Genomic DNA, 114,051 nt, shown 5'->3' on the forward strand with positions numbered 1-114,051 from the left:
GCGAGTACCGGGAGCACATGCACCAACGAGCAGGTGCCCACCCGGTCGGCTTAGAACACGCGCGCACGAACGTGGAACTCGCGCGCACGAACGTGGAACTCGCGCGCACGAACGTGGAACTCGCGCGCACGAGCGTGGGACTCGCGCGCGGGAGCGTGGGACTCGCGCGCACGAGCGTGGGACTCGCGCGGGCTGCGGGTCAGGGGCGCGTGCGCGACACCACCACGTCGTCGAGCTTCACGAAGCCCACCCGGTGCCCGAACTGGATCTGCACGTACTTCGTCCTCCCGCGGACCACCACGTGTTCCGCCGGGTCGAAGGTCGTCGCCGAGTAGTACTCCGCGGGCAGGGTCGGGCCGGCGGTGTACCTCTGGCCCGCGGGCAGCGTGTACTGCAGCGGCACGACCTCCTGCGGTGTGAGCCCCTCCGGGTACGCGGAAGCCTCCGGGTACGCGCGCCCGTACACCGGCACCGACGACCGCCCCGGCCGCGGCGTCACCACCTGCCCCAGCACCGGCACCACCCCGGACGAGCGCAGCCACCCCTTCTGCCCGAGGTACCACACGGCCGTCCAGTCGCCCCGGATTTCCGCCACCGCGTACCGCTGCCCGGCCGACACGCGGCTGCCCACGTCGGAGATCGCCACGGTGGACGGCCCGCCGTCCGGGTGCAGGCCGATGTCCGCGAGCAGGGGAGCGTCGTCGCGCGGCTCCACCCGCAGGAACAGCGCCGACGAACCGCGCGCGGGGCACGCGGCGCCCGGCGCCGCACACCCCGTGTACCCGGTCGGGTTCGACGCGAAGTCCGGCTTGACCATGACCATGCCCGTCGGCTGCCGCACCGGCCGCGGGTTCAGCGGCGCGCCGAGCAGGTCGAAGTAGTGCGCCCAGTCCCAGTACGGCGCCGGGTCCCAGTGCATGCCGGCGACCTTGTCCGCGGTCGTCCCCGGCACGTTGTCGTGCCCGATGACGTGCTCGCGGTCCAGCGGGATCCGGTACTTCCCGGCCAGGTAGCGCACCAGCTTCGCCGAGGTCCGGTACATCGCCTCGGTGTACCAGGTGCCCTGCGCCGCGAACCCCTCGTGCTCGACGCCGATCGACTTCGCGTTGAAGTACCAGTTCCCGGCGTGCCAGCCCACGTCCTTGGTCAGCACGTGCTGGGCGACGTGCCCGTCGGTCGAGCGCAGCGTGTAGTGCCACGCCAGGTACGCCGGGTCCTGCACGAGCCCGATCGCCGTGTCGTAGGTGCACTCCGTGTCGTGGATGACGATGTGCGTGATCCGCTGCGAGTTCGGCCGCTCGGCCTTGTCGTGGTTGCCGTAGTCGCCGTTGCCGAGGTCCTGGTAGGGCGCCGGGATCCACTCGACGGGCAGCCCGGGCGGCGCCTCGGCCGCGCCCTCCGCGACGGTGGACAACCCGAGCGCGCGGACCTGCTCGCGTCGCGGTGACACCGGCGTCGCGGGCAACGTGACCGCCTGCCCGTCGTCGGTGGTCCGGCTCGCCCCGGCGGCGATGGTCGCGAACACCTCGTCGGCGAAGAACGTCGCGGTCCCGGTGTCCGACGCGCCGCTGTAGCGGGCGACCGCGCCGTACCAGCCGGCCGGACCGTCCGCCCGCGCGCCGAGCTCGCGCTGGTAGTGGGCCAGCACCGCGGCGCCACCGCGGATGTTCTGCACCGGGTCCGTCCGCAGCGTCGCGGCGTCCACGCCGGTCAGCTCGGCGGCGAGGTCGACGGTCTGCAGCGCTGCCGACGTGTGCGGCCGCAGCTCCCCGCGCGCCGCGTCGCCCCGTGGGTCCTCGCCCTGGTCGTGGTGGCTCCCGCCGGCCGCGACGGCCCGCAGGTCCGTCAGGTGCAGCGGGCCGAACCCGGCGCCGGTGCTCGGCGCGCCGCCGTGGGAGTCCCAGCGGGACTTCAGGTACGACACGCCGAGCAGCACGGACTCCGGGACGCCGAACTCCGCCGCCGCGGCCGCGAACGCGCGCTGCCGCGCTCCGGTCGTGGCCGCGGACGCGCCGGGCGCGGCCACCACGGCCACACCGGCGGTGCCGACAGCGATCGCGCGCAGGGCGTTGCGGCGGGTGAACGACGTCATTGCGGCCTCCCCGGAACAGGTGCAGTCAGAAAACTACACACCGTCAAGGGGAGGAGGGAACCAACTTCCGTCTCAGACCCGGTGCAGGCTCGGGTCCCGGTCGGTCACCACGAAGCTGGCCGCGGTCTCGGCGGCCGCGCCCGGCCGGCTGACGTAGGGCAGGATCCGGTAGTCGGCCCGCAGCTCGTTCGCGGTGAAGCGGGTGCGGATGTAGCCGCGCCGGTTCTTGTGGAACTTGACGTGCGGGTTCTCGTCCAGCACCGACTGGAACGGGTCGTCGTTGCCGTCCCGGCCGCTGGTGATCGACGTCGTGATCAGCTCGACGCCCACGCCCTTCGAGTCCGGCTGCCCGTAGGTCTGCTTGACCTCCGACGCCCAGTGCCGGTGCACGTCCCCGGTGAGCACGACACCGTTGCGCACCCGCGAGTCGCCCATCGCCGCGGCGATGCGGTCCCGGTTGGCCTTGTAGCCGTCCCAGGCGTCCATGTTGTAGCCGAGCTGCGAGCCGGCGGTGAAGTCGATCTCGGAGAACACCACCTGCTGGCCCAGCACGTCCCACCGCGCCCGGCTCTGCCGGAACCCGTCGATCAGCCACTTCTCCTGCGCCGCGCCGGTGATGGTGCGGTTGGGGTTCAGGCGCTCGTCGCAGCTGACCTTGACGCCGTCGCCGCAGGCCTGGTCGTCGCGGTACTGCCGGGTGTCGAGCATGTGGAAGGTGGCCAGCTGCCCCCAGTGGATCCGCCGGTAGAGCTGCATGTCGATGCCCCGCGGCCGGGCGTTGCGGCGCAGCGGCATGTTCTCGTAGTAGGCCTGGAAGGCGACCTTGCGGCGGTCCAGGAACGACGCGCCGGGCGTCTGCGACGAGGCTTCGGGCACCTCGTCGGCCCAGTTGTTCTCGGTCTCGTGGTCGTCCCACACCACCAGCCACGGCGCGGTGGCGTGCGCGAGCTGGAGGTCGGGGTCGGTCTTGTACTGGGCGTGGCGCAGGCGGTAGTCGGCGAGCGTGACGGTCTCCGGGCCGACGACCGTGCGCACGTCGGTGGCCTTGGCCGCGTACTCGTACTGGTAGTCGCCCAGGTGCAGGATGAGGTCCGGGTGGTCCTCGGCGAGGCGGCGGTAGGCGGTGAAGTAGCCCTCGCCGTAGTGCGAGCACGACGCGAAGCACATGGTCAGCGGGGACAGCTGCCACGGCGCGGGCGCGGTGCGGGTGATGCCGGCCGGGGAGATCTCGCCGCCGACGCGGAACCGGTAGTAGTACTCGGTGCCCGGCTCCAGGCCGTCCGCCTCGACGTGCACGCTGTGCGCCGCCTCGGGCGCGGCCCACGTCTGTCCGGAGTGGACGATGCGGGTGAAGCGCTCGTCGCGGGCGATCTGCCACTGCACGGGCAGGGCCCGGTTCGGCATGCCGCCGAGGCCGTCCTCGGCGAGCGGGTCGGCGGCCAGCCGGGTCCACAGGACGACGCCGTCCGGCAGCGGATCGCCGGAGGCGACGCCGAGGTTGAAGACGTCGCCGACGGGCCCGGTGCCCGCTCCGGGCGAGGCGGAGGCGCGGGTGATTCCGGCGCTCAGCGCGACCGCCGCGGCGCCGCCGATCAGGACCTTGCGGCGGTTGAGTTTCGGGGTGTCCGGCACGTGCACTCCTCGTGGTGGGAACCAGTGGGGCCCATCGACGGTGCATCTCCGGGGCGAACGGGACGAAGGTGATCAGGTGGCTGGAAAGTGAATTTCCCTCAGCGGACCGGTTCCGGTGCCGGCCTGCTGTCGAAGGCCTCCCGCGCGGCGAGGATCTCGCCGACGTGCTCCTCGGCCCACTCGCCCAGGACGTTGAACATGTCGCCGACCTGCGTGCCGAGGCCGGTCAGGGAGTACTCGACGCGCGGCGGCACGGTCGGGTAGACGGCCCGGTCGACCAGGCCGTCGCGCTCCAGGGTGCGCAGGGTCTGGGTGAGCGATTTCTGGGTGATGCCCTCGAGCAGGCGGCGCAGCTCGTTGAACCGCATCGGGCCGTCGTGGCGGCGCAGCGAGCTGAGGACCAGCAGGCTCCACTTGTTGGCGAGCGCGTCGAGCACGGTGCGGGCCGGGCAGGCGGTCAGGTAGGACTGGACGGTATCCATGAGGTACCTGGATATCAGGAAGGTGCCTTCTTCACAACGGATACCGCCCGGGTCGACGATCTTCGGCATGAGAGCTGTCGATGTGTGGGCCCTGGGTGGCCCGGAAGTGCTCGAACTGGTGGACGCGCCGCGGCCGGTGCCGGGGGCGGGCGAGGTGCTGGTGCGGGTGCACGCGGTGGGGGTCAACCCGGCGGACTGGAAGCTGCGCCGCGGGCTCGTGGACGGGGTGGGGCTCGTGCCGCCGTTCCGGCTCGGGCTGGACTTCTCCGGCGTGGTCGAGGAGACGGGGGAGGAGGTGTTCGGGCTGGTGATGTCGCAGTGGGGTGCGTACGCCGAGTACGTGGCGGTGCCGTCGGCGGCGTTGGCGCCCAAGCCGGCGGGGCTGGACCACGTCACGGCGGCCGCTTCACCGACCGCGGTGCTGACGGCGGCGCAGGCGCTGGACGACGTGCGGCCGGGGCAGCGGGTGCTGATCCACGCGGCGGCCGGCGGGGTCGGGCACGTCGCGGTGCAGGTGGCGAAGGCACGCGGCGCGTACGTGATCGGCACCGCGCGATCGGCGAACCACGAGTTCCTGCGCGAGCTGGGCGCGGACGAGTTGATCGACCACACGGTGGCGGACTTCACGTCCGCCGTGTCGGACGTGGACGTGGTGTGCGACCTGGTCGGTGGCGACTACGGGGCGCGCTCGCTCAGGGTGCTGAGGCCGGACGGCGTGCTGATCGACGCGCAGGGCAACGACGCGACGGAGGACCCGCGCTACCGCCGGTTCCACGTGCAGCCGTCCGGGGCGGCTCTGGCGCGCGCGGTGGACGGCGTGCGGGTCCACGTCTCGCAGGTACTGCCCCTGGAGGACGCCGCGAAGGCCCACGAGCTGAGCGAGAGCGGCCGGGTGCGCGGGAAGATCGTGCTGACGGTGTGAACGAACGGCCCCGGGACCACGCCGTCGGGGTCCCGGGGCCGTTCAGGTCAAGGCCGGTGCTAGCAGCCTCCGCAGCAACCGCAACCGGGGCCACTGCACGAGCTGCAACAGCTGCAACCACCCATGGGAACACCAATCCTTCCAGTCGTGTCCGGGCCGTTTCCCAAGGTAGGGAGGCGCGGGCACGGCCAACACCGCCCAACGAGTGAGATGCTGGTATCGCTACGTGACGATGCGTGCCGGTGCCATCGATCCGAACGACACCCCGTCGTGACAAGGGGTGCGACCCGCACCGGGGGCCTCCTTGCGCGGCCGCCGTCGAGGAAGCCCTCGATCCGCCGGTTCGCGATGTCAGGGGTCCCGTGCGCGAACCGGGCGTAGACCTTCGCGAGCATGGTCACGGTGTGCCCCGCCCGCTCCGCGACGTCGGGCAGTGGGGCCGTCCCGCCAGCACCGACCGGACGAGGTTCGGCGGAAGGCCCAGCGGCCGGGCACGCCGCAAGACGTCGGTGCAAGGACGCGTTGCTGACCGACCGGCCGTCAAGCCGTCGCGGAACCAGCGCGGAACAAAGCCGCCGGTCAGGCCGCTTGGCACCCCGTTCGGGCAGCACCGGGGGACCCTCCTTGCGCGGCTAGCACTCCCGTGGCTAGAGTGCTAATCGAAGGCACCGCACACGCCCCGGCACCCGCGACGGCGGGGGTGGTAGGCGCCGAAACCAAGTAAGTACCTGCCAACGCTTTCGACGACCCGTGGAGGTCAACCCGGTGAGCGTGAACATCAAACCGCTCGAGGACAAGATCGTTGTCCAGACGAGCGAGGCCGAGGAGACGACCGCGTCCGGCCTCGTCATCCCCGACACCGCCAAGGAGAAGCCCCAGGAGGGCAAGGTTCTGGCCGTGGGCCCGGGCCGCGTCGACGACAAGGGGAACCGCATCCCCGTCGACGTCAACGTCGGCGACGTCGTCATCTACTCCAAGTACGGCGGCACCGAGGTCAAGTACAACGGTGAGGACTACCTGATCCTGTCCGCTCGCGACGTGCTGGCTGTCGTCAACTGACACAGGCGCTGCGGTGAACGCCCCGGGCCCCGCTGGAAAGCCGGGGACGGGGCGTTCTGCTGTCTGAGAGGACTTCCATGCCCAAGCAGATCAACTTCGACGAGGACGCTCGTCGAGCCCTCGAGCGCGGCGTCAACAAGCTCGCCGACGCGGTCAAGGTCACCCTCGGCCCGCGTGGTCGCCACGTCGTGCTCGACAAGAAGTTCGGCGGCCCCACGATCACCCTCGACGGCGTCACCGTCGCGCGGGAGATCGACCTGGAGGACCCGTTCGAGAACCTCGGTGCCCAGCTGGCCAAGAACGTGGCCACCAAAACCAACGACGTCGCCGGCGACGGCACCACCACGGCCACCGTGCTGGCGCAGTCTCTGGTGAAGGTCGGCCTCCGCAACGTGGCCGCCGGCGCCAACCCGGCCGCGCTCGGCAAGGGCATCGAGGCGGCCGCGGAGAAGGTCATCGAGGTGCTCAAGTCCAGGGCCACCCCGGTCAAGGGCCGCGACAACATCGCCCAGGTCGGCACGGTCACCTCGCGTGACGCCACCATCGGCGCCCTGCTCGGCGAGGCCGTGGAGCGGGTCGGCGAGGACGGTGTGATCACCGTGGAGGAGTCCTCCACGCTGGCCACCGAACTCGAGATCACCGAAGGTGTGCAGTTCGACAAGGGCTACCTGTCGGCGCACTTCGCGACCGACCCGGAGGAGCAGCGGGCGATCCTGGAGAACGCCTACGTGCTGCTGCACCGCGAGAAGATCTCGGCGCTGGCCGACCTGCTCCCGGTTCTGGAGAAGGTCGCCGAGTCGAAGAAGCCGCTGCTGATCATCGCCGAGGACGTCGAGGGCGAGGCGCTGTCCACCCTGGTGGTCAACGCCCTGCGCAAGACCCTCGTCGCGGTCGCGGTGAAGGCCCCGTTCTTCGGTGACCGCCGCAAGGCGTTCCTGGACGACCTGGCCGTCGTCACCGGCGCGCAGGTCATCTCCTCGGAGGTCGGCCTCAAGCTGTCCGAGATCGGCCTCGACTCGCTGGGCACCGCCCGGCGCATCGAGATCACCAAGGACAACACGACGATCGTCGACGGTGCCGGCACCAAGGCCGACATCGAGGCCCGCATCGCGCAGATCCGCAAGGAGATCGAGACCACCGACTCCGACTGGGACCGCGAGAAGCTGCAGGAGCGGCTGGCCAAGCTCGGCGGTGGCGTCGCGGTGATCAAGGTCGGCGCGGCCACCGAGACCGAGCTGAACGAGCGCAAGCACCGCATCGAGGACGCCGTGGCGTCGACCAAGGCGGCCGTCGAGGAGGGCATCGTGCCCGGCGGCGGCTCGGCGATCGTGCACGCGGTCAAGGAGCTCGAGGGCGACCTCGGCCTGACCGGCGACGAGGCCACGGGTGTCCGCATCGTGCGGGACGCCCTGACCGCGCCGCTGAACTGGATCGCCGCGAACGCCGGCTACGAGGGCCCGGTCATCGTGTCCAAGGTGCAGGAGCAGGGCTGGGGCTACGGCTTCAACGCCGCGACCGGCGAGATCACCGACCTGCTGCAGGCCGGCATCGTCGACCCGGTCAAGGTGACCCGCTCCGCGGTCGCGAACGCGGCCTCCATCGCCCGTCTCGTCCTCACCACGGAGAGCACCGTGGTGGACAAGCCGGTCGCGGAGCCCGAGAACACCGGCCACGGCCACGGCCACGCGCACTGACGAAGAACGAGAGGGCCCCCGCCACAAGCGGGGGCCCTTCTTCTTTTCTGCCCCACACACAAACCGCCACCCGGCAACGCAACCGGCCCACCCCTCTCCCGCAACCCGATCCCCAGCCAAATCGGTTGCCGAGCAGTCGGGTCAAGGCACGCTTTCCCGCCTTGACGCGACTTCTCGGCAACCGAACACTGAAAGATCGGGTTCGGGAGTGGCAAATCCGGGCGTAGCGAAGCGAAGCCGGCGCTTCCAGCCGCGCGCAGCGCAGATACGCGCGTAGCGCAGCGCCTACCTACGCATTAACCCCACCATCGACAGTGATCACCGACCCGGTGATGAACGCCCCAGCGGGCCCCGCGACATGTGCGACGGTCGCCGCCAGATCCTCCGGCGCCGCGTGCCGCCCGATGGCCGACAACGCGAGCGCGCTCGCGGCCCGCGGCCCGTCCGCCGGGTTCATGTCCGTGTCGGTCGGCCCCGGCTGCACGACCACCGACGTGATCCCCCGCGCCCCGAGATCGCGCGCGAACGCCCTGCTCAACCCCACCACGGCCGCCTTCGACGAGGCATAGGCGCTCAGGCCCTGCCGTGGCGCCCGCTCGCCCAGCGTGCTGCCGATCGTGATGATCCGTCCCCCGTCGGGCAGGTGCCGCACCGCGGCCTTGGTGGCGACGAACACCGCCCGCACGTTGACCGCCAGCGCCCGGTCGAAGTCCTCCAGGCTCAGCTCCTCGACCGTGCCGTGCGGGAACACCCCGGCGTTGTTGACCAGCACGTCCAGCCCGCCCAGCGCCTCGGCGGCCTGGTGCACCGCCGCGGTCAGCGCGTCCGCGTCGCCGCTGTCCGCCTGGATCGCGAGCGCCTTGCGGCCCAGCCCCTCGACCGAGGCCACCACCTCGGCTGCGCGGGAGGCGGCCCGCTCGTAGGTCACCGCGACGTGCGCGCCCTCCGCCGCGAGCTTCCGCGCGATCGCCGCGCCGATGCCCCTGCTGCCCCCGGTCACGAGCGCCACCTTGCCGTCCAGCGAAGCCATGGAGTCCTCCATTTCTGTAGTGATCGACACAGAAATTAACGGCGGCAGGATCTCGGGTCAAGACTTTCTGTGTCGATCGCTATAGAATGCGAACCATGTCACCACGCGGCCGCCCGAGGGCCTTCGACCGGGACGCGGCGCTCGACGAGGCGATGTACGTCTTCTGGGAGCGCGGCTACGAGGGCACCTCGCTGTCCGACCTCACCGCCGCCATGAAGATCAACTCGCCGAGCCTGTACGCGGCGTTCGGCGGGAAGGAGGCGTTGTTCCGGGAGGCGATCCAGCGCTACCGGGAGCGGTTCGCGCGCCGGCCGCCGGAGGAGGCGACCGCGCGCGACGCGGTCGAGGCGTGGCTGCGTCACAGCGCCCGCGGCTACGTCGAGGACGGGCACCCGCGCGGGTGCATGGTGGTACTCGCCGCGCTGAACTGCACGGAACAGAACCGGCCGGTCCGCGAATTCCTGACCGCCAAACGACGGAGCAACCTGACGGGCATCGCGGAGCGGCTGCGGCGCGCGGTGGCGGAGGGCGACCTGCCCGAGGACGCCGACATCGACGGCATCGTCCGGTTCTACGGCACGATTCTGCACGGGATGTCGATTCAGGCCCGCGACGGCGCGGAACTGACGGACCTGGAAGCGGTCATCGACACGGCGATGACCGTGTGGCCGCGATTCCTGGGAAAAAAGACGACACCCGGCTGACGGGCGTTCACCCGGGTGCCGTCCGCTTTTTCCGTTCCGGCTACTGACCGGAAAGGGTCAGCTGTGGTTTTCCGGTGCGGATGATCGTCTCCCGCTCGGCTTCCGACAGCCCGCCCCAGATCCCGTACGGCTCGTGCACCGCGAGCGCGTGCTCCCGGCACAGGTCCAGCACCGGGCAGGACTGGCAGATCGCCTTCGCGCGGGCCTCCCGCCGCGCTCTCGCCGGCCCCCGTTCGCCGTCCGGGTGGAAGAAGGCCCCGCTGTCCATCCCCCTGCACGACCCCCGCAGCTGCCAATCCCAGATATCGGCGTTCGGGCCCGGGAGCCTCCGCGTGTCTGCCATCCTGACCGCCTCCGATTCGGTCGTGCCACCCCTGCTTTGTTGCCCGGTGATTACTCCGAATGGCGCAACGGCGGTAACGTTAGAAGCGCGCCAATAGTTGTTCAAGGGAATCCCGGCGATTCAGCCGTTAGGTTTCCCCCGGATGCGTGAGATCAGGGCCGTAAACAGGGAAAATAACGAAACCGATTCAGGTTGCCCCGTTCGAGTGGTACCGGGATATTGGGTCGGGTGAGCCGTCCCAGGGGTGCCGGTCAGGCCGAGCCGACGATGCCCGTGGCCGCCGTCGCCCGGCGGCTCGGGGTCGCGCCCTCGACCCTGCGCACCTGGGACCGCCGCTACGGGCTCGGCCCGAGCCGGCACACCGGCGGCAAGCACCGCCGCTACTGCGCCTCCGACATCGGCCGCCTCGAACTGATGCAGCGCGCGCTGCTGCGCGGCGCCTCGACCGCGGAGGCCGCCCGCTACGCGCTCCAGCAGATGCCGAAGTCGTTCGGCGCCGCTCCGGAGATCGCCGCCCAGCCGCTGCCGCCACCCGCCGAACAGCTGACGGCAGCGCAGAACGGCGCGGCGGCCCGGCGGTTGCGCGCGGCCGCGGTCGCGCTCGACGGCCGGGCGGTGCAGCAGACCCTCGACGACGCGATCGGCGGCGCCGGCGTCCTCGACGCGTGGGAGGGCGTGATCGCCCCGGTCCTCGACGCCTGCGGCAACGGCTGGCCGGGCAGCCCGGCCGGGGTCGAGGTGCAGGCCTTGCTGACCGAGTGCGTGCTGTCCGCCGTGGTGCGCGCGACCCCGGTGCTCGACCACCCCCGCAACCAGCGCCCGGTCCTGCTCAGCCGGGTCCCGGACGAGCCGGACGCGCTGCCGCTGCACGTGCTGGCCGCCGGTCTGGCCGGGCGCCGCATCGGCTCGCAGCTGTTCGGGCTCCCGCTGCCCGAGCCAGCGTTGTCGGCCGCCGTGCGGCGCAGCTCGCCCGCGGCCGTGGTGCTGTGGGCCGACCGTCCCGGCAACGCCGACGCGGAGCTGTTCCCCGAGGTGTCCCGCGGTGGCTTACGCAGCCGCCTGTTCGCCGCGGGCCGCGGCTGGCGCGCCGGGATGTTGCCCGACCGCGTCGAGCCGCTGCCCGACCTGCGGACGGCGGCTGACCGCATCGAGTACGTCCTGGTAGGGAAGTAACGTGCACGAGATCGAGTTCCGACGAGCGGCCTTCGGCGACCGGCCGGCGCCGCCGCCGGACGTGCTCGCGGCCGGCGGCCCGCCGAAGCGGCGCCTGCTCGGCGCGATCGTGCTCGGCGCCCAGGGCCGGTACGCGGCCGCGGCCACCCTGCTCGACGGGCTCGCCCGCGGCCGGGGCCAGGTGATCGCCGCGCTGGCGCTGGCCACCCTCGCCTCGCACCGCCGTCAGCTCGGCGGGCACGCCGTGGCCCGCGGACTCGACGGCTCCGCGCTCCGCCGGGCCGCCGCCGCGGAGTCGGAACCGGATCCCGACGGCCTGGACGCCCGCGGCGCGCTCGCCGACGCGCTGCTCGGACTGGCCGCCGACCACCTCGGCACCGGGCGGCTCACCGCGTCGCGGCGGGTCCTCGGCCGGGCGGCCGCCGCCGCGGACAACTGGCGCACCCGGACCCGGCTCGGCTGGGTCACCGCGGAACTGGCCCTCGCCTCGGGCGAGGCCGAGGCCGCCGTCGCGCCCGCCGAGGCGGCACTCGGCGAGGCCACCGCCGCCGGATCGATCCGGCACACCGTCAAGTCGCGGCTGGTGCTCGGCGCGGCGCTGGGCACCATCGGGCAGAAACGAAGAGCCGGGGAGCTCGTCTCCGGCGCCCTGGCCGACGCGGACAAGTACGAACTGTCCTCGCTCAGCTGGCCCGCCGGGCTGATCGCGGCCGATCTGTGGCCCGCCGAGGCGGACCGCCACCGATCGCGAACGGCCGCGGTGTTACACGCAGTGTTACTAAACTCCGATCCCGAGGGGAGGCGGATCGCGCATGGTTCACCGTGGGTTCCGGTCTGACCCCGGGTGCGGGGCCTCGGCCGGCCATACCGACATCCGGGCGAAGAAGTTCCAAAAAAAGCCACCGGATCGTGTCAAGGTACGGCCTCAAGCGTCCGATAGGGGATATGGAATGTCACCCGGCTGCAGGAAGGAACACCCGTGACGACGGTCTTGATCTGCGACGACCGACGCAGTGTCCGCGAAGGGCTCACCCGCGTGATGTCTGCTGTCCCCGGTGTCAGTCGCATCGACTGTGTAGCGCACGGTGACGAGTTGCTGGCCCGGTACTCGCGGCAGCCGGTCGACGTCGTGCTCGTCGGCACCCAGCGCGCGATGCCGGCCGGGGTGGAGGCGACTCGGCGGCTGGTGTCCGCCAACCCTCAGGCCAACGTGATCGTCTTCGGCGCGCCGGACGACGCCGGCAGCATCGCCGCCGCCATCGCCGGCGGTGCCCGCGGCTACCTGCGCTGGGACGCGTCCCGGCCGGAGCTGGTCGCCGCGCTCGCGCACACGCTCGCCAGCACCTCGGTGCCCGCGCCGCGCCAGCCGGCCGACCCGGGCGTCCAGCTCACCGAGCGCGAGCTGCAGGTGCTGCGCGGCATGAGCCAGGGCAAGAGCAACGGACAGATCGGCCGTGAGCTGTACCTGTCCGAGGACACCGTGAAGACCCACGCCCGCCGTCTGTTCCGCAAGCTCGGCGTGCGGGACCGGGCGCAGGCCGTGGCCCACGGCTTCCGTCGCGGTCTGGTCTCCTGACGCGGACGCGCGGATCGGCGGAGGACACTTCGCGGTTCCGCGCGCCGCGTGGCTTCATCGACCCCACTGCGAACCACATCCGTGCGATACTGGGCGGCCTCGGTTCGGCGAGGCCGGCGCGGCTGTAGAGCCGACCACGCATACGCGACACCGGCGTCGCCAGGTACCGTAGGCCTCACCGGTGTGAGCGATGTGGGGATTGCCGCGCCGTTGATTTTGCACGCCTACACGTAACGCTGGGACTGTTGTCTGCGATGGCCAATGTGGGGGACGGGCTGGATGAGCCAGTCGCCGCCGCTGTCGAGGGGGATCCCCAGGCGGTGGAGCGGCTGCTGGCCGCTATCCGTCCCCTGGTGGTGCGGTATTGCCGTGCCCGGGTCGGACGACAGGAGCGGTCGTTCGCCTCGGCAGACGATGTGGCCCAGGAGGTGTGTCTAGCAGTGCTCACGGCGTTGCCTTCGTACCGTGACCAAGGCCGTCCGTTCCTGGCCTTCGTGTACGGCATCGCCCAGCACAAGGTGGCCGACGCGCATCGGGCCGCCGCGCGCAACCGGACCGAGCCCGTCGCCGAGATCCCCGACGAGATCGAGGGCGACATCGGGCCCGAGCAGCGGGCTTTGCAGGGGGAGTTGAACGAGCGCATGGCACAGCTGCTCCGGGTCCTGCCCGACAAGCAGCGCGAGATCGTGGTGCTGCGGGTGGTCGTGGGCCTGTCCGCAGAGGAGACCGCGGAAGCGGTCGGTTCGACGCCGGGGGCCGTCCGTGTCGCCCAGCACCGCGCGCTGGCCCGGCTCCGCAAGGCGCTGGCGTCCGAGGAGGTGGCCTGAGTGACCGATCGCGAAGACGTCAGACGTGAGCTCGAGTTCGAGTCGACCATGAGTTCGTCACGGGCGGAGTTCGAGGCGGACCTCACCGCGATCCGCGCGGACGACGGTCTGCTGGACTCGCTGGGCGGGTCCGATCCCGGTATCGCCGACGACCTGGGCGATCAGGAACTCAACGCGCTGCTGCTGTCCTGGCGGCGCGACATCGACAGCGAGCCGCTCGCCGAGCTCATCGACACCGACACCGCGGTCACCACGATCAAGACGGCCGCGCTGGCCCGCCGCCACGGGCAGCGGGCGCGCCGTCGCCGCCTGCTCGTGCCGGTCGCCACGGCCGCCGCCGTCCTCGCCATCGGGTTCACCGGCACCAGCATCGCCGCGCGGGACGCCCAGCCCGGCGACACGCTGTGGGGCCTGACCAAGGTGCTCTACGCCGACCACGCGCGGTCGGTCGAGGCCGCCTCCGCGGCCCGCATCGACCTGCAGCAGGCCAGCATCGCCCTGTCCCAGGGCCGGATCGCCGAGGCGCAGCAGGCGCTGGCCGAGGCCGCCGCGAAGCTGAGCCAGGTCACCGAGGAGGAGAACCTCAGCCAGCTGATGGCCGAGCACCAGCAGCTCGCCTCGATGCTGCCGGACTCCTCCACGACCACGCCGGACTCGCCGACCTCGCTGCCGACGTCGGCCGCGCTGCCGCCGCCGAGCTCGACCAAGTCGCCGTCGCCGTCGAGCACGACGACGCCGCAGCCCACCACGACGCCGAGCCCGTCGGAGAGCAGCACCCCGTCGCCGAGCCCGACGACGGAGAGCAGCACGACGGCCCCGGGCGACGGCACCTCGGGCAGCACGGTGCGCTACGACACGCCGGACTCGGGAGCGGGCCAGGCGCCGGCCGGTGTGGACACCGGCACCAGCTCGAACTGACCACGCGCGAAGGGACCCGGCCGGGAGCGGCCGGGTCTTTCTTCGTTTCCGGGGGGAGCTGGCCTCGAACCGCAGGGTGGGGCTCGCCGGAGTCCTTCCGCCCGGAGCGCAGCGCCGGACCGTGGACCGGACGGCTCGGCAGGTCCAGGGCCGGACATGGCGAAGGCCGGCCTCCCGCGGCCCGGGGCTGCGGGGGCCGCGTCCCGCTGCCGGGACCGTCGCGCGTCGGACGTGTCAGGAGCGCCGCCGCTCTCCGCAGCCCCGGACCTGAGGAAGGTCCGGCCTTCGGCGGGCCGGGGCTGTGCGGCCGCGTCCCGGGGCCGGGGACTGTCGCGCGCTGGACGTGCCCCGCGCTTCACGCTCCCGGACATGGCGAAGGCCCGGCCTCCCGCGGCCGGGCCTCCTCGCTATCGGTCAGTAGGCGCTTTCGGTTGTCGTGATCCCGTCCGCGAAACCGCGGCAGTAGTCCCAGCTCACGTAGTCCGCCGGGTTGGGGTCGAAGGCCGGCTCGTGCGGGCGCATCCGCCCGTCCGCGAGCAACTGCTCGAGGCTCGCGCGCAGCAGGTGCCAGTCGTGGAAGTGCGGCTGATCGCATTCGCCGCAGTCGACCACGATCCCGCGCACCCCGCGCGGCTCCAGCAGCGCCTGGTAGACCGCCAGGTCGGACAGGTCCGCCAGGAGCTCGGCGCGCGCCTGCGCGTCCATCGGTTCGGCCAGCTCGTCGTCCCCGAAGCCGGCGAGCTCCCGGGCGGGGTCGTCCGGATCGTCGGCGAACGGGTCGGGGGGCAACACTTCGTGCGGCACGCGTCGCACCGTACCTGTCCGACCGGGTCGCTTGTCCAGGGCCTTTCCGTCCCCCAAACGGGAGCGAGTTTCCCCGGTCACGTCTGGCCCCAGTCCGGGGGTTGCCGCGGCGGGCGCCAGATACCATCGATGAAAGGTTCACCCGCCACTGCCAGGAAGGTCAGCCACCCCCATGACGAGCGAGTTCGCCCCGGAAGACAAGTTCGCGATGCTCGGGCTGACCTTCGACGACGTGCTGCTGCTGCCGGCCGAGTCGGACGTCGTGCCCAGCAATGTCGACACGTCGACCCGGCTGTCCCGGAACATCACCCTGCGCATCCCGCTGGTGTCCGCCGCGATGGACACCGTCACCGAGGCGCGCATGGCGATCAGCATGGCCCGCCAGGGCGGCATGGGCGTCCTGCACCGCAACCTGCCGATCGAGGAGCAGGCCGCGGCCGTCGAGGTCGTCAAGCGGTCCGAGGCCGGCATGGTCACCGACCCGGTCACCTGCTCGCCCGACGACACGCTCGCCGAGGTCGACGCCCTGTGCGCGCGGTTCCGCATCTCCGGCCTGCCGGTGACCGACGCCTCCGGCACGCTGGTGGGCATCATCACCAACCGCGACATGCGGTTCGAGCTGGACCACAGCCGCCCGGTCAGCGAGGTGATGACCAAGGAGAACCTGATCACCGCGCAGGTCGGCGTCACCGCGGACGCGGCGCTGGGCCTGCTGCGCCGCCACAAGATCGAGAAGCTGCCGATCGTCGACGGCGCGGGCAAGCTGCGTGGGCTGATCACCGTCAAGGACTTCGTCAAGACCGAGCAGTACCCGCACGCCACGAAGGACCCGGACGGCCGCCTGGTCGTCGGCGCCGCGGTCGGCGTCGGCGCGGCCGGTCACCAGCGCGCGATGGCGCTCGCGGACGCGGGCGTGGACGTGCTGATGGTCGACACCGCGCACGGCCACTCGCGCGCGGTCATCGACATGGTCGCCACCCTGAAGAAGGAGCTGGGCGACACGGTCGACATCGTCGGCGGCAACGTCGCCACCCGCGCCGGCGCGCAGGCGCTGGTCGACGCGGGCGCGGACGCGGTCAAGGTGGGCGTCGGCCCGGGCTCGATCTGCACCACGCGCATCGTCGCCGGGGTCGGCGTGCCGCAGATCTCCGCGATCTACGAGGCCGACAAGGCCTGCCGCCCGGCCGGGGTGCCGGTGATCGGCGACGGCGGCATCCAGTACTCGGGTGACATCGCCAAGGCCATCACCGCCGGCGCGTCCACCGTGATGCTGGGCAGCCTGCTGGCCGGCACCGCCGAGTCACCGGGCGACCTGATCCTGGTCAACGGCAAGCAGTTCAAGACCTACCGCGGCATGGGGTCGCTGGGCGCGATGCAGTCGCGGGACGGGCGCAAGTCGTACTCGAAGGACCGCTACTCGCAGGACGACGTGCTCAGCGAGGACAAGCTGGTGCCGGAGGGCATCGAGGGCCGCATCGCGTTCCGCGGGCCGCTGGCCAACGTCGTGCACCAGCTCGTCGGCGGGCTGCGCTCGGGCATGGGCTACGCGGGCGCGGAGACCATCGAGCAGCTGCAGCAGGCGCAGCTGGTGCGGATCACCGCCGCGGGCCTGAAGGAGAGCCACCCGCACGACGTGACGATGACGGTCGAGGCGCCCAACTACACCTCGCGGTGACCCCCTGGTCGCAGGTCACACCGATGGCCTAGCGACAATGAACCGTCACTACTGGCGGCGAGAAGGGACCTGACGTGCGCGATCTGGTCGAGATCGGCATGGGACGCACCGCGCGGCGGGCGTACGACCTCGATGACGTGGAGATCGTCCCGTCCCGGCGGACCCGGTCGTCGGCGGTCGTGTCCACCGCGTGGCAGATCGACGCCTACCGGTTCGACATCCCGCTGGTCACCCACCCGACTGACGCGGTGGTGTCGCCGGAGACGGCGGTCGGGATCGGTAAGCTGGGCGGGCTGGGCGTGCTGAACGCCGAGGGCCTGTGGGCCCGGCACGCCAACGCCGAGCAGGCGCTGCTCCGGCTGGTGGACGCCGCGAAGGACGAGGACCGCACCGCGCTGGTGAGGACCCTGCAGGAGCTGCACTCCGCGCCGGTGCAGCCCGAGCTGCTGGCCGAGGCGATCCGGCGGGTGCGCGAGTCGGGGGTGACGGTCGCGGCGCGGGTGAGCCCGCAGCGCGCGGCCGAGCTGACGCCGCACCTGATCGCGGCCGGGGTCGAGATCCTGGTCGTGCAGGGCACGATCATCTCCGCGGAGCACGTCGCCCACGACGACGCCGATCCGCTGGACCTCAAGGACTTCATCGGTGGCCTGGACGTCCCGGTGATCGCCGGTGGCGTGTCGGACTACCGCACGGCGATGCACCTGATGCGCACCGGCGCGGCCGGCGTGATCGTCGGCCACGGCTACACGCCGGGCGTGACGAGCACCGACCGCGTGCTGGGCATCGGCGTGCCGATGGCGACCGCGATCATCGACGCGGCCGCCGCCCGGCGTGACTACCTGGACGAGACGGGCGGCCGGTACGTGCACGTCCTGGCCGACGGTGGGATCACCAGCTCGGGCGACATCGCGAAGGCGATCGCCTGCGGCGCCGACGCCGTGGTGGTGGGCGCCCCGCTGGCGGCGGCGTCCGAGGCGCCCGGCCACGGCCTGTACTGGACCGCGGCCGCCGCCCACCCGAACCTGCCGCGCTCGCGGGTCGCCGCCGGGCCGGACATCGAGGTGGACCTGAAGACGCTGCTGTTCGGCCCCTCGTCCGACGCGGAGGGCGCGATCAACCTCTTCGGAGCGCTGCGCCGCGCGATGGCCAAGACCGGCTACTCCGACCTCAAGGAGTTCCAGCGCGTGGGCCTGTCGGTCCGCGGCTGACCCGGCCCCTCACGGGCGCGTCAGCGTGCCCTCGACCAGGGTGGTCTGGCCGGTCACGTACTCGCTCCACACGCCGGCCGCCACCTGGGTCCCGGGGCGGGCGAAGCTCTGCACGAAGCTGTGTCCCCGGTGGACGGCACCGAAGGTCACGGTGAACGCCGACGTGCTGGGCCGGTCCCGCGGCGGGACGCCGCTCGGCGGCACGATCTCGTCGAGCCCCCAGCCGTAGTCCTCGCGGTAGTCGCCCACCACGCGTTCCAGCGTGTTCTCCACGATGGCCCCGCTGACCGGGATCGGTCGGCGTCGAGCGCCGCCCGTCGAACGTGATGGCCACCCCGAACCGGGAACCGCCGTCCGGGGCGTAGGCGACCGTTCCGGTGTCGATGTTCTCCGGACCCGCCACGTCGGGTTCGTACGGCCGCTGCGGTCCGTGGGGCCTGGGGTGCGGATGGGTTTCGCCGACCCCACCCGCCGCGCGATCGTCCGCCTGCTCCAGGCCGAGGGCGACCGCCCGTGCGGGTGGACGCGGTGCTCGCGAACGCGGAGAGAGGTTAGTTGTGTGTTCGGGGACGTCGGTGATGGTCTGACCCGGGTTGGATGATCTTGATGTGGGTGAGGACCTCCGGGTTCGGTGTGGGTCACCACAACGCCGTTGGGCAGGGTGCGGCCGGCCCGGTGGGCCGGGCGTTACCGCGCCCACGGCCCGGCGGCTACCCCCGACTCCACACCGGCATCGGCAGCCACACCCCAGCCCACCGCGGAACCAACCTCACCAGACAACACAACTAGTCCCGCAACTCCGTGCACGGCACGACCACCGCGAACAGCAGTGGCTCACCGGGTGGCGGCACCGGCGCGACGACGATCGTGACGTCGTCGGGTCCGGGGAAGATCGGCACGGCGTACCGGCCCGCTTCCTCGGCCACCAGCGGCACCGGCTGCGGCGGACGGACCGGTGTCGCGCACGCGGCCCGCGCCTCGGCCACGGACGCGCGCCACGACGGGCCGCCGGTGCGCACGCTCGAACCCGCCCAGTCGCTGAGCACCTGCACGCCCAGGAACACCGCGACCGCGCCGCCGACGACCGCCCGCGGCCGCAACCGGTCCAGCAGCGCCGCCACCGCGACCCAGAACAACAGCAGCGGCACGATCGTGTACCGCGACCCGTTCAGCGAGAACTCCGCGCGCTCCAGGAACCCGCCGGTGCCCCGCAACCCGACCGGCACCGCCAGGTACGCCACCGAACACACCAGGCCCACCACCGCGACCTGCCGCGCCACCCGGTCCGCGCGCCACAGCAGCAGCGCCACGGCCAGCGCCACCACCACGCCGACGACCGCCACCAGCACCAGCCCGGCCGCCTGGTACACCGGCCCCAGCAGGCGGTCCCCGGTCAGCGCGCTCAGCACCACCCGCAGCCCGTAGATCGACGGCAGATCACCGGCCACCGTCTCGCTCGCCCGGTACCCGGCCGCGCGGGTCAGGTGCACCCAGCCCTGCACGGCCAGCGCCACCACCATCACCGCCGGCGCGATGCCGGCGACCAGCCGGCGCGGCGCCCGTGCGATCCCGACGACCGCGGCGGGCAGCACCAGCGCGGTCAGCGGATCGGACAGCGCCGCCAGCGCCACCACCGCCGCCGAACCCACCTGCCCGGCCACCGATCGCGGCGGCGCGAGCAGCACCCAGAACGCCGCGTAGGCCAGGTACCAGTGCAGGTCGCTGACCGCCGCGTTCACCTCGAACCCGGCCTGCGGCAGCAGCGGCACGATCGCGGTCACCAGTACCCGCGCCCAGGCCGACCGCAGCACATGTCCACTGTGGAACCACACCAGCAGCGAGATCAACGCGACCACCAGCGCCGCACCCGTCGCCAGCGCGGCCGCCGCCCACTGCGGCGGCAGCGCCGCGACCGGCTGCGCCACCAGCTTCGCGACCACCTGCAGGTACCCGGCGTGCGGGGTGACCAGGTTGTGCCACAAGGAATGCCGCATCGCCTGGTTCAGGAAGACACCGCCGTCCTCCGCCCACACCACGTCGTACGCACGCAGCCCGGGACCACGCATGAGCTGCAACCAGGTCGCGGCCAGCACCCAGGCCACGCTCGCCGCGACCGTCGCGGTGCGAGCCCGGTTCACTGCCGTCGCAGGACGCGGTCGGCGAGCGTCGCGGGACGCTCGTCGAGCATCGCCCGCAGCCGTTCGTTCTGCCTGCGCAGCTCGTCGGCCTCGGCCCGCAGGTCGGCGGTCTCCGTCGCGAGCCGGTCGAGGTCGTGCCGCTGCCGCGCGATCGTCTCCGCCATCGCGTCCGCGTTCTCCGCGTGCGCCACCATTTCGTACTGCAGCTGCAGCAACCGGGTGTAGAGCGCGATGCGGTTGTTCTCCATCGTGTAGAGCAGCCGCGAGTCGCGGTAGGGCCGCAGCGCGTCCAGCAACTCCTCGTCGCGCGTCACCACGCCGACGCCGAAGATCGCCGGGATCATCGCCAGCTGCCAGTCCTCGGTCAGCACGTCCTCGACCGCGGTGAGCACGCCGTTGCGCTCGCCGCCCGCCTCCTGAGCGCAGGTGAACGCACCCAGGCCGACGAACCCGGCGCGGGTCAGCTCGTCGTGCCACACGGTCGGACCCTCCGAACTGGACGGATGGCGGTCCTCCGGCGCGAGCCGGGACGGCAGGTAGTACTGGTCCCGTCGCGAGCACGGCCACAGCAGGTCGTGCAGCACGACCACGGCGTCCCGCGCGTTCGCCAGCACCCAGGCCAGTTCGGCCCGCACGGTGGCGTAGTTGTGGTCGCCGTCCAGCACGTAGAGGTCCGCGACCGGGAGGTCCGGCAGCACGTCCGGGGAGTGGTCCTCGACCAGGTGCAGGGCCGGGTTGCCGGCCAGCGCGGCGCGCAGGCTGTCGGTCGGGGCCGGGTCCACGCAGTACACCGCCTCGGCGCCCAGCTCCGTGTAGATGCCGCTGACCTGCCCCGATTCGACGCCGACCTCGACCACCGTGGAGATCGGGTGGTGCGCGTAGACGACCTCGAAGATCTCCCGGAAACAGGACAGCGAGTGCAGCAGCAGGGGCGCCTGGCGGGCCGCGCGGGCCTGCGCGTGCGGGTCGGTGCGGGTGCCGTAGTCGTTCACTTGCCGCTCCGCAGCTGCCGCACGGCGATGCGCGCCGCCGACGTGGCCAGTCCGACCGGTCCGTGCGTGCGCAGCTCCTCGCGCACCCGGCTCGTCACGCGGGTCAGCCGCGGCGCCGACGGCGGGTGGACGCCCAGCCCGGTGCGCGACTTCGGCAGCATCGCGAAGGCGACCGTCACCTGCCCGGACGTCACCGGCGCGCCGAACCGGGTGGCGACCGGGAACCACACCGCCCCCTCGTCGGCCTCGAACTCGAACAGCGTGCCGCCCAGCCACCGGCAGGCGGCGTGGATCAGCCCGGCGAAGTCCTCGGGGTGTTCCCAGCGCTCGACCCGCGGCACGCTCTGACCGGGCACGATCGCCTTCACCTCGACCCAGTCGATCCGCACCAGCGCGGGCCGCCCGGGCACCGCGACCGCCACGTCGGTGACGTCGGCCGAGCGGAAGTCCAGTCGCGCGAAGGACAGTCCGTCGTGGTTGATCCGCACCCGGCGGCGCGGCCCGTCGTGCCATTCGCCGTCGCCGGTGCGGAAGCTCAGCCGGGTCTCGGCGGGATTGTCGGACGGCTCGAACAGGTCGGCGTCCACCTGCCGCTCGGCGAGCGCGCGGGCCCCGGCGGCCAGGCGGGTGTCCGAGGCCGCGAGCAGGGCGGGCCAGAACGCGTCGCGCATGGTCAGGTCGGCCAGGTCGGCGGGGGAGAGGTAGGGGATCGCGGGCACCAGGTCCTCCGGCACCACGCGGGTGATCAGCGCGGAGCCGAAGTTGTCCTCGTGCGCCCAGTTGCCGAACACCGCGGCCTCCGCGGTGGTGGGGGCCTTCAGCGCGGACACCAGGATGTTCGCCAGCCGGTGCCGCGCGGCGCCGGTCAGGTCCGGCCAGCCGTCGCCCGCGTAGCGGTTCCACTGGGCCTGGAACTCGCGGATGCCGTCCTGGACCGCGCGGCGCTGCGCCAGCTGGTCCGCGCCGTCGGAGGCCGGGCCGAGCACGGGCGAGCCGTCGTCGGCGAAGTCCAGCAGCGAGCCGCAGAAGTCGTTGACCGATTGCTCCAGCACCTCCGGGCTGCGGCTGACAGTCCGCGCGATCTCCGGCGGCTGCCCGCCCTGACTCAGGTAGCCCTCGATGCGCAGCCCGGCCCGGTACACGCGGGTGGACCGGTCGTCGGTGGCGAGGTAGAAGCCGGCCGGGCGGGCGCCGATGCCGGCGACGTCGAGCAGTTTGCCCAGGTAGTACTGGATCGTGCCGCCCCAGCCGAGGTCGACCAGCGCCGGCTCGGGCTCGTCCAGCATCCCGGCGCGGCGCAGCTCGCCGAGCACGCGCTCGCGGATGCGGGTGACCGTGACCGTCAGCTTGTTGCGCAGGTGGGCGGTCTCGGTGAGCACGTCGGTGACCAGCCCGGCCTCGCGGCCGTTGTCCAGGACGGTGTCCAGCATCTCGGCCAGCGGCGGCACGTCGCCCGGCCGCAGGTGCAGGGCCTGCATGAGCTGGCGGACGGTGAGCCCGTGGCGCTGCTCGATGAACTGGCGCAGCGAGTCCGCGTCGGCCGGGTCGAGCGCGGCCAGCGAGGTGACGTGCCGGGACAGCCAGACCGGCCGGGCTTCGACCTGCCAGCCGCGTGCCTGCGTGGCGTTGTTGATCAGCGCGGAGAGCAGGGTGCCCTCACGCATCGGGCACCACAGCACGGAGATGCCGGACTGGTGGGCGCGCAGCGCGACCCACTCGGCGAACCCGGTCAGCACCGGCCCGAGCACCGAGGCGCCGTACCGCCACGCGGTGCGGACCGGGGTCGGCGCCGCGGGGTCGGCGCGCTGGAGGGTCTTCGCGCGCAGGCTGGTGATGCCGTAGTCGCCCTGGCCGGTGTCGAGGTGCTCGCCCAGCGGGTCCTCCAGGCCGAGCGGCTCGCGCTCCCGCTCCAGCACCGCGCGGAACTCCTCGTCCAGCCGCTCGTAGTACACGGTCCGGATCCCCAGCTCGCGCGGCACCTCGATGTCGGCGACCGCGTTGTCCCCGATGTGCACGACCTGCTCGGGGTGCACGCCGAGGTTGTCCAGGACGATCTCCCACAGCCCGGACGCCTTGTCCAGCCCGTGCTGGTGCGAGCGGAAGATCCGGGCCTCGCGCAGCGCGCCCAGGCCGGGCCGGTCCAGCAGCTCGGCCAGGTGCTCCTCGGTGAAGTAGGTGTCCGACACCAGCACGGTCGGCACGTGGTGCTTCGCGGCGAGTTCGACCAGCTCGGCGATGTCGAGGTCGGGCACGGTGAAGTCGCGCTCGCAGGTCACCTCGGCGCGGACCAGCTCGGGCAGCTCGGCGCCGAAGATCCGCAGCGGCATGTGCTGCCAGATGTCGGACAGCGACACCTCGGTGCCCAGCGCCTCCTCGCTCTGCCGCGCCCGCTGCTCCGCGACGATCCGCATGCGCCGGAACGCGGCCGGCGTGACCCAGCCCGGGCACCGGCCGTCGCGCACGAGCCGCGCCCCCAGCACGGCGAACACGTCGGTGGGCCGAGGGGTGCGCCGCCACAGGATGGTGTCGAAGACGTCCAGTGACAGGGCGGCGCACGAGCCGTCGGTGATCATCCGGCGCACCCGGGCGAGCGAAGGCGGTAGCGACAAGTCGATCTCCCCAGTGAATGTGATGAGTGATACCAAGAGAATCACTCTTATGGGGGAAATACGTTACGCGCGGCGAAAAGGTTGCCCCGACTGATCGGTAACTTACTACTGGTCAGAACCCTGTGGTGGTGGTTACGCTTTACCTGTGACCTCGCGTAACAGCAATGCGGCTGACTATGACGTCATCGTGGTCGGATCGGGGTTCGGCGGCAGCGTCGCCGCGCTCCGGCTGACCGAGAAGGGCTACCGGGTGGCCGTCGTGGAGGCGGGCCGCCGGTTCGCCGACGACGAGTTCGCCAAGACGTCCTGGGACCTCAAGCGCTACCTGTGGGCGCCGGCGCTGGGCTGCTTCGGCATCCAGCGGATCCACCTGCTCCGCGACGTGATGATCCTGGCCGGCGCCGGGGTCGGCGGCGGGTCGCTGGTGTACGCCAACACGCTGTACCGGCCGCTCAAGCCGTTCTACCAGGACAAGCAGTGGGCGCACATCACCGACTGGGAGTCCGAGCTGGCGCCGTACTACGACCAGGCGAGCCGGATGCTCGGGGTGGTCACGAACCCCACGGTGACGCCGTCGGACGAGGTCATCCAGAAGGTCGCCGCCGACATGGGCGTGGCCGACAGCTACCACCCGACGCCGGTCGGGGTGTTCTTCGACAAGCCGGGGCAGCGGGTGCCCGACCCGTACTTCGGCGGGGCCGGGCCGGAGCGGACGGGCTGCACCGAGTGCGGCTCGTGCATGACCGGCTGCCGGGTCGGCGCGAAGAACACGCTGGTCAAGAACTACCTGTACCTCGCCGAACAGGGCGGCGCGCAGGTCATCCCGCTGACCACGGTCACCGCTGTCCGCCCGCGCGGGGACGGCTCGTTCGAGGTCGACGTGCGCAAGACCGGCACCAGGTCGAAGCGGTTCCGCACCACGCTCACCGCCGGGCGGGTCGTGCTCGCCGCGGGCACCTGGGGCACGCAGCGGCTGCTGCACGAGATGCGCGACCAGGGCGTGCTGCCCCGGCTGTCGCCGCGGCTGGGCGAGCTGACCCGCACCAACTCCGAGGCCATCATCGGCGCCGGCCGCCCGACCGTCGACCCGGAGCGCGACTTCAGCAAGGGCGTGGCGATCACGTCGTCGTTCCACCCCGACGAGTCCACCCACATCGAGCCGGTGCGCTACGGCAAGGGCAGCAACGCGATGAGCCTGCTGCAGACGATCGCCACCGACGGTTCGGTGCCGACGCCGCGCTGGCTGCAGGCGGTGCGGTTCCTGGCCAGGCACCCGGTGCAGAGCGCGAAGCTGCTCAACGGGTACCGGTGGAGCGAGCGGACCGTGATCCTGCTGGTGATGCAGAGCCTGGACAACTCGATCACCACCTACACCAGGCGCGGCCTGTTCGGGCGGCGCAAGTACACGTCGAAGCAGGGCCACGGCGAGCCGAACCCGACGTTCATCCCGGCCGGCCACCAGGCGAACGAGCTGACCGCCAAGCACATCGACGGCACCGCGGGCGGCACCTGGGGCGAGGTCTTCGACATCCCGCTCACCGCGCACTTCATCGGCGGCGCGCCGATCGGCACCAGCCCCGAGGACGGGGTGATCGACCCGTACCACCGGGTGTTCGGCTACCCCGGACTGTCCATCGTGGACGGTACCGCGATCACCGCGAACCTCGGCGTGAACCCGTCGCTGACCATCACCGCGCAGGCCGAGCGCGCGTTCTCGTTCTGGCCCAACAAGGGCGAGGCGGACCAGCGGCCGGACCAGTCGAAGGGCTACCGGCGGATCAAGCCGGTCGCGCCGAAGAACCCGGCGGTCCCGGCCGACGCGCCGGCCGCCCTCCGACTGCCGCTGGTGTCTACAGGTCGATCCCGGCGAACACGGTGACCCGCTCCTCGGTGAGGTCGTGCATGGCGGCGAGCACGCCTTCCCGGCCCACCCCGGAGCCCTTCACCCCGCCGTAGGGCATCTGGTCGGCGCGGTAGGACGGCACGTCCCCGATGATCACGCCGCCGACCTCGAGTTCGGCGGAGGCGCGGAAGGCGAGGCGGACGTCGCGGGTGAAGACACCGGCCTGCAGGCCGTAGGCGGAGGCGTTGACCGCGGCGAACGCCTCGTCGGCGTCGTCCACCACGGAGACGGCCAGCACCGGGCCGAAGATCTCCTCCGACCAGGCCTTGGTGTCGGCCGGGACGCTGGTGAGCAGGGTCGGCTCGACGGTCGCGCCCTGGCGCGAGCCGCCGGCCAGGAGCTTGGCGCCGGCGGCGACGGCCTCGTCCACCCAGGCCACGATCCGCTCCGCGGCGGCCTCGTCGACGACCGGGCCGACGTCCACAGTGGAGTCGTAGGGGTCGCCGGTGCGCAGTGCGCCGATGGCTTCGGCGAGCGCGGGGATGAACTCGTCGGCCACCGAGCGCTCGACCAGGACCCGCTGCACCGCGATGCACGACTGGCCGGCCTGGTAGTTGCCGAAGGTCGCGATGCGCTGGGCCGCGCCCGCCAGGTCGGGCCAGTCGCCGAGCACGACCGCGGCCGCGTTGCCGCCCAGTTCGAGGACGACGTGCTTGCGCGGGGCGGCCTCGGCCAGCGACCAGCCGACCGGGCCGGAGCCGGTGAACGACACGACCGGCAGGCGCGGGTCGGCGACCAGCTTCGCGGTGTCCTCGTTGCCGAGGGGCAGGACCGAGAACGCGCCCGCCGGCAGGTCGGTCTCGGCCAGGATCTCGCCCAGGACCAGCGCGGACAGCGGGGTGCGCGGGGCGGGCTTGACGATGATCGGGGCGCCGACGGCGAGCGCGGGGGCGACCTTGTGGGCGACGAGGTTGAGCGGGAAGTTGAACGGCGCGATGCCCAGGACCGGGCCGCGCGGGATCCGGCGGACCATGGCCAGGCGGTTTTCGCCCGCGGTGTCGGTGTCCAGGCGCTGCAGGTCGCCGGAGAAGCGGCGGGCCTCCTCGGCGGCGATGCGGAAGACGTTGACCGCGCGGCGCACCTCGGCCTCGGCCCACTTGAGCGGCTTGCCGTTCTCGGCGGTGATCAGCTCGGCGAGTTCCTCGGCGCGCGCGGCGAGTTGCTGCGAGGTGTGGTCCAGCGCGGCGGCCCGGACGTGCGCTGGTGTCCGGCGCAGCTTCGGCGCGACGGCGACCGCGGCGGCCACCGCACGCTCGATCTGATCCGCCTCCGGCACTGCGACGGTCGCCACCTCGCTGCCGTCGAACGGGTGATGCACGTCCAGGGTGGCCGTCCCCTGCTCCGCCCGGCCGGCGATCCAGGCCGGCCGCGGTTCCGGCGTGATGGTGTCCATGACAACAACTTAGGCGCCTGACGGAGCGTGGTTTCGCGGTCGGCGCGGGCTACCCGATCGGGTTACTCAGAGCTCCACGACGTCCCGGAGCGCACCCAGGAGCGCGCCGAGGCAGATGTCGTGCAACTGCTCGCGGGTGACCGACCCGGTGGTGAGCCATTCCACGCACAGGGTGCGGACGAAGGTGAGCCAGCTCAGCACGATCGCGGAGACGACGCCGCGGACCTCGTCGGGGAGCCGGGCCGCGTCCAGCACGCGTTCGCGGAGAACGGTCAGCTCGTCGTCGATGACCGCCTGCACCCCGCGGTCACCGGCGAGGGTCCGGTTGGCGGCCAGCACGGTGTTGCGGTGAGCCGCGAAGTAGTCGAAGTGGGCTTCGAGTGCGGCCGAGATCTGGTCCGGGATCGACGCGCCGGACTCGAAGCGCGCCTGGGACAGGAGGTTGTCCGCGGCCTGCCGGTACACGGCGGCGAACAGGCCGGGCTTGGTGGGGAAGTAGCGGTACAGCAGCGCGCGGGAGACGCCGGCCTCGTCGGCGATGTCCTCCATCAAGACCTCGTCGTACGGCTTGGCCGCGAACAGGCGCGCGCCGACGTCGAGGAGTTCCGCGCGACGGGCGGCGGGAGTGAGGCGGCGGCGTGCGGTCACGCCCCCACGTTACTTGACATTCGTCTACTAGTAGGGCTTAGTAGATACACGTCTACTAAGGGGTTGACATGGCTCGGGCGTTGAAGTGGCTGATGCTGGTGATGGGCGTCGTCTGCGCGGCGATCGGGGTGTTCCACTTCGTCGGCGGGATCGCGTCGGTCCCCGGCGAGGGGGGCGCGGGAGCGACGGTGGACAGCCGGGAACGCTTCTACGGCGCGCTGTTCTTCGGGTACGGGCTGGCGTGGATCTGGGCCGCGCGGCGGGTGCCGATCCCGGCTTCCGCGGTCCGATGGCTCGCGGTGATCTTCTGGCTCGGCGCCGCCGGCCGGCTGGTGTCACTGGCCGTGCACGGGTGGCCGCAGTGGTTCCAGCTGGCGCTGACGGCGGTCGAGGTCGCGCTGCCGCCGGTGTTCCTGTGGCTGGCCGCGGCGGACGAGAAGGCGCGGGCCGGCGCGGAACCGGCACGACCCCGGTGATGGAATACCCGCCGCGCCGCCCCTGTTGTACGAGCTGGTCGGTGCGGTCCGTGTCCCCCGGGCCTCACCCTTCACCGTCAGGGAACACCGGTTCGCCCGGAGCCCTGTTCGGACCTTTCGCCGAGAGGCGACCGCCGCACCGGCCCCCAGTCTCGAAGAACCCCGTCCCCGGGCGCACGTGACCGAGCCCACCTGGGACGATGGGAGACACACGTCGTCCTGATGGAGGTCCGGTGTCCAATCCGAGCGGTCCGGTGCTCGTCGTCGACTTCGGCGCGCAGTACGCGCAGCTGATCGCCCGCCGGGTCCGCGAGGCCCAGGTCTACTCCGAGGTGGTGCCGCACACCGCGTCGGTCGACGAGATCCTCGCCAAGAACCCCTCCGCGATCGTCCTGTCCGGCGGCCCGGCCAGCGCCTACTCGCCCGACGCGCCCGGCATGGACCCCGCGCTGGCCAAGTCCGGCGTCCCGATCTTCGGCATCTGCTACGGCTTCCAGGTCCTCGCCCAGGCGCTCGGCGGCACCGTCGAAGCCACCGGCAACCGCGAGTACGGCCGCACCGAGGTGCACATCCCGGCCGACGGCGGCGTCCTGCACCGCGAGCTGCCCGAGCGGCACCAGGTGTGGATGAGCCACGGCGACAGCGTCACCAAACCCCCCGCGGGCGCGAAGGTCACCGCGACCTCCGAGGGCGCCCCGGTCGCCGCCTACGAGAACACCGACGACCGCATCGCCGGCGTCCAGTACCACCCCGAGGTCCTGCACTCGCCGCACGGCCAGGAGGTCCTGCGCCGGTTCCTGCACGACATCGCCGGCATCAAGCCCCAGTGGACGACCGCCTCGATCGTCGAGGAGCAGATCGGCCGCATCCGCGAGCAGATCGGCGAGGACGGCCGCGCGATCTGCGGCCTGTCCGGCGGCGTCGACTCCGCCGTCGCCGCCGCGCTGGTCCAGCGCGCCATCGGCGACCGGCTCACCTGCGTCTTCGTCGACCACGGCCTGCTGCGCCGCGGCGAGCGCGCCCAGGTCGAGCGCGACTTCGTCGCCGCCACCGGCGTGAACCTGGTGACCGTCGACGCCCGCGAGCGCTTCCTCGACGCGCTGGCCGGCGTCACCGACCCGGAGCAGAAGCGCAAGATCATCGGCCGCGAGTTCATCCGCGTCTTCGAGCAGGCCGAGCGCGACCTCAAGGCCGAGGGCGACTACCGCTTCCTCGTCCAGGGCACGCTGTACCCGGACGTCGTCGAGTCCGGCGGCGGCACCGGCGCGGCCAACATCAAGAGCCACCACAACGTCGGCGGCCTGCCCGAGGACCTGCAGTTCGAGCTGGTCGAGCCGCTGCGGCTGCTGTTCAAGGACGAGGTCCGCCGCGTCGGGCTGGAGCTGGGCCTGCCGGAGACGATCGTGCACCGGCAGCCGTTCCCCGGGCCCGGCCTGGGCATCCGGATCATCGGCGAGGTCACCGCGGACCGGCTGGAGACGCTGCGCGCCGCCGACGCGATCGCCCGCGAGGAGCTGACCGCGGCCGGCCTGGACCGCGACATCTGGCAGTGCCCGGTGGTGCTGCTCGCGGACGTCCGCAGCGTCGGCGTCCAGGGCGACGGCCGCACCTACGGTCACCCCGTCGTGCTGCGCCCGGTGTCCAGCGAGGACGCCATGACGGCCGACTGGACCCGCCTGCCCTACGACGTGCTGGAACGCATCTCCACCCGCATCACCAACGAGGTTCCCGAGGTCAACCGGGTCGTGCTGGACGTGACCAGCAAGCCGCCGGGCACCATCGAGTGGGAGTGATCCGGAACCACTGACCCGGGGGCGACGTGCTGCTGGTGGGCATCGCGTTGATCGTCGTGGCGGCGGTGCTGTTCCGCCGCGCGCGGAAGGCGGGCGCGCCGGTGCGGACCATGGCCGCCACCCCGACCCTGTCCGTCGCGCAGTTGGAGCAGCTGCGGCGGATGGTCCCGCGGCCACGTCCCGAGGGCGGCTTCCGCCGGATCACCGAGGTGGTCGGCGCCGCGCACCCGGGCGCGGGAGGCCTGGTGACCGCGGAACTCAGCAAGACGCCCTGCGTCTGGTACGGCTACCGCGTCCGGCGGCACTGGTACTACCGCACCCGCAAGGGGCACTATCGGGAGCGCTGGGAGACGGTCGCCGAGGGGCAGGCGCCGCGGAGCTTCGTGCTCGTCGACCAGCAGCGCGGCGCCATCGAGGTGGTTCCGTTGGGCGCCCGGCCGGAGGCCGTCGAGAAGCCGGTCGATTCCTACCAGACCGATCTCCGGGCCGACACGGTCGAATTCCTCGGTCTGCACTGGCCGCGCGGCCGGGGCACCGTCGGCTTCCAGTACTGGTGATCGGGAAACCGGGGGACGGCAGCGGCTCCATCATCGCCGGCGGCCTCCGGCGTCGGCTTCTGGATGCTCACCTGGTGACGAAAAAGGGAGCCGCGAACGGCTCCCTTTCCCTGGCCTGGCAACGACCGGCTCAGTCCCGCCGGCCTCCGCGCATCGACGCCCCCAGCATCAGCACCCCGACGAGCACCGCGCCGCCCGCCAGCACCCACTTCAGGTCGAAGGAGGGTAGCCAGGTGGCGCCGTCGGACAACACGTACGCCGAGACCAGCAGCGTCGCGATGCCGATGATCAGCGTGAAGACGTCGACCCCGCGGCGGCGCTCCGGCTCCGCGGGCGTCTCCGTGTCGTAGGAGTACGGGTTCTCCCGCTCAGCCACGACGCACCTCCAGCGTCCCGACGCCCTGGTCGGCCGTCAGCGTCAGCTGCAGCCCGCCCGGACCGTCCGTTCCGTAGTCCACCCCGGTGATCGGAGCGGCCCCGACCCCGCTCGTCTGGCGGCCGAAGCAGTTCGCCTCACCGAACTGCGACACGCACGTGTAGGTGACGTCCGCCGTCGCCGGCACGCGCACCGTCGTGTCGCCCGCGCCGAGGTGCACCTCGGTCCGCACCGGCACGTCCGCGGGCAGCCTGGTCAGATCCAGGTCGACCGTCCCGGCTGTGCGCTGGTAGCTCGGCAGCACCTCGGCCGCGGTCGCCGGCGTGACCCGCAGGTCGCCCATCCCGCCGGAGTAGTCGCCGACCGGCATGGTGGTCAACGCGACGCCCACGATCGACAGCGGCACCGCCAGCACGGCCAGCTTGCGGCCGCCGCCGGCGAACGCACCGGCCACCATCCCGACGCCCAGGACCCCGAGCACCAGGCCGATGACGTGCTGCGGCGAGAACCATGCCTCACCGGACGAACCGATCGCCGCGCCGACCCCGGCGACCAGCAGCGCGATGCCGAAGGTCGCGACACCGATCTTGCTCGTCCGCCGCGGCGCGCGCGGCGGACGCGGCGGCGCCGGGGCCGGCGGCGGAACCGGGTCCGGCAGGTCCCACGCCATCGGGTCCGCGCCCAGCGGGTCCCACCCGGACTCGGCCCGCTCGGTGGTGCCCGGCGCGCTCATCGAGAACGCCGCGGGACCGACCGTGGTGGCCGCGGGCGTCACCGGCACCGGCCGGTTGAGGTGCCCGCGCCCGCGGTGCAGCAGGTACAGCGCGGTGACCATCATCGCCGCCCCGATGATGCCGCCCCCGTTGAACCAGCCACCGGCGAACGCCCAGCTGGACAGCGGGAAGAACAGGATGCCCAGCACGATCGTGAGGTGCTTGGACATCGAGCTGCGGCCCTGCCCGAACAGCGACTCGACCGGCGACACCTCGTCGCCCTCGGCCGGGAACAGCAGCCAGCACAGCAGGTACAGCGAAGCGCCGACCCCGCCGAACACGGTCGCCGTCACGAACGCCACCCGCACGATCACCGGATCGATGCCGTACCGGTTGCCGATGGCCGCCGCGACACCGCCGATCTTGCCGCCCCGGGTGGGACGGCGCGGGCGGCTGGCCCAGAAGTCCTTCACGGTCTCCTCGAAACCGCCCAGGCCATGCGGTTTCGGAGCCTCTGCCGTGTCGTTCATGGTGCCCAGCATGCGGGAGCCGGGCCGCACGCACATCGGGGAACGACCCTGAGTTTGCCGCGGCCGCGATCCCCGGGGTTTTCCCGGATGAATCGTGCCTTGCGGGCGTGTGACCATGGCAGAACCATGGATCACGTGCAGGAGAAGCCGCGGACCGAGACCGGTATGCCGCTGCCGCGCCCACCGGGCGAGGCGGCGGTGGTGCCGGCCGCCGGGAGCGCGCTGACGGAGGCCGACGAGCGGCCCAAGATGTACCGGCGCCGGTCCAGCCGGGTGGTGGCGGGGGTCGCCTCCGGTCTGGCCGACCACCTCGGCATCAAGGTGCTCTGGGTGCGCGCGACGTTCGCGATACTGGCGGCGTTCGGCGGGGCCGGTCTGGTGGCCTACGGGCTGCTGTGGGTGTTCGTGCCGCAGCGGCGCCGCGAGGAGACCGAGACGCCGGCCACGCCGAAGGAGAAGCAGCAGGCGATCGGCCTGGTCATCCTGGGCATCGGCCTGCTGGTCGCCGGTGGCGCCCTCACCGGCGCGATCAACGGCTGGGTCGCGGTGCCGCTCGCGCTGGCGCTGGTCGGCGCCGCGGTCGTGTGGCGGGAGGCCGACGAGTCGCAGCGCCGCCGATGGCGGGACGGGGCGCGCTCGGGTGTCGCGGGCATGGTGCTCGGCGGCGGGGGGTGGTCGGCGGCGATCCGGATCCTGGCCGGCGTCGCGCTGGTGATCACCGGGATCGGTGTCGTCGTGCTGCGCACCGGATCGCTCGACCAGGTGCAGTTCGCGCTGCTCGCGGTGCTCGCGACGCTGGTCGGGGTGGCGGTGCTGACCGTGCCGTTCTGGCTGCGGATGGGCCGCGACCTGGGGGAGGAGCGCCGGGCCCGCATCCGCACCGAGGAGCGCGCGGAGATCGCCGCGCACCTGCACGATTCGGTCCTGCAGACCCTGGCGCTGATCCAGAAGCAGTCGGAGTCGCCGAAGGAGGTCGCCCGCCTGGCACGCAGCCAGGAACGCGAGCTGCGTGGCTGGCTCTACGGCCCGTCCGGCTACGGCACGCCGAAGCAGGAGGGTAAGGACCAGTTGACTGTGTTTTCCAGGGCGGTCGCGACCGCTTGCGGCGAGGTCGAGGACACGTTCGCGATCTCGGTGTCGCAGGTGGTGGTCGGCGACGCGCAGCTGGACGAGCGGCTCACCGCGCTGGTGCTGGCGGCCCGTGAGGCGATGGTCAACGCGGCCAAGCACGCGGGGGTCGACGAGGTGAGCGTGTACGCCGAGGTGGAGCCCACCGGGGTCACCGTGTTCGTGCGGGACCGGGGCAAGGGCTTCGACCCGGAGACCGTGTCGGAGGACCGGCATGGCCTCGCGGACTCCATCCGGGGGAGGATGGAGCGCAACGGCGGCACGGTACGGCTGCGCACGGCGCCCGGGGACGGCACCGAGGTGCAGCTGGAAATGCCGGTGAAAGCCGAATCTGGAGGGACGCGTTGAGCGAGACACCGCAGCCGAAGGCCCCCATCAGCGTGTTCCTGGTCGACGACCACGCGCTGTTCCGGGCCGGGGTGCGCACCGAACTGGACTCGATCACCGACGAGGTGCGGGTGGTGGGCGAGGCCGGCTCGGTCGCCGAGGCGGTCGCCGGGATCGCCCGGACGAAACCGCAGGTCGTGCTGCTCGACGTGCACATGCCCGACGGCGGTGGTGCGGAGGTGCTCCGCCGCGTCCGCACCGACCTGCCCGACGTCGTGTTCCTGGCCCTGTCGGTGTCCGACGCGGCCGAGGACGTCATCGCGGTCATCCGCGCCGGCGCCCGCGGGTACGTCACCAAGACCATCTCGTCGAAGGAGCTGGTGCGGGCCATCGCGCGGGTGTCCGAGGGCGACGCGGTGTTCTCGCCGCGGCTGGCCGGTTTCGTGCTGGACGCGTTCGCCGACCGGCCGGGCTCGGCGCCGATCAGCGACCCCGAGCTGGACCTGCTGACCCCGCGCGAGCGGGACGTGCTGCGCCTGCTCGCGCGGGGCTACGCCTACAAGGAGATCGCCTCGGAGCTGTACATCTCGGTGAAGACCGTCGAGACGCACGTGTCGAGCGTCCTGCGCAAGACCCAGCTGTCCAACCGCTACGAGCTCTCCCGCTGGGCCTCGGACCGCAGGCTGGTCTGAACCAGGACGCGGCGCCGCACGCGCGTCAGGGCGACCCCGGCGAGCACGACCGCGACCCCGGCGAGGATCCGCGGGTTCAGGTCCTCGCCGAGGAAGAGCGCGCCGAGCGCCAGTGACACGACGGGCAGCAGGTAGCCGACGGTGGAGGCGGTGACCGCGCCTTCGGTCGCCAGCAGGCGGTAGCTCAGCGCGAACGCGAACCCGGTGGAGAACACCCCGAGGATCACCACGGCGATCACCGGACCGGCGGACAGGTGCACCGGCGTGGTGCCACCGGCGGGCATGGCGAGCAGCGTGAACCCGGTCGCCGCGGTCATCTGCGCGCCGGCCAGCGCGACCGGCGACGAGCCGGTGCCGGACAGGTGCTTGCCCTCGTAGACGAAGACGAACCCGTAGCTCACCGCGGCGGCGAGGCAGGCCAGCGCACCCCAGCTGAGCAGACCGGACTCCTGCCAGGGCGCGAAGATCAGCACGGTGCCGACGAGCCCGGCGAGCAGCCCGGTGAGCTTCGGCGGGTCGAGCCGCCGTTCGACGCCCATCAGCACGGCCATGAGCAGCGTCCACAGCGGGGTGGTCGCGTTCAGCACGCCGGTGACGCCGGAGCTGACGGTCTGCTCGCCGATCGCGAACAGCAGGAACGGCAGCGCGTTGTGGAACAGCGCGGCGACCAGCAGGTGCGTCCAGATCCGCCGTCCGGCCGGGAGCCGGTCCCGGGCGGCGTAGCAGAGCCCGACGAGCACCGCGCTGCCCAGTGCGGTGCGGATGAGCACGATCTGGACCGGCGTGAACGCCTGCAGCCCGATCTTGATCCACAGGAAGCTCGATCCCCACATGAGTGCCAGCGCGGCCAGGCGCAGCAGAGTTTTCGTTTCGGCCACGACCTTCACGATCGCGCCGGCGATCTGTAAGAACAAGCGAAATTATCTACACGCTGCTGTAAGCAGAACTGTATTCTCGGGGCATGCTCGACGTCCGCCGGTTGCAGGTGCTGCGGGCCGTGGTGTCCAGCGGGTCGATCAGCGCGGCCGCCCGCAACCTCGGCTACACCCCGTCCGCGATCAGCCAGCAGTTGTCCACTTTGGAGCGCGAGGCGGGTACCGCGCTGCTGGAGCGGGTCGGCCGCGGGGTGCGGCCCACCCCGGCCGGCGCGTTGTTGTCCCAGCACGCCGAGGTCGTGTGCGCGCAGTTGTCCAAGGCCGAGTCGGAGCTGGCGGACCTGAAGGCGGGCCGGACGGGCCGCCTGGCGATCCGCTACTTCGCGACGGCCGGCGCGTCGCTGGTACCGCCCGCGGTGGCGGCGTTGCGGGCCGAGTACCCGGGCGTGCAGCTGGACCTGCGGCTCCTGGAACCCGTGGACGCGCTGCCACAGGTGGAAAACGGCGACGCCGACGTGGCGATCGTGGTGTTCGCCGGCCCGTACTCGAAGCCGGGCGTCGAGCTGTACCACCTGTTCGACGACCCGTACCGCGTGGCGCTGCCGAAGAGCCACCCGCTGGCCCGCAAGAGGGTCGTGGACCTGGCCGACCTGGCCGACGAGCCGTGGATCAACAACGAGGGCGTACCCGGCCCGTGCCGGGACGTGCTCATGGCCGCCTGCGGGGCCGCCGGTTTCGTGCCGAACTTCGTCATGGAGTGCGAGGACTACGCCACCGCGCAGGGCTTCGTCGCGGCGGGGCTGGGCATCAGCCTGGTCCCGGTGCTGGGCCTGGGCGCCCCCCAACCCGGCGCGGTGGTCCGGCGAATCCGCAACCCGGAACCCATCCGCCCGATCCACGCCGCGGTATCCACCCGCTCACGCGACCAGCCAGCGCTCCGCCACCTACTGAAGGTGCTCAAGGAGACAAGAACGGACGTCGCCGCATAAAGCACAACCCCACAGCACGAACCGCCACCCGGCAACGCAACGCACCACCCCCACGAGCCACCCCCTCTCCCGCAACCCGATCCCCAGCCAAATCGGTTGCCGAGCAGCGGGGTCAAGGTACTCTTTCCAGCCTTGACGCCGCTTCTCGGCAACCGAACAATTGAAGATCGGGTTCGGGAGGGGCAAATCCGGGCGTAGCGAAGCGAAGCCGACGCAGTAGATACGCGCGTAGCGCCCACCCAGCTCACAAGAACAAAAGCTGAGTAACCCCGATCCCAATGGCCGCCGCAACGAGCACAGCCATGGTCGCCAAAATCAACTGCCGCACCCGCACCGGCGAAATCCGCACAATCGGCTCCTTCGGCGGCGAAGGCGGCGGCGTCTGCGGCCGGAACGCGGGCACCGTCGGCAGGGCGGGCGCGGTCGGCGGGATGAACGCCGTCTGCCGCCCCTGCGTGATGGCCTGGAACGAGGTGATGCTGTCGCCCAGCGTGGGGCGGCTCAGCGGGTCCTCGCGCAGCAGCTTCATCAACGCGGGCGCGAGCACGCCGGCCTTCTCCGGCTGCCGCAGCGGCCCGCCGCCGTGGTCGCCGTAGGGCGGCACGCCCTCGACCGCCGTGTAGAGCGTCGCCCCGAGGGAGAACGCGTCGGTGGCCGGTGCGGCGGTCGCGCCGCGCGAGAGTTCCGGCGCCCGGTAGGCGGGGTTGAACCCGGCGCCGGTGAACCCGATGTCGGTGACCTTGACGCCGCCGTCGTCGGCGAGCAGCACGTTGCCCGGCTCCAGCCCGCGGTGCACGACACCGGCCCGGTGCGCCGCGGCCAGCGCGGACGCGAGCTGGATGCCCAGGAACGCGGTCTGCTCGGGCGTGAGCGTGCCGTACTCGGCGAGGAAGTCCGCCATGTTGCGCGAGGGCACGTACTCCATGACGACCCACGGGTTCGCCCCGTCACGCAGCACGTCGTACACGCCGATGGCGCAGTTGTGCTGGATCCGCATCGCCGCGCGGCCCTCGTCCAGCGCGGCGGCGATCGACTGCTCGCTGTGCCCCGGCGCGACCGGCATCTTCTTCGCGGCCACCGTGCGGTTCAGCTGCGTGTCGTACGCCAGCCACACGATTCCGGCGCGGCCACGACCGATCGGCTGGTCCAACCGGTACCGGCCGCCGACGAGTGCGCCCTCAGTACCCACTACACCCTCTCGTCGTCCCGGCGTGTCGGATAGTCACCCACCACCCTACTGGCCGATCCTGAACGTTTCCGGCAGTCGACTTACTGGGTTGGCGAGGTGGCCCCAGTGCTCGGCTCTTCTTCCTCGCTGGACGAGGAGGTCGGGGTCTTCGTCGGGCTCGACTTGCTGGGTGACGAGGTCCGCGGCGTCGAGGTCTCCTCCACGGAACTGCGGCGCGAAGAGGAGGGCCGGGTCTGCTCGTTGCTCTCGCTCCACCGCGTCACGGTGGGCGTCGAGCTCTCCGTCGTCTCGACCGACGAGCTGGTCACCGGCGGCGGCAGCACCGGCGGGCTGGTCTCGGTGGTGTTCGTGGCGTGGTCCGGCTGGCTGAACAGCCAGATGCCGAGCGCCACGAGGCCGGCCACCACGACGGCGCCGATCGCGGCCGGCACCTTCCACTTGCCCCGCTTCTCGTCCGCTTCCTCCGCCGCCGGGCGGGGCTCGTCGTCGTAGCCGTCGTACCCGGCGGGCACCGCGCGCGTCCCGCCCTGGCGGTCGTAGTCGTCCGTCGGGTAGGCGGCTGTGCTGCCGTACGGGTCCGCGTAGTCGTCGTACTCGTCGTAGAACTGGTCGCTCGCGCCGCCGGCCAGCGTGCCGGAGTGCGCGCCCAGGTCGTCGCCCCGGAAGGCTCGCGTGGCACCCGCGCCCGCGGCTGCCCCCAGCGCACCGGCGGCCAGCGCGCCACCGGCGAGCGCCCCGCCGGAGGGCGAGAACTGGGTCTCGTCGTCCGGCCCGCCCAGCGGCGTCTCACCGCGCGCCACGGCGGCGAGCAGCTCCTCGGCCTCGGCGGCGGTCGGGCGGTGCTGGACCTCGGGGTGCAGCAGCACGGCCAGCACGCTCGCCAGCGGACCGGACTGCCGCGGCGGGTTGATCTGCCCCGCGGCGACCGCGTGCAGCAGGCTCAGGGTGTTCTCGCTCAGCCCGAACGGGGGCTGGCCCTCGCACGCGGCGTACAGCGTGGAGCCCAGGGAGAACACGTCGGCCTCCGGACCGGGGTCGCCGCCGATCGCGACCTCCGGCGCCAGGTAGGCGGGGGTGCCGGCGATCATGCCGGTCTTGGTGACCGTGACGTCGTCCTTGGCGCGCGAGATGCCGAAGTCGGTGATCTTCACCACACCGTTGTCGGCGAGCAGGATGTTGCCCGGCTTGATGTCCCGGTGCACGATCCCGACCGCGTGCGCCTCCTTGAGCGCGGCCGCGATCTGGGCGCCGATGCGCGCCACCTCGCGCGGCGGCAGCGTCTTCCGGTCCCGCAGCAGCTCGGCCAGGCTGGTCGAGGGCAGGTACTCCATCACCAGGCACGGGTGGCCGTTGTCGTCGGTGACGACGTCGAACACGGAGATGGCGTTCGGGTGGTGCAGACGGGCGGCGATGCGCCCCTCGCGCATGGTGCGCTGCTTGGCGTCCTCGGCCTCGTGCTGGTCCAGCCCCGGTTGCAGAAGCAACTGCTTGATCGCGACGGCGCGACCGAGTACGTCGTCGTGCGCCTGCCACACGGCGCCCATGGCGCCGGAGCCGATTCGCCGTTCGATCCGGTACCGGCCGGCGACCAGGCGACCCTCGTCGCTCACGCGACCTCCTTCGGGGGCTGTTTCAGGGCGCGACGCAGTGCCGCACGTCTGGGAGCCTATGCACGTAGCTCGGCCCGTAGGCCGGGGTGGGCCAGATCCGTTCAGTCAAGGCTAGGGTGCTCACTCTGCGCGCATGCATCCGGCACTGTCTGGGGCGGCCCGGGCCACGCCTGCTATGGCGGCGCTACAGCTCCTCGGCGGCCAGCAGGACCGCCTCCGAGATGCTGCGTCCGGCCTCGTCGAGACCCAGCTGCTGGGTGACGCGCAGCCGCGTGCCGTCGTCGCGGCGCATCAGCACCACGGCGAGCACCGACCCGTCCGGCTGGACGTCCGCCTGCGTCACCTCGACCTGGCGCATGGTGCTCCAGGCCCGCACCAGGTCACCGGCCTCCTCACCGGCCAGTGCCGGGCTGAGCAGGTCCAGCGCCTTCTCCGGCGCGGAGTCCACCCGCCGGTAGAACTCGTTGACCACCGCCAGCTTCTCCGCGTCGGTCAGCTCGGGGGTGGTCGTCGTCGGCGCGGCGGAGCCCTCGGGAGCGCTCGTCACCCCGGCCGCGGGTGCCTGGGTCTGCGTCACCGGCACCTGGGCGGCCGGCGCGAGGTTCAGCTGGGGGTGGCCGGGGGTGCGACCGCCGTGCTGCTCGTCCGGGGCGCCCCCGGAGGCGAACCCGCCGAGCGCGGCCGCGCCGGTGATCTGCGGCGGGGCCGGGCTGGCCGGCGCGGCCGACTGGTCGCGGCCCCGGCTGAGCAGCGACGACGCCACGACCGCGCCGACGAGCAGCGTGCCGGCCATGGTCAGCCCGGTGAGCTTGGCGAGCTTCGCGCCCCGGCTCTCCGGTTCCCGCCGCGGTTCGGTCCGGGTCCGCACGCGCGGGGGCGGCAGGTACTTCCGCGGCTCGCGGAACACCTGCGTGAGGTACTCGCGGTCGACCATCTCGTTGTCGAGGATCTCGGGGGAGATCAGCTCCTCGACGCGGAGTGCGTCCGGCGTGCGGATGGCGCGACGCCGTTCGTGTGCGACTCTCATGGACCTGTCGTCTGGATCTTCCGTCTCGGGGGGACTCGCCGGGGGTGTCTAGCTGTTCATCAGCGAACCCCGGTACCGCGTTACCGGCCACCCCCGATCGGTGGAGGGGCACCCGGGCACGACGAACGGCAGTTGCCGTCACCCACCTGGACCAACGTGCTGGTCAGGCCCCGTCGCTGGTGATCTTGTCGCCGGAGAACTCGAGGGTGCGCTGCTCGGTGACCTGGGTGCCGTCCTTGTAGACGGTCTGCACGGTGCACACCGTCTTGCCGTCGTACTGGTGCACGCGGATGTGCTTGACCTGGAAGTACGCCACGTTCGCGTACTTGCGCGCCAGCCCCTGCGGACCCTCCTGCCGCAGCTCGCCGCTGGTCATCGAGGCGGCCGCCTCGGGGTTCTCGGTGACCGTGTCGAGGTAGCTCTGCGAGGTGCTGGCCAGCGTCTTCGGGTCCTCGTCCGCGTACACGGTGAACCGGTACGGGTCGGCCTCGTAGGGCGCGGGGGAGGGCGGCGGCTTGCGCGGGACCGAGCTGGTGGTCGGCGTCGGTGTGGCCGAGCCGCTGGTGGGGCCACCGGCGGTGGAGGTCTCGCGGACCGTGCTCGGGCTGGGAGCCCGCACGCCCGCGCTCTCGGTCGGCTGGACGCTGGTCGTGCCCGCCACCGGGACGTCGTCAGGGGACGTGCTGCCGGCGGAGTCGCCCTGCGCGCCGCCTCCGGTGGGCGGCGCGAGCTGCTCGCCGGACAGCGTGGGCACGCCGCCGCCGAGGCCCGGGACCCACCCGCCGCCCGCCTGGTCGGGCGCCGGTTTCGCGACGAACGCCGAGCCGGCGAACATCAGCGCGACGACGACGCCGCCCGAGGAGGCGGTGGCGAACCAGGCGGCCTTGCGCCAGCTGCGCGGCGGGGTCACCGAGGCCGGCACGTTGCCGAGGTCGAAGGAGCCGAGGCCGGTGACCGGCGCCGCCTCGTACACGCGCACGTCGGTGTCCTCGGCGTCGCGGTTGCGCGGCGGGGTCAGCTTGACCTTGGTGCGCTGGGGTCGCCGCCCGGCCGGGCTCGCCTGCACCGGCTGGGGCGGGGGAACGGGGAGCTCACCGTGCGCGGAGGGGAACACCTCGGCGCAGGGCCGGGTGTCCGGGATGCGTTCGGTCAGCGGCAGGGAACCGCGGGCGGGTGCGTCGAACGGTTGCGGCACCCGCCGGACGGCCGGCTGGTTCGCCGGGACGACCGGGGTCCAGGTTCCGGCGCCACGGCGGTGCCGGCCGGTCCGGGAACGAGAGCTTTCCGTGAATTCGGCCCCGCGTGTCATGCCGTGTGGACACCGCCCTCTGCGTCCTCTGACGCCGGAGGAAGGCCGATTCGACCGAATGGAGCAGGCCGTGCATGTGCGGGTGCACGTTCGTCTGCACGCGCACGACCTGTCGCCGGGCGCGTGGTGCCGAATCTGGGCCGTTCCACGCCCTCAAGAGTAGGAGCCCGCGGCTGTTGTCAAAGCGTGAGCCCGCAAGTTCACTCTGTTGGGGCGTCGGCGTTCCCGTCACCCACCGCTTCGGTAGCGCGCCTGGGTCGACTGGAGGGCCTTGGTGGCGACTGCGCCGCTGCCCGCGGCGACGATGATCGCGAGGATGTCCATTCCGGTGCCACCCGACGTGAACAGCCACGCGAGCAGCGCCGCGGCGGAGGTTCCCCCGGCGAGCGCCCACCGGCCGCGGACGTACTGCGCGACCGGCGCGCCGCCGGCCCGCTTGTTCGCCGCGTTGTTCAGCAGTGCCAAGTAACCCACATGGGCTAGCGAGGCGAGCACACTGGCGATCGCGATGATGACCGCGATGACGTTAATCATGTCTCCAGTGTGCCCGTCCGCCGAGCCACCGGACCTCCGGGAAGCCCCGGAAATCGGACGATTTTTCAGCGGCCGAGCCGGCCGCGCCCCAGGTTCAGCAGCGCCATCGCGAGCTGGCGGCCGTCCGGGCCGAGTTCGCGGTAGCGGGCGAGCACGTCCATCTCGCGGTTGTAGACGATGCGGGTGCCGCCCGCGGCCATCCGCGCGGCGCCGATCGTCTGGGACACCTCGACCCGGCGCTTGACGAGCCGCAGGATCTCGGAGTCGAGCCAGTCGATCTCCTTGCGCAGCTCGGCGATCTCCTCGGCCGAAGCGACGGGTTCGCCCGAGGTCTCCGGCGAGCTGTCCTTCTCATTCGTGCGTGCGTTCATCGGGCCCTCCGGTCGGTTTCCGGACCCGCACGGCCCCGAAGCCGACGAAAGCCCCGGGTCCGCGGACTCCGGGGCTTGTGGTGACGGTGGTGTGGGCACCTACGCGATCACGGGAGCCGGAGTCCGGATCCCGTAGAAAAATCGGTACGCGTGGTGCTGCACGAGATCAGTATGGCACAACTCGTCCCCGGCCGCGGACGGCCGCGTGTGCGAGCAGGCTCACGCCGAGCCAGAACACCGGGAACACCGGCCAGAAGAACTCCGCGTCCGACACCGCGAACCGGACCACGAGCAGCGCGGACAGCACGGCCACGACCGCGGCGTGCACCTGCAGCGGTCGTGGGAAGCGCGGCGGCCGCGGCGGCGTTGGTTCCGGTAGGTCGCGCGTGAGCGCGGTCAGTTCGTCGACGTAGGTCGCGGCGTAGGCGGCCGCGAGCCGCTCTTCGGCTTCGCCTAGGGTCAGCCTGCCCTCGCCGCTCGCCTCCTGCAGCCGGGTCGCCACGCGCTCCCGGTCCTGGTCCCCGGCGCGGATCCGGGTCGATGGTGTGGTCATGTCGTCGATCCTCCGCGCGGCGAGCGCCTCGCGCGTCCGTCCGCCGTCGACACCTGGCGGTACGTCCGGCGCGGTAAACCGTCAGTGCCCCCGAGTAGCGTGGAGAACCGATGAGCACCCTGTTCGACCTCCCCGCCGAGCCGCCCGCGCGCCCCGCGCCGGGCCGCCACGCCGACCTGCTCGCCGACCTCAACCCCGCGCAGCGGGAGGCGGTCACGCACGCCGGGGCGCCGCTGCTGGTCGTCGCGGGCGCCGGGTCGGGCAAGACCCGGGTGCTGACCCGCCGGATCGCCTACCTGCTGGCCGAGCGCGGCGTGCACCCCGGCGAGATCATGGCGATCACGTTCACCAACAAGGCCGCGGCCGAGATGCGCGAGCGCGTCAGCGAACTGGTCGGCAGGCGGGCGAACGCGATGTGGGTCTCCACGTTCCACTCGATGTGCGTGCGGTTGCTGCGCCGCGAGGCCAAGACGCTGGACATGTCGTCGAACTTCTCGATCTACGACGCCGACGACACCCGGCGCCTGGTCACGCTCGTGGCGCGCGACCTGGACATCGACCCCAAGCGCTACCCGGCCCGCGCGCTGGCCGTGCACATCTCCAACCACAAGAACGAGCTGGCCGACCCGGAGGACGCCACCGCGAAGGCGTCCAACGACCTGGAGCGCCGCGTCGCCGAGGTCTACACCGAGTACCAGCGGCGGCTCCGGCTGGCCAACGCGTTCGACTTCGACGACCTGATCATGCGCACGGTCGAGCTGTTCCAGACCTTCCCCGACGTGGCCGAGCACTACCGCCGCCGGTTCCGGCACGTCCTGGTCGACGAGTACCAGGACACCAACCACGCCCAGTACACGCTGGTGCGGGAGCTGGTCGGCACCGCGACCAGCGAGTCCGGCGTCGAGCCGGCCGAGCTGTGCGTGGTCGGTGACGCCGACCAGTCGATCTACGCCTTCCGCGGCGCCACGATCCGCAACATCGAGGAGTTCGAGCGGGACTTCCCGGACGCCCGCACGATCCTGCTGGAGCAGAACTACCGCTCCACCCAGACCATCCTGTCCGCGGCCAACGCGGTCATCGCGCGCAACCCGAACCGGCGGGACAAGCGGCTGTGGACCGACTCCGGCGACGGCGAGAAGATCGGCGTGTACGTCGCCGACAACGAGCACGACGAGGCGGCCTTCGTCGCGGGCGAGATCGACGCGCTGGTCGACCAGGGCCAGGCGAAGTACTCCGACGTCGCGGTCTTCTACCGCACGAACAACCAGTCGCGGGTGTTCGAGGAGATCTTCATCCGGCTCGGGCTGCCCTACCGGGTGGTCGGCGGCGTCCGGTTCTACGAGCGGCGCGAGGTGCGGGACGCGCTGGCCTACCTGCGGGTGCTGGCCAACCCGGAGGACACGGTCAGCCTGCGGCGGATCCTGAACGTGCCCAAGCGGGGCATCGGCGAGCGGGCCGAGGCGTGCGTGGCCACGCACGCCGAGCGCGAGCGGATCTCCTTCGCGGCCGCGTTGCGCGACGCCGCGGCGGGCCGGGTGGCGCTGCTCAACCCGCGGTCGGCCAAGGCGATCGCCGGGTTCGTGGAGCTGCTCGACGGGTTGATCGAGCTGGTCGACGGTGGCGCCGAGGTCGCGGACGTGCTGGAAGCCGTGCTGGAGCGCACCGGGTACCGGGCCGAGCTGGAGGAGTCCGACGACCCGCAGGACGCCTCGCGGGTGGACAACCTGACCGAGCTGATCACGGTCGCGCGCGAGTTCGCGGAGCAGGCGGCCGAGATGGCGCCGCTCGCCGAGGACGACGCCGGGGTGCCCGAACCGGGCTCGCTGCCCGCGTTCCTGGAGCGGGTGTCGCTGGTCGCGGACGCGGATTCGGTGCCGAGCCCGGACGAGGACGGTGCGGAAGAGGACTCGGGCGTGGTCACGCTGATGACCGTGCACACCGCCAAGGGGCTGGAGTACCCGGTGGTGTTCTGCACGGGCTGGGAGGACGGTGTCTTCCCGCACCTGCGTGCGCTGGGCGAGCCGGCCGAGCTGGCGGAGGAACGGCGGCTGGCGTACGTGGCGATCACGCGGGCGCGGCAGCGGCTGTACCTGAGCCGGGCGATCACCCGGTCGGCGTGGGGGCAGCCGATGACGAACCCGGCGTCCCGGTTCTTCGACGAGGTGCCCGCCGAGCTGCTCGACTGGCGCCGCGAGGAGCCGTCGTCGGCCGCCGAGCCGTCCTTCGGCTCACCGCGCGCCGCGACGACGTGGGGACGGCGGTCGCGCTTCGGCGAGGACTCCGCGCAGGCCGGCATCGCGGCCCGCGGCATGCGGTCGACGCCGTTCAAGGGCTGGCAGAACACGGTCGCGCTGAAGCTCGAGGTGGGCGACCGGGTCAACCACGACAAGTACGGACTGGGCACGGTGGTCGAAGCCTCCGGCGAGGGCCCCCGCGCCACGGCGACGATCGATTTCGGCAGTGCCGGCAAGGTGAAGCTGATGCTGATCGGCAGCGTGCCGATGGTGAAGCTGTAGCCGCTGTGTGCCCGGCTGCGGAGGGCGCGGCTGTGGCCGCTCGCCGGGGCGCGGAGGGGGCGGCCGCAGGCGCCGCTCGCCGGGGCGTGGAGGCTGCGGCCGCAGCCGCCGCTCGGCGGTGGGCCGGTTCGTGCGGCTGCCCGTTCGCTGGTGCGGCAAATCTGCCCCAGCCGGTGTTGAGGGTGCGGCTATAGCTTCATCGCCGCTCGCCGCGCGTGGCGATGAAGCTGTAGCCGCCGCTCGCTGGGCTCCGACGGCGAAGCTGCATCCGCTGCTCGCCAGCGGGCCGTTCGCTTGTGCGCCACCGGTGCACCGGCTGAGGCCGCCGGTGCGATCACGGCCCGCACCGCCCCGGCGCACCTCCACTCCGAGGCCACTTCCGGCGCCCACCATCTCCAGCCCTCAGCCGGATCGCGCGCACGGCGTTCTCGCCCCCCGCACCGGCCACTCCCCACGCCCCACTAACTCGATCGGGCGATCATCGAGCCCCAACCAACCCAAAACTGTCAGACCCCTCCGCTATACCTGTCTCGAACGAAAGTTCGAACCCTCGGGAGGTCATGGTGTGGGCAGGCAGTGGTTCCCGTACGTGCGAGCAGCCGTCCTGGAGCGCATCGAGCGCATGGTCGCGCGTGCGGCTCGCGACGGGGCATTACCGGCCGCGGAGGCGCTCGTCGTACTCGGAGCCTGGCAGGCGCTCCTGGAGCGGCACGGCGGGCCCGATGGACGGTGCGTGCTGTGCCGGCGCACGTCGCGGAGGCTGTGCACGGTCTGGCAGGTCGCGGTGGCCTACTTCGTGCGGCCGTGAACGAGCGCGGGAGGGGCCGTCAGAGGTACACGCCGCGGGCGGCGAGCCAGCTGCGCGGGTCGACCTTCTTGACGCCGTTGAGCCAGACCTCGAAGTGCAGGTGCGGGCCGGTGCTCTGGCCGCGGTTGCCGATCTCGGCGATCTTCTGCCCGCACTTGACCTTCTGGCCCTCGCGCACCGAGTAGCTGTTCATGTGGCCGTACACCTGGACGGTGCCGTCCTCCAGCTGGATCTTCACCCACAGGCCGAAGCCGCTGGCGGGGCCGGCCTCGATCACCACGCCGTCGGAGGCGGCGTAGATCGGGGTGCCGATCGAGTTGGCGATGTCGATGCCGTAGTGGCTGGTGCCCCAGCGGGCGCCGAAGCCGGAGGTGTAGGTGCCCTTCGCGGGCGCGCAGGTCTTCGGGCGAGCGGCCTCTTCGGCGGCGATGCGGGCGGCCTCGGCGTCGCGGGCCTGGCGGGCCATCGTGACGTTCTCGCTGTCGGTGAGGCGCTGCACCTCGGCCGAGGCGTCCGTGAAGTTGGCCGCGGGAAGGATCTCGGGAGCGCCGGTGGGGGCGTCACCACCGACGGCGAACGACGCGCTGGCGTCCTCGGCGTTGGCCAGAGGGGTCACGCCGGCGTCGGAAGTCTGTACGGCTTGGAGCGTCTGTCCCGCGGCGGCCGCGGCGAACGCGCCGGCCGCGACGGCGGCGACCACGACCCGGCCACGCAGCGCCGACGAGGGCGCGGGGAGCCGGTGAGCGCCCCGGACCCGGACGACGGCGCCGTCCAGAGCGTCGTCATCGAGTGCCGGGGAAGGAGCTTGGCCGCCGGGGGAGCGGTATCGAGCCAAGTCGAGGCCTTCCGTTACTCGGGGGGTCAGACAGCGGGCGCCGGGCGGGGGATCCCGGTGGGCAACCGATTCGGGGGTTTGGCTGCCCGTCGCCCACATCGTGACCTGACCGTGATGGGGACCGGGGGACAGTAACGAAGGGATGTGGTCGCGGGCAAGAACCGGCCGCCGTCTGGGCCGAACGTGGGGCGTGGGCCGACCGTCCAACAGCAGCGATGACACTGGGTAGAAGGGATATTCCGCCGTTGGTGTGACGTGCGACACGGTTTGTTATTTCGTGGGGCTCCGGGGGCAACCTGGGAGGCTTGCTAGCGTCGGCGCCGGTGTCGGTAGCGAGACCGCGCGGGCCCGCGATCGCCGGTGAGGCGGTGGCGCCGGGCGCTGGTGTCAGACACAGGCTGCGGCGTGCCCGCGGCTCTCGGACGCCGAGGCCGGCCGTCCCGACCGCTCCTCCGACCCTCGACAACGTGAGATCACATGGACACTGACACCACCGGCGGCGCGGCCGCCGCGCGGCTCGACGCCATCCCCGACACGGTCACCGCGGGCCGGTCCCCGTCAGTTCCGGCCTACGTGGTGGGTGCGGTCTCGGCCGTCCTGCTCGCCGGGGGTGCCGTCGTGCCCGTGGTGAACGGTGTGGCGCGCGGTTTCAACAGCGTGCCGCTGCTGGTGGTGCTGGCCGTGGCGCCGATGGTCGTGGTCGCGGTGCTCGCCCTGAAGGGACGCCACCAGACCGCGGCCGGCGTGCTGGCCGCGGTGGCGGCCCTCGCCCCGGGACGGCTGGTGCTCGACTTGATCCTGCTGACGGACCCGGTCCGCGCGGCGCGCCCGGAGCTGTTCCGGCTGCACTCGCTGGCCGACCCCGGCACGGCGCCCGGCCTGTGGCTCCTGCTGGCCGGCCACGCCACGGCGATCGCCGCAGGGGTGATGGCAACACGAGCCGCCGCCCCGAAGGCGGACACCCCGTGGACCCCAAGCACCTCCGCAGCCGCCCGAGCGGCTGCGGAGGCGTCGGCCGTGAAACAGTTGCCAGCCACACCACCGCCAGGCGGGGCGTCCAGCGAGTCCGTGCCCAGTGGCACCCCACAGGAGGGCGCCACCGCTGATCGCGGTGATGTCGGCAGCCACCCCGGTGCTTCCGCCGATGGCGCGGAGCATCCCAGTGCCGCCGATAAGGACGGGACTGCATCCACGGCCGCGAGTGTTTCTCCGGCAAGGACGTCCAGGCCCACCTCCTCGGGGCAGTAGGCGATGCCGGCACCCTCGGAGCCAACTCCGCATCTGGCGACGGCCCCACCTCCACCGACCCCGCCGCCGCCTGGCCCGAGGCGGCTGAAGTCAGCCGTGCGGGCCTCCTCTTCGGGATGTTCGCCGCGGTTGTCTCCGCGGTGGGCGTCATGATGGCGCCCTTCACCTCCAACGACGCCTTCCTGCCGGCCGGCAGCGCCTTCGAGAGCCCGGGCCTCGTCCTCGCGGGGAGTCTTCTGCTCGCCTTCGCGTTGCCCGTCGCCACCGTGTTGCTCGCCGGGTCGGGCAGTGCCGTCGCCCGGGGCGGGTTGCTCGGGCTCGGCGTCAGCGCCGCCGTCCTCGGGTTGCCGAACCTCGTCTCGGGGCTCAGCCTGCCCGGCGTGCGGCTCGCGGCGGGGCCGATCCTCGTGCTCGTCGGGGCGGCCGGCCTGGTCGCCGCCGCGTTCCTGCCCACCGCCACCACCCCGGACGCCGCCCAGGACGACGAGGCCGGCGAGATCACGCTGCCCGGCATCCGCCGCCTGCGCATCGTCACCGGCGCCCTCGCGGTGCTCACCTCGGCCGCCGCGATCGCCGGCGCCCTCACGCCTCAGGTGGTCATCACCGAGACCCTCGACGGCCCGCAGAGCCCGTCCCGCTCGGCGCTGCTCGTCGCCGGGCTGCTGGTCGGCGTCCTCGGCCTCGTGATGTTCACCGCGGGCCCCTCCGCCTACGCCCGGCCCGCCCTCTCGGTCGCCTGGGTCACCGTCCCCCTCGCCGGCACCGCCGTCCTGACCATGGCCGTCACCGCCACCGAGCTCGGCGCCGGCCTCACCCCGGGGCCGGGCGTCCTCTGGACCGCGCTCGCCGTCGTCGGCTCGGCCATCACCGCCTGCTGCTCCGTCGTCGCCGGCATGGTCGAACGGGACGAGACCACCGACCCGGCCACCGCCTTCGGGGAGGGCCCCGCCGTGCCGGGCGCCGACCTGCTCACCCCGCTCGTCGCCGCCGGGATACTCGCCATCGGCGCCTTCGGCACCCCGTCGATCCTCGCGCCGGACTACGTCGAACCCGCCCTCTGGTCCAGCTTCGGCACGCCCTCCTGGGGCCTGCTGGTCGCACTCCTCACCGTCCTCGGCGCGTGCGTCCTCGCCCCGCGCTGCCGCCCGGCCCGCGCCGCGGCACTGCTCGCGGGCGCCGCCTGCGTCGCCGGGCTGCGGGCCGCGGAGCTGCCGCTCGTCGGCGACGAGATCACCGGCGCCCACGCCGGGCTGGGCTGGTGGCTCGCGCTGGGCTGCGCCCTCGCGCTCGTCATCGCCGCCGTCCTGGCCGCGCGTGGCTCGATTCACACCCCGAAAACACGCTCTGGATCCATACGGTGACCGAGTTCACCGGATGCGCTGCCCCGAGCCAAAGCCCAGGTCGCTAGGGTCGTCTCCGTCCGGCAGCATGGTTTGCAACAAGCACCCGCCTGCGGATCGCCCCTCGCGAGACGACCGGTGACTCAGGCGGTGTGTGTCGTCAGGAGACTGGAGTAGTGGACCTCTACGAATACCAGGCGAAGGACCTCTTCGCCGCCCACGGCGTGCCGGTACTGCCCGGCGCCGTAGCGAGCACCCCGGAAGAAGCCCAGGCCGCCGCCGAGAAGATCGGTGGACAGGTCGTCGTCAAGGCCCAGGTCAAGACGGGCGGCCGCGGCAAGGCCGGCGGCGTGAAGCTCGCCAACGACCCGGCCGAGGCCAAGGAGAAGGCCGAAGCCATCCTCGGCCTCGACATCAAGGGCCACATCACGCGCCGCGTGCTGGTGACCGAGGCGTCCGACATCGCGGAGGAGTACTACTTCTCCTTCCTGCTGGACCGCGCCAACCGCACCTTCCTCGCCATGGCCTCCGCCGAGGGCGGCATGGAGATCGAGCAGCTGGCCGTGGAGCGGCCCGAGGCGCTCGCCAAGGTGCCGGTCGACGCGATCGCCGGGGTCGACAAGGCCAAGGCGCTGGAGATCCTGACCCAGGGCAACTTCCCCGAGGTCATCCGCGACCAGGCGGCCGACGTGGTCGTCAAGCTGTGGGAGACCTTCGTGGCCGAGGACGCCACCCTGGTCGAGGTCAACCCGCTGGTCCGCGACCCGCAGGACAAGATCGTCGCCCTCGACGGCAAGGTCACCCTGGACGAGAACGCCTCCTTCCGGCAGCCGAAGCAGGAGGAGCTCGTCGACAAGCAGGCCGAGGACCCGCTGGAGGCCAAGGCCAAGGCGAAGGACCTCAACTACGTCAAGCTCGACGGCGAGGTCGGCATCATCGGCAACGGCGCGGGCCTGGTCATGTCCACCCTGGACGTCGTCGCCTACGCCGGTGAGAAGCACGGCGGCGTCAAGCCCGCCAACTTCCTCGACATCGGCGGCGGCGCCTCCGCCGAGGTCATGGCCGCCGGCCTGGACGTCATCCTGAACGACCCGGCCGTCAAGTCGGTGTTCGTCAACGTCTTCGGTGGCATCACCGCGTGCGACGCGGTCGCGACCGGCATCGTCGAGGCCCTCAAGATCCTGGGCGACGAGGCCACCAAGCCGCTCGTGGTCCGCCTCGACGGCAACAACGTCGAGGAAGGCCGCCGGATCCTCGACGAGGCCAACCACCCGCTGGTCACGCAGGTGGACACCATGGACAACGCAGCGGACAAGGCTGCCGAGCTGGCCGCGGCAGGAGCGTAAGAGACATGTCGATCTTCCTCGATTCCAGCAGCAAGATCATCGTTCAGGGCATCACCGGGTCCGAGGGCACCAAGCACGCGACCAAGATGCTGCAGGCCGGCTCGAACATCGTCGGCGGCGTGAACGCCCGCAAGGCCGGCCAGACGGTCACCATCGCCGGCAAGGACCTCACCGTGTTCGGCACGGTCGAGGAGGCCATGAAGGAGACCGGCGCCGACGTGTCGGTCATCTTCGTGCCGCCGAAGTTCGCCAAGGACGCCGTGATCGAGGCCATCGACGCCGAGATCCCGCTCGCCGTGGTGATCACCGAGGGCATCCCGGTGCACGACTCGGCCTACTTCTGGGCCCACGCCGTCGCCAAGGGCAACAAGACCCGCATCATCGGCCCGAACTGCCCCGGCGTCATCTCGCCCGGCAAGTCGAACGCCGGCATCATCCCGGCCAACATCACCGGCCCGGGCAAGATCGGCCTGGTGTCCAAGTCGGGCACGCTGACCTACCAGATGATGTACGAGCTGCGCGACATCGGCTTCTCGACGGCCGTCGGCATCGGTGGCGACCCGATCATCGGCACCACCCACATCGACGCTCTGGAGGCCTTCCAGGCCGACCCGGAGACCGAGGTCATCGTCATGATCGGTGAGATCGGTGGCGACGCCGAGGAGCGGGCCGCGGCCTACATCAAGGAGAACGTGACCAAGCCGGTCGTCGGCTACGTCGCGGGCTTCACCGCCCCCGAGGGCAAGACGATGGGGCACGCGGGCGCGATCGTGTCCGGCTCGGCCGGCACCGCGCAGGCGAAGAAGGAGGCCCTCGAGGCCGCGGGCGTGAAGGTCGGCAAGACGCCGTCCGAGACCGCCGCGCTGGCCCGGGAGCTGTACGAGAACCTGCACTGACCGCCCAGCGGTCCACATCCCGGCCGGGCACCGTTCGCGGTGCCCGGCCGGGGTGCTTTCCGGCACCGGAAATTCGACGCAACCGTTTGACGCCCCGGCACGTCGGATAGCCGGATGGGGTGGCCGGGAACCCCGGGGCGCGGTGAACCGTTCCCGGATCGGCACCCCGGTTCGGGCGAAGACAGGAGAGCAAGCGCGATGACGTTCCCCAGTGGTGGACCGGGATACCCGCAGCAGGGCGGCGGTGGCCAGCCCCCGGGGACCGGCGGGTTCCCCCAGCAGCAGCCCCCGGCGCCACAGTCGGGGCCGAGCCTGTCGCCGGCGAACCTGAGCATGATCCTGACCCTGTTCATCGCCCTGCTGGGCCTGGTGAACTACTTCATCGGGTTTTCCGAGGAGGCGCAGGGCGCCGACCAGCCGGTGCTGTTCCTGCTCGTCGGTGGTCTGCTCGCCGGTCTCGCGGTGCTGCCGAAGGCGCCGCGGACGCTCCCGTTCGCGGTGCTGTTCAGCGTGCTCGGCGCGCTGACCGCGATCCTGGTGGTCGTGCACATCCCGGAGCAGGCGGAGACGCCGGGCATCTACACGGTGATCCTGATCCTGGGCATCCTGCAGATGCTGGTCGCGATCGCGGCGCTGCTGTTCGACGCGGGTGTGCTGAAGATGCCGCAGCCGCAGCAGCCGCAGTACGGCCAGCCCTACGGGCAGCCGGGGCAGTTCGGCCAGCCGGGCCAGCCCGGTCAGGGCCACGGTGAGCAGAAGGCCGGCCCGTCGGGCACGCAGTACGGCCCGCCGGTGACGCCGCCCCAGCAGCAGTCGACGGTCTACGCCCCGCAGCAGGGGCAGTTCTACAACCCCGCGGCCAAGCCCGAGGGCCAGCAGGGCCAGCACCCCGGCACCCCGCCCGGCGGCAGCCCGCAGAGCTGAGCCGGTTTCGGAAGGCGCCTCTTCCCGGTGTGGGGAGGGGCGTTTTCTGTTGCCGGACTCTCCGAACCACGCGCCCGCCGGGAGGGCGTCCAGCGCCAGCGCAACCCACCCTCCACATTTCCCTTTTGTGGCTTAACCCGCATGAGGGAGGAACGGCGTGGCTCACCCGGTCGGCGCAGTGAGGGTGCGAGGGTGCGAGGCATGCAGGTGCTCACCTCGTACGGCCGGTCCGGGGAAGGGGTGACTGACCCGGAACACCCGGGCGAGCGCTCTCCGGTGGCCCGGGCGAGGGTGTTCGCCGCGGCGGTGCTTGGTCCCATCGTCACCGGGTACGTCGTGGTCGCCGCCCTGTTCGGGCTGGTCACGGCCATGGCGTCGGTCGCCGAGTTCTCCGTCGGCGGTGTGCTGCGCGCGGCCGGGCCGGGCTGGCTCGCCGCCTACCAGGTGCCCCTGACGATCGCTGGGCGGCCGCTGGGCGTGCTGCCGCTGCTGGCGACCATCGGCGCCTGCGCCCTGGTCGCCCGGTCGGCGGCCAACGCCACCCAGCGCCTCGGCTACCGCGAACCCGGCGCCACCGTGCCGCTCATCGCCGCGGTGGCCAGCGCCCACGCCCTCGCCGGGCTGGGCATCGCCCTCTTCGGCGACAACGCGGGCGTCCGCGTGGAGCCGCTGTCCGCGTTCGCCGTGCCCGCGGTCCTCGCGGGTGCCGCGGCCGCGGCGGGGGCCGCGTCCCGGTCCGGTGTCGCGGCCGCCATCAAGGACTACCTCGACCCGCTCGCGGTGCGCGGCCTGCGTGCCGGTGCGCTGGGCCTGGCCGGGCTGCTCGCGGCCGGCGCGCTCGTGCACACCGTCGGCCTGGTCCTCGCCTCCGGCACGATCCGCGAGCTGTTCGCCGACAACGCGCCCGGGTTCGGCAGCGGCGCCGGAATGCTGCTGCTGTCGCTGGGTTACCTGCCCAACGCGGTGGTCGGCGGCCTGGCCTTCGTCACCGGACCGGGCTTCTCGATCGGCTCGTTCTCGCTCACCGCGTTCTCCTTCACCGGCGGTCCGGTGCCGGGCCTGCCGGTGCTCGCCGGCGTCCCCGAGCACGCGGCGCCCTGGTGGCCGGTCCTGATGCTGTTGCCGGCCGCGGTCGGCGCGCTGCTCGGCTGGACGCTGCGGCACGCCGACGAGAACCCGCTCGCCCGGCTGCGGATCGTCGGCATCGCGGGCGCGCTCGTCGGGTTCGGTTGTGTGTTGCTCGGCACGCTCGCCGGCGGCCGGCTGGGCGGTGGCGCGTTCGACCCGGTGACCATCCCGGTCGGACTCACCTCGGTCGCCGCGTTCGGCTGGATCGCCGTGCCCGGCGGTCTCGTCGCCTGGTTCGCCGGCCCGCGGGTGCGCCCGGAGCCGGCGGAACCCGAGGCAGAGCCGGAAATCGAGGCCGAGATCGAGAACCTCGACGCCGAGCTGGAGGAGCTGGAGGCCGAGGCCGAAGAGCCGTCCGAAGAGGAGCCGGACGAGGAGCCCGCGGACGAGCCGGACGACGACGAGGAGCCCCCGCCCACCGACGAGAAGCCGGAACAGCCCAGCTAGCCCGTCCGTCTCCCACCACCGCCCTCAACGGAGCCGCTCCGCGGCGCAGCATAGACTCGGCACGGACGTTTGGCACGGACGTTTGGCACGGGCGAAGGAGAGGCGTTGAACTCCAGCCGGTTGGACCTGCCCGTCCCGGTCAAGCTGGTGGTGCTCGCCTCCGGATCGGGCACGCTGCTGCAGTCGCTCCTGGACGCGACCCAGCGCATCGACTTCCCGGCGAAGGTCGTCGCCGTGGGCACGGACCGGTCGGGTGCCGAGGCACTGGCCCGCGCCGAGCGCGCCGGCGTGCCGCACTTCACGGTCCGCCTGAGCGACCACCCGGACCGCGACGCCTGGGACAAGGCCCTCACCGAGGCGGTCGCCGCCTACGAGCCCGATCTGGTGGTGTCGGCGGGTTTCCTGAAGATCCTGGGGACGAACTTCCTCACGCGCTTCCCGAACCGCGTGATCAACACCCACCCGGCCCTGCTGCCGTCGTTCCCCGGGATGCACTCCGTGGCCGACGCGCTGGAGCTGGGCGTCAAGCTGACCGGCTGCACGGTGCACTTCGTGGACGCCGGGGTCGACACGGGCCCGATCATCGCCCAGGAGGCGGTGGTGGTGGAGCCGGACGACGACGAGGACAGGCTGCACGAGCGCATCAAGGTCGTGGAACGACGGCTGCTCGTGGACGTGGTGGAACGACTCGGCCGGGCCGGTGCCACGGTCGAGGGACGGAAGGTGAGGTTGCGGTGACGGTGGAGGGTCGGCGTCCGGTCAAGCGCGCCCTGATCGGCGTTTCGGACAAGACGGGCCTGCTGGAACTTGGCACCGCGCTGCACGCGGCCGGTGTGGAGATCGTCTCCACCGGCGGCACGGCCAAGGCGCTCGCCGACGCCGGGGTGCCGGTCACGCCGGTCGAGCAGGTCACCGGTTTCCCGGAGTCCTTCGACGGCCGGGTCAAGACGCTGCACCCGCGGGTGCACGCCGGCCTGCTGGCCGACCGCGACCGCCCCGAGCACGTCGAGCAGCTGCGTGAGCTGGACATCGCGCCGTTCGACCTGCTGGTGGTCAACCTCTACCCGTTCCGCGAGACCGTCGCCTCCGGCGCGAGCCCCGAGGACTGCGTGGAGAACATCGACATCGGCGGCCCGGCGATGGTCCGCGCCGCGGCGAAGAACCACAACAACGTGGCCGTCGTGGTCGACCCGGCCCGCTACGGGTGGGTGCTGGAGCAGGTCCGCGCGGGCGGTTTCGAGCTGGCCGACCGCAAGCGCCTCGCGGCCCAGGCCTACGCCCACACCGCGAGCTACGACATGGCGGTCGCGTCGTGGTTCGCCAACGCCTACGCCCCGGCGGACGACTCCGGTTTCCCCGACTTCACCGGCGGCACCTGGGAGCGCGGCGAGGTGCTGCGCTACGGCGAGAACCCGCATCAGCGCGCCGCGGTGTACCGGCACTGGCGCTCCGGCCTGGCCCACGCCGAGCAGCTGCACGGCAAGGCCATGTCGTACAACAACTACGTCGACACCGACGCCGCCCGCCGCGCCGCCTACGACTTCGAGGCCCCCGCGGTCGCGATCATCAAGCACGCCAACCCGTGCGGCATCGCGGTCGGCGTCGACATCGCCGAGGCGCACCGCAAGGCGCACGCGTGCGACCCGGTGTCGGCCTACGGCGGTGTGATCGCGGCGAACCGGCCGATCACCCGCGAGGCCGCCGAGCAGATCGCCGAGGTGTTCACCGAGGTCGTGCTCGCGCCGGACTTCGAGGACGAGGCGCTGGACGTGCTCAAGCGCAAGAAGAACGTGCGCCTGCTGAAGCTGCCCGCGCTCGCCGACGCGGACCCGATCGAGTTCCGCCCGATCTCCGGCGGCATGCTCGTGCAGACCGTCGACCGGATCGACGCGCCCGGCGACTCGCCGGAGAACTGGACCCTGGCCACCGGCGAGGCCGCCGACGCCCACACGCTCGCGGACCTGGAGTTCGCGTGGCGGGCGATCCGCGCGGTGAAGTCGAACGCGATCCTGCTGGCCAGCGGTGGCGCGACGGTCGGCGTCGGCATGGGCCAGGTCAACCGCGTCGATTCGTCCCGGCTGGCTGTGCAGCGCGCCGGTGACCGGGTCAAGGGCTCGGTGGCCGCGTCCGACGCGTTCTTCCCGTTCCCGGACGGGCTGCAGGTGCTGATCGACGCCGGTGTCCGCGCGGTCGTCCAGCCGGGTGGTTCGGTGCGGGACGCCGAGGTGATCGCTGCGGCCGAGGAGGCCGGCGTGACGCTGTACCTGACGGGCACGCGCCACTTCGCCCACTGACGTCTCAGAGCGGGGTGGCGGTCCCGGTGATCGTCACCCGCCGCGGCTCGGTGAGCGGACGACCTGGGTCATCCCCCGATTTGTGCCGCGCCGCTCAGCCGAGCGGGATGTCGCCGGAGCGGGACTCGACCGCGTCCAGCGCGGCCATGGCCGTTCCGTCCAGCTCGATCGTGCCCGCGGCGACGTTGGCTTCGAGGTGCGCCGGATTCGCGGTGCCCGGGATCAGCAACACGTTCGGCGCGTGGTGCAGCAGCCAGGCGAGGCCGACCTGGGCGGGGGTGCGGCCGAGGGCCTCCGCGGCCGCGGTGACGGCCGGCTCGTCGGTCACCTTCGGCATGCCGGGGAAGGCGCCGCCGAGCGGGAAGAACGGGACCCAGGCGATCTGCTCGGCGAGGCAGAGCCGCAGCAGCTCCTCGTCCCCGCGCGCGACCAGGCTGTAGGAGTTCTGGACGCAGACGATCCCGGCGGGCAGGGCCCGGCGCAGACCGTCCGGGGTGACCGCGCTCAGGCCGATCGCGCCGATCTTGCCCTCGTCCCGCATCGCGATCATCACCGCGAGCTGGTCGTCGAGGTCGACGATCTGGTCACCCTCGGCGCGCAGCCCCGGCCCGGTGTCCAGGCGGCGCAGGTTCACCACCGGGATCCGGTCGACGCCGAGGGACTTGAGGTTGTCCTCGACGCTCGCCCGCAGCTGCTCGGGCCGCTGAGCGGGACGCAGCGGGATCCGGCCGCCCGGGTCGGGGTCGGCGCCGACCTTGCTGACGATCATCACGCCGTCTTCGGGGCGGAACGCGTCCCGGATGACCTCGTTGACGAACCCGTCGCCGTAGAACTGGGCGGTGTCGACGTGGTCGACGCCGAGCTCCACCACCCGGCGCAGCAGGGCGATCGCGGCGTCGCGGTCGGTGTGCAGTCGCTCCAGCTGCATCGCGCCGAACCCGATGCGGGACACCGTGCGGCCGGCGAGCGTCCCGGCCCCTCCGGCGCGCGGAGGCGTGCTGTTCGTGATCATGGGAGTCCTTCCACGCGAAGGTAGGATAAGCGGAGTGGCCTCCGTTTCATCGACTGTAGCACTTTTACCGGAGGTGCCTCCGCTTTGAGTTCCGGGAAGAAGCCCCGCGCCCCGCGGGCCGATGCGCTGCGCAACCGGGACAAGCTCGTCGAGGTCGCGCGGGCCGCCTTCGCGGCCGGTGACGCGTCGCTCGAAGGGATCGCCCGCGAGGCCGGTGTCGGCATCGGCACGCTGTACCGCCACTTCCCGACCCGGGAGGCCCTGGTGGAGGCCGTGTACGCCGCCGAACTCGACGACGTCACCGGCAGTGCCGCCGTCCTGTTGGCGGAGCTCCCGCCGGATGAGGCGATGCGTGCCTGGATGGGGCGCTACGCCGCCTTCGTCGCGACGAAACGCGGCATGGTCGAGACGCTGCGCGCCGGCTGGGCCTCGGGGCGGATCGCCACGCCGGTCACGCGGGAGCGCATCACCGCGGCGATCGCCACGATCCTGGCCGCCGGGGCCGACGCCGGATCGCTCCGCGGCGACGTCGCTGCCGAGGACGTCACCGCGCTGCTGCTGGGGGTCTTCCTGAGCACCGCGGCCAGCGAGACCCCGGAGCAGGTCGACCGGCTTCTCGGTCTCGTGATGGACGCGCTGCATTCGTCTTGACATCGCACAGGTGTTCGAGGCAAACTAAGCGAGTCGAACAGGAGTTCGAACAGTCGCCGGCTTCCCCACGGTGACGTCAGCAGGGTCTTGCAGGCGCGTCGTGGGGAGGTGGCATGTCGGTCGCGGCACTGGCAGCGCTGCCCGGGGTGAGCACGGCCAGCGGGGTGGCCGCCGAGGCGGAGCACGCCCAGCTGACCGGGCGCGTGCTGCCGGTGCGGCCGGAGTTGCGCCGTCTGCTGCCGTCGGCGGGCCTGCGCCGGGGGAGCACGATCGCGGTGCGCGGATCGGTGTCGTTGCTCCTCGCGCTGCTGGCCGAGGCGACGGCGACCGGATCGTGGGCCGCGGCGGTGGGGATGCCGGACCTCGGTCTGGTGGCCGCTGCGGAACTCGGGGTCGAGGTGAGCCGGCTCGCGCTGGTGCCGCGGCCCGGGGCCGAGTTCGCCGCGGTCGCCGGTGCGCTGCTGGACGGGATGGACGTGGTGGCGGTCGCCGCTCGGGGCGCGGCGCCGCAGGAGGTACGGCGCCTTTCGGCGCGGGCACGGCATCGGGGCGCCGTGCTGCTCTCCCTCGGGCCGTGGCCCGGCGCCGAGGTGGAGCTCAACTGCGTGGCCGGTCGCTGGACCGGCCTCGAAGGCGGGCACGGGTACCTGCGTGAGCGGCGGGTCCGTGTCCAGGGTGCCGGCCGGGGCGCGGCGACGCGGCCCCGGCGGGCGGATCTGCTGCTGCCGGGGTCTGCGGGGGCCCCGGCAGCAGCACCCGAGCCGGTGCTGGAACTGGCCCGGGAGGTGAGCTGATGCGCGGCGATTCTTCGGGCGCCGCGGAGCGGTGCGGGATTGCTTCGGCGACGGGCGCGGGGAAGCGAGTTCGCCCGGGGTGCGGGCTGAGCCGCGGGAGGTGCGCCGGGCGGCGAGTCCCACGCTCGGGCGCGCGAGTCCTGCACTCCGGCGGGCGAGTCCTGCACTCCGGCGGGCGAGTTCCACGCTCGGGCGCGCGAGTTCCACGCTCGGGCGCGCGAGTCCTGCACTCGCCGATGCTGGCATCGGCGTGGGGTGTCCCGGCGCGGCCGGGACACCCCACCGGCGCGCGGAGCACCGTATGTCCACAGTAGACAAACCGCCGCGCATGCTGGTGCTCTGGGTGCCGGACTGGCCCGCCGTCGCCGCGTGTCTGGCCGAGGGCACGCCCCTCCACCTGCCCGCCGCGGTGTTCCACGCCAACCGGGTCGTCGCGTGCACCGCGATCGCCCGTGCCGCCGGCATCCGGCGCGGCATGCGCCGCCGGGACGCGCAGTCCCGCTGTCCCGAACTCCAGGTCTTCGGCCCGGACGAGGACCGCGACGCGCGTCTCTTCGAGCCCGTCGCGGCCGCCGTGGAGGAGCTGGTCGTCGGGGTCGAGGTGGTCCGACCCGGCCTGGTCGCGGTGCCCGCCGACGGCGCGTCCGGCTACTTCGGCGGCGAGCTGCGCCTCGCGGAACTGCTCGCCGAACACGTCTCCCACCAAGTGGAGTGCCAGATCGGCATCGCGGACGGGCTGTTCGCCGCGACACTGGCCGCCCACCGGTCCCGCATCGTCGACCGCGACACCGCCGCCGAGTTCCTCGCGCCCCTGCCGGTCGGCGAACTCGACCAGCCGGACTCCGACCGCGCCGAACTGGTGGACCTGTTGCGCCGCCTGGGTTTGCGCACGCTCGGCGCGTTCGCGAAGCTCGCCGAACGGGACGTCGCCGCGCGGTTCGGCCGCGCGGGCCTGGTCGCGCACCGGCTGGCGCGCGGCCTGGACGAACGGCCCCCGCACCGGCGCCGCCCGCCACCCGAACTCACCGTCACCAAGACCTTCGACCCGCCGCTGGACCGCGTGGACGCCGCGGCGTTCATGGCGCGCACGCTCGCCGAGCGGTTCCACGGCGGCCTCGCCCGGCACGGCCTGGCCTGCACCCGCCTGGGCATCTACGCCACCACCGAGCACGGCGAGGAACTGAGCCGCGTGTGGCGGTGCGCCGAACCGCTGACGCCGCAGGGCATCGCGGACCGGGTGCGCTGGCAGTTCGAGGGCTGGCTGCGCGCCGCGCCGGACGAGCGCCCCACCGCCGGGGTGGAGCGGCTGCGGCTGGCGCCCGAGGAGACCGTCGACGGGCATTCGCTGCAGCTGGGCCTGTGGCAGGACGGCATCCACGGCCTGGCCGACGAGCGCGCGGAAAAGGCCGGCCGCGCGCTGGTGCGGGTCCAGGGCCTGCTCGGCCCGGACAGCGTCTTCACGGCAGTGCTCGACGGTGGCCGCGGCCCGGCCGAACGCGTCCGGCTGGTGCCGTGGGGCGACCCGCGGACACCGCACAGCCCGCCGGACGTGCCGTGGCCGGGACGGCTGCCCGCGCCGTCCCCGGCCACGGTCTACGAGAAGCCGCTGCCCGCGCGTGTCCTCGACGCGTCGGGCGCGGAGGTGCACGTCACCCGGCGCCGGGAGCTGTCCGCGGCACCGCACCGGGTTTCGGTGGGAGACGGCCCGCCGCGGGAGGTCCTGGACTGGGCCGGCCCGTGGCTGGTCGACGCGCACTGGTGGACACCGGGTGGTGACGGGGTGCGCACCCGGGTGCAGGCCGTGCTGGCCGGGGAACCGGAAACGGCGGTGCTGCTGACGAGAGTGGGCGGAACGAGTCCGCAATGGACAGTGGAGGGAGTGTACGACTGATGGACGACGAGTACTTCCGGGACCTGCAGCACTGGCTGGCCCTGCCGCGCAAGGTGGTCGAGTCGCTCGAGCCCGAGGACGAGCAGATGCTGCTGCCCATCCCGGTGCCGCGACGCCCGGTGGACTGATGGCCTTCCACAACCCGCCGGTCAGCTGGGAGGAGCTGGAACGCAGGCTGTCCGGCAAACCGGCCGCGGGCGACGGCGGGGACAGCCCCGCGTGGAGCCGGAAGCGGGAGGGCTACGTCCGGCCCAGCACCGTCGCGCCCCCGCGCGGGGACGACCACGCGGGCGGGCGGCGCCGGGTGCCCTACGCCGAGCTGCACTGCCACTCCAACTTCAGCTTCCTGGACGGCGCGAGCCACCCCGAGGAGCTGGTCGAGGAGGCGTCGCGGCTGGGGCTCGACGCGATCGCGCTCACCGACCACGACGGCATGTACGGGGTGGTGAGGTTCGCCGACGCGGCACGCGAACTGGGCGTGCACACGGTGTTCGGCACCGAGCTGAGCTTCGGCCTGTCCGCTCCGCAGAACGGCGTCGCCGACCCGGAGGGCGAGCACCTGCTGCTGCTCGCCAAGCAGCAGGACGGTTACGCCGCCCTGTGCCGGGCGATCACCGCCGGCCAGCTGGCCGGGCACGACCACGCCACGTCGACCGACCGGGCGGAGAAGGGCCGCCCGGTCTACGACCTGGACGCCGTCGCGAACGAGGTCGCCGGCAACGTCGTCGCGCTCACCGGGTGCCGCAAGGGCGCGGTCCGGCGGGCGCTGGCCCGCGGCGGCCCGGAGGCGGCCGGGCGGGAACTGCGGCGGCTCCGCGACCGGTTCGAGTCGGTGTACGTCGAGCTGACCGACCACGGCTACCCCGAGGACGGGGTGCACAACGACGTTCTCGCCGCGCTGGCCGCCGAGCAGGGCCTGCCGACCGTCGCCACCACCGCCGCCCACTACGCCACCCCGGACCGGGGACGGCTGGCCGGCGCGATGGCCGCGATCCGCGCCCGCCGCGGCCTGGACGACATGGCCGGCTGGCTGCCCGCGTCCGGCACGGCGTTCCTGCGGTCCGGCGAGGAGATGGCGCGGCGGTTCGCCCGCTACCCCGGCGCGGTGCAGCGGGCCGCGCTGCTCGGCCTGGAGTGCGCCTTCGACCTGAAGCTGGTCGCGCCCGAGCTGCCGCCCTACGACGTCCCCGCCGGCTACACCGAGGCGTCCTTCCTGCGCGAGGAGGTCTACCGCGGGGCCGCGCACCGCTACGGCAACGACCCGGACGCCCTGCGGCAGATCGAGCACGAGCTGCGGATCATCGAGCAGCTGAACTTCCCCGGCTACTTCCTCATCGTGTGGGACATCGTCGAGTTCTGCCGCCGCAACGACATCCTGTGCCAGGGCCGCGGATCCGCGGCGAACTCCGCGGTCTGCTACGCGCTGGGCATCACCAAGGTCGACTCGGTGCGCTGGAAGCTGCTGTTCGAACGCTTCCTCGCGCCGGACCGGGACGGTTACCCGGACATCGACCTGGACATCGAGTCCGACCGCCGCGAGGAGGTGATCCAGTACGTCTACCGCAAGTACGGGCGCACGCGCACCGCGCAGGTGGCGAACGTGATCACCTACCGCGCCAAGTCCGCGATCCGCGACGCGGCACGGGCCTTCGGCTACTCGCCCGGCCAGCAGGACGCGTGGAGCAAGCAGATCGACCGCTGGGGCCCGTTGCACGACACCAAGGACGACACCGATCACGACATCCCGCTACCGGTGCTGCAGGTGGCCGCCGCACTGGAGGACTTCCCGCGGCACCTGGGCATCCACTCCGGCGGGATGGTGATCTGCCACCAGCCGGTGAGCGAGGTGTGCCCGATCGAATGGGCGCGCATGGCCGACCGCAGCGTGCTGCAGTGGGAGAAGGACGACTGCGCCTCGGTGGGGCTGGTCAAGTTCGACCTGCTCGGCCTGGGCATGCTCTCCGCCCTGCACTACATGCTGGACCTGGTGCGCGAGTTCGAGGGCATCGAAATCGATCTGTCCAAACTGGACCTGGAGGACGCCGAGGTCTACGAGATGCTGCAGCGCGCGGACGCGATCGGCGTGTTCCAGGTGGAGAGCCGGGCGCAGATGGCGACCCTGCCGCGGCTGAAGCCGGAGAAGTTCTACGACCTGGCGATCGAGGTCGCGTTGATCCGGCCGGGCCCGATCCAGGGCGGCTCGGTGCACCCCTACATCCGGCGGGCCACCGGTCGCGAGGACTGGGCACACGACCACCCGCTGCTGGCGAACGCGCTGGACAAGACGCTGGGGGTGCCGTTGTTCCAGGAGCAGATGATGCAGATCGCGCTGGACGTCGCGAACTTCACCGCCGCGGAGGCCGACGAGCTGCGGCACGCGATGGGGTCGAAGCGGTCCACGCGGAAGATGGAACGGCTGCGGGAACGGTTCTACGCGGGCGCCCGGCGCAACGGCCTCGACGACGAGCTGATCGCGCGGATCTTCCACAAGCTGATGGCGTTCGCGAACTTCGGCTTCCCGGAGAGCCACGCGCTGAGCTTCGCCTACCTCGTGTTCGCCAGCGCGTACTTCAAGCGCTACCACCCGGCGGCGTTCTGCGCGGCGCTGCTGCGGGCGCAGCCGATGGGGTTCTACTCGCCGCAGTCGCTGGTCGCCGACGCCCGGCGGCACGGCATCACCGTGCACGGCCCGGACATCAACGCGAGCCTGCCGCACGCCACGCTCGAACGCGGTGACGAGGGCCTGGCGGTGCGGATCGGATTGGCGACCGTGCGGATGATCGGGCAGAAGCTCGCCGAGGAGATCGTCGCGGAACGGCAGCGGGGCGGCGCGTTCACCGACATGGCGGACCTGGCGCGGCGCGTGCGGCTGACCACGCCGCAGATCGAGGCGCTGGCCACGGCGGGCGCGTTCGGCCGGTTCGGCGAGATCGCCGGCGACCGGCGGCGCGCGTTGTGGGCGGCCGGGGCGGTGGCGCAGGAGCGGCCGGAGAAGCTGCCGGTCACGCTGGCCGGGGCGCACGCGCCGACGCTGCCCGGGATGGACGAGATCGACGAGGCGGTCGCCGACGTGTGGGCCACCGGGTTGTCGCCGGACAGCTTCCCGACGCAGTTCATCCGCGAGCGGCTGGACGCGCTGGGCGTGGTGCCGGCCGGAAAACTGGTGGACGTCGAGGACGGCGCCCGGGTACTGATCGGAGGGGCGGTGACGCACCGGCAGCGCCCGGCGACCGCGGGCGGGGTCACGTTCCTCAACATCGAGGACGAGACGGGCATGGTCAACGTCGTGTGCTCGGCCGGGTTGTGGCGCCGCTACCACCGGGTGGCGCGGGGCAGCGCGGCGATGCTGATCCGCGGGGTGATCGAGCGGGCGGACGGGGTGGTGAGCGTGCGCGCGGACCGGCTGCAGCACCTGTCGATGCGGGTGCCGTCGAAGTCGCGGGACTTCCGGTGAACGACCTGCCGATCACCGACGCGCGGGGGAACACGCTGGTCAGCCTGCGGTTCGGGGTCGCGACGGATCCCGCGGTGCCGATGCCGCTCGCCCTGGTGGTCGTCGAGGTGGACGACCGGGTGCTGCTGGTGTTCGACCGGCGGCGCGGGCAGTGGGAGCTGCCCGGCGGGATGATCGAACCGGGGGAGACGTCGCACCAGGCCGCGATGCGGGAACTGGCCGAGGAGACCGGGATCGTGGTCAGCGGCCTGCGGTTCGCCGCCGTGGCCAGGTTCGTGCTGCGCGACCCGCTGCGGCGCGAGTACGCCGCCGTCTACCGGACGGGTTTCGCGACCGAGCCGGCGGTGGCGCCCCAGGAGGACGAGGTCTCGGCGATCGCCTGGTGGCATCCCGGCACGCCCCTGCTGCGGGACCAGGGCCTGCTGGACGCCGAGATCGCGCGGCGGGTCACCGGGTTGCGTTGAGGGGCGGGCCGCCGCGGTTTCCTCGGCCCGTGTGGCGGGTGTGATTAGCTCGCCGGATGGAGATCGCCGAGGACTACCGGGACGCCGTTCTGCCGGGGAGCACGTGGGAGAAGCGGCAGTTCAGCCGGTGCGATTTCAGCGGCGCGGACCTGCGCCGGCTGGTCACGCAGGGCTGCACCTTCGACGAGTGCGACTTCTCGGGCGCGGACCTGGGGGAGTCTCGGCACCAGGCTTCGGCGTTCCGGTCGTGCGTCTTCGACCGGACGGTGCTGGCGGACAGTTCGTGGAGCGGGTGCTCGTTGCTCGGATCGTCCTTCGTGGACGGTGGGTTGCGCGGGATGTCCGTGCGGGACAGCGATTTCTCGCTGGCGAACTTCAGCCGGGCGAACCTGCGGCGCCGGGCGCTGTCCGGGTTGCGGTTCCGGGAGGCCAGTTTCGTGGACGCGAACCTGTCCGAGGCCGACCTGCGGAACAGCGACTTTCGCGGCGCCCGCTTGACGGGCGCCGACCTGACCGGCGCCGACCTGCGCGGCGCCGAGCTCGACGCGAACGGCCTGGTGCAGGCGAAGCTGCGCGGGGCACGGGTGGATCTGGAAACGGCGGTCACCTTCGCCGCGGCGCACGGTTTGGTGATCGACTGACACTCGCGCGGCTGGTGCACGGCCCGCCGCCGGGGCGCGGTCACGGCGCCCCGGCGGGAGTGGCGTGCGCGCCACGGTCGCGGCAGGCCGCCGGGCGCGGTCACCTCGCCGGGCTCGGCAGGCGCCACCCCGAGCGGCAAGGTGCCCGTCCCGCGCGAGCGGCTAGTCGATCGGCGGTTCGCCCGGGTCCAGCTCGATCAGGTCGCCCGAGGCGAGCAGGTCCTCGATCGACGCGGGCAGCAGGTACGCCGCGCCGCCGCCGGGCTGGTTGAACCACGGGATCGCGACCCCGGCCAGCGCCTCGATCGGCCGCTGCACCCGGTACACGTGGTACGGCCGGTTCACCCACTCGGGCACCAGCGAACGCTCCTCGAACGGGGTCCCGGCCGCGTAGGTCAGGTTGCCGTTCGGGCCGCCGAAGCGGTCCAGCTCGCTGCCGGCGGGCAGTTCGCGCATCTCCTTGCCGCGGAACAGGGTCAGCGGCGGCTCACCGGGCAGCGGCTGGATCGGCCACTGCTGGTTGCCGCCACCGGACGCGGCCGACGCCGTGGCCACCGCGGGGGCGGGCGCCGCCGGTTCGACCCGTCGCGGCGGCGGTTCCCGTCGCGGGGGAGCGGGCGGGGGCGGCGCGACCGGGGGAGCCAGCATCGTGGGCGGCCCGGCCGGGTCCGGCTCGTCGAGGCGGTCGGACAGAGCCCGCTGCGGCAGGTCGTGCCGCGGCGGCTCGGACGGCTCCTGGGCCGGCGTGCGCGGCACCTCGGTGGCGTCCATCTCCGGCCGCGCGGGCGGCGTGATGCGGCCACCCGGGCTGAGCAGCAGCTTGCCGAGCATGAACGCGGCCGCGTCGTCGGCGTCGCCGAAGACCGCGGGGCTCGTCAGGGTCTCGTCGTACCAGCCGACGCGCCAGCCGTCGTCGACCTTCTCCAGGCTCCAGCCGTGCTCGGCCGGTTCGCCGATGCGGTAGGCCGCGTCCGGCACGCCGAGGTCGGACAGCTTGGCGCGCAGGTTGTCCAGGGCAGGCTCGGTGGGACCGGACGGCGGGGCCACCGGGCGGGCGAGCATGGTCGGCGGGCCGTCGGGCGCCGGACGCCCACCGCGCGGCCCCGGCCCGGCGAAGGCCGGTGCCCCCTGCGGAGCGAAGCCGCCCGGCGCGGACCCGAAGCCCCGTGCTTCCGGAGCGGCCTCATGACCCACGAGGCCCTCCGGCCCCTCCTCACTGGCGAAGGCACGCTGGTCACGGCCTTCCTGGCCGGTGAACCCGCGCGGGTCGCGGCCCTCCGGACCGGCGAAGCCGCGTGGGCCGGGGCCCTCCTGACCGGCGAAGTCGCGGTGGTCGGGGCCTCCCTGGCCGGCGATGCCGCGTTGGTCGGGGTCCTCCTGATCGGCGAAGCCGCGTGGGCCGGGTCCCTCCTGACCGGCGAAGTCGCGGTGGTCGGGGCCTCCCTGGCCGGCGATGCCGCGTTGGTCGGGGTCCTCCTGATCGGCGAAGCCGTGCTGGCTGGGGCTTCCCTGTCCGGTGAAGGCGCGCTGGCCGGGGCTTTCCGGACCGGTGAAGCCGCGTTGGTCGGGGCCTTCCTGGTCGGCGAAGCCGTGCTGGTCGGAGCCTCCCTGGCCGGTGAAGCCGCGTTGGTCGGGGCCTTCCTGGTCGGCGATGCCGTACTGCTCCCGGCCTTCCGGGCCGGCGAACGCGCGCCGGCCTTCCGGGGCCTCCGCGGCGAAGCCCTCCGGACGGCGGACGTCCGCCTGCCCGGCCGCGCCACGGCCTTCCGGCGCCAAGCGTTCCGGAGCGCGGGGATCGAACCCGGCCACGGTTGCCTGCCCGGCGAGCCCCTCCTGCGCCGCGGAGTGCTGGCCGCGCCCCTCCGGGGCGGCCTGCTCCTGCCCGGCGAACCCCCCTTGGCCGCGGGAGCGTTCACGAGGCTCGGGGCCCTCCTGGGCGGTCAGGCCGTGCTGGCCCCGGCCCTCCGGGGTTTCCTGGCCGGTGAACGCGCGCTGGCCGGGCCCTTCCGTGCCGTCGGGCCTGGGGCGCCGCTCCGGCGCTTCGGGGCCGCCGAAGCCACGCTCGCCACCCTCCTGGCCTTCCGGGCTCTCGGGCTCGGCGAATCGGCGCTGGCCGCGTCGCTCCGGCGCCTCCGCGGCGAAGCCGCGCTCGCCGGGACCTTCCGGGCCATGCTGGCCGCCGAAGTCGCGCTGGCCGCGCCCCTCGGGGGCCTCCGCGGCGAAGCGCGCCTCCGGGCCTTCCGGGCTGTAGCCGTGCTGCCCCCGGCCCTCGGTGCCGAAGCGCTCCGGGCCGCGTGCCTCTGGGCCCTCCTGACTGAACCCACCCTGGCCCGGCCCCTCGGGGGCCTCCGCGCCGAAGCGCGCCTCCGAGCCTTCCGGGCTGTAGCCGTGCTGCCCGTGCTCGGCACCGAACCGCTCCGGGCCGCGTGCCTCCGCGCCCTCCTGGCTGAAGCCGCGCTCGGCGCCGAAGCGCTCTGCGCCACGCGCCTCCGGCCCCTCCTGGCCGTAGCCGTGCTGGCCGGGCCCCTCGGCGCCGAACCGCTCCGGGCCGCGCGCCTCCGCGCCTTCCTGCGCGGCGTAGGCCTCGCGACCGTCCCAGCCGCGGCCCTCCGTCGGCTCCTCGTCCGCGGCGGCCACGCGCTCCTGTCCCGCAAAACCGCCCGGCTCACCGCCGACACCGTCGCGCGGCTCCCACGTCCGCCCGTCCGCACCACCGCGCGGCTCGTCGGCGAACGCTTCTCGTGCGTCCCACGTCCGCGTCTCATCCCCGGCGTCCTCGGCCGAAGCCGAAGCCGACCCCGGCTCCGCGTCCTGCACCGCCGGCTGCACCAGCATCGTCGGCGGCCCGGCCTCCGGGTCGATCACCGGCGTCAGCGTGGTCGGCTGCTCGACGGCCGCCTCCGGCGCGGGCTCGGCAGGCGGCGGCGCCTGCTCCGGCACCCGGCGCGCCGGCTGAGCGGGCCCCCGGCTCAGGTACGCGCCCGCGGCCTGCACGGTCTGCTCCGGTACCTCGGGCAGCGTGTGCCCGTGGCCGGCGATGTGCGCGACCAGCTCGGCTTCCGGCGCGACGCCGTACTCCTGCAGGTAGTAGTTGACCGCCGCCGGCCAGATCCACACCCCGTCGGTGTGGAAGGCCACCGGCACGGTCGCCGCGGGCTGCTGCGCCAGCCGGTCCAGGTCGAACCCGCGCTCGGCCCGCACGACCGGCGCGTTGTTCAGGTACTCGAGCACCCGCTGCTGCTCGTCGGCGTCCAGCTCCGGGCGGTTGAGCACCGGGCGGCCGCTGGGCTCGTGGCCGTCGAAGATCCGGGCGATCCGGAAGCGCGGGCCGGGCTGCTCGGGCGCGAGACCGGCCATCCGGCGCATCAGCCACTCCGGGACGTTGTCCTCCGAGCGCGGGAACATCCTCAGCTCGTCCGCGTACGCCTGCGGCGGGGGCATCAGGTCCCACCGCGGCTCGTCGCGGTCGTACTCCAGGTTGTAGCTCGATGGGTGGTCGAGCTGGTAACGCGCGTTGAACCAGGTGCCGCGGCCCTCGCGGTACATCCCGGCCCGCAACCGGCCGAACAGCGTGGCGATGTCGTGGGTGGCCATCCACTCCTGGGCCGACCCGTCCTCGAGCAGGACCTCACCGGACAGCTCGTGGTAGCGGCCGACCGCCCGGTAGGTCGCGGTCACCCGCCGCCAGTCCCGCGGAGCGGCCCGCAGCAGGGCCAGTCCGATCTGCTTGACCAGTGTGTCCTGCTCGGTCGCGTTCAGCTGGGTCGTCGGTTGCGCCACCAGGCCATTTTGACTGGTCACCGATCCGATTGCACACCGCCCGCACCGATAGGGGCAATGACCAGTGCAGATACATCAATCGAGGTACTAAGCGTTTCAACGGAACTACCCATAGTGTCCTCCGCCGTCCTCGCGTGAGGCCGAGTTCATTCCTTTGCCAGAATGGAAGCCGTGACTGCGACGGTTCTCGACGGCAAAGCGACCAAGAACGCCATCTTCGACGAGCTCAAGCCGCGGGTGGCCGCCCTGGCCGAGCGCGGCGTGACGCCCGGGCTGGGAACCGTCCTGGTCGGCGACGACCCGGGCTCCCACTCCTACGTCCGGATGAAGCACGCGGACAGCGCGAAGATCGGCGTCAACTCGATCCGCCGCGACCTGCCCGGCGACATCAGCCAGGACAAGCTCGAGGCCGTCATCGACGAGCTCAACGCCGACCCGGCCTGCCACGGCTACATCGTCCAGCTCCCGCTGCCCAGGCACCTCGACGCGGGCCGCATCCTGGAGCGCATCGCGCCGGAGAAGGACGCCGACGGTCTCGCCCCGGTCAGCCTCGGCCGGCTGGTGCTCAACGAGGCCGGGCCGCTGCCCTGCACGCCGTACGGGATCCTCGAACTGCTCAAGCGCCACGACGTGCCGATCGCCGGCGCGAACGTCACCGTCGTCGGCCGCGGCGTCACCGTGGGCCGCACGATGGGCCTGCTGCTGACCCGCCGCAGCGAGAACGCCACCGTGACGCTGTGCCACACCGGCACCCGCGACCTGGCGGCCGAGGTCAAGCGCGCGGACATCGTGATCGCCGCCGCCGGCGTGCCGCACCTGATCAAGCCGGACATGGTCAAGCCGGGCGCGGCGGTGCTCGACGTGGGCGTCTCGCACGTCGACGGCAAGCTCACCGGTGACGTGGACCCGGCGGTCGCCGAGGTCGCCGGATGGCTGTCGCCGAACCCCGGCGGGGTGGGCCCGATGACCCGGGCGATGCTGGTCACCAACGTCGTCGAGGCGGCCGAGCGTGCACTCGCCACGGCGTAACCGCGCGGCCGTCCTGGAACAGCTCCCGTTCGCCCTGGTGATGCTGCTGGTGGCGATCGCCGGGCTGCGGATCTGGCAGTACCACTGGCGGCAGGGCGCCGCGATCATCGGCGGCGCCCTGCTCGTGGCGGCGGTACTGCGGGCCGTCCTGCCGGACGTGCGGGCCGGCCTGCTGGCCATCCGCGGCCGCCCGGTGGACGTCCTCAGCTACGCCGGGCTCGGCGTGCTCATCCTCTTCCTGGCCTTCACGATCACCGACGGACCGTTCGGCACCTGAGGTCAGGCCTCGGCCATCGCCGGGGTCCGGGCGGCTTCGCGGCGGTCCAGCGAACCGGACACCACGGCGATCGTCAGGCCCACGATGGCCAGGCCCGCGCCGACCCAGTTCGGCGAGACCAGGCCGAGCCCGCCGGCGATGACCAGGCCGCCCAGGTAGGCGCCGATCGAGTTGGCGACGTTGAACGCCGACTGCACCGCGGCCGACACCATCGACGGCGCCCCACCGGCCTTGACCATGACGCGGGTCTGCATCATCGGGCCGATCATGAACCCGGCGATGCCGACCAGGAAGATCGTGATCGCGGCGCCGATCTTGTCGTGCGCGGTGACGGTGAAGATCGCCAGCACCGCGGCCAGCGCGAGCAGCGCGACGTACAGGCTCGGCATCAGCGCCTTGTCGGCCAGCCGCCCGCCGAGCAGGTTGCCGATGGTCATCCCGACACCGGCCAGCGCGAGCAGCAGGGTCACGGCCTGCGGGTCGTAGCCGGCGACGTCGGTCATCATCGGCGTCACGTAGGACAGGCAGGCGAACACGCCGCCCAGCCCGAAGGTCACGATCGCCAGTGCCAGCCACACCTGCGGGCGGCGGAAGGCGCCCAGCTCGCCGCGCAGCGACGGCGACTCCGGACGGCCCTGGTGCGGCACCAGCTTCGCGATCGCCAGCACGGCGACCAGGCCGATCAGCGCGACGACACCGAAGGTGAACCGCCAGCCGACCTGCTGGCCGAGCAGCGTGCCCAGCGGCACGCCCACGACGTTGGCCAGGGTCAGGCCGAGGAACATCATCGACACGGCCTTCGCGCGGTCGCCGGGTTCGACGAGGCTCGACGCCACGACCGCGCCGGCGCCGAAGAACGCGCCGTGCGGCAGTCCGGCGAGGAACCGGAAGACCACGCCGAACTCCTGGTTCGGCGCGACGGCGAACAGCAGGTTGCCCGCCGTGAACAGCGCCATCATCGCCAGCAGCATCGTCTTGCGCGGCAGCCGCACGGCGACCGCGGTCAGCAGCGGCGCCCCGACGACCACGCCGAGCGCGTAGGCGGAGATGAGGTGGCCCGCGGTCGGGATGTCCACCCCGAACGTCGCGGCCGTCTGCGGAAGGACACCCATCATGACGAATTCCGTGGTGCCGATACCGAAGGCACCGACGGCGAGCGCGAGCAGCGCGATGGGCACGGTACTCCTTTCGAGGATGTCTGCATCGATACAGTCACGAGGCATGAATAAGGACAGCCCATCGCCGTCCATGGCGGCACGAGCTGTCCGTCAACCAGTCTCAACCAGGCGGGGGCTCGTTGTCATCCCGCTACCCGGGTGACCATTCCCACGTAACGCGCCTGGTCAGGCGTTGTTTTCCTGCTGGTCGTGACTGACCTCGCAGTCCGAGCCGGGGAAGATCAGGCCTTCGTGGCCGTCGGCGAAGCGGACGAGGTAGGGCGGTCCGCCGTTCTCCCCGCGGACTTCGACGATCTCGCCGCGCTGTTCGGCCGCCCCGACGGTGCGACCGTGGACGAGGATCCGGTCTCCTACGGCTGCGTGCATCATCGACCACCTCCGCGGGAACCAGGGTAAATCGGACGACCGGCAATTGTCACCGGACGGGAATTGATCAAGTTGCCGGGTATCCGGGAGGCGAGCAGGCTTCGATTCATCCCGACGCGAAAAGGAGTTCCGACGATGGCTACCTGCGTGGTCTGCGGAAACGACTACTGGATGTCCTTCGAGGTCCGGACGGTCAGCGGGGACACCTACACGTTCGACAGCATCGAATGCGCGGCGCAGAAAATCGCCCCGTCGTGTGAGCACTGCGGATGCCGGATCCTCGGGCACGGCGTCGAGGTCGAGGGCCGGTTCTTCTGCTGCGCGCACTGCGCGCGGGGCAGCGGTTCGGGGCTGGGCGCCGAAATCCGCGACACGGTCGGCGCCCACCCCGGCTGATCAGCTCTTCGCGGCGGCCTTGGCGGCTTTCTTGAAGGCGCGGACCTCGGCGAGGGTCTCCGGGCTGACGACGTCGGCGATCGAGCGGCGCGAGCCGTCCTCGCCGTAGGCGCCGGCGGCCTCGCGCCAGCCCTCGGGCTGGACCCCGCGCTGCTTGCCGAGCAACGCGAGGAAGATCCGGGCCTTCTGGTCGCCGTAGCCGGGCAGCTCCTTGAGGCGGCGCAGGACCTCCTTGCCGTCCGGTTTGCCCTGCTTCCAGATGCGGTCGGTCTTGCCGTCGTAGTGCTCCACGATGTGGTTGGCGAGCGCGTGCACGCGGCGCGCCATGGAGCCGCCGTACCGGTGGATGGCCGGCGGGGTCACGCACAGCTCGACGAACTCGTCGAGGTCGGACTCGGCGATCTTGCGCACGTCGAAGCCGTCCATGCGGTCGGCGATCTTCTTGGGCCCGATGAACGCCGTCTCCATGGCGATCTGCTGGTCCAGGAGCATGCCCGTGAGGAGGGCGAACGGGTCCGCGGAGAGGAGGGCGTCCGCGTCGGGGTCACCGGTGAGACGGAGCTTCTTCGGCATGGGCCAATAGTGACACCCGCGTGGGACGGCCCGCACTCCCGAGCGGGGCCGTGACTTCGGCCACTTCCGGCCTTTGCGAGACTGAGGTACGTCACCACTTAAGGCGTTGGTCGCTCAATAGCAGTACGCTTGTACCGCATAGACGTGCTGCACAGACACGCGCAGATCCGCGAGAGGAGCACCGCGGCTCATGGCCAAGATCAAGGTCGAGGGCACCGTCGTAGAACTCGACGGCGACGAGATGACTCGCATCATCTGGAAGTTCATCAAGGACAAGCTGATCCACCCGTATCTCGACATCAACCTCGAGTACTACGACCTCGGCATCGAGGAGCGGGACCGGACTGACGACCAGGTCACGATCGATTCCGCGAACGCCATCAAGAAGCACGGCGTCGGCGTCAAGTGCGCCACCATCACCCCGGACGAGGCCCGGGTCGAGGAGTTCGGCCTGAAGAAGATGTGGCGGAGCCCCAACGGCACCATCCGCAACATCCTCGGCGGCGTCGTCTTCCGTGAGCCGATCATCATCTCCAACATCCCGCGGCTGGTCCCGGGCTGGACGAAGCCGATCATCATCGGCCGTCACGCGCACGGTGACCAGTACAAGGCCACCGACTTCAAGGTCCCCGGCCCCGGCACGGTGACCATGACGTACGTGCCCGAGGACGGCTCCGAGCCGATCGAGTTCGAGGTCGCCCGCTACCCGGAGGGTGGCGGCGTCGCGATGGGCATGTACAACTACCGCAAGTCGATCGAGGACTTCGCGCGCGCCTCGCTGCAGTACGGCCTGGACCGCGGCATGCCGGTCTACATGTCGACGAAGAACACCATCCTGAAGGCCTACGACGGCATGTTCAAGGACACCTTCCAGGAGATCTTCGACAACGAGTTCAAGGCCGACTTCGACGCCAAGGGCCTGACCTACGAGCACCGCCTGATCGACGACATGGTCGCCGCCTCGCTGAAGTGGGAGGGCGGCTACGTCTGGGCGTGCAAGAACTACGACGGTGACGTGCAGTCCGACACCGTGGCGCAGGGCTTCGGCTCGCTGGGCCTGATGACCTCGGTGCTGCGCACGCCGGACGGCAAGACCGTGGAAGCCGAGGCCGCGCACGGCACGGTCACCCGGCACTACCGCCAGCACCAGCAGGGCAAGCCGACCTCGACGAACCCGATCGCGTCGATCTTCGCGTGGACCCGGGGTCTCGAGCACCGCGGCAAGCTGGACGGCAACTCCGAGCTGGTGGGCTTCGCCAACAAGCTCGAGCAGGTCGTCATCGAGACCGTCGAGAGCGGCAAGATGACCAAGGACCTGGCGCTGCTCGTCGGCAAGGACCAGCCGTTCCAGACGACGGAGGAGTTCCTGGCGACCCTGGACGAGAACCTGGCGGCGAAGATCGCCCAGGGCTGAGTCCGCGTTCTTCCCGGCCACAGCGAGAGGCCCGGTCACCGTTTCGGTGGCCGGGCTTTTCCGTGCCCCGGGCGCGGTGGTACCGGAACTTCTCCTGCGCACGGGTAAGGTGCGGCCGCCGAGGAGCCCGTACCGTCGGGTAACGCCGGAGCAGACGTTCGACGAAGGTGTGTACTCGCTCGACCTCCTCGATCGCGACGATCGAATCTGATGCGCGTCTACCTGGACAGCAGTGCGCTGATCAAGCGGGGGTTCGGGAGGCCGGATCCGGGCGGCTCGTGGACACGATCGACCGGTACCACGACCGGAACGCGCTCCTGGCCGCCTCCTCGTTGGCGTGGATCGAGGTGGCCCGGGCACTCCGGGCACGGTCCGATCTGGACTTCGCGGAAGTGACGGACGATGTCGAGGCCGCGCTGTCCGGGGTGGCGGCGCGTCACAACGGCCTGCGGGCAGTCGCGCCGAGCTGAACCGCGTCGGGTATGACTGCCCTCGTGCAGGTGATCCATCCCGACAACCACGTCTGGACCGTGACGCGCCGGTTCGCGCCGTGGCAGCGTGTCATCCAGCCGGTGAACATCCCGGCCGGCGACTACAAGCGCTACCGGTTCGCGCCGCCGAGGCCGCGGCGCACACCCGCGGAGTGGCGCCACGAACGCCGGGACCAGCGCAAGTCCCAGCACGACCGGGAAATCCGCGGCTGGCAGTGGCTCTACCTCGCGCCGCTGCTGCTGGTCGCCGGGCTCGCCGGGCAGGCTCTCGAAGCGCTCGTCGTGGGCCTGCAGATCCTCGTCTGGCTGGTGCTGCTGCCGTTCGCGCTGCTGGAGGTGATCGCGCTGCTGGTGTGCGGGCTGGTCCTCGGCGCGTTGCGGCTGACCGGCCTGGCGCGGGCGCGCGTCGACGTCGTGTGCCGTGCCGCGGGTGAGCGGATCCTGTCGTTGAGCGTCCTGACCGTGCGCGGGTCCGGCACGGCCGGGCAGCTGGCGAAGGCCCTGTCCGACCACCTGTGGAAGGTGCAGCGCCCGTTCGATCCGTACCGGGACCCGGTCACCGTCGCCCTCCTGAGCCGCGCCGGCACTCACGTGGTGCGGCACCACAGCGTCTGGTCACCGAGCGTGCCCGCGTCGTGACGCCTCTCGGGTGGTTCGCCCGCGCGGCCCTGTCCCGGCTGCTGAAGTGTGGCTACCCTTACCCGGAACGCAAGTGAGCTGGTGAGGAGTTCCCGTGTTCCTGGGCATCCCTAAGCGGGCACTGATCATCGTCGCGATCCTGGCCGGCGTCGGGCTGATCTACCTGATGGGCACCGACAAGCAGGTCTCCGAGGGCGCCACCGGCGGCGGCTCGGCCGGCTGCCGCGTCACGGTGACGGCGGACGTGCTCAACGTGCGGGCCGCCCCGGACACCGGCGCGGACATCGTGGGCAAGTTCAACCAGAACGCCGAGACCGACGCCCAGGCCGAGGTCCAGAACGGGTTCCGCAAGATCGCCGAGAACAAGTGGGCGAAGACGGAGTACCTGCGGCCGGTCAGCGGCAACTGCTGAAGTCACAGCGCCACGACGAGTCCCTCCTCGGCGACGATCACGTCACCGCCGAACGCGGCACGCGCCCGCGTCGCGGAGACCACGCGATCGCTGCCCGGCCAGAAGTGGGTCAGCAACAGCCGGCGGGCGCCCCCGGCCGCCGCCCAGGTCGCCGCCTCCGTGGCGGTCATGACGTTGCGTGGGCTGCCTTCCGGTTCCTCCGGCAGCGTGGCGTCGGCGATGAAGAGGTCGGCGTCGCGCGCGAGTTCGCGTAGCGCTTCGGTGGGGCCGCAGTCGCCGGTGTAAGCCACGGTGAGGCCCGGGGCCGTGAGCCGGACGCCGTAGTCCGGGACGTGGTGCGGCAGCGGGAACGGGGTGAGCGAGAAGGGCCCGATCCGCGCCGGGCGGCCGAGGTCGTGCACGTCGAAGACCGCTGCCGGGTCGGGCCGGGGTTCCAGCGCGCGCAGCACGTCCAGGACGCCGGGTTCGCAGTACAGGGGGATCTTCGGCTCGCCGGCGGCCTCGTAGTGCCGCACGCGGGCGAGAGCGCTCACGTCCACGCAGTGGTCGGGGTGGCGGTGCGTGACGATCACCGCGTCGACCTCGCCCCGCGGGAAGTGCCCGAGCAGCGGGCCGATGGTGCCGTAGCCGAGGTCCAGGACGATCCGGAAACCCTGGTGGGACAGCACGAAGCCGGCGCAGGCGCGGCCCGGTTCCGGCCACGCCCCGCAGCTGCCGAGGACGGTCAGTGCGCTCATGGCGGCAGTGTCCAGGATTGTCGGGGGTGGCAGGTAGCGTGCGTGCCGTGTTCACCGTCTCCACAGTCAACGTCAACGGCATGCGCGCCGCCGCCAAGAAGGGGTTCGTCGAGTGGCTCGCGGCCAGCGGGTCCGACGTGATCCTCTGCCAGGAGGTGCGCGCCGAGGCCGGGCAGCTGCCCAGGGACGTCGTCGCGCCCGAGGGGTGGCACGCGCACCACGCGCCCTCGGCCGTGAAGGGCCGCAACGGCGTCTCGGTCTACAGCCGGGCCGAGCCGTCCGAGGTGCGCGTCGGGTTCGGCGCGGCGGAGTTCGAGGACAGCGGGCGCTACCTCGAGGTGCACCTACCGGGCGTGGTCGTGGCGAGCCTGTACCTGCCCAGCGGTGACGTGGGCACGCCGCGGCAGGAGGAGAAGGAGCGGTTCATGGCCGCGTTCCTGCCCTACCTGGTGGAGTTGCGCGGCAAGGCCGAGGCGGCCGGGTGCGAGGTCGTCGTGGGCGGTGACTGGAACATCGCGCACGCCGAGATCGACCTGAAGAACTGGAAGGGCAACCAGAAGAACTCCGGCTTCCTGCCCGAGGAGCGCGCCTGGATGAGCCGCGTGTTCGGCGAGGCCGGGTACGTGGACGTGCAGCGCAGGCTCGACCCGGAGGGCCCCGGCCCGTACACGTGGTGGTCCTACCGCGGCAAGGCGTTCGACAACGACGCGGGCTGGCGCATCGACTACCTGGTCACCACGCCCGGTCTGGCCGAAACGTGCACGTCGCTGGTGGTGGAGCGGGCGCCGAGCTACGAGCTGCGCTGGTCCGACCACGCCCCGGTGACGGCGACGTTCGACTTTTCCCCGGAATAGCCGGAATGCCCGGATGGGTGCGGGTGTTGACCATGGCACACCGACTGAATGGGGGCAGCTCGTGTCATTCGTGATGACGCCGGCCGAACGTGAATCCTTCCTGGCGGGCGTGCACGTCGCCGTGCTGGCCGTCGAGCGCGACGGCCGGGCGCCGCTGGCCGTGCCGATCTGGTACGACTACCGGCCCGGCGGCGAGGTCCTGCTGTGGATGGATCGCGGTTCGGTGAAGGACAGGCTGGTGCGCAAGGCGGGCCGGCTGACCCTGACCGTGCAGGACGAGAGCTGGCCGTACAAGTACGTGTCCGTCGAGGGCAGCGTCGTGATCAGCGACGAGCCGCCGACGCGGGCGGAGGCCCTCGGGATCGCCTCCCGCTACCTCCCGGAGCCCGACGCGCGGAGCTACGTGGACGGCGCGCTGGGGGAGAACTCGCTGCTGGTCCGGGTGCGCCCGGAGAAGTGGCTGAGCAACGACCAGAGCAAGTCCTGACCGCTCTGCGCGCGGGCGCGACCCGCGCGCAGGGTCGTCCTGTCCCCGCCGATTTCCGCGCACCGAACCGGTTGCCGAGCGGGCTGTGCCGGACGAGCCGTCTGACCGGCGATGATGTCGCGCCGGGGCGCGGGGGTGGAACCCCCGTGTCCCCGGCACTCCGATGGGCGCTACTCTCTGCCCCGCGCGTGATCAAGAACGATCGGCCTTGACACGGTCGGTAGTTTTCACGCTGGCAACGGTCGCCCAATAGGGTGACTGCGACGTTGGAACGGCAGTCTCGTCTCAGGAGGCACACCGGTGCGCAACCGAACAGTGCACGTACTGCGGGCCGGCCTGGTCCTCGCGGTCCTCGCGACCGCGACCACCACCGGCGTCGCCTCGGCGGCACCGGCTTCCCAGGCCGAACCGGCCGGTGTCTCGTTCGGCCTGCTCGGTCCCGTCGGCCTCGCCGCGGTCCTGCTCGGCATCATCGGCATGGCCCTGGGCATCGTGCGCCAGCGCCGCAAGGCCCAGGCGGAGGCGGTCGTCCCGGTCATCGTCGAGACCTGCGAAGAGCCCACGCGCCCGGCTCTGACCCCCTACCGGCGTCCCCAGGTCTGACCCGTCCGCGGTCGGACGGTTACCCGGGCGCCGACGAGCAAAACCCGGAGCGACCGCGATCACAGCGGGCACCGGTCCCGCGGCGGACCTCGCTGCCATCGCCGTCCGCGGCGCCTGCGACAATCCAGGTCGTGTCCGAAGCGCCAGAAACCACCGCCCGCCCGCGCGTGCTGTCCGGGATCCAGCCCACCGCCGACTCGTTCCACCTCGGCAACTACCTCGGTGCCCTGCGCCAGTGGGTGCGCATGCAGGACACGCACGAGACCTTCTACATGGTCGTCGACCTGCACGCGATCACGGTCGAGCAGGACCCGAAGGTGCTGCGGCAGCGCACCCGGGTCTCGGCCGCGCAGCTGCTCGCGCTCGGCGTGGACCCGGAGCGCAGCGCGTTGTTCGTGCAGAGCCAGGTGCCCGAGCACGCGCAGCTGTCCTGGGTGCTGGAGTGCCTGACCGGCTTCGGCGAGGCCAGCCGCATGACGCAGTTCAAGGACAAGGCGGCCAAGCAGGGCACCGACCACGCCAGCGTCGGCCTGTTCACCTACCCCGTGCTGATGGCCGCGGACATCCTGATCTACCAGGCGGACGCGGTGCCGGTGGGTGAGGACCAGCGCCAGCACCTGGAGCTGACTCGCAACCTGGCGCAGCGGTTCAACCAGCGCTTCGGCAAGACGTTCACCGTGCCCGAGCCGCACATCGTGCAGGGCACGGCGAAGATCTACGATCTGCAGGACCCGGCGGTGAAGATGAGCAAGTCGGCGTCTTCGCCGAACGGCATCATCGAGCTGCTGGAGGACCCGAAGCGCTCGGCGAAGAAGATCCGCTCGGCGGTCACCGACACCGGCCGCGAGATCGTGTTCGACCGGGAGAACAAGGCGGGTGTGTCGAACCTGCTGTCGATCTACTCGGCGCTGACCGACCGCACCATCGCCGACTTGGAGGCCGCGTACGCGGGCAAGGGCTACGGCGACCTGAAGAAGGACCTGGCCGAGGTCCTCGTCGAATGGGTCACGCCGATCCAGGAGCGCGTTCAGTCCTATCTGGACGATGTGGCCGAACTGGACAAGATCCTGGCCCGTGGCGCAGAAAAGGCCCGTGCGGTGTCGGCGCGCACGCTGGAGCGGGTGTTCGACCGCGTCGGGTTCCTGCCGCCCGCGAGCTGACGTCCACAATGGACCTATTCCGGCCTCGAATTGCAGGGCCGGGACCGGGTCGTTAGCGTTTTCCCGTGGCGGACGAAAAGGAAAAGCTGGTCCCGCGGCTGCGCCGGAAGTACCCGTGGCTCGATCACCTGGTGCGAGCCAACGACGCGTTCGGCGAGCGCTACGGCAACCACTACGCGGCGGCGATCACGTACTTCAGCGTGCTGTCGCTGTTTCCGCTGCTCATGGTGGGGTTCTCGATCGCCGGGTTCGTGCTGGCGAACAACGCGACGGCCCTGAACGAGCTGCGCGACGGGATCGTGTCGTCGACGCCGGCGGGCATCGGGGACTTCGTCGCGAACATCGTCGACACGGCGTTGAAGTCGCGGGGCGCCACCGGGGTGTTCGGTCTGCTGCTGGCCCTGTACTCGGGGATCGGCTGGATGAGCAACCTGCGGGACGCGCTCACCGCCCAGTGGGGGCAGGAGAAGAAGAGCCGCCCGCTGGTCTCGACGACGATCAAGGACCTGCTCGCGCTCGCCGGGCTCGGGCTGGCGCTGGTGGTGTCGTTCGGTCTGACCGCGATCGGCGGCGGGGTCGGCAACCTGATCCTGCGGTGGGTGGGGCTGGACGACCAGGGGTGGGCGTTGTTCATCCTGCGCCTGGCGACGATCCTGCTGGCGCTGCTGGCCAACATGCTGGTGTTCCTGTGGGTGCTGTCGCGGCTGCCGCGGGAGAAGGTGTCGCCGCGCAGCGCGATCAAGGGCGCCGCGATCGCCTCGGTGGGATTCGAGGTGCTGAAGCAGGTCGGTTCGATCTACCTGGCGAGCGTGACCAGCTCGCCGAGCGGGGCCCTGTTCGGGCCGATCATCGGTCTGCTGGTGTTCGCCAACCTGGTGTCCCGCTTCCTGCTCTTCGTCACGGCCTGGACGGCGACGGCGCGGGAGAACCTCGTGCAGACGGTCGAACCCCCACCGCCGGCGGTCATCCGGCCGACGGTGGAGGTGCGGCGCGGCCCCGGTGCGGGCGCGGTGGCCGGAGCGTTCAGCGCGGGCGCGGTGCTGGCCTGGCTGGGCCGGCGGCGCCGGTAGCGCCGGTCAGGAGGCCTGCGGCCCCTGCCGCTTCTTGCGGTGGTGCCCGATCACGAACCCGGCCACGATGATCACCGCCACCACCAGCGTCAGGATCCACCCGGTCACCCCGAAGGGATCCTTCTCCACCGCCACCCCGGCGTCCGCGACGCCGGAATCCGAAGCGGCGCCGTCCGCGGTCACCTCCGGCGCGGCCGGCGACACCAGGTGCCCGACCGGCGAAGCGTTCGTCCGGGCCAGTGCGAAGCCGTAGTCCAGCAGCGCCTTGGCCTGGTTCACGACGGGCGTGGGGCGGTTCTCGGCCCGCATCAGGACCACCGCGACGCGCCGGCCGTTCTGTTCGGCGGCGCCGACGTAGGTGTGCCGGGCGTCGTCGGTGAAGCCGGTCTTCCCGCCGAGGAAACCGGGGTACGTGCCGAGCAGCTTGTTGTCGTTGACGATCGAGAACGCGGGCTTGCCGGGCTGCGCCGGGATCTGCACGGCGCGCGTCGCGATCGAGGCGGCGAACTCGGGCTGCTTCATGGCGTAGTTGAAGATCAGGCTCATGTCGTAGGCCGACGCCGACATGCCCGGCCCGTCGAGCCCGGACGGCGTCGCCGCGCGGGTGTCCGTCGCGCCCAGTTCCGCGGCCAGGTCGTTCATCTTCCGCTCCGTCGCTGGCACCCCGCCCAGCGCGGTGGCGAAGGCGTGGGCGACGTCGTTGCCGGAGTGCATCAGCAGGCCGTGCAGCAGCAGGTCCACGGTGTACCGGCCGCCGGCGACGAGGCCGACGCAGGTGCACTCCTGGCTGGCGTCCTCGACCGTCGGAACGATGATCTGCTCCGGCTTCAGCTCGCGGATCACCACGAGCGCCAGCAGCGTCTTGATCAGCGACGCCGGGCGCTGGCGGGCGTGCGGGTTCTTCGCCGCGAGGACTTCGCCCGTGTCGAGGTCCTGCACCAGCCAGGACGCGGCGGTGGTGCCGGGCGGAACCGCGGCGCCGGACGGGTGGACCACGCCGCACTCGCCCATGCGCGCCCCGCCGACCGCGGCCTTCGGCACCGGCAGGGGAGCGGGCGCGGCCACGCCGGGCGGTGGCTGTTCGGAGGTGTCCACCGGCGGGGGCGGCACGACCGCGTCCGGGCACACGGCGGGAGCGGCCGCCGCGGTGCCCGCGAACGGGACGAGACCGGACAACACAACCAGAACGAGGGAGAGCAGAAAACCGCGTCGCACCAAAGCAGGCTAGAGGACGCGCGTACCGGTTCCCCCGCGCGGCGCCCCGATCCGATCGGGGGATACTCGGAGCATGTCTCGACGTGTGGCGTGGTTCCTGCTGGCTTTCGGGATCTGGTCCTGGGTCATCTGGATCACGTTCGTGAAGAACCTGTGGGCGAGCGAGAACTCGTGGGGGCCGGACGGGTCGGCCACCGGGTTCTTCGTCGTGCACCTCATCCTGGCGATCGTGAGCTTCGCCCTCGGCACGATCATCGGGGTCATCGGGCTGCGCGGCCTGCGCGCGAAGCAGAAGGCCGACGCCTAGCGCGTGTTTCAAGGCTGGGAGCTGGTGTGATGCCGATGAGGATCGTGTCGGCGTGTCGTTGGAACCGCTGCTGCCCATCGGCAGTAACCCTGGCCGCCCGCCGAAGTGGACCAAACGCCAGCTGATCAACGGGATCCGCTGGCGGATCCGGATCGGTGCACCCTGGCAAGACATCCCCCGGGTCTATGGGCCGTGCGCACGGCAAAGGGGGATCCGCAGGTCGAACCGCCCGGCGGGACCGACGCCGAACCTGCTGATCACGGGCTCGGCCGCCCCCGGCCTGCAGCTCCCGAGCCAACCGTGGCTACCTGGGGCGTCGTGGGATCAAGGCCACGATCCCGGTGCCGGCTGACCAAGCGGGGTACCGGCGGCGGGCGTGGCCGTGTGGGTGGCCGCCGCCGGCGTTCGATCCTGGAGGTGGAGTGCTGCATCAACCGGCTCAAACGCAACCGGGCAGTGGCCACCCGCTACGACAAGCTCGCCGTGCGTTTCGAGGCGGTACTGACAATCGCCTCGATCAACGAGTGGCTGCCCCGCTCATGAAACACGCACTAGCCGAAACCCGGTGGAACCCATTCGTTTGCGATCGCATCCAAGCGGCATCGATCACACGGATGGGGGACCATGTTCCGGCTTTCGCAGCTTCTCCCGGTGGCCGTCGCGGGCCTGCTGGGGCTCGGGCTCGCCCCGGCTCACGCGCAGGAGCCCACCTACGCCCCGACCATGCTCGTCCTCGACGGGTCCGGCTCCATGAAGCAGGCGGACCCCACCAGCGGCACCAAGATGGACGCCGCGAAGACCGCGCTCCGCCGGTTCATCGGGTCGGCGCCCGCGCAAGCCCAGGTCGGCCTCACCGTCTACGGCACCCGCACCGGCTCCTCCGACGCCGAGAAGCCGCAGGGCTGCCAGGACGTCCAGGTCCTCAGCCCGCCCCGCGCCATCGACAAGCCCGCCCTCACCGCGGCCGTCGACGGCATCCAGCCCAGCGGCTACACCCCGATCGGCACCGCCCTGCGCACCGCCGCCGACGCGCTCCCGGACACCGGCCCGCGCGCGATCGTCCTCGTCTCCGACGGGGAGGACACCTGCGCCCCGCCCGACCCCTGCGAGGTCGCCCGCGAGCTGACCGCCCAGGGCGCCACGGTCGTCGTGCACGCGGTCGGCTTCGCCGTCGACGCCAAGTCCCGTGCGCAGCTCACCTGCATCGCGCAGGTCACCGGCGGCACCTACACCGACGCGCCCGACGGCAAGACCCTGGAGCGCATCCTGCCGCGCGTCTCCGCGACCGCCCTGCGCACCTACGAGCCCGCCGGCACCCCGATCACCGGTACCGCGACCTGGGACAACGCACCGGTGGCCGAGCCCGGCCAGCACCTGGACACCATCGGGCAGAAGGAGACCCGCTACTACGCGGTGGACGTGCCAGAGGGCGGCGCCGCCCACTTCAGCGCCACCATCTCCTTCCCGCGCATCGACGGCGTTTCGATCACGCAGGACATGAACACGCTGCAGTTGCGCCTCTACGCCGACGGCGGCAAGGACTGCCACGTGTTCGAGACCGAGCAGGTCACGATGTCCAGCGACGGCGAGGCGCTGACCGTCGCCCGCACCCTGGACGGCGACGACGGCACGTGCAAGGGCGGCGGTCGCTACTACGTCGCGCTCACCTGGGACCGCGTCTCCGCCGGGGTGCCGGAGCGGCTGCCGGTCGAACTGCTCACCATCGTCGAACCGCCGGTCACCGACGGTGGCAGCAGGGCGGTCCTGCCGAAGGTCCCGTTCACCGAACCGTCCGCGGACCGGGAGGTGACCGGCGGCGGGTCGTTCACGGTCGCGGCGACGCTGCCGGGCAGTGGCCGCTACCGGGACACGCTGCAACGGGGCGAGTACGTCTTCTACCGCGTCAAGCTCGACTGGGGCCAGGGGCTGGCCTACCGGGTCCACTTCGGACAGGCGGGTGGCAGCGGCGTGGACAACATCTCCAACATCGCCACCTCGCTGTACAACCCGTACCGCGCGCAGATCGACTCCGACACCACGGTCTTCACGGGCCGGCCGGCGGCGCTGCCGTCGACCGAGGACGTGCTGTCCACCGTTCCGGTCCGGTACCACAACCGCCACGCCGACACCTTCTCGGCGCGCAGTCAGGCCCTGGCGGGCTGGTACTACATCGCGATCAAGGTGGGCTCCACCGCCGCGTCCGGCGACGACGTCCCGGTGCCGGTCACGCTCGACCTGACGATCGGCGGCCGGCCGGAGGACGGCCCGTCCTACGCCGGCGCCAGCCAGAAGCCCGCCCAGAGGGCCCCGGTGCTCGTCGCAGCCGAGGAACCGACGGAGACCTGGCCGATCTGGCTCGGCGTCGGCGCGGGCGCCGTCGTCCTGGGCGGCGTCATCACCGTCGTGGTCCGCAAACGGGCCTGAACGCGGCGAAGGCCCCCGCGCCAGGAGCACGGGGGCCTTCGCCGCCGGAAACTCAGACGCGCTTGAACAGCAGCGCGCGCTTGACCTCCTGGATCGCCTTCGTCACCTGGATGCCACGCGGGCACGCGTCGGTGCAGTTGAACGTCGTGCGGCAGCGCCACACGCCCTCGGCGTCGTTGAGGATGTCCAGCCGCTCCTCGGAACCCTCGTCACGGCTGTCGAAGATGAACCGGTGGGCGTTGACGATCGCCGCCGGGCCGAAGTACGACCCGTCGTTCCAGTACACCGGGCACGACGAGGTGCACGCCGCGCACAGGATGCACTTGGTGGTGTCGTCGAACCGCTCGCGATCGGCCGCCGACTGGATCCGCTCGCGCGTGGGCTCGTTGCCGTAGGTGATCAGGTACGGCTTCACCGCCCGGTACGCCTCGAAGAACGGCTCCATGTCGACGTAGAGGTCCTTCAGCGTCGGCAGGCCCTTGATCGGAGCCACGGTGACCGTGGTCTCCTTGCCGTCCTTCGCCAGCAGGTCCTTGACCAGCACCTTGCAGGCCAGCCGGTTGATCCCGTTGATCTGCATCGCGTCCGAACCGCAGATGCCGTGCGCGCACGACCGGCGGAACGACAGCGTGCCGTCCACGTAGTTCTTGATGTTGAACAGCAGGTTCAGCACCCGGTCGGTCGGCAGCGCCGGGACCTCGTAGGACTCCCAGTGCGGCGCGTCGTCGATCTCGGGGTTGAACCGCTGGATCTTCACCGTGATGGTGACCGAGCCCTCCGGCGCGGGAATCCCGTTGACGGTGTTCTGTTCGGCTACCGCGGTCATCAGTACTTCCGCTCCATCGGCTCGTACCGGGTGAAGGTCACCGGCTTGTAGTCCAGCCGGATGTCGGCCATGAACCCGTTGATGCCCAGCGGGGCGTCCGGGTCTGGCTTGTCCGGCAGAATCTTGTACGACATCGAGTGCCGCATGAAGTTGACGTCGTCCCGGTTCGGGTAGTCCTCGCGGGCGTGCCCGCCGCGGGACTCCTTGCGCGCCAGGGCGGCGTTGACCAGGGCCTCGGCCAGGTCGAGCAGGAAGCCCAGCTCGATCGCCTCGAGCAGGTCGGTGTTGTACCGCTTGCCCTTGTCCTGGATCGAGATCCGGCCGTAGCGCTCCTTGAGCCGCTGGACGTCGGTCAGCGCGGTCTTCAGCGTGTCCTCGGTGCGGTACACGGCCGCGTTGGTGTCCATGGTCTGCTGCAGCTCGGTGCGGATGTCGGTGACCCGCTCGCCACCGTGCGCGGTGCGCAGGTGGTCGACCATGCCCTCGACCATCTTGGCCGGGTTCTCCGGCAGCTCGACGAAGTCGTGGCCCAGGGCGTACTCGGCGGCGGCGATGCCGGCGCGGCGGCCGAACACGTTGATGTCCAGCAGCGAGTTGGTGCCCAGCCGGTTCGCGCCGTGCACCGACACGCACGCGACCTCACCGGCGGCGTAAGCGCCGGGCAGGACGGTGTCGTTGTCGAGCAGGGCCTCGCCGTGCACGTTCGTCGGGATGCCGCCCATCGCGTAGTGCGCGGTCGGGTACACCGGCACCGGCTCCTTCACCGGGTCCACGCCCAGGTAGGTGCGGGCGAACTCGGTGATGTCCGGCAGCTTGGTCTCCAGGACCTCCGCGCCGAGGTGCGTGCAGTCCAGGAGCACGTAGTCCTTGTGCGGGCCGGCGCCGCGGCCCTCCAGCACCTCCAGGACCATCGACCGGGCGACGATGTCCCGCGGCGCGAGGTCCTTGATGGTCGGGGCGTAGCGCTCCATGAACCGCTCACCCGAGGCGTTGCGCAGGATCGCGCCCTCGCCGCGGGCGCCCTCGGTGAGCAGGATGCCGAGGCCGGCCAGGCCGGTCGGGTGGAACTGGTAGAACTCGATGTCCTCCAGCGGCAGGCCCTTGCGGTAGTAGATGCCCATGCCGTCACCGGTGAGGGTGTGCGCGTTCGACGTGGTCTTGAAGACCTTGCCGAAGCCACCGGTGGCGAACACGACCGCCTTCGCCTGAAAGACGTGGATCTCGCCGGTCGCGAGTTCGTAGGCGACGGCGCCGGTGGCGACGGGCCCGTTCTCGGTCTCGGTGGTGATCATGTCGAGCACGTAGAACTCGTTGAAGAACTCGATCCCGTGCTTGACGCAGTTCTGGTACAGCGTCTGCAGGATCATGTGACCGGTGCGGTCGGCCGCGTAGCAGGCCCGGCGCACCGCGGCCTTGCCGTGGTCACGGGTGTGCCCGCCGAACCGGCGCTGGTCGATCTTGCCTTCCGGCGTCCGGTTGAACGGCAGGCCCATCTTCTCCAGGTCGAGCACGGCGTCGATGGCCTCCTTGGCCATGATCTCCGCCGCGTCCTGGTCGGTCAGGTAGTCGCCGCCCTTGACCGTGTCGAAGGTGTGCCACTCCCAGTTGTCCTCTTCGACGTTGGCCAGCGCGGCGCACATGCCGCCCTGGGCCGCGCCGGTGTGGGAGCGGGTCGGGTAGAGCTTGGTGAGGACCGCGGTGCGGGCGCGCTGGCCCGACTCGATGGCGGCGCGCATACCGGCGCCACCGGCGCCCACGATCACCACGTCGTACTTGTGGAACTGCATGTCCGCTTCTTCCTCGGGTGGTGGTGGGTCAGCTGCCGGCCATGTCGGGGTCGAAGGTGAAGATCACCAGGGTGCCCACGAACAGGATGAGGACCATCGAGACGTAGAGCACGATCTTCAGCCAGAAGCGCGTGCTGTCCTTGCGGACGTAGTCGTCGATGATCGTGCGCAGGCCGTTGCCGCCGTGCAGCTGGGCCAGCCACAGCATCAGCAGGTCCCACGTCTGCCAGAACGGCGAGGACCAGCGGCCGGCGACGAAGCCCCAGTTGATGCGGTGCACGCCGCCGTCGAGGATGTTCATGATGAACAGGTGGCCGAGCACCAGGACGACCAGCGCGAGGCCGGAGATCCGCATGAACAGCCAGCTGTAGAGCTCGAAGTTGCTGCGGCGGGCGGCGGGGCGCCGCGGCGAGCGCGGCTTGTCGAGCGCGAGGGTTTCGGTCGCCATCTCTACTCTCCGCCTCCGAACATCACCGACACCGTGCGCCACATCATCGCGATCGCGCCGGGGATCATGACGAGCACCCAGACGACGGCGATCGTCCACAGCATGTGCTTCTGGTACTTCGTGCCCTTCGACCAGAAGTCGACCAGCATGACCCGGATGCCGTTCAGCGCGTGGAACAGCACGGCGCCGACCAGGCCCACCTCCATGAGGTTGACCAGCGGGGTCTTGTAGGTCTCGATGACCTCGTTGTAGGTGTCGGGGGAAACCCGGACCAGCGCGGTGTCGAGGACGTGGACGAACAGGAAGAAGAAGGTGAGCACGCCCGTGATCCGGTGCAGGACCCAGGACCACATGCCCGGGTCGCCCCGGTAGAAGGTCCCGCTCCGGCGTGAGGCACCCGCCCGATCGCTCGCCTCCGCCGCCGTCTGGTCGGCGGCGGTGCTCGCCGTGGTGGACATCGGTGTACGGCCTCCAACGTCGTGGTTGGACTGTGCCCGGCTGACCTGCGAATCCACCGGGCCGCGGGGAGCGTCCACCTGGGACTTCGCAGGCGCCCCGGCGGGGTGTTCAAGGCCATCGAGCTTGGATAGAGGGGATGCTAGACCTGCTCGCCATACCGCACTCAACCTGTGGTTGGTGTGTGTGATCGACCAGACACCGTACGCGTGTCGTGCGTCTCATCCTCATTAACACCCCGGCGAAACTTCGCGAAGTGAGGTGAATCTCGCTCACTCGGATGGGTGGGGGTGACTCCATGTGATTGAACTGTCGCAGTGCCGGAGGACAAGCAAACATTTAGGTTACGTGCTGTGGCTCTGGCATGGCCATTTGCTCACAGGCGGGTACCGTTCGCCCGTCGAGCCCGGCACTGAGCCGGGTCGTTCTCGGGTCCGCTGGAACAACCAGCGGGGAGGGAGAGACAGGGTGCGTAAGACGCGTGCCACCACACTGGCCGCCACCGCCATGGCGGCGGCGCTCGCGCTGGCGGGGTGTGCGAAGGACTCCGGCACCAGCGGGAGCAGCAACAACGACAACGCCGCGGCCGGTTCCTGCGTCACGGCACAGGCGCCCGCGGCCACCGCCGCGTCCACGACCTCGAGCGCCGCCGGCGCCAAGGTCGACGCCAGCAAGCTGCGGGTCGCGCTCGCGTTCGACATCGGGGGCCGGGGTGACGCGTCGTTCAACGACGCCGCTGCCGCGGGCGTGGACAAGGCCAAGGCCGACATGGGCGTCACCGACGTCCGCGAGAGCACCGCGTCGCCGACCGAGGACGAGGCCGCCAAGGAGCAGCGGCTGACCCAGCTGGCCGCCGACGGCTACAGCCCGATCCTGGCGATCGGCTTCGCCTACGCCACCGCGGTGCAGGCCGTCGCGCCGAAGTTCCCGAACACCCAGTTCGCCATCGTCGACGACGATTCGGTCACCGCGCCGAACGTCACCCCGCTGGTGTTCTCCGAGGAGCAGGGCTCCTTCCTGGTGGGTGTCGCCGCGGTCTACAAGAGCAAGAACTGCCACGTGGGCTTCGTCGGTGGCGTGAACACGCCGCTGATCCAGAAGTTCGAGGCCGGGTTCATCGCGGGCGCCAAGGCCGCGTCGAACAAGGTCCAGATCACCAGCGACTACCTGACCCCGGCCGGTGACAACACCGGTTTCCAGGACCCGGCGAAGGGCAACATCAAGGCCGCCGCCGAGTTCTCCGCCGGCGCCGACGTGGTGTACCAGGCCGCCGGTGCCTCCGGTAAGGGCGTCTTCCAGGCCGCGAGCGCGGCCAAGGGGCTGGCCATCGGCGTCGACTCCGACCAGTACCACCAGGCGACCGTCGCCGAGTACAAGGACGTCATCATGACCTCCATGCTCAAGCGGGTCGACGTGGCCGTGTACGACTACCTCCGGGCGCTGGCGACCAACACGCTCAGCTCGCTGCCCAAGCGGTTCGACCTGTCGGTGGACGGCGTCGGCTACTCCACCTCCGGTGGCCAGGTCGACGACATCAAGCCGCAGCTCGAGGGCTACAAGCAGGCGATCATCTCGGGCGCGATCACCGTCCCGTCCACGCCGCAGAAGTAGATCTTTTCCAGCCGCGTCCGGGGCTCGGGAGGGTGACCCCTTCCCGGGCCCCGTGCGCCGTTTCCGGGGGTCTCATGACCAACTCACCACCGGCCGTCGAGCTGCGCGGCATCACGAAGCGCTTTCCCGGCGTGGTCGCCAACTCCGACGTCAACCTGACGGTGGCGTCCGGCGAGGTCCACGCCATCTGCGGCGAGAACGGGGCCGGCAAGTCCACCCTGATGAAGATCCTCTACGGCATGCAGCCGCCGGACGAGGGCACGATCGCGATCAACGGCGAGCAGATCCGGCTGCGCAACCCGCAGGACGCGATCCGCGCCGGCATCGGCATGGTGCACCAGCACTTCATGCTCGCCGACAACCTGACGGTGCGGGAGAACGTCCTGCTCGGCGCCGAGAACCTGCACGGCATCGGCCGGGCCGCGCGCGCGAAGCTGGCCGAGCTGGAGAAGCAGGTCGGGCTGTCCGCGCCGCTGGACGCGCTGGTCGAGACGCTGGGCGTCGCCGACCGGCAGCGCGTGGAGATCATGAAGGTGCTCTACCGCGGCGCGCGGATCGTCATCCTGGACGAGCCGACCGCGGTGCTGGTGCCGCAGGAGGTCGACGCGCTGTTCGAGACCGTGCGCGGCATGCAGGCGCAGGGGTTCACGTTCATCTTCATCTCGCACAAGCTCGACGAGGTCCGCGCGATCGCCGACACGGTCACCGTGATCCGGCGCGGCACCACGGTCGGCACCGCCGATCCGAAGAAGATTTCCTCGCGTGAGCTGGCGGAGATGATGGTCGGCTCCGAGCTGCCCAGCCCGGAGACCCGCGAGTCCACCGTCACCGACCGGGACGTGCTGCGGGTGACCGGGCTGCGGCTGACCGTCGAGGGGGCTGATACCACTGTGCGCGCCGTGCTCGACGACATCACCTTCACCGTGCACGCGGGCGAGGTGCTCGGCATCGCCGGGGTCGAGGGCAACGGCCAGACCGAGCTGGTCGAGACGATCATGGGCATGCGCAAGGCCACCGCCGGGTCGATCGAGCTGGTCGACGCCGACGGCAACGCGCGCGATCTGACCGGCCTGGGCACGCTCGCCCGGCGCGAGGCCGGCATCGGCTACGTGCCGGAGGACCGCACCCGGCACGGCCTGCTGCTGACGCAACCGTTGTGGGCCAACCGGATCCTCGGCTACCAGACCCGGCGGCCGGTGTCGAAGGGCCAGCTGCTCGACATCCCCGGGGCCCGCAAGGACACCGAGCGGATCGTCGCCGACTACGACGTCCGCACGCCCGGCATCGAGGTGCCCGCGGCGGCGCTGTCCGGCGGGAACCAGCAGAAGCTGGTGGTCGGCCGGGAGCTGTCCGGCAACCCGGTGCTGCTGATCGCCTCGCACCCGACCCGCGGGTGGACGTCGGCGCGCAGGCGCTGATCTGGGAGCAGATCCGCCAGGCCCGGCACGACGGGCTGGCGGTGCTGCTGATCTCGGCCGACCTCGACGAGCTGATCGGCCTGTCCGACACCATCCGCGTCATGCTGCGCGGACGTCTGGTGAGCGAAGCCGACCCGGCCACGGTGACCCCGACCGAGCTGGGCTCGGCCATGACCGGAGCGGAGGAAGCCGCGTGACCTCCTGGCGCACCAAGGTGCTGCCGCCCCTGCTGGCGATCGTCTTCTCGGTGCTGATCTGCTCGATCGCACTGCTGATCTCCGGAGCCGATCCGCTGCAGGCCTACGGCACCATGATCGGCCAGCTGTTCAAGGGCACCACCGCCGTGGACACGGTGAACCTGGCGACGGTCTACTACCTGTCCGGGCTCGCGGTGGCCATCGGCTTCCAGATGAACCTGTTCAACATCGGTGTCGAGGGCCAGTACCGCTTCGCCGCCGTGGTCGCCGCGATCATCGGCGGGGCCGTCGTGCTGCCGCCGGTCATCCACGTCGTCTTCATCATCCTCGTGGCGGCGCTGGCCGGCGCGGTCTACGCGGCGGTGCCGGCGATCCTCAAGGTGACCCGCGGGGTCAGCGAGGTCATCTCGACGATCATGCTCAACGCGATCGTCGGCGGCATCGTGGCGTTCCTGATCAACCCCGACCAGTTCGGCGTGCTGACCGGGAACAACCTCAAGACCGAGGAGATCGCCCCGTCCGGCCGGGTGCCGAACATCCCGATCGGCGGCGGTGAGCTGTTCGGCTTCGTGATCATCGCCGCGGCCATCGGCTTCGCCTACTGGTTCATGCTCAACCGCACCCGGTTCGGCTTCGAGCTGCGGGCCAGCGGCGAGTCGACCACGGCGGCGGCCGCGGGTGGCGTCAACGCGAAGAAGATGACGCTGATCGCGATGCTGCTCTCCGGCGCGGTGGCCGGCCTGGTCGCCATCCCGGAGCTGGTCGGCCGCGACTTCACCTACGCCATCACCTCGACCCAGGGGTACGGCTTCACCGGCATCGCGGTCGCGCTGCTGGGTCGGAACCACCCGGGCGGCATCGCGCTCGGCGCGCTGCTGTGGGCGTTCCTGGACAAGTCGGCGGTGTCGCTGGAGCAGGTCGACGTGCCGAAGGAGATCGCGACGATCATGCAGGGCGCGATCGTGCTGTCGGTCGTCGTGGCGTACGAGATCGTGAAGCGGGCCGACCTGGCCGCCGCGCAGCGCCGCGTCGGCCGCGCGCTGTCGGGCGGGCGTCCCGCTTCGGTGAGTGAAGGGGGTGCGGTGTGAGTCTCGCGACGGAAACCGCGGCGCCGCTGACCGTGCCGCCGGCCCCGGGCAAGCGCCGGATCCCCGGCTGGGCGCGTGGTGTCCTGTGGGCGGTGGGGATCGTCGCGGTGCTGTCCACCGCGTCCTACCTGACCGGGGTCAACACGCTGACCTCGACAAACACCGCGCAGACCGCGCTGCGGCTGGCGCTGCCGATCCTGCTGTGCGCGCTCGGCGGTCTGTGGTCCGAGCGCGGCGGTGTGGTCAACATCGGTCTCGAGGGCATGATGATCCTCGGCACCTGGGGTGCGGCGTGGGGCGCCTACTACGGCGGCCCGTGGGCCGGCCTCGGCGCGGCGATCGTGTTCGGCGCGCTCGGCGGCCTGCTGCACGCGATCGCGACGGTGACGTTCAACGTCAACCACATCGTCTCCGGTGTGGCGATCAACCTGCTCGGGCTCGGGGTCGCGAAGTACCTGGCGACGCTGATCTTCGAGCCGCTGTCCGGCAACCCGCGGCAGTCGCCGACGGTGCCGACGTTCGACACCTACTCGGCGACGTTCCTGTCGAACTGGCTCACCGATCTGGAGGACCAGCAGCGGGTGTTCATCTCGGACGCGGCGGGCCTGCTCAACGGGCTCGTCACCGGGGTGGCGCCGCTGACGATGATCGCGATCCTGCTGGTGCCGGTGAGCTACCTGGTGCTGTGGCGGACGCGGCTGGGGCTGCGGCTGCGGTCGTGCGGCGAGAACCCGGTGGCGGCCGAGTCGCTGGGCATCAACGTGTACGCGCACAAGTACCTGGGCGTGCTGATCTCCGGTGGCCTGGCTGGCATGGGCGGCGCGTCGCTGGTGCTGCTGCAGGGCGGCGGCGGTTACCTGGAGAACCAGACGAACGGCCGCGGGTACATCGGCCTGGCGGCGATGATCTTCGGCAACTGGCGGCCGGGCGGTCTGCTCGGTGGTGCGGCGCTGTTCGGGTACGCGGACGGTCTGCAGCTGTCCGGCGGCGGGCGGGCGGTGCTCGCGCTGCTGTACGGCGTGGTGCTGCTGCTGTTCGTGATCGTGGTGGTTCAGCTGATCCGGCGGCAGTGGATCGCGGCCGCGCTCGGTGTGGTCGGCGCCGGTGTCCTGTACTGGATCTACTGGTCCAACGACTCGTTGCCCAGCGAGCTGACGCCGTACACCGCGCACGTGGTGACGTTGATCGTGCTGGCGGTGGCGTCGCAACGGCTGCGGCCGCCGAAGGCCGGCGGTGCCCGGTACCGGCGTGGTGAGGGGGACTAGTGGGCGAGATCGACTGGGAGGCGTTGCGCGCTCAGGCCGTCGAGGCGGCGAAGAGCGCGTACGCGCCCTACTCGGGGCTGCACGTCGGCGTGGCCGGGCTGGTGGACGACGGCCGGGTGGTCGTCGGGTGCAACGTGGAAAACGCTTCCTACGGGCTCGGGTTGTGCGCGGAGTGCACGATGGCCGGGCAGCTGCGGCTGAGTGGCGGCGGGCGTCTGGTGGCGGTGGCGTGCCGGTCGGGCAGCGGTGACCTGCTGATGCCGTGCGGCCGGTGCCGGCAGATCCTGTTCGAGCTGGGCGGCGGTTCGTGTCTGGTGGACACCCCGTCCGGGGTCCTGCCGATGACCTCGGTGCTGCCGGACGCGTTCGGTCCCGCGGACCTGCCGTGACAGCGTTCGCGGCGGTCGACGTCATCCGGGCCAAGCGGGACGGCGGTGCGCTGAGCGACGAGCAGATCCGCTGGGTCGTGGACGCCTACACGCGCGGGGACGTGGCCGAGGAGCAGATGGCCGCGCTGGCGATGGCGGTGTTCCTGCGCGGGATGGACGCGCGGGAGACGGCGACCTGGACCGGCGCGATGATCGATTCGGGTTCGCGGTTGTCGTTGCGCGTGGACCGGCCGACGGTGGACAAGCACTCGACGGGCGGGGTCGGCGACAAGATCACGTTGCCGCTGGCCCCGCTGGTCGCCACGTGCGGCGCGGCGGTGCCCCAGCTGTCCGGCCGCGGCCTCGGCCACACCGGCGGCACGCTGGACAAGCTGGAGTCGATCCCCGGGTGGCGGGCTGCGTTGTCGGTGGACGAGATCACGGCGCAGTTGAATTCGGTCGGCGCGGTGGTCTGCGCGGCGACCTCCGGGTTGGCGCCCGCGGACCGGAAGCTGTACGCGCTGCGGGACGTGACGGGCACGGTCGAGTCGGTGCCGTTGATCGCCAGCTCGATCATGAGCAAGAAGATCGCGGAGGGTTCGGCCGGTCTGGTGCTGGACGTGAAGGCGGGTTCCGGGGCGTTCATGAAGAGCGTCTCGGAGGCTTCGGAGCTGGCCCGGACGCTGGTGGAGATCGGCACGGCGCACGGTGTGACCACGACGGCCCTGTTGACGGACATGAACACGCCGTTGGGCGCGGCGGTCGGCAACGCGGTCGAGGTGGCGGAGGCGGTGGAGGTCCTGCAGGGCGGGGGACCGGCGGACGTGGTGGAGCTGACGGTGGCCCTGGCGCGGGAGATGCTGGCGCTCGCGGGCCTCTCGGTGGACCCGGCTCGCGTGCTGGCCTCCGGCGAGGCTTACGAGACGTGGTGCCGGATGATCACCGCGCAGGGCGGCGACTGTTCGGCGCCCCTGCCACGGCCGGCGCACGTCGCGGTCGTGGAGGCGGCCGGTTCGGGATATCTGTCCGCTTTGGACGCGTACGCGGTCGGGGTGGCCGCGTGGCGCCTGGGAGCGGGCCGGGCACGCAAGGAGGACCCGGTCCAGCACGCGGCGGGCATCCGGTGCCTGGCCAAGCCGGGCGAGCAGGTGACCGAGGGCCAGCCGCTGCTGGAACTGCACACGGACACACCGGAGGCGGTCCCGGCAGCACTGGAGGCCCTGGCGACCGCGGTGGAGATCACCGACAAGGCCCCAGAAGCCAGAGAGCTGATCCTGCACCGCGTCAGCTGACGGCGCCGGGTCTTTGAACCCGAGGTAGCTGGGTGGTCATCCCGTCGCCTGACACGTGACGATCACTTTGAGCCAGGCCCGCAACATCCGCTGCCAACGCGAGATGACATGCCAACCTTGCGGGCCTGGCTCAAAGTGATATGCACAAACCGGAAGGCGACGGGATGACCACCCAGCGACCACCTGCCCGAGGTGAGATAACAACGGTCCCCCGTCATCCCGGAGCCTGCCCGTCCGGCGAGGACATCTTTTGATCTTTTTCCCTGCGCTTCGCGCAGGGGGCGCCTCACGGCGCCGAACGGTCACCTTGGGTGACCTCCCCCGCCCCCTCACCTTGAGTGTGTATTGGTCGCCGAGCAGGCGTGTCAAGGCGGGAAAGAGTACCTTGACACGCCTGCTCGGCGACCAAAAGCAGGCTGGGGATCGGGGGCGGGGGAGGGCTGGCGCGTAGTCGGTCTGCTTGCGTTGCCGGCCGCCGGTTGTGCAGGAGGGCTCCGGGCCTTCGCGTAGTCGGTCCACTGCCGTTGCCGGCCGCCGGTTGTGCAGAAGGTGCGGGTCTGGTGCGTAGTCGGTCCACTCCCGTTACCGACCACCAATCCACCGCTCCTCAGTTCGCGGCCCCGTGCCCCAAATCCACGATGCAGAACACGTTCCCCTCCGGGTCCGCCAGCACCACGAAATCCGGGTCCTCCGGGTACAGCTCCCAGTCCACCTGCACCGCCCCCAAAGCCACCAGCCGCGCGGTCTCGGCTGCCTGCTCCTCCGCCGAGTCCACGAACAGGTCCAGGTGCACGCGCGGATGCCGCTGCACCGGCGTCTCACTGCGCATCAGCGCCAGCACCGGCCCGTCCGCCCCGCTGAGGGTGCGCCAGTTCTCGTTCACCCACTCGCCCGTCGGGCGCAGGCCGAGCGCCTTCGTCCAGAACGTTTCGGCCCGGGGGAGGTCGTCGACGCCCAGCACCGGGATTCCCAACCGCAGCATGGTCCGAGCCTAGACACGCGAAAGGCCCCGGGCACGGCGTGCCTGGGGCCTTGCCAACGCGAGAACTCAGGCCTCCGAGTCGTCACCCTCGGGCTTGGCCTTCACGTCGGCGTTCTTCGGCGCCCGGCCGTTGCGCGCCCGCCGCGGCTGGCGCTGCGCGGGCGGCGGCGGGGCGATCTGCGGCACCGACGGCCCACCGCCGAGCATCAGCTCCGCGAACGTCGCCATCGCCTCGTCCAGCTGGCCGCCGATGCGCCGCTCCGACTCCTCGTTGCTGCGGCGCACCAGGGAACCCACCGACTCGGTGTCCGGACGGCTGGACAGCGTGCCCTCGACCCGCGAGAACCCGCTCTTCACCGCGCCGCCGAGGTCGCCGAACTGCGCGGCCACCCCCTCGTCGACCTTGTCGATCCGGCCGGCCAGATCGTCCAGGCGCCCGGTGATCTGCTCCAGGCGCGAAGACAGCGCTTCCAGCCGCTCGGTCGGGTCCAGCATCTCGCCGGTCTCGTCGATCGCGCCGCGCAGGGCCTGCGTGGCCGCCTCGACGCGCTCGCGGTTCTGGCTGTCCGCCTCGTCCACGCGGCCGCGCAGCTCGGTCAGGCCGTTCTCGACCCGCTCGCGCAGCTCGCCGACACCGTTGTCCACCCGCTCGCGCAGCTCGCTCATGCCCGAGTCGACGCGGTCGCGCAGGATGGACTCGGCCATCTCGATGCGCTCCTTCACCGGGCCGTGCACGGCCTGCGGCAGCGCGTCGAGCTTCGCGTCCTGCTTGTCCAGGTGCCCGTTCAGGTCGTCCAGGCGGCGGTGGATGTTCTCCAGCTTGTCCTCGAGCCCGTCCATCCGGCCGGCGACGCCCTCGAACCGGGCGGCCACACCGTCCAGACGGCCGTCGAGCTGGGCGAACGGCTTCGCCAGCTTGTCGACGATGCTCTCCACCGCGCGCGCCAGGTCCGCGAGCGCGTTGTCCTGCGCCTCCAGGCGGGACATGGCCTCGTCCAGGCGCTCGGCGAGCACGCCGACCTCGGTGCGGTCGGGCAGCTCCGACAGCCGCTTGCGCACGGCACCCAGGGAGTCGACCGGAGCGAGCCGCGCGTAGATGTCATCGAGCGCGTCGAAGATCTGCTGCTGCTCGCTCTCGCGGACTTCGGCCGCGCGCACCAGCATGTTGCGCATCCGGTCGAAGGACGGAGCTCCAATGTGGTTATCAGTGGTCACTTCGGTGTCCTTCGTCGGCGGGGAAAGAGGGACGTGGCGGAAGCTTAACCATTGCGGAATTGCTCTGGGTATCGCCCCCGTAAAGGCGGGAACGCCGTGGTGGCCCCGGTTGGCCGAATGCGCGCGGCCTGAAGCTCGAGTGGAGCCTGAGAGTTGCCATCGCGCGCGTCCATGTAGGTGACCGCCGCGGGGGTACCGTCGGAGCATGTCCGACAACGCCACGACAGCGCCCCTGACCATGGAAAACATCCGCCGGGCGCCCAAGGTCCTGCTCCACGATCACCTCGACGGAGGACTCCGTCCGGGGACGGTGATCGAACTGGCCGACGCCCTCGGCTACCGCGATCTCCCCACCACCGACGTGGCCGAGCTGAGCCGCTGGTTCCGCGACGCCGCCGACTCCGGCTCCCTGGAGTCCTACCTGGAGACCTTCGCCCACACCTGCGGCGTGATGCAGACCGAAGAAGCGCTGGTCAGGGTCGCCGCCGAGTGCGTGGAGGACCTCGCCGCCGACGGCGTGGTCTACGCCGAGGTGCGGTACGCGCCGGAGCTGTTCGTCGAGCGCGGGCTGACGCTGGACGCGGTCGTGGAGGCCGTCCTGGCGGGGTTTGCGGAGGGTGAGCGTCGAGCGGCTCAACAGGGAAAAGTCATCCGAATGGGTACTTTGCTGTGTGCGATGCGTCAGCATGCCCGGGCGGCCGAGATCGCCGAGATCGCGGTGCGTTACCGGGACTCCGGGGTGGCCGGGTTCGACATCGCGGGACCGGAGGCCGGATTCCCGCCCACCCGCAACCTCGACGCATTCGAATATCTGCGCACCAATAACGCGCATTTCACCATTCACGCCGGTGAGGCGTTCGGACTCGCTTCCATTTGGGAGGCGATTCAGCATTGTGGCGCGGAACGGCTCGGGCACGGCGTGCGGATCGTGGACGACATCAAACGCGATCCGGACGGCACGGTCCACCTCGGCCGGCTCGCGAGTTACGTCCGCGACCGCCGCATCCCGCTGGAGATCTGCCCGTCCTCCAACGTGCAGACGGGCGCCGCCGCGTCGATCGCTGATCATCCGATCGGGCTACTCGCGGACCTGCGCTTCCGGGTGACGGTCAACACCGACAACCGGCTCATGAGCGGCTGCTCGGTGTCGAGCGAGTTCGCCGCGCTGGCCGAGGCGTTCGGCTACGGCTGGGCCGACTTCCAGTGGTTCACGATCAACGCGATGAAGTCGGCGTTCCTCGATTTCGATCAACGGCTCGACCTGATCAACAACGTGATCAAACCGGGCTACGCCGAGTTGGCGTGAAAGTCCCTTGTGATCGTTAGCGTCGGCAAGTAAGGTCCAAGATGTAGGAACAAGTTCTCATATCTTGGGACGGTCGCGATGAGCCGGGCAGCTGTGCTGGACACGAGGAGTAGGCGCCGGTGGGGCATCCTCGCGCTCGGCCTCGCGGCCCAGACCGCGAGCTGCTCGTTCCTCTACGGCATCCCGTTCCTGGTGCCGGAGATGCGCGCGGCCGGGCTGACGCTCGCGCAGGCCGGCACGATCGTCGCCGCGCCCAGCATCGGCGTGCTGTTCACGCTGATCGCGTGGGGCGCGGCGGCCGACCGCTACGGCGAGCGCCTGGTGATGGCGCTGGGCCTGGGCGCGTCGTCGGTGCTGCTGCTGGTCACCTCGCTGGTCGCGCCGTCGACCGGGCTGCTGTTCGCGTTGTTCCTGCTCGCCGGGATGCTGACCGCGTCGGTGAACGCGGCCAGCGGCCGGGCGGTCATGGGCTGGTTCGGCCCGGACGAGCGCGGCACCGCGATGGGCGTGCGGCAGACCGCGCAGCCGCTCGGCGTCGGCGTCGCCGCGCTGGCCCTGCCGCCGCTGGCGCAGCACTGGGGCTTCCAGGCGGCGGTGCTGTTCCCGGCGGTGTTCGGGCTGGTGGTCGCCGCGCTGGTGGCGTGGCTGGTGATCGACCCGCCGCGGCCGGAGAAGAAGCCGGGCGCGCCGAAGCCGGCCTCGCCGTACCGGACGCCGACGCTGTGGCGGCTGCACGGGGCGAGCGCGCTGCTGGTGATCCCGCAGTTCGCCGTGTCGGCGTTCGCGCCGGTGTACCTGGTGTCGGCGCACGGCTGGAGCGCGCTGGCGGCGGGCTGGTTCCTGGCGGCGGTGCAGGTGCTGGGCGCGGCCGGGCGGATGGCCTCGGGCTACTGGTCGGACCGGGTGGGCAGCCGGTTGCGCCCGATGCGGCAGCTGGCGGTGGCGAGCGCGGCGGTCATGCTGCTGGTCGCGGTCGGGGACGTGACCTGGATGTGGGTGGTGTTGTTCGCGCTGGTCCTGGCGGCGGTGATCACGGTGGCGGACAACGGGCTCGGCTTCACGGCGTCGGCCGAGCTGGCCGGGATCGACTGGGCCGGGCGCGCGATGGGCACGCAGAACACGGCGCAGAACATCGCGGCGTCCCTCACGCCGCCGCTGCTGGGCCTGGTGATCGGCGACTCGCGCTACGCGCTGGCGTTCTGCGTCGCCGCGGTGTTCCCGGTGCTGGCGATCGGGCTCACGCCGGTCCGAGCCGAGACTCGGTCGTCGTGATCGCCTGGCGGAGCGCGGCCCGCGCGGCGGTCAGTTCCGCGGCGCGGGCGTCCAGCTCGGTGAGCCGGGCGCGCAGCGTGTCGAGGACGCCGGGGCAGGCGTCCAGCGTGCCGTCCGGGTGGGCGCAGTCGATGATGCGGCGGATCTCCCGGGTCGGCAGGCCGACGGTGAGCAGTTCGCGGATCTGCCGCACGCGCTCGACCGCGTCGGCGTCGTACTCGCGGTACCCGTTGTCGCGGCGCTGAGCGGTCAGCAGCCCGACGCGCTCGTAGTACCGCAGCAGCCGCTCGGTCGTCCCGGCGCGCTTGGCGAGTTCACCGATCAGCATCGCTTGACCTTCCCACCATGTCAGGGATCAACACTGCCGGGAGTACCACGATTCCCGGAGGAAGACCTTGATCATCGACGCCCACAGCCACGTCCACGACCCCGTCGAGAAGCACCTCGCCCTCCTCGACGAGGCCGGTGTCGACAAAGCGATCTTGTTCGCGACCCGTCCGCACCCCGAACGCGCGACGACGCTGGACGAGCTGAAGGGGGAGATGGCCGTGCTGTCGCGGAGCCTGTCCGGCAGCGGCGACGGCCGGGCCGCGGCCCTGCGTGAGCTGGACGCCGCGCTCGCCGGCTCGGACCGGTTCCTCGGCTTCGGATCGGTGGACCTGTTCGCACCGGACGTGGCGACCGCGGTCGAGGAGATCGGCCGCAAGTGGCACGGCATCGGCGAGCTGACCCCGCCGCCCGGCCGCGCCGATCTGCTCGAACCGGTGCTGCGCGCGGCCGGCGACCTGCCGGTCGTGGCGCACGGCGCCGCCCCGACCACCGCCGCCGACCTGGCGACCATCGGCGCGCTCGCCCGGAAGTACCCGCGGACCCCGCTGGTGATCAGCCAGCTCGGCGGTGGGCACTGGATCGACGCGATCGAACTCGTCCGCGAGACGCCGAACCTGTGGCTGGAGCTGTCGACCGCGAGCCTGGTGTTCTCGGTGCGGCTGGCGATCGCGGAGGTGCCGGAGCGGACGTTGTTCGGCTCGGACGCGCCCTACGGCGACCCGGTGCTGGCCCGCGCGCTGGTCGAGCGCGTCACGCCGTCGGAAGCAGCGCGCGCCGCGGTCCTCGGGGGGAACGCGGCGCGCCTGCTCGATCTGTGACGGGTTCTAGTGCACCCGGAGCCGGTTCTCGAACGCCTCCACCAGCTTGCGCCACTCGCTCTGCTCGGTGTCGAACGGGGCGCTCGGCGCGAGGCGGCCGGGGTCCGGCTTCAGCACGAACGACACCAGCCACCCCAGGCTCTCCGAAGTGGACAGTGCGGTGGCCACCGCGTCGTCCCCGGCCCAGTCCGCGGCGTCGGTGATCAGCTCGACGGCCAGGTCCAGCTGCGTCGGGTCGATCGCGTCCGGGCCCTCGGCCAGGTCCTCGTCCAGGCCGGCCAGCACGTAGGTGTTCTCGGTGTCGACCTCGACCTCCAGCTCACCGGCGGTGGCCTTGGCGAGGACCTCGTCCCAAGTGGACACCTCGGCCAGGTCCGAGTCGGCGAACGCCGTGGAGTCGGCCAGCGCCCGCGCGAGCGCCTTCTCCGACTTGAACACGTCGATCTTGCCGTCGCTGCCGAGGAAGATCGGCTCGTCGTCCAGGTAGCAGCGCAGCGAGTAGTACTCGTGGCCGGAGGTGATGATCTTGATCGGGTCGATGCCGACCTCGCCCCAGAACCCGACCGGGACGTCCTCCTCCTCGTCGTCGGAGTCGGTGCTCTCGACCGTGTCGAGGTCCTCGTCGGCCTGCTCGGACTCGACCTCGGCCTCGGCGGACTCCTCCAGGAAGGTGGCCAGCTCCTCGGCGGTCTGCTCGAGCACGCCGGCGTCCACATCGGGCACCTTGACCAGGCCGTCGATCGCGTCCAGCACGGTGTCCCACTTCTCGGACACGGCCTCGGCCAGGTCGTTCCACAGCCGCTCGCCCTCGCGGCCGGTGAACGGCAGCCGCCCCTGCTCCAGCAGCGAGAAGCCCTCGGTGGCGTCCAGCACCTCGTGGACCTCGTCGAGCTCGCACACGTCGGCCAGCGAGCGCACGATGCCGACGATCTCGGCCAGCTCGCTGATCGTCCACGAGTCCGGGTCCTCGGCGACCAGCTCGGGCACGCCGACCAGGTCGTAGGAGTGGTCGTCGTCGGGGATCAGCTCCGGCACGTTCAGCGCCGGGACCGCGTGCCACGCCGGGTGGTCGATCAGGTCGTGCTGCTCGGCGGTCCGGACGAACGCGGCCAGGTGCGCGGCGTCGGGGAAGGCGTACAGATCCTCCTCGTCGCCGAGGAAGGCCTCCCATTCCTCGCCGTCCTCCCGCCAGCGCGGGGCCCAGAGGGTCACCAGGTCCCCCTGCGGCAGCCCGAGTTCGATCGGGACGATGTCCTGTGCCATGCCAGCCCTCCGGATTACACCTGTGTGTGGGAAGCCTACGGCTTGACGGGACCGGCCGCGATGGGCCCCATCTGCTCTCCGGCCGCGGGTGGCACGATGGTACCCACAATGACCCTTTCAGACCTCCTGCCAGCGGATCCGGATCCCGACACGCTGTTCGAGACGTTTTCGGCCTGGACGGCCGAACGCGGGCTCGAGCTGTACCCGGCGCAGGAAGAGGCGCTGATCGAGGTCGTCTCCGGCGCCAACGTGATCCTGTCCACCCCCACCGGCTCGGGAAAGAGCCTGGTCGCGGTGGGTGCCCACTTCACCGCGATGGCCCACGGCAAGCGCAGCTACTACACCGCGCCCATCAAGGCGCTGGTCTCGGAGAAGTTCTTCCAGCTCATCGAGATCTTCGGCGCCGACAACGTCGGGATGATGACCGGCGACTCCGCGGTCAACCCGGATGCCCCCATCATCTGCTGCACCGCGGAAATCCTGGCGAACATCGCGTTGCGGTTCGGTGCCGACGCCCCGGTCGGCCAGGTCGTGGCCGACGAGTTCCACTTCTACAGCGAGCCCGACCGCGGCTGGGCGTGGCAGGTGCCGCTGCTGGAGCTGCCGAACGCACAGTTCGTGCTGATGTCGGCCACGCTCGGTGACGTCACGTTCTTCGAGAAGGACCTGACGCGCCGCACCGGCCGGACCACCGCCGTGGTCACGTCCGCGCAGCGCCCGGTGCCGCTGACCTACCGGTACGCGCTGACCCCGCTGCACGAGACGATGACCGAGCTGCTCACCGGCGGGCAGGCCCCGGTCTACGTGGTGCACTTCTCGCAGGCCGCCGCGATCGAGCGGGCGCAGGCGCTGATGAGCATCAACGTCACCACCCGCGCCGAGAAGGACGCCCTCGCCGAGGCGATCGGCGACTTCCGGTTCTCCGCCGGGTTCGGCAAGACCCTGTCGCGGCTGGTGCGGCACGGCATCGGCGTGCACCACGCCGGCATGCTGCCCAAGTACCGGCGGCTGGTCGAGCAGCTCGCGCAGGCCGGGCTGCTCAAGGTGATCTGCGGGACCGACACGCTCGGCGTCGGCATCAACGTGCCGATCCGCACGGTGGTGTTCTCCGCGCTGACCAAGTACGACGGGGTGCGCCAGCGGCACCTCAAGGCACGCGAGTTCCACCAGATCGCCGGGCGCGCGGGCCGCGCCGGGTACGACACCGACGGCTACGTCGTGGTGCAGGCGCCGGACCACGTGATCGAGAACGCGAAGGCGCTGCAGAAGGCGGGCGACGACCCGAAGAAGAAGCGCAAGATCGTCCGCAAGAACGCGCCCGAGGGGTTCGTCAACTGGACCGAAAGCACGTTCGAGCGGTTGATCTCGTCCCCGCCCGAGCCGCTGACCTCCAGTTTCCAGGTGAGTCACGCGATGCTGCTGAACGTGATCTCGCGGCCGGGCAACGCTTTCCAGCACATGCGGCACCTGCTGGAGGACAACCACGAGGACCGGCCGTCGCAGCGCAAGCACATCCGCCGGGCGATCGCGATCTACCGCGCGCTGGTGGCCGCGGGGGTCGTGGAGCGGCTGTCCGAACCGGACTCCGCGGGCCGGATCGTGCGGCTGACCATGGACCTGCAGCTGGATTTCGCGCTGAACCAGCCGCTGTCGCCGTTCGCGCTGGCCGCGATCGAGCTGCTGGACACCGAGTCGCCGTCGTACGCGCTCGACGTGGTGTCGGTGATCGAGTCCACAGTGGAGAACCCGCGGCCGGTGCTGTCGCAGCAGCAGTTCAAGGCGCGCGGTGAGGCGGTCGCGGCGTTGAAGGCCGAGGGGGTCGAGTACGAGGAGCGGATGGCGCTGCTCGACGAGGTGACCTACCCGAAGCCGCTGGAGGAGCTGCTGGAGGCGGCGTACGAGACGTACCGGCGCGGGCACCCGTGGGTCGCCGACTACGAGCTGAAGCCGAAGTCGGTCGTGCGGGACATGTACGAGCGGGCGATGAACTTCGTCGAGTACGTCAACTTCTACTCGTTGGCGCGGTCGGAGGGGCTGGTGCTGCGGTACCTGGCCGACACCTATGACGCGCTGCGCCGGACGGTGCCGGACGAGGCGAAGACCGAGCCGCTGGAGGACCTGATCGCGTGGCTCGGCGAGATGGTGCGCCAGGTCGACTCGAGCCTGCTGGACGAGTGGGAGGCGCTGCGGCACCCGGGGGAGCAGCCGGTCGTGGCGCAGGCGTTGCCGGAGAAGCCGCCGCCGGTCACGGGCAACGAGCGGGCGTTCCGGGTACTGGTGCGCAACCAGATGTTCCGGCGGGTCGAACTGGCGGCCCGGCGGGCGTACGCGGAGCTGGGGGAGCTGGACGCCGCGTCCGGCTGGAACGACATCGAGTGGGAGGCCGCGCTGGAGGCCTACTACGAGCAGTACGAGTCGATCGGGATCGGCCCGGACGCCCGCGGCCCGGCGATGCTGATGATCGAGAAGGAGCCCGAGGTGTGGCGGGTGAGGCAGATCTTCGACGACCCCGCGGGCGACCACGACTGGGGCATCAGCGCCGAGGTGGACCTGCCCGCCTCGGACGAGGCAGGCACGGCGGTGCTGCGGGTGACGGCGGTGGACCAGCTGTAGGCGGTCGGTAGCTCGGGTGGTTCCCCCGCCGGCTGGTGGTCGGCGCTGGGGCTCGCGTGGGGGCTTGTTGTCCGCCTGGTGGTGTTTGGCGGTGCCTGCTTGGCCCTTGCCGAGGGTGAAGCCGGACGGGGAGGCCGGTCCAGCTCCTTCCCACCCAGCGGCATGCCGACACAGCTTCTGGTCGGCCGCAGCGGGCGCTGACTCCGGGATGTCCACCCGGCTCGCGCCTGCCGTCCAGCGGTGTCCGCGGCGCGGGCTGCTGGTTGGCCTCGTGCTGGTGGTTGGTGGGGGAGGCGGGCCCGGCTGGTGTCGCCGTCCAGCGGTGTCCGCGGCGCGGCTTCTGGCCAGCGCCATGTCGGGCTGGCCTCGGCGGGCCCGCTCGGCTCGTGCTGCCGTCAGTGGCGTTGCGGCGCGGCTTCAGGCCGCCTCCGTCTCGGGGCTGGCGTCGGGAGGCCCCGCCCGGGTCTTTCCGCCGTCGCGGCCCCAGTTCTCCAGTGCCGGCTCTCGGGTGTCGTGCGTAAGTCCCCTCGCCGCGGCGTCCTGGGGGCTGGGCGCCGCGGCGAGGGGGGTCGGTCAGCGCCGGTGTCGGGGCCCGGCGTCGACCGAGCCTGGGTCCGGCGCGGCGGTTTCTGGGTAGCGGGGCAGGCCGGCGAACGTGCCCGTCGAGCCCTGCTGCTGCGGAACGGCCGGCTGCTGCGGCGGCGGGTCCTGGTCGGTCTGCGGGAAGGGCTCCGGGTTGCGGCGGTACAGCGCCGGTGTGGGCGCGGTGGGCGCCATGTCCATCGGCGAGCCGACGGACGGCACGTTGCCGGAGGCGTAGGCGGGCTGCCCCCCGGACGGCACCTCACCCGACGCGTACGTGGGCTGGCCGCCTGAGGGGATCTCCCCAGAGGGGTAGGCAGACTGCGCGGCGGACGGCACACCCCCGGAGGCGTACGGACGCTGAGCCCCGGAGGGCACCTCGCCGGAGGCGTAGGCAGCCTGCGCGCCTGAGGGCATCTCGCCGCGGGCGTACGAGGCATGGGCGCCGGACGCCGGTTCGCCCGACGCGTAGGCGGACTGAGCCCCGGAGGGCCCCTCGCCAAAGGCGTAGGTGGCCTGGGTGCCGGAGGGCATCTCCCCGGAGCCGTAGGTGGCTTGTGCCGGGGAGGGCATCTCCCCGGAGGGGTAGGCAGGCTGCGCACTGGACGGTGCTTCACCGGAGGCGTAGGTGGCTTGTGTGGGGGAGGGCATCTCCCCGGAGCCGTAGGTGGCTTGTGCCGGGGAGGGCATCTCGCCGGAGGGGTAGGCAGTCTGCGCGCTGGACGGTGCTTCGCCGGAGGCGTAGGTGGCTTGTGTGGGGGAGGGCATCTCCCCGGAGCCGTAGGTGGCTTGTGCCGGGGAGGGCATCTCCCCGGAGGGGTAGGCAGGCTGCGCACTGGACGGTGCTTCACCGGAGCTGTAGGTCGCCTGTGTGGCGGAGGGCACCTCCCCAGAGGCGTAGGTCGCCTGGGTGGCGTAGGGCATCTCCCCGGAGGGGTAAGCCGTCTGCGCAGCGGACGGCGCATCGCTCGCCGCGTAAGCGCCCTGCGTCCCGGACGGCACCTCACCGGAGCCATAAGTCGGCCCCCGGACTCCGCCGGGTACGCCGAACCGTACGACGGCATCGGCACGTCGGCCGGTGTCTTGGCCACCGGGCGCCTCGGGTCGGGCATCGGTGCGTGGGACGCCGCCGGATCCATCGCCGGGGGCCGCTCGGCCTGCGGGTTCTGCCCGGGCAGGATGTCCATCGGCGATCCGGCCCGCTGCGCCGGCGGCGCGTGGTGCCGCCCCTGCCCACGCGAAATCTCGTCCTCGCCGGAGTACCCGGCCAGCGGGTTCTTGGCGTTGCGCTTCGGCCCGCGCCGGGCCAGCCCAACCAGCCCGAACAGGCCCAGCAGCCCCAGCAGGCCCCACAATCCCGGGGGTATGTCCCGCAGCTGCTCCTGCGCGAGAACGGACTCGGCCGGCGCGGCGCTCGCCACGGCCGAGCCGAACGGCAGGAGGACGCACACCGCGGCGGCGACCGTCCCGAGGCGGGCCCTGTCAGGCATTACAGCTCACTCCCCTGGTTGTGGTTGACGCCACGATGTACCCGCCCCCACCCGGTCCAGACCAGATGCCGACCTAGTGGGTGACCTGCACCACCTGCGCGAGTGACTTCGCTTGCGACGCCGGAATCGTCGGGATCCGCGTGTAACCTGCGCCCATGGGGCTTCGCGAACGGGTGGTTTCCTGGGTGGGCCGCCGTTACCTCGCCAGAGCGCAGAAAAAGGGCTTCGACCTGTCGGTTTTGCCCGATTCTGCGCTCATGCCGCTGCGCCGCGACGGTCTGGACCCCGTGCCCGAACTGGGCGCGACCAGGCAAGCGGCGCCGGTCAGCCGGTTGCCGCTGCCCTTCGGCATCACCGCGTGGCTGGTCACCGGTTACGGCGAGGCGAAGGAAGTGCTCGCCGCCACGGACAAGTTCAGCAACGACTACACCAACCTCGTCGGCAAGGCGGGGTTGTCGGCCGAGCAGAATCCCGGTGGGCTCGGGTTCGCCGACCCGCCGGACCACACGCGGCTGCGCAAGATGCTGACGCCGGAGTTCACGATGCGGCGGCTGAACCGGCTCACGCCGCGCATCGACGAGATCATCACCGAGCAGCTCGACGCGATGGAGAAGGACGGCGGCACGGTCGACCTGATGCAGTCGTTCGCGCTGCCGATCCCGTCGCTGACGATCTGCGAACTGCTCGGGGTCTCCTATGAGGACCGTGACGACTTCCAGCGGCTGAGCACGGTCCGGTTCGACCTGTTCGCCGGGGCGGGCGCGTCGTTCGGCGCGATCTCCGAGTCACTGTCCTATTTGCTCGAAATCGTGCGGAAGCAGCGCGTCGAGCCGGGTGACGGCCTGCTCGGGATGCTGGTGAAGGAGCACGGCGACAACATCTCGGACCAGGAGCTGGCCGGACTCGCCGACGGTGTGCTGACCGGCGGCCTGGAGACGACGGCGAGCATGCTGGCGCTCGGCGCGATCGTGCTGCTGCGGGACCGGCCGACGTTCGAACTGGTGCGCGATTCCGACGAGGCGGCCCGCGATTTCGTCGAGGAGCTGCTGCGGTACCTGACGGTGGTGCAGGTGGCGTTCCCGCGGTTCGCGCGCGAGGACGTGACGGTCGGCGGGCAGGAGATCGCCAAGGGCGACATCGTGTTCGTGTCGCTGAGCGGGGCCAACCGGGACACCGCCCTGGGCGCCGGGATGGAGTCCTTCGACCCCACCCGACCGGCGACGCAGCACCTGGCCTTCGGCTGGGGCGCGCACCGGTGCATCGGGGCGGAGCTGGCGCGCATGGAGCTGCGCGCGGCGTACCCGGCGCTGGTGCGGCGCTTCCCCGACCTGCGGCTGGACATCGAGCCGGAGCAGCTGAGCTACCGCCGGACGTCGATCGTCTACGGCGTGGACAGCCTGCCGGTGCGGGTCAAGTAAGCCCAACCGCACCGCGAGTCCCACGTTCCCGCGCGCGAGTTCCACGTTCGCGCGCCGCGGCGCTTTCGCTGAGCGTGGAACTCGCGGTGCTGAGCGTGGAACTCGCGGTGCTGAGCGTGGGACTCGCGTTCGCGAGCGTGGGACTCGCGCGCGTCACGCGCCGCGAAGCCGCAGCGCCCCCTCCGCCGCCGGGGTGTCCGTGATCAGCGTCGACACCAGGCCGGATCGCAGCACGGCGTCGATCGCCTCCGCTTTCGGTGCCGTGTAGCCCAGCGCGATCACCTCGGGCACCTTCAGCAGCTCCGCCGTGTCGATCGCCAGCACGTGGTGCGCCAGCCCGGTCGACAGCGGCTTCCCCTCGCCGTCGAACAGCCGTGCCGCGACCTCCGCCCGAGCGCCCCGCGCCGTGATCGCCTCGCGTTCGGCCGGGGACACCGCGTCGTACACCGTCGACTCGCCCGGCAGCCACGCCCCGATGCTCACCACCGCCTTCGTCAGGCGCGGGAACTGCGCGAACGTCTCCGCGATCCCCGGCTGCCGCCGCAGGATCTCCGTCGTCCGGCGGTCCGGCAGCACCAGCGGCCCGTAGATCGGGTACGCGTCGCCGCCGGACACCTCCGCCACCCGCCGCACCGTCTCCACCGACCGGTCCCGCATGTCCATCCCGGCCTGCACCCCGCACAGCTGCACGATCGGGCACCTCGGCAGCCGCTGCACCGCCGCCGCCATCGCGTTCACCGACCGCGCCCACGACAACCCCACCACGTCGTCCTCGGTGACCGTCTCCGACAGCAGCCGCGCCGCGAACCCGCCGATCTGCTGCCGCACCTGCGCCCGCGGCCCGGCGCTGGCCGCTCGATTGAGCACGAACGCCTGCCGCAGCCCGTACGCGGACCGCAGCTCGTCGGACAACCGGACGTCGATCGGCGCCGGCGGCGCGAACTCCACCCGCACCAGTCCCCGCTCCAGCGCCGCGTCGATGAGCCGGGCCACCTTGAACCTGCTGATCCCGAAGTCGGCGGCGATCTCGATCTTGGACTGCCCCAGCACGTAGAACCGGTGCGCCACCAGCGTCGCGGTGAGCCCGTCCACCACGCCCATCTCGCTCATTTGAGCACTATAGCTCGCATCCTGTTGACGTGAAACCCGCAAAACCCCTCTAATGCATGGCCAAGCATGTGACCACAGAGTCGTGACGCGCTCAGATGAGCGCAGGAAGAGGTGAGACGGCATGCGCGCCGCCATCGTCGATCAGCCGGGCTCCATCAGGGTCGGCGAGGTTCCCGATCCCACCCCGGGGGAGCGCGACGTCGTGATCAAGGTCGGCGCGTGCGGCATCTGCGGCACCGACCTGCACATCGCCGACGGCCACTTCCCGCCGACGCCCTACCCGATCGTCCCCGGCCACGAGTTCGCCGGCGAGATCGTCGAGATCGGCAAGAACGTCCCCGGCGGCTGGCAGGTCGGCGACCGGGTGGCCGTCGACCCGTCCCTGTTCTGCGGCTACTGCGACCCGTGCCGCGCCGGCCACGGCAACCTCTGCGAAAACTGGGGCGCCACCGGCGACACCGTCAACGGCGCCTTCGCCGAGTACGTGGCAGTGCCCGCCAGCACCTGCTACCGCCTGCCGGACCACCTGTCCTGGCAGGAGGGCGCCCTGGTCGAGCCGGTGTCCTGCGCCGTGCACGGTGTCCGCCGCATCGGGGTCGAGGCGGGCGAGCACTTCCTGGTCGTCGGCGCCGGAACCATGGGCCTGATCATGCAGATGCTCCTGCAGCGGGCCGGCGCGCGCGTCACGGTCGTCGACCGCAACGCGTCCCGCCTGCCGCGGGCCAAGGACCTCGGCGCGCACGCCGTCGCCACCGACGTGTCCGAACTGGACGGTGAGCGGTTCGACGCGGCGGCCGACTGCACCGGTGCGGCCCCGGCGATCGAGGCCGCGTTCGATTCGCTGCGCCGCGGCGGGCGTCTGCTCGTCTTCGGCGTCGCCCCGGCGGAGGCGCGCGTCGCGCTTTCGCCCTTCCGGATCTACAACGACGAGATCACGGTGGTGGGTTCGATGGCTGTTCTGCACTCCTACGGCGCCGCGCTGGACCTGGTGTCCTCCGGCGCGGTCGACACGAAGGCCCTGCTGACCGATGCCTTGCCGCTGGAGCGGTTCCCCGACGCCCTGGACCTGATGCGCAGTGGCGCGGGTCTGAAGGTGCAGGTGCTGCCGGGAGCCCGGGATGCGTGAGCGCCTGGCACTCCTCGCGGTCGCCGCGCTGCTCACCCTGACCGGCTGCGCGGGCGCCGGCGCGCTCGGCGCGGGCGGCAACACCCTGGTCATCGCGATCGTGGCGAACCCGCAGATGAACGACGCCATCTCGCTGTCGCACGAGTTCGAGGCGGCGAACCCCGGCGTGAAGCTCAAGTTCGTGTCGCTGCCGGAGAACCAGGCGCGCGCGAAGATCACCGCCTCGACCGCCACCCAGGGGGGCGAGTTCGACGCGGTGATGATCAGCAACTACGAGACCCCGCAGTGGGCGGCCAACGGCTGGCTGGAGAACCTCCAGCCCTACATCGACGCCAGCCCCGGTTACGACCCGGGCGACTTCATCCCGAGCATCCGCGACTCGCTGTCCTACCAGGGCTCGATGTACGCGGTGCCGTTCTACGGCGAGTCGTCGTTCCTGGCCTACCGCAAGGACCTGTTCGAACAGGCCGGGCTGACCATGCCGGAGCGCCCGACGTGGCAGCAGATCGCCGACTTCGCCGCGAAGCTGGACGACAAGGCGGCCGGCGTCGCCGGGATCTGCCTGCGCGGCAAGCCCGGCTGGGGCGAGAGCCTCGCGCCGTTCACCACGGTCGCCAACACCTTCGGCGCGCAGTGGTTCGACCAGGACTGGAACGCGAAGCTGGACACCCCGGAGTTCCGCGAGGCCGCGAACTTCTACGTCAACCTGGTCCGCGAGCACGGTGAGGTCGGCGCGTCCAGCGCCGGGTTCTCCGAGTGCGGCACGCGCTACGGCCAGGGCCAGGCCGCGATGTGGTACGACGCCACGGTCATGGCCGGGACGAACGAGGACCCGGAGTCGAGCAAGGTCGTCGGCAAGTCCGGGTACGTGGCCGCGCCGGTGGTGAAGACCGAGGCCAGCGGCTGGCTCTACACGTGGGCGCTGGCGATCCCGAAGGTCGGCAAGAACAAGGCGGACGCCTGGAAGTTCCTGCAGTGGATGACGAACAAGGAGTTCGTGCGGACGGTCGGCGAGACCTACGGCTGGAACCGCGTCCCGCCCGGCTGCCGGTTCTCCACCTACCGGATCCCCGAGTACGCCGAGGCCGCGAAGGCCTACGCCCAGCCGACGCTGGACGGCATCGACGCGGCGGACCAGCGCAAGGTGATGACCAAGCCGGTGCCCTACCCGGGCATCCAGTTCGTCGGCATCCCCGAGTTCCAGGACCTGGGCACCCGGGTCAGCCAGGAGCTGTCGGCCGCGATCGCCGGGCAGATCACCGTCGACGAGGCCATCGAGCAGTCGCAGGAGTACGCGCAGACCGTCGGCGATTCCTACCGGGAGACGAAATGACCGCCGTGGCGCCCACAGTGGCAAGTGGACAGGGGGTCGACGCGAAACCGGCCAATCGCAAGGGCGCGAGCCCGTGGGTCCGTCGTGCGCCCCTGCTGCCCGCGCTGTTGTTCACCATCGTGGTGACCCAGATCCCGTTCGTCCTCACGGTGGTGTACTCGTTCCAGTCGTGGAACCTCGTGCGGCCGGGTTCGCAGCACTTCGTCGGCCTGCAGAACTACCTCGACGTGTTCGCCGACTCCCAGTTCCGCGGCGCGATGCTCAACACCGTCGTGCTGACGGTGGTGTGCGTGTTCGTCGCGCTGCTGCTCGGGCTCGGCCTGGCGCTGCTGCTGGACCGCAAGTTCCTCGGCCGCGGTGTGGTGCGGACGCTGCTGATCACGCCGTTCCTCATCCTGCCCGCCGCCGGGGCGCTGCTGTGGAAGACGACGATGTTCGACCCGACCTACGGGCTGCTGAACTTCGTCTTCGGCGGCGAGACCGACTGGCTGTCGGAGTTCCCGCTGGCCTCGGTCATGGCGCAGGTCGTGTGGCAGTGGACCCCGTTCATGATGCTGCTGATCCTGGCCGGCCTGCAGAGCCAGCCGAAGGACGTGCTGGAGGCCGCGCAGGTCGACGGCGCCGGCCGGTGGCGCACGTTCGCCTCCATCACGCTGCCGCACCTGTCCCGGTACCTGCAGCTGTCGGTGCTGCTGGGCGCGATCTACATCGTGAACAGCTTCGACGCGATCTTCCTGATGACCCAGGGCGGTCCGGGCACCGCGAGCACGAACCTGCCGTACTACATCTACCAGCGGGCCTTCCAGGGCTTCGACATCGGCCAGTCCTCGGCGATGGGCGTCATCGTGGTGATCCTGACGCTGATCGTGGCGACCTTCGCGCTGCGCCTGATGTTCCGCGCGTTCGACGTGAGCAAGGGGGTCGTGAAGTGAGCACCGTGCGCAGGCGGCTCGGCCCCGCCTCCCTGACCACGGCGACGTGGGTGGTCGCCATCCTGTTCGTGTTCCCGCTGATCTGGATGGTGCTGACCGCGTTCAAGCAGGAGGCCGACGCCTACACCGATCCGCCGCGGATCGCGTTCACCCCGACGCTGGACCAGTTCGCGAGCATCTTCGAGCGCGGGTTCCTGCCCTACCTGGGCAACTCGGCGTTCGTGACGATCCTGTCCACGCTGATCGTGCTGCTCCTGGGCGTGCCGGCGGCCTACGCGCTGTCGCTGGCCCCGGTGCCCAAGACCAGCAACGTGCTCGGGTTCTTCCTGTCCACGAAGATGCTGCCGATCGTCGCCGCGATCATCCCGCTGTACGTCATCTCGCAGCGCACGCAGCTGCTGGACAACGTGTGGGCGCTGGTCATCCTCTACACGGCGATGAACCTGCCGCTGGCGATCTGGATGATGCGCTCGTTCTTCCTCGAGGTGCCCACCGAGATGATCGAGGCCGGGCGCGTCGACGGGGCGAACCTC

General features: G+C 71.7%; 105 protein-coding genes and 1 pseudogene (1 of these 106 cut by a window edge). 66 read left to right on the forward strand and 40 right to left on the reverse strand.

From position 1 onward, the window contains the following. Nucleotides 1-199: 199 nt before the first annotated feature. The 3 genes from L1857_RS06135 to L1857_RS06145 all read right to left on the reverse strand — a co-directional run bounded on the left by L1857_RS06135 (nucleotide 200) and on the right by L1857_RS06145 (nucleotide 4,206). Entirely contained in the window at nucleotides 200-2,092 is a 1,893-nt protein-coding gene (locus L1857_RS06135; RefSeq protein WP_249464632.1) for an N-acetylmuramoyl-L-alanine amidase, read from the reverse strand. Between the two features lie 72 nt (nucleotides 2,093-2,164). After that, nucleotides 2,165-3,724: an alkaline phosphatase D family protein gene (locus tag L1857_RS06140; protein WP_094003955.1), complete on the reverse strand. Its 1,560-nt coding sequence runs from the start codon at nucleotides 3,722-3,724 to the stop codon at nucleotides 2,165-2,167. Nucleotides 3,725-3,822: 98 nt separating this feature from the next. Further along, the gene (locus tag L1857_RS06145) at nucleotides 3,823-4,206 is read right to left on the reverse strand and encodes a winged helix-turn-helix transcriptional regulator (RefSeq protein ID WP_094003956.1); all 384 of its coding nucleotides are present in this window, start codon (nucleotides 4,204-4,206) and stop codon (nucleotides 3,823-3,825) included. 67 nt (nucleotides 4,207-4,273) lie between these two features. Here L1857_RS06145 and L1857_RS06150 point away from each other — a divergent pair, with 67 nt between their 5' ends. From L1857_RS06150 to groL, 3 genes are all read left to right on the forward strand, one after another. Beyond that, on the forward strand, nucleotides 4,274-5,128 hold the full coding sequence (locus L1857_RS06150; RefSeq protein ID WP_116112233.1) for an NADP-dependent oxidoreductase: 855 nt from the start codon (nucleotides 4,274-4,276) through the stop codon (nucleotides 5,126-5,128). A gap of 765 nt (nucleotides 5,129-5,893) precedes the next feature. Beyond that, the gene (groES, locus tag L1857_RS06155; protein WP_026153773.1) at nucleotides 5,894-6,187 is read left to right on the forward strand and encodes a co-chaperone GroES; all 294 of its coding nucleotides are present in this window, start codon (nucleotides 5,894-5,896) and stop codon (nucleotides 6,185-6,187) included. A gap of 77 nt (nucleotides 6,188-6,264) precedes the next feature. Then, nucleotides 6,265-7,881: a chaperonin GroEL gene (gene groL, locus L1857_RS06160; protein ID WP_116112230.1), complete on the forward strand. Its 1,617-nt coding sequence runs from the start codon at nucleotides 6,265-6,267 to the stop codon at nucleotides 7,879-7,881. Nucleotides 7,882-8,170: 289 nt separating this feature from the next. On the opposite strand, the gene L1857_RS06165 is transcribed toward groL, so the two are convergent. Next, entirely contained in the window at nucleotides 8,171-8,911 is a 741-nt protein-coding gene (locus tag L1857_RS06165) for an SDR family NAD(P)-dependent oxidoreductase (protein WP_094004033.1), read from the reverse strand. Between the two features lie 95 nt (nucleotides 8,912-9,006). Between L1857_RS06165 and L1857_RS06170 the strand changes: the two genes are divergently transcribed. After that, entirely contained in the window at nucleotides 9,007-9,615 is a 609-nt protein-coding gene (locus L1857_RS06170) for a TetR/AcrR family transcriptional regulator (protein WP_205413336.1), read from the forward strand. Nucleotides 9,616-9,655: 40 nt separating this feature from the next. On the opposite strand, the gene L1857_RS06175 is transcribed toward L1857_RS06170, so the two are convergent. Next, nucleotides 9,656-9,958 carry a WhiB family transcriptional regulator gene (locus L1857_RS06175; protein ID WP_094003959.1) on the reverse strand — a complete coding sequence of 101 codons (303 nt, stop codon included), beginning with the start codon at nucleotides 9,956-9,958 and terminating at the stop codon, nucleotides 9,656-9,658. Nucleotides 9,959-10,231: 273 nt separating this feature from the next. Here L1857_RS06175 and L1857_RS06180 point away from each other — a divergent pair, with 273 nt between their 5' ends. From L1857_RS06180 to L1857_RS06200, 5 genes are all read left to right on the forward strand, one after another. Further along, the gene (locus L1857_RS06180; protein ID WP_094003960.1) at nucleotides 10,232-11,131 is read left to right on the forward strand and encodes a MerR family transcriptional regulator; all 900 of its coding nucleotides are present in this window, start codon (nucleotides 10,232-10,234) and stop codon (nucleotides 11,129-11,131) included. A gap of 1 nt (nucleotide 11,132) precedes the next feature. Then, nucleotides 11,133-11,969: a hypothetical protein gene (locus L1857_RS06185; RefSeq protein ID WP_116112224.1), complete on the forward strand. Its 837-nt coding sequence runs from the start codon at nucleotides 11,133-11,135 to the stop codon at nucleotides 11,967-11,969. Nucleotides 11,970-12,110: 141 nt separating this feature from the next. Beyond that, nucleotides 12,111-12,707: a response regulator transcription factor gene (locus L1857_RS06190; protein ID WP_017986686.1), complete on the forward strand. Its 597-nt coding sequence runs from the start codon at nucleotides 12,111-12,113 to the stop codon at nucleotides 12,705-12,707. A 254-nt stretch (nucleotides 12,708-12,961) separates the two neighbouring features. Then, nucleotides 12,962-13,534 carry a sigma-70 family RNA polymerase sigma factor gene (locus L1857_RS06195; RefSeq protein WP_116112219.1) on the forward strand — a complete coding sequence of 191 codons (573 nt, stop codon included), beginning with the start codon at nucleotides 12,962-12,964 and terminating at the stop codon, nucleotides 13,532-13,534. Then, nucleotides 13,535-14,452, forward strand: a complete 918-nt coding sequence (locus L1857_RS06200) for an anti-sigma-D factor RsdA (RefSeq protein WP_116112216.1) — start codon at nucleotides 13,535-13,537, stop codon at nucleotides 14,450-14,452. A 414-nt stretch (nucleotides 14,453-14,866) separates the two neighbouring features. Here L1857_RS06200 and L1857_RS06205 read toward each other — a convergent pair whose 3' ends face one another. Further along, nucleotides 14,867-15,265, reverse strand: a complete 399-nt coding sequence (locus L1857_RS06205; RefSeq protein WP_162830649.1) for a DUF5319 domain-containing protein — start codon at nucleotides 15,263-15,265, stop codon at nucleotides 14,867-14,869. A gap of 163 nt (nucleotides 15,266-15,428) precedes the next feature. Between L1857_RS06205 and guaB the strand changes: the two genes are divergently transcribed. Together guaB and L1857_RS06215 are read left to right on the forward strand one after the other, a co-directional pair. Further along, nucleotides 15,429-16,931, forward strand: a complete 1,503-nt coding sequence (guaB, locus tag L1857_RS06210) for an IMP dehydrogenase (RefSeq protein ID WP_094003964.1) — start codon at nucleotides 15,429-15,431, stop codon at nucleotides 16,929-16,931. Nucleotides 16,932-17,005: 74 nt separating this feature from the next. Continuing rightward, on the forward strand, nucleotides 17,006-18,139 hold the full coding sequence (locus L1857_RS06215) for a GuaB3 family IMP dehydrogenase-related protein (RefSeq protein WP_249464636.1): 1,134 nt from the start codon (nucleotides 17,006-17,008) through the stop codon (nucleotides 18,137-18,139). Nucleotides 18,140-18,148: 9 nt separating this feature from the next. Here the strand turns inward: L1857_RS06215 and L1857_RS06220 are convergent, their stop codons facing one another. The 4 genes from L1857_RS06220 to L1857_RS06235 all read right to left on the reverse strand — a co-directional run bounded on the left by L1857_RS06220 (nucleotide 18,149) and on the right by L1857_RS06235 (nucleotide 23,842). Beyond that, nucleotides 18,149-18,412: a hypothetical protein gene (locus L1857_RS06220; RefSeq protein WP_240323315.1), complete on the reverse strand. Its 264-nt coding sequence runs from the start codon at nucleotides 18,410-18,412 to the stop codon at nucleotides 18,149-18,151. A 512-nt stretch (nucleotides 18,413-18,924) separates the two neighbouring features. Continuing rightward, nucleotides 18,925-20,277, reverse strand: coding sequence for a glucosyltransferase (locus L1857_RS06225; protein ID WP_116112211.1), 1,353 nt, complete (start codon nucleotides 20,275-20,277; stop codon nucleotides 18,925-18,927). Then, nucleotides 20,274-21,269, reverse strand: coding sequence for a class I SAM-dependent methyltransferase (locus L1857_RS06230; RefSeq protein WP_116112208.1), 996 nt, complete (start codon nucleotides 21,267-21,269; stop codon nucleotides 20,274-20,276). The genes L1857_RS06225 and L1857_RS06230 overlap by 4 nt, the downstream gene beginning before the upstream one ends. Then, a complete protein-coding gene (locus L1857_RS06235) occupies nucleotides 21,266-23,842 on the reverse strand; it encodes an HAD family hydrolase (RefSeq protein WP_240323316.1) in 2,577 nt (858 codons plus the stop codon). Before L1857_RS06235 ends, L1857_RS06230 begins: the two co-directional genes overlap by 4 nt. A gap of 181 nt (nucleotides 23,843-24,023) precedes the next feature. On the opposite strand from L1857_RS06235, the gene L1857_RS06240 reads away from it, so the two are divergent. Continuing rightward, nucleotides 24,024-25,757: an FAD-dependent oxidoreductase gene (locus L1857_RS06240; RefSeq protein WP_094003969.1), complete on the forward strand. Its 1,734-nt coding sequence runs from the start codon at nucleotides 24,024-24,026 to the stop codon at nucleotides 25,755-25,757. Here L1857_RS06240 and L1857_RS06245 read toward each other — a convergent pair. Together L1857_RS06245 and L1857_RS06250 are read right to left on the reverse strand one after the other, a co-directional pair. After that, the gene (locus L1857_RS06245) at nucleotides 25,729-27,174 is read right to left on the reverse strand and encodes an aldehyde dehydrogenase family protein (protein ID WP_116112202.1); all 1,446 of its coding nucleotides are present in this window, start codon (nucleotides 27,172-27,174) and stop codon (nucleotides 25,729-25,731) included. The genes L1857_RS06240 and L1857_RS06245 overlap by 29 nt on opposite strands. 66 nt (nucleotides 27,175-27,240) lie before the next feature. Continuing rightward, a complete protein-coding gene (locus L1857_RS06250) occupies nucleotides 27,241-27,822 on the reverse strand; it encodes a TetR/AcrR family transcriptional regulator (RefSeq protein ID WP_116112199.1) in 582 nt (193 codons plus the stop codon). A gap of 68 nt (nucleotides 27,823-27,890) precedes the next feature. On the opposite strand from L1857_RS06250, the gene L1857_RS06255 reads away from it, so the two are divergent. The 3 genes from L1857_RS06255 to L1857_RS06265 all read left to right on the forward strand — a co-directional run bounded on the left by L1857_RS06255 (nucleotide 27,891) and on the right by L1857_RS06265 (nucleotide 30,648). Next, nucleotides 27,891-28,298: a DUF4345 domain-containing protein gene (locus tag L1857_RS06255; protein ID WP_116112197.1), complete on the forward strand. Its 408-nt coding sequence runs from the start codon at nucleotides 27,891-27,893 to the stop codon at nucleotides 28,296-28,298. 233 nt (nucleotides 28,299-28,531) lie between these two features. After that, nucleotides 28,532-30,091: a glutamine-hydrolyzing GMP synthase gene (gene guaA, locus L1857_RS06260; RefSeq protein ID WP_094003972.1), complete on the forward strand. Its 1,560-nt coding sequence runs from the start codon at nucleotides 28,532-28,534 to the stop codon at nucleotides 30,089-30,091. A 35-nt stretch (nucleotides 30,092-30,126) separates the two neighbouring features. After that, entirely contained in the window at nucleotides 30,127-30,648 is a 522-nt protein-coding gene (locus L1857_RS06265; protein ID WP_249464638.1) for a hypothetical protein, read from the forward strand. Between the two features lie 130 nt (nucleotides 30,649-30,778). Here the strand turns inward: L1857_RS06265 and L1857_RS06270 are convergent, their stop codons facing one another. Together L1857_RS06270 and L1857_RS06275 are read right to left on the reverse strand one after the other, a co-directional pair. After that, nucleotides 30,779-31,024 (reverse strand): hypothetical protein, encoded by a 246-nt coding sequence (locus tag L1857_RS06270; protein ID WP_094003973.1) that lies wholly within the window; start codon nucleotides 31,022-31,024, stop codon nucleotides 30,779-30,781. Then, a complete protein-coding gene (locus L1857_RS06275) occupies nucleotides 31,017-32,279 on the reverse strand; it encodes a PspC domain-containing protein (protein WP_094003974.1) in 1,263 nt (420 codons plus the stop codon). Before L1857_RS06275 ends, L1857_RS06270 begins: the two co-directional genes overlap by 8 nt. 114 nt (nucleotides 32,280-32,393) lie before the next feature. On the opposite strand from L1857_RS06275, the gene L1857_RS06280 reads away from it, so the two are divergent. Both L1857_RS06280 and L1857_RS06285 read left to right on the forward strand, forming a co-directional pair. Further along, nucleotides 32,394-33,743, forward strand: coding sequence for an ATP-binding protein (locus L1857_RS06280; protein WP_249464641.1), 1,350 nt, complete (start codon nucleotides 32,394-32,396; stop codon nucleotides 33,741-33,743). Beyond that, a complete protein-coding gene (locus L1857_RS06285) occupies nucleotides 33,740-34,414 on the forward strand; it encodes a response regulator (RefSeq protein ID WP_094003976.1) in 675 nt (224 codons plus the stop codon). Before L1857_RS06280 ends, L1857_RS06285 begins: the two co-directional genes overlap by 4 nt. On the opposite strand, the gene L1857_RS06290 is transcribed toward L1857_RS06285, so the two are convergent. Continuing rightward, the gene (locus L1857_RS06290; protein WP_116112251.1) at nucleotides 34,372-35,292 is read right to left on the reverse strand and encodes a DMT family transporter; all 921 of its coding nucleotides are present in this window, start codon (nucleotides 35,290-35,292) and stop codon (nucleotides 34,372-34,374) included. The genes L1857_RS06285 and L1857_RS06290 overlap by 43 nt on opposite strands. A gap of 83 nt (nucleotides 35,293-35,375) precedes the next feature. Here L1857_RS06290 and L1857_RS06295 point away from each other — a divergent pair, with 83 nt between their 5' ends. Beyond that, a complete protein-coding gene (locus L1857_RS06295; protein WP_116112186.1) occupies nucleotides 35,376-36,278 on the forward strand; it encodes a LysR family transcriptional regulator in 903 nt (300 codons plus the stop codon). 244 nt (nucleotides 36,279-36,522) lie between these two features. On the opposite strand, the gene L1857_RS06300 is transcribed toward L1857_RS06295, so the two are convergent. The 7 genes from L1857_RS06300 to L1857_RS06330 form a co-directional block, all read right to left on the reverse strand. Further along, on the reverse strand, nucleotides 36,523-37,467 hold the full coding sequence (locus L1857_RS06300; protein WP_094003978.1) for a serine/threonine-protein kinase: 945 nt from the start codon (nucleotides 37,465-37,467) through the stop codon (nucleotides 36,523-36,525). A gap of 80 nt (nucleotides 37,468-37,547) precedes the next feature. Then, nucleotides 37,548-39,077 carry a serine/threonine-protein kinase gene (locus L1857_RS06305; RefSeq protein WP_116112181.1) on the reverse strand — a complete coding sequence of 510 codons (1,530 nt, stop codon included), beginning with the start codon at nucleotides 39,075-39,077 and terminating at the stop codon, nucleotides 37,548-37,550. 184 nt (nucleotides 39,078-39,261) lie between these two features. Next, nucleotides 39,262-40,104, reverse strand: coding sequence for a hypothetical protein (locus L1857_RS06310; RefSeq protein WP_094003980.1), 843 nt, complete (start codon nucleotides 40,102-40,104; stop codon nucleotides 39,262-39,264). Between the two features lie 163 nt (nucleotides 40,105-40,267). Next, nucleotides 40,268-41,299 (reverse strand): hypothetical protein, encoded by a 1,032-nt coding sequence (locus tag L1857_RS06315; protein WP_094004036.1) that lies wholly within the window; start codon nucleotides 41,297-41,299, stop codon nucleotides 40,268-40,270. A gap of 342 nt (nucleotides 41,300-41,641) precedes the next feature. After that, the gene (locus tag L1857_RS06320; RefSeq protein ID WP_094003981.1) at nucleotides 41,642-41,947 is read right to left on the reverse strand and encodes a hypothetical protein; all 306 of its coding nucleotides are present in this window, start codon (nucleotides 41,945-41,947) and stop codon (nucleotides 41,642-41,644) included. Nucleotides 41,948-42,012: 65 nt separating this feature from the next. Next, nucleotides 42,013-42,318 carry a chorismate mutase gene (locus tag L1857_RS06325; RefSeq protein WP_094003982.1) on the reverse strand — a complete coding sequence of 102 codons (306 nt, stop codon included), beginning with the start codon at nucleotides 42,316-42,318 and terminating at the stop codon, nucleotides 42,013-42,015. Nucleotides 42,319-42,484: 166 nt separating this feature from the next. Then, nucleotides 42,485-42,871: a DUF1707 SHOCT-like domain-containing protein gene (locus tag L1857_RS06330; protein ID WP_116112176.1), complete on the reverse strand. Its 387-nt coding sequence runs from the start codon at nucleotides 42,869-42,871 to the stop codon at nucleotides 42,485-42,487. A 110-nt stretch (nucleotides 42,872-42,981) separates the two neighbouring features. Here L1857_RS06330 and pcrA point away from each other — a divergent pair, with 110 nt between their 5' ends. Both pcrA and L1857_RS06340 read left to right on the forward strand, forming a co-directional pair. Next, the gene (pcrA, locus tag L1857_RS06335) at nucleotides 42,982-45,387 is read left to right on the forward strand and encodes a DNA helicase PcrA (RefSeq protein ID WP_249464643.1); all 2,406 of its coding nucleotides are present in this window, start codon (nucleotides 42,982-42,984) and stop codon (nucleotides 45,385-45,387) included. Nucleotides 45,388-45,952: 565 nt separating this feature from the next. Beyond that, nucleotides 45,953-46,195: a hypothetical protein gene (locus L1857_RS06340; RefSeq protein ID WP_116112171.1), complete on the forward strand. Its 243-nt coding sequence runs from the start codon at nucleotides 45,953-45,955 to the stop codon at nucleotides 46,193-46,195. A gap of 19 nt (nucleotides 46,196-46,214) precedes the next feature. Here the strand turns inward: L1857_RS06340 and L1857_RS06345 are convergent, their stop codons facing one another. Further along, a complete protein-coding gene (locus L1857_RS06345) occupies nucleotides 46,215-47,030 on the reverse strand; it encodes a M23 family metallopeptidase (RefSeq protein WP_233157105.1) in 816 nt (271 codons plus the stop codon). A gap of 477 nt (nucleotides 47,031-47,507) precedes the next feature. Between L1857_RS06345 and L1857_RS06350 the strand changes: the two genes are divergently transcribed. The 8 genes from L1857_RS06350 to purH all read left to right on the forward strand — a co-directional run bounded on the left by L1857_RS06350 (nucleotide 47,508) and on the right by purH (nucleotide 56,653). Continuing rightward, complete coding sequence (locus L1857_RS06350) at nucleotides 47,508-48,278, forward strand: hypothetical protein (protein ID WP_116114967.1); 771 nt, start codon at nucleotides 47,508-47,510, stop codon at nucleotides 48,276-48,278. 116 nt (nucleotides 48,279-48,394) lie between these two features. Further along, nucleotides 48,395-49,639 carry a hypothetical protein gene (locus L1857_RS35350; protein ID WP_283258006.1) on the forward strand — a complete coding sequence of 415 codons (1,245 nt, stop codon included), beginning with the start codon at nucleotides 48,395-48,397 and terminating at the stop codon, nucleotides 49,637-49,639. 155 nt (nucleotides 49,640-49,794) lie between these two features. Next, on the forward strand, nucleotides 49,795-50,964 hold the full coding sequence (gene sucC / locus L1857_RS06360) for an ADP-forming succinate--CoA ligase subunit beta (protein ID WP_094003988.1): 1,170 nt from the start codon (nucleotides 49,795-49,797) through the stop codon (nucleotides 50,962-50,964). Nucleotides 50,965-50,969: 5 nt separating this feature from the next. Next, the gene (sucD, locus tag L1857_RS06365; RefSeq protein WP_091504942.1) at nucleotides 50,970-51,860 is read left to right on the forward strand and encodes a succinate--CoA ligase subunit alpha; all 891 of its coding nucleotides are present in this window, start codon (nucleotides 50,970-50,972) and stop codon (nucleotides 51,858-51,860) included. A gap of 198 nt (nucleotides 51,861-52,058) precedes the next feature. Next, nucleotides 52,059-52,784: a DUF5336 domain-containing protein gene (locus tag L1857_RS06370; protein ID WP_094003989.1), complete on the forward strand. Its 726-nt coding sequence runs from the start codon at nucleotides 52,059-52,061 to the stop codon at nucleotides 52,782-52,784. Between the two features lie 306 nt (nucleotides 52,785-53,090). Further along, a complete protein-coding gene (locus L1857_RS06375) occupies nucleotides 53,091-54,359 on the forward strand; it encodes a cell division protein PerM (protein ID WP_249464645.1) in 1,269 nt (422 codons plus the stop codon). A 120-nt stretch (nucleotides 54,360-54,479) separates the two neighbouring features. Beyond that, the gene (gene purN, locus L1857_RS06380; protein WP_094004037.1) at nucleotides 54,480-55,097 is read left to right on the forward strand and encodes a phosphoribosylglycinamide formyltransferase; all 618 of its coding nucleotides are present in this window, start codon (nucleotides 54,480-54,482) and stop codon (nucleotides 55,095-55,097) included. Then, a complete protein-coding gene (purH, locus tag L1857_RS06385; RefSeq protein WP_249464647.1) occupies nucleotides 55,094-56,653 on the forward strand; it encodes a bifunctional phosphoribosylaminoimidazolecarboxamide formyltransferase/IMP cyclohydrolase in 1,560 nt (519 codons plus the stop codon). The genes purN and purH overlap by 4 nt, the downstream gene beginning before the upstream one ends. A 94-nt stretch (nucleotides 56,654-56,747) precedes the next feature. Here the strand turns inward: purH and L1857_RS06390 are convergent, their stop codons facing one another. Further along, nucleotides 56,748-57,665 carry an aldo/keto reductase gene (locus L1857_RS06390; RefSeq protein ID WP_094003992.1) on the reverse strand — a complete coding sequence of 306 codons (918 nt, stop codon included), beginning with the start codon at nucleotides 57,663-57,665 and terminating at the stop codon, nucleotides 56,748-56,750. Nucleotides 57,666-57,749: 84 nt separating this feature from the next. Here L1857_RS06390 and L1857_RS06395 point away from each other — a divergent pair, with 84 nt between their 5' ends. The 7 genes from L1857_RS06395 to L1857_RS06420 all read left to right on the forward strand — a co-directional run bounded on the left by L1857_RS06395 (nucleotide 57,750) and on the right by L1857_RS06420 (nucleotide 65,560). Next, nucleotides 57,750-58,316: a TetR/AcrR family transcriptional regulator gene (locus tag L1857_RS06395; RefSeq protein WP_116114973.1), complete on the forward strand. Its 567-nt coding sequence runs from the start codon at nucleotides 57,750-57,752 to the stop codon at nucleotides 58,314-58,316. Nucleotides 58,317-58,429: 113 nt separating this feature from the next. Further along, nucleotides 58,430-59,110: a hypothetical protein gene (locus L1857_RS06400; protein ID WP_094003994.1), complete on the forward strand. Its 681-nt coding sequence runs from the start codon at nucleotides 58,430-58,432 to the stop codon at nucleotides 59,108-59,110. A gap of 328 nt (nucleotides 59,111-59,438) precedes the next feature. Next, the gene (locus tag L1857_RS06405) at nucleotides 59,439-61,001 is read left to right on the forward strand and encodes a DNA polymerase Y family protein (protein ID WP_094003995.1); all 1,563 of its coding nucleotides are present in this window, start codon (nucleotides 59,439-59,441) and stop codon (nucleotides 60,999-61,001) included. Beyond that, on the forward strand, nucleotides 61,001-61,129 hold the full coding sequence (locus L1857_RS35355; RefSeq protein ID WP_255407833.1) for a hypothetical protein: 129 nt from the start codon (nucleotides 61,001-61,003) through the stop codon (nucleotides 61,127-61,129). Before L1857_RS06405 ends, L1857_RS35355 begins: the two co-directional genes overlap by 1 nt. Beyond that, nucleotides 61,129-64,455 carry an error-prone DNA polymerase gene (locus tag L1857_RS06410; protein WP_116114977.1) on the forward strand — a complete coding sequence of 1,109 codons (3,327 nt, stop codon included), beginning with the start codon at nucleotides 61,129-61,131 and terminating at the stop codon, nucleotides 64,453-64,455. Before L1857_RS35355 ends, L1857_RS06410 begins: the two co-directional genes overlap by 1 nt. Next, entirely contained in the window at nucleotides 64,452-64,919 is a 468-nt protein-coding gene (locus tag L1857_RS06415) for an NUDIX hydrolase (protein WP_249464649.1), read from the forward strand. Before L1857_RS06410 ends, L1857_RS06415 begins: the two co-directional genes overlap by 4 nt. Before the next feature lie 56 nt (nucleotides 64,920-64,975). Continuing rightward, on the forward strand, nucleotides 64,976-65,560 hold the full coding sequence (locus L1857_RS06420) for a pentapeptide repeat-containing protein (protein ID WP_116114980.1): 585 nt from the start codon (nucleotides 64,976-64,978) through the stop codon (nucleotides 65,558-65,560). Nucleotides 65,561-65,722: 162 nt separating this feature from the next. Here L1857_RS06420 and L1857_RS06425 read toward each other — a convergent pair whose 3' ends face one another. Continuing rightward, nucleotides 65,723-69,340 (reverse strand): glycohydrolase toxin TNT-related protein, encoded by a 3,618-nt coding sequence (locus L1857_RS06425; protein WP_249464651.1) that lies wholly within the window; start codon nucleotides 69,338-69,340, stop codon nucleotides 65,723-65,725. A gap of 162 nt (nucleotides 69,341-69,502) precedes the next feature. On the opposite strand from L1857_RS06425, the gene L1857_RS06430 reads away from it, so the two are divergent. Next, a complete protein-coding gene (locus L1857_RS06430) occupies nucleotides 69,503-70,369 on the forward strand; it encodes a bifunctional methylenetetrahydrofolate dehydrogenase/methenyltetrahydrofolate cyclohydrolase (protein WP_205413306.1) in 867 nt (288 codons plus the stop codon). After that, a complete protein-coding gene (locus L1857_RS06435) occupies nucleotides 70,350-70,646 on the forward strand; it encodes a DUF3017 domain-containing protein (RefSeq protein WP_094003999.1) in 297 nt (98 codons plus the stop codon). Before L1857_RS06430 ends, L1857_RS06435 begins: the two co-directional genes overlap by 20 nt. A 2-nt stretch (nucleotides 70,647-70,648) precedes the next feature. On the opposite strand, the gene L1857_RS06440 is transcribed toward L1857_RS06435, so the two are convergent. Together L1857_RS06440 and L1857_RS06445 are read right to left on the reverse strand one after the other, a co-directional pair. Next, nucleotides 70,649-71,824, reverse strand: coding sequence for an MFS transporter (locus L1857_RS06440; protein ID WP_094004000.1), 1,176 nt, complete (start codon nucleotides 71,822-71,824; stop codon nucleotides 70,649-70,651). Between the two features lie 165 nt (nucleotides 71,825-71,989). Then, on the reverse strand, nucleotides 71,990-72,190 hold the full coding sequence (locus L1857_RS06445; protein WP_094004040.1) for a DUF1918 domain-containing protein: 201 nt from the start codon (nucleotides 72,188-72,190) through the stop codon (nucleotides 71,990-71,992). 135 nt (nucleotides 72,191-72,325) lie between these two features. Between L1857_RS06445 and L1857_RS06450 the strand changes: the two genes are divergently transcribed. Continuing rightward, nucleotides 72,326-72,586 carry a Prokaryotic metallothionein gene (locus tag L1857_RS06450; protein WP_094004001.1) on the forward strand — a complete coding sequence of 87 codons (261 nt, stop codon included), beginning with the start codon at nucleotides 72,326-72,328 and terminating at the stop codon, nucleotides 72,584-72,586. Here L1857_RS06450 and L1857_RS06455 read toward each other — a convergent pair whose 3' ends face one another. Then, on the reverse strand, nucleotides 72,587-73,159 hold the full coding sequence (locus tag L1857_RS06455; protein WP_094004002.1) for an HhH-GPD-type base excision DNA repair protein: 573 nt from the start codon (nucleotides 73,157-73,159) through the stop codon (nucleotides 72,587-72,589). A 190-nt stretch (nucleotides 73,160-73,349) separates the two neighbouring features. Here L1857_RS06455 and L1857_RS06460 point away from each other — a divergent pair, with 190 nt between their 5' ends. The 4 genes from L1857_RS06460 (at nucleotide 73,350) to L1857_RS06475 (ending at nucleotide 76,115) form a co-directional block, all read left to right on the forward strand. Further along, a complete protein-coding gene (locus L1857_RS06460) occupies nucleotides 73,350-74,573 on the forward strand; it encodes an NADP-dependent isocitrate dehydrogenase (RefSeq protein ID WP_094004003.1) in 1,224 nt (407 codons plus the stop codon). Between the two features lie 278 nt (nucleotides 74,574-74,851). After that, nucleotides 74,852-75,043: a hypothetical protein gene (locus L1857_RS06465; RefSeq protein WP_116111530.1), complete on the forward strand. Its 192-nt coding sequence runs from the start codon at nucleotides 74,852-74,854 to the stop codon at nucleotides 75,041-75,043. A gap of 12 nt (nucleotides 75,044-75,055) precedes the next feature. Continuing rightward, complete coding sequence (locus tag L1857_RS06470; RefSeq protein ID WP_249464653.1) at nucleotides 75,056-75,703, forward strand: hypothetical protein; 648 nt, start codon at nucleotides 75,056-75,058, stop codon at nucleotides 75,701-75,703. A 94-nt stretch (nucleotides 75,704-75,797) separates the two neighbouring features. Continuing rightward, nucleotides 75,798-76,115 (forward strand): SH3 domain-containing protein, encoded by a 318-nt coding sequence (locus tag L1857_RS06475; protein ID WP_094004006.1) that lies wholly within the window; start codon nucleotides 75,798-75,800, stop codon nucleotides 76,113-76,115. A 2-nt stretch (nucleotides 76,116-76,117) separates the two neighbouring features. Here the strand turns inward: L1857_RS06475 and L1857_RS06480 are convergent, their stop codons facing one another. Beyond that, nucleotides 76,118-76,852 carry an MBL fold metallo-hydrolase gene (locus tag L1857_RS06480; RefSeq protein WP_116111528.1) on the reverse strand — a complete coding sequence of 245 codons (735 nt, stop codon included), beginning with the start codon at nucleotides 76,850-76,852 and terminating at the stop codon, nucleotides 76,118-76,120. Nucleotides 76,853-76,890: 38 nt separating this feature from the next. Between L1857_RS06480 and L1857_RS06485 the strand changes: the two genes are divergently transcribed. The 5 genes from L1857_RS06485 (at nucleotide 76,891) to yhjD (ending at nucleotide 81,026) form a co-directional block, all read left to right on the forward strand. Continuing rightward, nucleotides 76,891-77,706: an exodeoxyribonuclease III gene (locus L1857_RS06485; protein WP_094004008.1), complete on the forward strand. Its 816-nt coding sequence runs from the start codon at nucleotides 76,891-76,893 to the stop codon at nucleotides 77,704-77,706. A 73-nt stretch (nucleotides 77,707-77,779) separates the two neighbouring features. Further along, nucleotides 77,780-78,193, forward strand: coding sequence for a pyridoxamine 5'-phosphate oxidase family protein (locus L1857_RS06490; RefSeq protein ID WP_094004009.1), 414 nt, complete (start codon nucleotides 77,780-77,782; stop codon nucleotides 78,191-78,193). 300 nt (nucleotides 78,194-78,493) lie between these two features. After that, nucleotides 78,494-78,796 (forward strand): hypothetical protein, encoded by a 303-nt coding sequence (locus L1857_RS06495; RefSeq protein ID WP_369806764.1) that lies wholly within the window; start codon nucleotides 78,494-78,496, stop codon nucleotides 78,794-78,796. A 131-nt stretch (nucleotides 78,797-78,927) separates the two neighbouring features. Continuing rightward, nucleotides 78,928-79,956, forward strand: coding sequence for a tryptophan--tRNA ligase (gene trpS / locus L1857_RS06500; protein ID WP_094004011.1), 1,029 nt, complete (start codon nucleotides 78,928-78,930; stop codon nucleotides 79,954-79,956). A gap of 65 nt (nucleotides 79,957-80,021) precedes the next feature. Beyond that, nucleotides 80,022-81,026 carry an inner membrane protein YhjD gene (yhjD, locus tag L1857_RS06505; RefSeq protein ID WP_094004012.1) on the forward strand — a complete coding sequence of 335 codons (1,005 nt, stop codon included), beginning with the start codon at nucleotides 80,022-80,024 and terminating at the stop codon, nucleotides 81,024-81,026. 6 nt (nucleotides 81,027-81,032) lie between these two features. On the opposite strand, the gene L1857_RS06510 is transcribed toward yhjD, so the two are convergent. Then, complete coding sequence (locus L1857_RS06510; RefSeq protein ID WP_116111535.1) at nucleotides 81,033-82,241, reverse strand: D-alanyl-D-alanine carboxypeptidase family protein; 1,209 nt, start codon at nucleotides 82,239-82,241, stop codon at nucleotides 81,033-81,035. Between the two features lie 73 nt (nucleotides 82,242-82,314). On the opposite strand from L1857_RS06510, the gene L1857_RS06515 reads away from it, so the two are divergent. The 4 genes from L1857_RS06515 to L1857_RS06530 all read left to right on the forward strand — a co-directional run bounded on the left by L1857_RS06515 (nucleotide 82,315) and on the right by L1857_RS06530 (nucleotide 84,972). Further along, nucleotides 82,315-82,548, forward strand: a complete 234-nt coding sequence (locus L1857_RS06515; RefSeq protein ID WP_167481562.1) for an SCO4848 family membrane protein — start codon at nucleotides 82,315-82,317, stop codon at nucleotides 82,546-82,548. A gap of 52 nt (nucleotides 82,549-82,600) precedes the next feature. After that, the gene (locus tag L1857_RS06520) at nucleotides 82,601-82,900 is read left to right on the forward strand and encodes a transposase (RefSeq protein WP_233157108.1); all 300 of its coding nucleotides are present in this window, start codon (nucleotides 82,601-82,603) and stop codon (nucleotides 82,898-82,900) included. 32 nt (nucleotides 82,901-82,932) lie between these two features. Beyond that, nucleotides 82,933-83,091 carry a hypothetical protein gene (locus L1857_RS35655; protein ID WP_369806766.1) on the forward strand — a complete coding sequence of 53 codons (159 nt, stop codon included), beginning with the start codon at nucleotides 82,933-82,935 and terminating at the stop codon, nucleotides 83,089-83,091. A 108-nt stretch (nucleotides 83,092-83,199) separates the two neighbouring features. Next, nucleotides 83,200-84,972, forward strand: a complete 1,773-nt coding sequence (locus L1857_RS06530) for a vWA domain-containing protein (protein WP_205413305.1) — start codon at nucleotides 83,200-83,202, stop codon at nucleotides 84,970-84,972. Nucleotides 84,973-85,024: 52 nt separating this feature from the next. On the opposite strand, the gene L1857_RS06535 is transcribed toward L1857_RS06530, so the two are convergent. Genes L1857_RS06535 through sdhC form a run of 4 tightly spaced genes read right to left on the reverse strand, consistent with a single transcriptional unit; the run spans nucleotide 85,025 to nucleotide 88,491 of the window. Continuing rightward, nucleotides 85,025-85,798, reverse strand: a complete 774-nt coding sequence (locus tag L1857_RS06535) for a succinate dehydrogenase iron-sulfur subunit (protein WP_017986767.1) — start codon at nucleotides 85,796-85,798, stop codon at nucleotides 85,025-85,027. Continuing rightward, nucleotides 85,798-87,585 carry a succinate dehydrogenase flavoprotein subunit gene (sdhA, locus tag L1857_RS06540; RefSeq protein ID WP_116111527.1) on the reverse strand — a complete coding sequence of 596 codons (1,788 nt, stop codon included), beginning with the start codon at nucleotides 87,583-87,585 and terminating at the stop codon, nucleotides 85,798-85,800. The genes L1857_RS06535 and sdhA overlap by 1 nt, the downstream gene beginning before the upstream one ends. 28 nt (nucleotides 87,586-87,613) lie before the next feature. After that, nucleotides 87,614-88,033: a succinate dehydrogenase hydrophobic membrane anchor subunit gene (locus L1857_RS06545; RefSeq protein ID WP_116111526.1), complete on the reverse strand. Its 420-nt coding sequence runs from the start codon at nucleotides 88,031-88,033 to the stop codon at nucleotides 87,614-87,616. Between the two features lie 2 nt (nucleotides 88,034-88,035). Beyond that, nucleotides 88,036-88,491 (reverse strand): succinate dehydrogenase, cytochrome b556 subunit, encoded by a 456-nt coding sequence (gene sdhC / locus L1857_RS06550; protein WP_094004019.1) that lies wholly within the window; start codon nucleotides 88,489-88,491, stop codon nucleotides 88,036-88,038. 505 nt (nucleotides 88,492-88,996) lie between these two features. Between sdhC and L1857_RS06555 the strand changes: the two genes are divergently transcribed. From L1857_RS06555 to L1857_RS06580, 6 genes and pseudogenes are all read left to right on the forward strand, one after another. Further along, nucleotides 88,997-90,100: a BMP family lipoprotein gene (locus tag L1857_RS06555; protein ID WP_116111533.1), complete on the forward strand. Its 1,104-nt coding sequence runs from the start codon at nucleotides 88,997-88,999 to the stop codon at nucleotides 90,098-90,100. Between the two features lie 74 nt (nucleotides 90,101-90,174). Beyond that, nucleotides 90,175-91,715: pseudogene (locus L1857_RS06560) on the forward strand (ABC transporter ATP-binding protein). Further along, nucleotides 91,712-92,803, forward strand: coding sequence for an ABC transporter permease (locus L1857_RS06565; protein WP_116111525.1), 1,092 nt, complete (start codon nucleotides 91,712-91,714; stop codon nucleotides 92,801-92,803). Before L1857_RS06560 ends, L1857_RS06565 begins: the two are co-directional and overlap by 4 nt. Next, complete coding sequence (locus L1857_RS06570; RefSeq protein ID WP_094004022.1) at nucleotides 92,800-94,068, forward strand: ABC transporter permease; 1,269 nt, start codon at nucleotides 92,800-92,802, stop codon at nucleotides 94,066-94,068. Before L1857_RS06565 ends, L1857_RS06570 begins: the two co-directional genes overlap by 4 nt. After that, nucleotides 94,068-94,457: a cytidine deaminase gene (locus tag L1857_RS06575; protein WP_094004023.1), complete on the forward strand. Its 390-nt coding sequence runs from the start codon at nucleotides 94,068-94,070 to the stop codon at nucleotides 94,455-94,457. Before L1857_RS06570 ends, L1857_RS06575 begins: the two co-directional genes overlap by 1 nt. Beyond that, the gene (locus tag L1857_RS06580) at nucleotides 94,454-95,728 is read left to right on the forward strand and encodes a thymidine phosphorylase (RefSeq protein ID WP_116111523.1); all 1,275 of its coding nucleotides are present in this window, start codon (nucleotides 94,454-94,456) and stop codon (nucleotides 95,726-95,728) included. The genes L1857_RS06575 and L1857_RS06580 overlap by 4 nt, the downstream gene beginning before the upstream one ends. A 607-nt stretch (nucleotides 95,729-96,335) precedes the next feature. Here L1857_RS06580 and L1857_RS06585 read toward each other — a convergent pair. Next, entirely contained in the window at nucleotides 96,336-96,710 is a 375-nt protein-coding gene (locus L1857_RS06585; protein ID WP_116111522.1) for a VOC family protein, read from the reverse strand. A gap of 66 nt (nucleotides 96,711-96,776) precedes the next feature. Next, nucleotides 96,777-97,925 carry a coiled-coil domain-containing protein gene (locus L1857_RS06590; protein ID WP_116111521.1) on the reverse strand — a complete coding sequence of 383 codons (1,149 nt, stop codon included), beginning with the start codon at nucleotides 97,923-97,925 and terminating at the stop codon, nucleotides 96,777-96,779. A gap of 205 nt (nucleotides 97,926-98,130) precedes the next feature. Here L1857_RS06590 and L1857_RS06595 point away from each other — a divergent pair, with 205 nt between their 5' ends. Together L1857_RS06595 and L1857_RS06600 are read left to right on the forward strand one after the other, a co-directional pair. Further along, nucleotides 98,131-99,231 carry an adenosine deaminase gene (locus tag L1857_RS06595; RefSeq protein WP_094004027.1) on the forward strand — a complete coding sequence of 367 codons (1,101 nt, stop codon included), beginning with the start codon at nucleotides 98,131-98,133 and terminating at the stop codon, nucleotides 99,229-99,231. 78 nt (nucleotides 99,232-99,309) lie between these two features. Then, on the forward strand, nucleotides 99,310-100,503 hold the full coding sequence (locus L1857_RS06600) for an MFS transporter (RefSeq protein WP_094004028.1): 1,194 nt from the start codon (nucleotides 99,310-99,312) through the stop codon (nucleotides 100,501-100,503). On the opposite strand, the gene L1857_RS06605 is transcribed toward L1857_RS06600, so the two are convergent. Further along, on the reverse strand, nucleotides 100,469-100,831 hold the full coding sequence (locus L1857_RS06605) for a MerR family transcriptional regulator (RefSeq protein ID WP_094004029.1): 363 nt from the start codon (nucleotides 100,829-100,831) through the stop codon (nucleotides 100,469-100,471). The two genes, L1857_RS06600 and L1857_RS06605, sit on opposite strands and share 35 nt — an antisense overlap. A 67-nt stretch (nucleotides 100,832-100,898) precedes the next feature. Here L1857_RS06605 and L1857_RS06610 point away from each other — a divergent pair, with 67 nt between their 5' ends. Further along, entirely contained in the window at nucleotides 100,899-101,651 is a 753-nt protein-coding gene (locus L1857_RS06610) for an amidohydrolase family protein (protein WP_249464655.1), read from the forward strand. A 6-nt stretch (nucleotides 101,652-101,657) separates the two neighbouring features. Here L1857_RS06610 and L1857_RS06615 read toward each other — a convergent pair whose 3' ends face one another. Further along, nucleotides 101,658-102,914 (reverse strand): primosomal protein, encoded by a 1,257-nt coding sequence (locus L1857_RS06615; protein WP_094004031.1) that lies wholly within the window; start codon nucleotides 102,912-102,914, stop codon nucleotides 101,658-101,660. 108 nt (nucleotides 102,915-103,022) lie between these two features. On the opposite strand from L1857_RS06615, the gene L1857_RS06620 reads away from it, so the two are divergent. Continuing rightward, the gene (locus L1857_RS06620) at nucleotides 103,023-105,527 is read left to right on the forward strand and encodes a DEAD/DEAH box helicase (protein WP_116111519.1); all 2,505 of its coding nucleotides are present in this window, start codon (nucleotides 103,023-103,025) and stop codon (nucleotides 105,525-105,527) included. Nucleotides 105,528-106,100: 573 nt separating this feature from the next. Here the strand turns inward: L1857_RS06620 and L1857_RS06625 are convergent. After that, entirely contained in the window at nucleotides 106,101-106,916 is an 816-nt protein-coding gene (locus tag L1857_RS06625; protein ID WP_249464657.1) for a hypothetical protein, read from the reverse strand. Between the two features lie 838 nt (nucleotides 106,917-107,754). Here L1857_RS06625 and L1857_RS06630 point away from each other — a divergent pair. Next, complete coding sequence (locus L1857_RS06630; RefSeq protein ID WP_116111517.1) at nucleotides 107,755-109,017, forward strand: cytochrome P450; 1,263 nt, start codon at nucleotides 107,755-107,757, stop codon at nucleotides 109,015-109,017. 153 nt (nucleotides 109,018-109,170) lie between these two features. Here the strand turns inward: L1857_RS06630 and L1857_RS06635 are convergent, their stop codons facing one another. Then, complete coding sequence (locus L1857_RS06635; RefSeq protein WP_249464658.1) at nucleotides 109,171-110,127, reverse strand: sugar-binding transcriptional regulator; 957 nt, start codon at nucleotides 110,125-110,127, stop codon at nucleotides 109,171-109,173. 121 nt (nucleotides 110,128-110,248) lie between these two features. On the opposite strand from L1857_RS06635, the gene L1857_RS06640 reads away from it, so the two are divergent. The 4 genes in view from L1857_RS06640 to L1857_RS06655 are tightly spaced (at most 5 nt apart) and all read left to right on the forward strand, a layout consistent with a single transcriptional unit that may run on beyond the window. Then, complete coding sequence (locus L1857_RS06640) at nucleotides 110,249-111,253, forward strand: zinc-dependent alcohol dehydrogenase family protein (protein ID WP_116111516.1); 1,005 nt, start codon at nucleotides 110,249-110,251, stop codon at nucleotides 111,251-111,253. Then, complete coding sequence (locus L1857_RS06645; protein ID WP_094004046.1) at nucleotides 111,246-112,586, forward strand: ABC transporter substrate-binding protein; 1,341 nt, start codon at nucleotides 111,246-111,248, stop codon at nucleotides 112,584-112,586. Before L1857_RS06640 ends, L1857_RS06645 begins: the two co-directional genes overlap by 8 nt. After that, on the forward strand, nucleotides 112,583-113,518 hold the full coding sequence (locus L1857_RS06650) for a carbohydrate ABC transporter permease (protein WP_116111515.1): 936 nt from the start codon (nucleotides 112,583-112,585) through the stop codon (nucleotides 113,516-113,518). The genes L1857_RS06645 and L1857_RS06650 overlap by 4 nt, the downstream gene beginning before the upstream one ends. Nucleotides 113,519-113,523: 5 nt before the next feature. Beyond that, nucleotides 113,524-114,051: the 5' portion of a carbohydrate ABC transporter permease gene (locus L1857_RS06655; protein WP_369806769.1), read on the forward strand. The gene runs 288 nt beyond the window's last position; only the first 528 of its 816 coding nucleotides appear in the window; the start codon lies at nucleotides 113,524-113,526; the stop codon falls past the right edge of the window.

It is taken from the genome of Amycolatopsis thermalba (assembly GCF_023376025.1).
Taxonomy (GTDB): Bacteria; Actinomycetota; Actinomycetes; order Mycobacteriales; family Pseudonocardiaceae; genus Amycolatopsis_E; species Amycolatopsis_E thermalba.

Coding starts and splice junctions, on each gene's coding strand:
- L1857_RS06135 (WP_249464632.1), bottom strand. CDS start 2,092: ATGACGTCGTTCACCCGCCGCAACGCCCTGCGCGCGATCGCTGTCGGC.
- L1857_RS06145 (WP_094003956.1), bottom strand. CDS start 4,206: ATGGATACCGTCCAGTCCTACCTGACCGCCTGCCCGGCCCGCACCGTG.
- L1857_RS06150 (WP_116112233.1), top strand. CDS start 4,274: ATGAGAGCTGTCGATGTGTGGGCCCTGGGTGGCCCGGAAGTGCTCGAA.
- groL (WP_116112230.1), top strand. CDS start 6,265: ATGCCCAAGCAGATCAACTTCGACGAGGACGCTCGTCGAGCCCTCGAG.
- L1857_RS06165 (WP_094004033.1), bottom strand. CDS start 8,911: ATGGCTTCGCTGGACGGCAAGGTGGCGCTCGTGACCGGGGGCAGCAGG.
- L1857_RS06170 (WP_205413336.1), top strand. CDS start 9,007: ATGTCACCACGCGGCCGCCCGAGGGCCTTCGACCGGGACGCGGCGCTC.
- L1857_RS06175 (WP_094003959.1), bottom strand. CDS start 9,958: ATGGCAGACACGCGGAGGCTCCCGGGCCCGAACGCCGATATCTGGGAT.
- L1857_RS06195 (WP_116112219.1), top strand. CDS start 12,962: ATGGCCAATGTGGGGGACGGGCTGGATGAGCCAGTCGCCGCCGCTGTC.
- guaB (WP_094003964.1), top strand. CDS start 15,429: ATGACGAGCGAGTTCGCCCCGGAAGACAAGTTCGCGATGCTCGGGCTG.
- L1857_RS06235 (WP_240323316.1), bottom strand. CDS start 23,842: ATGATCACCGACGGCTCGTGCGCCGCCCTGTCACTGGACGTCTTCGAC.
- L1857_RS06245 (WP_116112202.1), bottom strand. CDS start 27,174: ATGGACACCATCACGCCGGAACCGCGGCCGGCCTGGATCGCCGGCCGG.
- L1857_RS06255 (WP_116112197.1), top strand. CDS start 27,891: ATGGCTCGGGCGTTGAAGTGGCTGATGCTGGTGATGGGCGTCGTCTGC.
- L1857_RS06275 (WP_094003974.1), bottom strand. CDS start 32,279: ATGCTGGGCACCATGAACGACACGGCAGAGGCTCCGAAACCGCATGGC.
- L1857_RS06280 (WP_249464641.1), top strand. CDS start 32,394: ATGGATCACGTGCAGGAGAAGCCGCGGACCGAGACCGGTATGCCGCTG.
- L1857_RS06295 (WP_116112186.1), top strand. CDS start 35,376: ATGCTCGACGTCCGCCGGTTGCAGGTGCTGCGGGCCGTGGTGTCCAGC.
- L1857_RS06310 (WP_094003980.1), bottom strand. CDS start 40,104: ATGAGAGTCGCACACGAACGGCGTCGCGCCATCCGCACGCCGGACGCA.
- L1857_RS06320 (WP_094003981.1), bottom strand. CDS start 41,947: ATGATTAACGTCATCGCGGTCATCATCGCGATCGCCAGTGTGCTCGCC.
- L1857_RS06325 (WP_094003982.1), bottom strand. CDS start 42,318: ATGAACGCACGCACGAATGAGAAGGACAGCTCGCCGGAGACCTCGGGC.
- L1857_RS06330 (WP_116112176.1), bottom strand. CDS start 42,871: ATGACCACACCATCGACCCGGATCCGCGCCGGGGACCAGGACCGGGAG.
- pcrA (WP_249464643.1), top strand. CDS start 42,982: ATGAGCACCCTGTTCGACCTCCCCGCCGAGCCGCCCGCGCGCCCCGCG.
- L1857_RS06350 (WP_116114967.1), top strand. CDS start 47,508: ATGGACACTGACACCACCGGCGGCGCGGCCGCCGCGCGGCTCGACGCC.
- L1857_RS35350 (WP_283258006.1), top strand. CDS start 48,395: ATGTTCGCCGCGGTTGTCTCCGCGGTGGGCGTCATGATGGCGCCCTTC.
- sucD (WP_091504942.1), top strand. CDS start 50,970: ATGTCGATCTTCCTCGATTCCAGCAGCAAGATCATCGTTCAGGGCATC.
- L1857_RS06370 (WP_094003989.1), top strand. CDS start 52,059: ATGACGTTCCCCAGTGGTGGACCGGGATACCCGCAGCAGGGCGGCGGT.
- L1857_RS06390 (WP_094003992.1), bottom strand. CDS start 57,665: ATGATCACGAACAGCACGCCTCCGCGCGCCGGAGGGGCCGGGACGCTC.
- L1857_RS06400 (WP_094003994.1), top strand. CDS start 58,430: ATGTCGGTCGCGGCACTGGCAGCGCTGCCCGGGGTGAGCACGGCCAGC.
- L1857_RS06405 (WP_094003995.1), top strand. CDS start 59,439: ATGCTGGTGCTCTGGGTGCCGGACTGGCCCGCCGTCGCCGCGTGTCTG.
- L1857_RS35355 (WP_255407833.1), top strand. CDS start 61,001: ATGGACGACGAGTACTTCCGGGACCTGCAGCACTGGCTGGCCCTGCCG.
- L1857_RS06410 (WP_116114977.1), top strand. CDS start 61,129: ATGGCCTTCCACAACCCGCCGGTCAGCTGGGAGGAGCTGGAACGCAGG.
- L1857_RS06420 (WP_116114980.1), top strand. CDS start 64,976: ATGGAGATCGCCGAGGACTACCGGGACGCCGTTCTGCCGGGGAGCACG.
- L1857_RS06430 (WP_205413306.1), top strand. CDS start 69,503: ATGGAAGCCGTGACTGCGACGGTTCTCGACGGCAAAGCGACCAAGAAC.
- L1857_RS06445 (WP_094004040.1), bottom strand. CDS start 72,190: ATGCACGCAGCCGTAGGAGACCGGATCCTCGTCCACGGTCGCACCGTC.
- L1857_RS06450 (WP_094004001.1), top strand. CDS start 72,326: ATGGCTACCTGCGTGGTCTGCGGAAACGACTACTGGATGTCCTTCGAG.
- L1857_RS06455 (WP_094004002.1), bottom strand. CDS start 73,159: ATGCCGAAGAAGCTCCGTCTCACCGGTGACCCCGACGCGGACGCCCTC.
- L1857_RS06460 (WP_094004003.1), top strand. CDS start 73,350: ATGGCCAAGATCAAGGTCGAGGGCACCGTCGTAGAACTCGACGGCGAC.
- L1857_RS06470 (WP_249464653.1), top strand. CDS start 75,056: ATGACTGCCCTCGTGCAGGTGATCCATCCCGACAACCACGTCTGGACC.
- L1857_RS06480 (WP_116111528.1), bottom strand. CDS start 76,852: ATGAGCGCACTGACCGTCCTCGGCAGCTGCGGGGCGTGGCCGGAACCG.
- L1857_RS06490 (WP_094004009.1), top strand. CDS start 77,780: ATGACGCCGGCCGAACGTGAATCCTTCCTGGCGGGCGTGCACGTCGCC.
- L1857_RS06515 (WP_167481562.1), top strand. CDS start 82,315: ATGTCTCGACGTGTGGCGTGGTTCCTGCTGGCTTTCGGGATCTGGTCC.
- L1857_RS06535 (WP_017986767.1), bottom strand. CDS start 85,798: ATGACCGCGGTAGCCGAACAGAACACCGTCAACGGGATTCCCGCGCCG.
- sdhA (WP_116111527.1), bottom strand. CDS start 87,585: ATGCAGTTCCACAAGTACGACGTGGTGATCGTGGGCGCCGGTGGCGCC.
- L1857_RS06545 (WP_116111526.1), bottom strand. CDS start 88,033: ATGGCGACCGAAACCCTCGCGCTCGACAAGCCGCGCTCGCCGCGGCGC.
- sdhC (WP_094004019.1), bottom strand. CDS start 88,491: ATGTCCACCACGGCGAGCACCGCCGCCGACCAGACGGCGGCGGAGGCG.
- L1857_RS06555 (WP_116111533.1), top strand. CDS start 88,997: ATGGCGGCGGCGCTCGCGCTGGCGGGGTGTGCGAAGGACTCCGGCACC.
- L1857_RS06585 (WP_116111522.1), bottom strand. CDS start 96,710: ATGCTGCGGTTGGGAATCCCGGTGCTGGGCGTCGACGACCTCCCCCGG.
- L1857_RS06595 (WP_094004027.1), top strand. CDS start 98,131: ATGTCCGACAACGCCACGACAGCGCCCCTGACCATGGAAAACATCCGC.
- L1857_RS06600 (WP_094004028.1), top strand. CDS start 99,310: ATGAGCCGGGCAGCTGTGCTGGACACGAGGAGTAGGCGCCGGTGGGGC.
- L1857_RS06605 (WP_094004029.1), bottom strand. CDS start 100,831: ATGCTGATCGGTGAACTCGCCAAGCGCGCCGGGACGACCGAGCGGCTG.
- L1857_RS06615 (WP_094004031.1), bottom strand. CDS start 102,914: ATGGCACAGGACATCGTCCCGATCGAACTCGGGCTGCCGCAGGGGGAC.
- L1857_RS06620 (WP_116111519.1), top strand. CDS start 103,023: ATGACCCTTTCAGACCTCCTGCCAGCGGATCCGGATCCCGACACGCTG.
- L1857_RS06625 (WP_249464657.1), bottom strand. CDS start 106,916: ATGCCCTCCCCGGCACAAGCCACCTACGGCTCCGGGGAGATGCCCTCC.
- L1857_RS06630 (WP_116111517.1), top strand. CDS start 107,755: ATGGGGCTTCGCGAACGGGTGGTTTCCTGGGTGGGCCGCCGTTACCTC.
- L1857_RS06635 (WP_249464658.1), bottom strand. CDS start 110,127: ATGAGCGAGATGGGCGTGGTGGACGGGCTCACCGCGACGCTGGTGGCG.
- L1857_RS06640 (WP_116111516.1), top strand. CDS start 110,249: ATGCGCGCCGCCATCGTCGATCAGCCGGGCTCCATCAGGGTCGGCGAG.
- L1857_RS06645 (WP_094004046.1), top strand. CDS start 111,246: ATGCGTGAGCGCCTGGCACTCCTCGCGGTCGCCGCGCTGCTCACCCTG.
- L1857_RS06650 (WP_116111515.1), top strand. CDS start 112,583: ATGACCGCCGTGGCGCCCACAGTGGCAAGTGGACAGGGGGTCGACGCG.